Below are 114378 nucleotides of genomic sequence, written 5' to 3'. Positions count from 1 at the left end.
AACAGCGGACTGATGGTGGTGCGGAGCATGCTGGTCGTGGTGCTACCGACCAGGAACTGCCGGATACGGGAATGGCCATAGGCCCCCATCACCAGCAGATCAATGCCATGCTCTTTCTGATAGGCGTGCAGGGTAGGCTCTATCTCGCCGTTCCGGGTCTCGGCACGAACAGTGAATCCGGCATTGATCAGCACTTTCTGCGCCCAGTCCAGCTGCGCGGACGCTTCATCGCTCACGGGCCCAACCATGACCAGATGGATCGGCAGCCCCTTAAGCAGTGGGCTGGCTGCCAGCATCTCCACACCCTTGCGGGTAGTAGCGCCGCCATCGAATGCAAGCATCGCGCTCTTGGGCTTTTGGAAGCTGGCCGGGGTAACCAGGATTGGCCGGTGCATGATACGAATCACGCTCTCCAGCTGGCTTCCGACATGCTGACTCAGATTGCCACTAGACTCGCCCTGGCGACCGATGACCAGCAGGCGCGTTTCGCTTTGCAGCTCTTGCAAGCTTTCCAGCAGATCGCCATGACGCTGCTTGGACTCAGGCGCGGTCACACCATCCGCCATGGCCCGCTCTTTCGCGGCCACTAACATGATCCGCCCTTGTTCAAGGGCCAACTTGCCGCGCTGTTCATCCAGGGAAGCAAGCTCATCGAGCAGATGCTCGCGGCTGCCAAGCCCGATATTACCACTCAGATCCGCTGCAACCGGGTACTGGCGCTGATCCAACACATGCAGGAAGGTCAGCGGCGCTTCCAGGCTCAGACTGGCCCAGGCCGCGTAGTCGCACACAGCTGGAGCCGAGGTGGAACCGTCGATACAGGCAATTACGTGGGTCATCGTTGCTCTCCTTCTTAGTGGCCCATGAGTTGATCAATGGCGTCGGGTTTATCGTGAACACCGAAGCGATCCACAATAGTGGCGCTCGCTTCGTTGAGTCCCAGCACTTCAACTTCGGTGCCTTCGCGGCGGAACTTGATAACCACCTTGTCCAGGGCAGCTACGGCGGTGATATCCCAGAAGTGGGCGCGATTCAGGTCGATGGTTACCTTGTTCAGGGCTTCCTTGAAGTCAAAGGCCGCGACGAACTTGTCTGCCGAGCTGAAGAACACCTGGCCGGTGACGTTATAGCTACGATGCTCGCCGGCTTCGTCCAGCGAAGAACTGATCGCCATGTAATGGCCAACCTTGTTGGCGAAGAACATCGCGGCCAGCAGCACGCCGGCCAACACGCCGAAGGCAAGGTTGTGGGTGGCCACCACGACCACAACGGTGACGACCATGACAATGTTGGTCGACAGCGGGTGCTTCTTCAGGTTGCGCAGCGAATCCCAACTGAAAGTGCCGATGGACACCATGATCATCACTGCCACCAGCGCAGCCATCGGGATCTGCTTTAGCCAATCGCCAAGGAATACCACCATCAGCAGCAGGAATACGCCTGCGGCAAGGGACGACAAGCGAGAACGACCGCCAGATTTCACGTTGATGATCGACTGACCAATCATCGCGCAGCCGGCCATACCGCCGATCAGACCCGAAGCAATGTTGGCCACGCCCTGGCCCTTGCACTCGCGGTTCTTGTCACTGGGGGTGTCGGTCAGGTCGTCGACAATGGTCGCGGTCATCATCGACTCCAGCAAGCCGACCACGGCCAGCGCTGCCGAGTAAGGGAAGATGATGGCCAACGTTTCGAACGTCAGCGGCACGTCAGGCCAGAGAAAGATTGGCAGCGTATCCGGCAGTTGACCCATATCACCGACAGTGCGGATATCCAGCCCAACCGACATGGCAACGGCGGTCAGCACGATGATGCACACCAGCGGCGATGGGATGAGCTTGCCGATCTTGGGGACGTAGGGGAACAGATAGATGATGCCGAGGCCCGCGGCTGTCATGGCATAGACGTGCCAGGTGACATTAGTCAGCTCGGGTAGCTGAGCCATGAAGATCAGGATCGCCAGGGCATTGACGAAGCCGGTCACCACCGAGCGCGAGACGAAGCGCATCAGTGAGCCGAGCTTCAGGTAACCGGCGACGATCTGCAACACACCACACAACAGCGTGGCCGCCAGCAGGTATTCGAGACCATGATTCTTGACCAGTGTCACCATCAGCAGTGCCATGGCCCCGGTTGCTGCCGAGATCATTCCGGGGCGGCCACCGACAAAGGCGATCACCACAGCGATACAGAAGGATGCGTACAGGCCAACCTTGGGGTCGACGCCAGCAATGATCGAGAAGGCGATGGCTTCAGGGATTAGGGCCAGTGCGACCACAAGACCGGCGAGGATGTCGCCACGGATGTTGGATAACCAGGTTTGCTTTAACGAGTGGAGCATCAGAATTCCCAAGGCAATGGATCGCGCAGCACAGCATGGCGCAGGCCAAGTGCAGCTGGTCGATACGAGGTCAAATTGTCGGATGTAGGGGGCGCTGTGACGGGTGTTGAAACCGAAGGCACAGCAGAGCGTTACCGCTGGCAGAGCAAGCGGTCACAGATGATGCGGGGGCGAAGCGCTATGGCGGCGTAGGCAGCCAGATCATGTTTTGCAGGGTAAGCATAAGGTCTTATCGAGAGGCTTTAGAAACCTAAACCAGCATGATTCTACAGGATTAGAGCTGTTTTTGCGAATCACGCCTGGCCAGGCGTCATGCTTGGATCTCAGTCTGAGCCTCGCGCACTATCTCAATTACTTGGCGCTGCTCGGTGAAGCTCACGGGTGTCCGCTGTTGGCCGGTTAGAGTATTTCAGTTCACTCTAACCTCCCCCGCTAGACCGCGATCTCTGGTCTCTTGGCACGCCCTCGTCACGTGCCCTAGTCCTGAGACCTCGCCTATTACTATCACCGCCGGTGACTTGAGCCTGAAAACCTGTGCTGCATCACTCATGGTTGCCAAATCACTTCTGCACTCGCGCTGATGGGGCAGGGAGGCGTTTTCGATCATGGCCACCGGTGTGCTGGCAGCAAGCCCACCGGCCATCAATTCCCGTTGTACCTCTTCCAGCTTGGCCACGCCCATATACACCACCAGTGTGGTGCCGGTTTGTGCCAGAGCCTGCCAGTTAAGGCTGCTGTCGTCCTGGGTGTGGGCGGTGACTAGGGTGACGCCACGGGCAACTCCGCGCAAGGTCAAGGGAATGCCGCATTGGGTGGCGCCGGCCAAACCTGCGGTGATGCCGTTCACCAGCTCCACTTCAATTCCGTGGGCGCCCAGCCATTCGGCCTCTTCGCTGCCACGGCCAAAAATGCAAGGGTCGCCGCCCTTCAAGCGCACCACACACTTGCCTTGGCGGGCGTAGCGCAGCATCAAGCGGTGGATGAATTCCTGCGGGGTAGATCGGCAACCGCCGCGCTTGCCGACGCTAATAACCTTGGCGTTCACACAGTGTTCGAGCACTGCCGGGTTAACTAGGTCGTCTATCATCACCACGTCGGCACTATTGAGGGCGCGCAAGGCCTTCAGGGTGAGCAATTCAGGGTCACCGGGACCGGCACCCACCAACCAGACTTTTGCGCTCATGGGGTCTTCCTAATCAGGGCTGTGTATACGGCGCAGCGAGCTTGCATGCTTTGCTGCGATATTGTGCTGTTTGAAGTCATGCGTGCAGCAACCAAATCAACAGCAGGCCATTGACCAGTAGTGAGGCCAGCGCCAGTGCTCGCCACACTTTCAGCGGCTCGCGTTCAAGCAATGGCCGGTGTCGAGTGCTGGGTTGGTGTTCGCCTTGCTGCAGGGCCAATAACCACTCTTCGGCGGTTTCAAAGCGCTGGGTGGGGTCGCTGGTCAGGGCTTTGTCGAGGTTCTTCACCAGCCATTCTGGAAGGTCTGGGCGGTAGCGATTGGCGGCCACCGGGGTGCCAAAGCGCGGGCGCTGAAAGGCCTCGATTTCGCCGTAGGGGTAGTGGCCAGTAAGCAGGTAATACAGAGTAACGCCGGCGCTATAGAGGTCCTGCGCAGCACTGGGCGGCGCGCCTGCATAGGCTTCCGGGGCAATAAAACTGGGGGTGCCGGGCAACTCGCCCAGTGCCTGATTGGAAAGCCCAGGGCAATAGGCTAAACCGAAATCCAGCACCCGCAGCTCGCCATCATTATTGAGCAGCAGATTCTCCGGTTTGATATCGCGATGGACGATGTTGCGTCGGTGCAGCATGCCCAGCGCCCGTAACAGGAGCGAGGCGATTCCCAGCCATTGATTAAGGCCGAAGTTGCCGTGCACGTGATAGTGCTCGGCCAAGGTGATGCCGGGGTGTTCGCGCATCAGATAGTAAAGGTGCTGACGCTGGTTGGCGTGGTGCACCTCGGGAAAGTAACGTCCGGCCACGCGCCGCAGAAACCACTCTTCCTGTAACAGGGCATTCCCGGCTGTGCTGTCACTGTCCCGGCTGGCAGGTAGGGTTTTTAACAGCCAGGGTTGCTGCTGGTTGTCACGCACGCGGTACAGCACAGACTGGCGGTTTTGCCCCACAAGGGCCTCCACCTGCCAGCCTTCAAATACTTGCCCGGGCTTTAACAATGGTGGCAGTGGCCATTGATCCAGCTGCCCCAGAGCGTCGCCCAAGCTGGTCTCACCCAATTCATCGACCCGTACCAGCACGGCACTGGCGTTGTCCTGGCTGCCAGCTTGATGGGCAGCACTAACCAGGGCCTGGCTGGCCGCTTGCAACTGCTGTTCATCACGCAGAATACCGGCAATTGAGGCCTCACTCAGGGTGGCCCAAATGCCATCGCTGACCAGCAGAAAGCTCTCGCCAAGGCGCAACTCGCCATCCAGGTAATCCACCACCACATGCTGCTCCAAGCCCATGGCGCGCTTGAGCACATGCTGCATACCCGGTTGGCCCCACACGTGGTCTTCGCTGATGCGCTGTAACTGCCCGGCAAACCAGCGGTACACCCGGCAATCGCCGATATGTGCGAGGGTAAAGTGCCGACCGCGCATCACCAAAGCACTGAGGGTGGTGAGCAGCGGCTGGCCGCCGCCATTGGCATGCAGCCAGCGGTTTTGTGCAAGCAACAGACGGTCCAGGGCTTGCGCCACGCCCCAGGTTTCCGGCGTGGCGTAGTAGTCGTGAGCCAGTGCTTGCAAGGTTGACCGGGCAGCCAAGCCACCGTCCGCGCATTGGCTAACGCCGTCAGCCAAGGCAAACAAATAACCCTTGCTGCCAGCCAGCGATGGCGCCGGAGTGACCAGACGCACCGCATCCTGGTTCTCCACGCGCGGCCCGCTGGCGCTGCTTTCGGCGTAGCTCAGATGCAAGCCCATGGCGGTTTACTCAGACCCGTGCAGCGGTAAAGGCAGCCGAACCCCACGTGGTTCTCCAGCGTTTTTTCACACCGTGCAAACCGAACCAGGCAATCACGCCCAGGCTGGCAAATAACCACAGGCCGATTTGGTAGTCGCCGGTATTCTGTTTGATTGCACCCAGGCCTGCAGCCAGGAGGAAACCGCCGATTCCTCCTGCCATGCCGATCAGGCCGGTCATCACACCAATCTCTTTACGAAAGCGCTGTGGCACCAGTTGGAACACTGCACCGTTACCTGCACCCAAGCCCAGCATGGCGCTAACGAACAAGGCCAATGCCGCCACCGAACTAGACAGATGAAAGCCCACCGCAGCAATGCAGATGGAGGCCACGGCATACATGCCCAGCAAGGTACGAATGCCACCAAAACGGTCGGCTAGGGCGCCGCCTAGAGGTCGCATCAGGCTGCCACCGAATACACAGGCCGCGGTGTAATAGCCGGCGGTCACTGGGCTGAGGCCGTACTGGTCGTGGAAATAACCGGGTAGGGCGCTTGCTAGGCCGATAAAGCCGCCAAAGGTGACGCTGTAGAAGAACATAAACCACCAGCTATCACGGTCGCCCAGGGCCTTGAAGTAATCGGCCATGGATTTAGCTTTGCTGCGGTTTGGAGCGTTACGGGCCATCAGGGTGAAGGCGATAAGCGTCAGCACCAGTGGGATCAGCGCCAGGCCAAACACATTGCTCCAACCAAAGGCTGCGGCCAGCAGCGGGGCAGCCAAAGCGGCAATCACGGTGCCCGAGTTGCCAGCGCCGGCGATGCCCATGGCCTTGCCTTGGTGTTCCGCGGGGTACCACTGAGATGCCAGCGGTAGGGCTACGGCAAACGAAGCACCGGCCATACCGAGGAACACACCGAGCAGCAGTGCTTGTTCATAGCTGTGGATGCCCAACTGCCAAGCCACCAGCAGTGCGCCAATCACAACCACTTGGCCGAAGATACCGGCGGTTTTTGGCGACAACTGATCCGCCAGTATGCCCATCAAAAAGCGCAGCAGGGCGCCAGCCAGAATCGGCGTAGCCACCATAAATCCGCGTTGCTGAGTGGTTAGTTGCAGGTCAGTGGCAATCTGTACTGCCATTGGGCCTAGCAGGTACCAAACCATAAAGCTCAAATCGAAATACAAAAAGGCGGCAAACAACGTGGGGGTGTGGCCGGCTTTCCAGAAACTGTTGGTGTTCATTCCCAGTACCTCATCTGCAAATAGGTAGTTGTGTTTGCAGGTGGGTAGCTTTGAGAGCTGCCCACCAGGCCCCGTTTCCAAGGCCATAAACGCAAAAGACGCCGCAATCCCAAGTTCGCTTTAGCGAGGGGAAGTGCGACGTCTTTGTCGTGGTGGGGCAACCGCCGTTGGCTACCTGTGCTGATACATAAGCAGGTTGTGTGCCAATTAGGCTGGAGAGCTCTAGGGCAATGGTTTTACTTTTATTTGCAGAGCCTTTTAGGCTGTGTACAGCCACTGTTGGTGCAGTGTGCTGTGTTGTGGAGCAGGCGCTGCGTTTGATTTTGTAGGGTGCGCACCGCGCAGCTACCGCTCCTACGGTTAGCCCAACAACTCAGTCATGGCGATAATCTGCTCTGCCACCTGAATCAGCTTCTGCTGTTTGCTCATGGCTTGGCGACGCATCAGTGTGTACGCCTCCTCTTCGCTGCAGTCTTTCATTTTCATCAACATACCCTTGGCCAACTCAACCCGTTTGCGCTCAGCCAGCTGCTGGTCGCGGGCGTGTAGTTGCGAGCGCAGCACTTGGTCGCTTTCAAAGCGCGCCATGGCCACGTCCATGATCGGCTGCAAGCGCTGGGCATGGATGCCTTCGACGATATAGGCGCTCACACCAGACTTGATCGCCTGGCGCATCACGCCGGGATCGTGCTCGTCGGTAAACATCACAATCGGCCGTGGCTGGTCGCGGGTCACCAGCACCACTTGTTCCATCACATCCCGGCTTGGCGACTCGGTGTCGATCAATACCACGTCCGGACGCACGGCTTCCACGCGGGCGGGCAGGTCGATGGTCAGCCCTGACTCGTCGATCACTTCAAAGCCCGCCTCGCTCAAGGCCGTACGCAAGCGCCCGACCTTCTTCGAGGTGTCATTGATCAGCAGGATACGCAGCATAGCGGCCAGCTCCTGTCAGTGATCATTGAGGGCATGCAGGTTAAAACTGCGGGCATAGCCGGCAGGGTCGGTACCGTCCCAAACGCTGCCATCGAGCAGGCGGCTGGTGCGCATGGCGGCATTAGGCACAGGAATATCCAGGGCGGTTGCGGCGGCGCTGTACAGCTCAGTTTGTTGCACCTGGCAGGTTACGGCGAGGTAGTCAGGGTCCTGGCGCAGCAAACCCCAGCGGCGGAACTGAGTGAGAAACCACATGCCATCCGAGAGGTAGGGAAAGTTTGCAGCGCCGTTGTTATGGAAGCGCAGGGCGTTGGCGTCGTGCCATTGATTGCCCAGGCCATCGCTGTACTCGCCCAGCAGGCGCGGTTCGACACTGGATAACGGCGCATCTAGGTACTCACTGCTGCTCAACAGTTGTGCTGTGCTGCGACGGTTCTCGTGGCTTTCCTCAATAAAGCGGCTGGCTTCCAACACCGACATCACCAGAGCGCGGGCGGTATTGGGGTTTTGCTCAACAAATTCGCGAGTGCAGGCCAGGACTTTTTCCGGGTGATCCGGCCAGATGGCTTGGCTGGTGGTCAGGGTAAAGCCCTGGCCATGCTCCACGGCATTGGCGCACCAGGGTTCGCCCACGCAAAAGCCATCAATGCGCCCTGCTTCCAGGTGCGCGAGCATTTGCGGCGGCGGCACCACCACGCTGTTTACATCCTGCAGCGGGTGAATGCCCTGGCTGGCCAGCCAGTAATACAGCCACATGGCATGGGTGCCGGTGGGGAAGGTCTGGGCGAAGGTAAGTTTTGTGCCGCTTTGGTGCGCGCGCTGTTGCAGTGCACTGGCGCTGGTCACACCAGCCTCTTTCAGTGGTTGCGACAGGTTGATGCTCTGGCCGTTCTGGTTCAGACCCATAAGCACGGCCATATCGGTAGCAGCGGCGCCGCTGATGCCCAGTTGAATGGCGTAGATCATGCCGTACAGGCTGTGGGCGGCGTCCAGTTCGCCGCTTATCAGCTTGTCATTGATGCCAGCCCAGGAGGCCTGGCGTTTGAGGTTGAGGGTTAAGCCATAGGGCTGGGCAAAGCCCTGGGTGGCCGCTACGACCACGGAGGCGCAGTCGCTAAGCGGCATGTAGCCGATATTGAGGACGTTCCTTTCTGGGGCATCGCTGCCCGCTACCCAGGCCAGAGAGTGCATAAGCAGGCCATCGCTCATAGGGGTGTTCCTGAAAACCTAGACCACAAAAAACGATGTCCCTACCGCGGGTTATCAACCGGGTAGCACGACGCAGTTGTCAGTAAGGTCGCCACGTGGCGTTTACTGGCGACCTTAGCGGGAAGAACAGCAATTGCTGTGCCGAGTTTGTGTTTGGCGGGTTCGGCTCTTGATCTGCATAGGAGCGACTTCAGTCGCGATCCCCGCAAACGTGGGCATCAATACACATCGCGCAAATACCGTCGCTCTTTGCTCATGCCGCTGACGTACAGGGTGGCGGCGCCGCTGCTCATTTTTCCGTGTACTTGCACGATCTTTTTCAGGGCTGCGTCGACGTCTTTGGCCATGCGTGCGGCGTCGCCGCAGACGCATACCGAGGCGCCTTGTTGCAGCCAGCTCCACAGCAGCGCGCCCTCTTCGAGTATGCGTTGTTGCACGTAGATTTTTTCTGCCTGGTCGCGGGAGAAGGCGGTGTCTAGGCGGGTGAGCAGGCCGCTGCGTTGCCAGGTACGTAATTCGTCGTGGTAGTAGAAGTCGCTTACGGCGCGTTGTTCGCCAAAGAACAACCAGTTTTTGCCAGAACCGCCCTGGGCTTGGCGCTCCTGCAGAAAGGCGCGGAAAGGCGCGATGCCGGTGCCTGGGCCAATCATGATTAGCGGCAACTGCGGGTCTTGTGGGGGGCGAAAGTGCGCCGAGCGTTGCAGGAATATCCGTGCGCCCCGGCCCTCTGCACGGTCGGCTAGGAAGGTTGAACAGACGCCACCACGCTGCTTGTTCTGGTGCTGGTAGCGCACGGTAGAAACGGTGATATGCACTTGGTTTGGATGCGCTTTAGGGCTCGATGAAATGGAGTACAGGCGCGGTTGCAGCGGCTTGAGCAAGCTCAGCAGTTCATCGCTGTTGAGGGGGATTGGGAACTCCAACAACAGGTCGAGCAACTGACGGCCCCAGAGCCAATCCTTGAGTTCGGCTTGGTCTCCGCCCTGCAGCAGCTCTTCCAAGAGCGGACTGGCGGAGCGCTCGCATACCCACTGCAGCTGCTGAGGGGTGATGCGGACGATTTCCAAGTGTTCTTCTAGGGCCATGCGCAGGGTCATGGGCGTTTGTTCTTTGAGCTCAACGCTGCAATCACCATCGAGCTGCAAGGCCTTGAGAAGGGCATTGACCTGCTCTGGGCAATTGCTCGGCCATACGCCCAGGGCATCGCCGGCTTGGTAGGGGAAGTCGTGGTCGCCGAGGTCGAAGACGATATGGCGGGTTTCCTTCTGCGCCCCCTGGCTGTTGAGAATGCGGTTTTCTAGCAACCGAGTGATCAGCGGGTTGTGACGGTTGTAGCGGCTACTTTCGATGGGGGTTGGCAACAAGTTGGAGGTTTTTTCCACTGCGGCAATGGGCCCGCTTGGCAAGGCTATGCAGATTTTTTCCAGCCACTGCTCGGCAGCTTGTTGATAGTCCGGTTCGCACTCTTGGCGCGCGTGCAGGCATTCGCCGCCGAGGGCTGCTAGGCGCTCATCCAGCTTGCGGCCAAAGCCACAGAACTGGTCGTAACTGGAGTCGCCCAGGGCCAACACGCTGTAGCGGCTGCTGGCCAAGGCTTGGGCTTCGGCGTTTTCCAGGCTAGCCCAAAAACTGGCGGCATTGTCCGGTGGCTCGCCATCGCCAAAGGTGCTGGTCACCAGTAGTACGCCGGCGGCGCCACATAGGTCCTCCAGCTTGGCGTCATCCATGGCCATCATCCGCACGCGTTGGCCTTTACTGCGTAGGCGCTGTGTGCAGGTTTCGGCCAGATCTTCGCTGTTGCCGGTTTGTGAGGCCCACAGCACCAACCACTGCGGGGCGATGACTTCTGCCGGTGCTGCGCTGAGCAGTTGCAGCGCATGGCTGGGCATATCCAGACCCGCGGTTTGGCGTGAAAACAGCCCCGCCAACATGCCATCCAGCAACAGGCGTTTGTTTTCCGTTAGCGGTGCACTGGCGGGCAGGGTGGGCACGCCACTTACACGCCCTTCCAGGCTGCGTAGGCCCAACAGATAGCCCTGCATATACAGCTCCTCGGCGGCGCTCAGTTGCAACTGCGCCGGGGTGTCGAGGTTAAGCAGGCGAGCAAAGACATTGGTCTGCATGGGGGCGAGCTCCTCGGAAACAGTGGTCCCCTGAGGGGACGGCGCACGGCTGACGGCTTGTAGGCTAACGGCGCAAAACTTGAACGCCGGCTGCAGGGATACGGGGTCAATGGCGTCGCTGGTCACAGCGTTAATGGCCAGCTGTTCGCCAAACACATCGTTCCAGTGGAAGGGCGCAAAGCAGTTGCCTGGGCGTACGCGGTCGCTGATTAAGGCCGGTAGCACCGCCACGCCATGGCGGGAACGAATTTCCACGCCGTCGCGTTCACTAATTGCCAGGCGGGTGGCGTCGCTGGGGTGAATTTCCACAAAGGGGCCGGGGTTGAGCTTGTTCAGTGTGGGTACTTTCCCGGTCTTGGTCAGGGTGTGCCACTGGTGCTGCAGGCGACCGGTATTGAGTATCAGGGGGAAGTTCTCATCGGGCAGTTCTGCAGGCCGCAAATGGGGGCGTGCAAAGAACTGCGCCTTGCCACTGTCGGTGGCAAACACCAGTGCCGGTTGGCTGCCGTCTGCGGCCAGTTTCAGGGTTTGGCTGGTGTCATTATTCAAGTAACGCAGTGGGTTACGCGTGGCCGCGTCGCTATCGGCAATGGGCCATTGCAACGGTTGCTCGCGCAGGCGTTCATAGCTGGCACCGCGAATGTCGTAGCCGGTTTTGGGGTTCCAGCAGCGTTTGATTTCTTCAAAGATTTCGCTGGCGCTGTTGTAGCTAAACGCTTCGCTGTAGCCCATGGCGCAGGCCACGCGGGCGATAATTTTCCAGTCGGCCAAGGTGTCGCCTGGCGGAGTTACGGCTTGCTGCATTAGGGTGAGGTTGCGCTCGGAGTTGATCATCACCCCCTCGGCTTCCGCCCACAGCGCGCCGGGCAACAGGATGTCGGCATAGCGATTGGTTTCGGTGTCCAGGTAAGCGTCCTGAGTGATCACTAGTTCGGCCTTTTGTAGTGCCTCAATCACGGTTTTGCGATTGGGCGCACTGGCTACCGGGTTGGTGCAGATAATCCAACAGGCTTTTACTTCGCCGGCGGCCATGGCCTCGAATAGGGCCACCGTGCCATCGCCACCTTCGCTCCGAAGGCTGCCGGGTTGCAGGGCCCATATCCGTTCAATAAACGCGCGGTCCTCGGCCACCAAGGCGGAGCGCTGGCCAGGTAGGCCGGGGCCCATATAGCCCATCTCGCGGCCGCCCATGGCATTGGGTTGGCCGGTAAGGGAGAACGGCCCGCTGCCTGGACGACAAATGGCGCCGGTGGCGAGGTGCAAGTTGCATAGGGCGTTGGTGTGCCAGGTGCCTTGCACGCTCTGGTTGAGGCCCATGGTCCAGCAGCTCATCCAGTTTTCTGCTTCACCAATCCACTGCGCGGTCTGGCGAATATCGGCCGCGCTCAAACCAGTAATGGCGGCGACTTTCTCGGGCGAGTAGTCCTCAAGAAAGCTCGGCATTACCTCCCAGCCTTCGGTGAATTCAGCGATAAACGCTGGGTCGGTATGGCCGTTTTTCACCAGCACATGCAGCAAGCTATTGAGCAGCGCCAGGTCGGTGCCTGGGGCGATTTGTAGGTACAGGCTGGCCTTGTCGGCAGTGGCGGTGCGCCGTGGGTCGATGACGATCAGCTTGGCCCCGGCCTTAACCCGGTTGAGCAGGCGCAGAAACAGAATGGGGTGACAGTCGGCCATGTTGGCGCCGATCACTACAAACACATCGCTATGCTCAAAGTCGCTGTAGGAGCCGGGCGGACCATCGGCACCGAGGGATTGTTTGTAGCCGCTGCCGGCGCTGGCCATGCACAGGCGCGAGTTGGATTCGATATGGCTGCTACGAATAAAACCCTTGGTCAGCTTGTTGGCCAGATACTGCGCCTCCAGGGACATTTGCCCGCTGACATACAGGGCTACGGCATCCGGGCCGTGCTCGTCGATGATGCTGCACAGACGGCTGGCGGTAGCGTCGATGGCTTGGTCGATGGCCACGCGCACCGGGGAAAGGTTGCGCTCCTGGCGCATAAACGCGTGCTCCATGCGCCCACTGTTGACCACGGCTTGGCCGCAGGTACTGCCCTTGGTGCACAGGCGACCGAAGTTGCTGGGGTGCTGTTTGTCCCCGGAAACGTTGACGATCAGGTTGTCTTCCACCTGCATAACAATGCCGCAGCCCACCCCGCAGTAGGGGCATACGCTACGTACGGTTTTGCTGGTTGTCGGTAGTGCTGCCATCGCCGTATCCACCTGCAGAAACGACAAAGGCGCCATGCTGCTCCTCGTCTTTCAACGGGGGCTGCACGGCGCCTTTGTCGTGTGTATTGCTTGAATGTGTTGGCCATCATCGTTGACGGCCTTGCTTGTACTTAGCAATGGCTGGGCCAAAAGTGTCGCAAGCTCGTGTGCGGTTGTGTGGGAGCGGCTTCAGTCGCGAGTTTTGACTTTAAAAGCATCGAGGCTGAAGCCTCTCCCACAGGTACTGTGTGATGCCTAAGTCGCGTCACGTTGGGGCGGTAGGTCGAAAACTGCACTGTTTTAGCTCTGAATTGGCACGTGAGGTAATTCCCCTGCTTGGAGGGAAAGCCCGTAAATACGGCGTTTTCAGGGTGCAAATAAAATTCTGGCACAGCCACTGCATAGTCTTTATGAACTCACTGCCATTGCGCAGGTGAGACACCCCGTCGATCAATGGCGATCGTTGGCTGAGACAGGCCCGGGTGACAAGGACTGCGTCAGGCTTACTAGGCCGGCAGTACGAACAGGCAAAGACGCCTGGAACCTTTTGGTTCCAGGCGTTTTTTTTGCTCAAAAAAAACTGTAGCGGCGTTGGCGGGTGTACACATGAACAGCAAAGATCTTCAGCAATTAGTCGTCATCGGCAACGGCATGGTTGGTCACCACTGCGTAGAGCAGTTGGTGGAACGCGGCGCGTTGAGCCGCTACCAGATTCATGTGTTCAGCGAAGAGCCGCTGCGCGCCTACGACCGTGTGCACCTGTCCGAATACTTCGGTGGGCGCGATGCCGAATCCCTCGCCCTTGGCGACTGGGCGCTGTATCAAACCCCAGGCGTCACCCTGCACCTGGGCGTGCCGGTGCTGGAAATCGACCGCGCCAGCCGCGAGGTGATTACTGCCAATGGTTGCGTGCCCTATGATCAGCTTGTACTGGCCACCGGCTCGTTCCCCTTTGTGCCGCCGATTGAAGGTGCCGCCGGCGACTCGCGCTTGGTCTACCGTACCCTGACCGACCTCGATACTATCCAAGCCGCCGCCAAGAACGCCCGTCGTGGCGTGGTTGTGGGGGGCGGTTTGCTCGGTCTGGAAGCGGCAAACGCCCTTAAGTGCTTGGGCCTGGAAGCCCACGTGGTGGAGTTCGCCCCGCGCTTGATGCCGGTGCAGTTGGATGATCACGGCGGCCACGCTCTGAAGTCGCGTATCGAAGCTCTTGGCGTTAGCGTGCATTTGTCTCGCGGTACCCAGTCGATCTCCGCCGGCAGCGAATACCGCTACCGCATGAACTTCGCCAACGATGAGTTCTTGGAAACAGATCTGATAGTTTTCTCCGCTGGCATCCGCCCGCAGGACGCCTTGGCCAAACAATGCGAATTGGAGCTAGGCGCCCGTGGCGGTATCGCCATCGACAGCCAATGCCGTAGCAGCGATGCCAACATTTACGCTATCGGCGAATGCGCGGCCTGGAATGGCAGCATATTTGGTTTGGTTGCGCCGGGTTACCAAATGGCCCGCAGCGTTGCGGCGCAACTCTGTGACGAAACGGCCGTTCCGTTTATGGGCGCCGACATGTCCACCAAGCTCAAGCTGCTTGGTGTAGATGTCGGTTCCATCGGTGACGCTCATGGCGCCATCGCCGGTTCGCGTAGCTACCGCTTTATTGATGAATCCACAGGCAGCTACCGGCGCTTGGTGGTGTCCGCCGATGGCAAACAAGCCTTGGGCGCGGTGCTGGTGGGCGACAACAGTTACTACGACACCCTACTGCAATACGTACAAAACGGCATTACTCTGCCAGCTGACCCCTCGTCGTTGATTCTGCCCCTTGGCGAAGCCGCACCGGCGCTTGGCGTTGATGCCCTGCCAGCTACGGCCACCGTGTGCTCCTGCCATAACGTCAGTAAAGGCGCGATTTGCTGCGCCATCGACGCTGGTTGCGGCGACCTTGCCGGCCTTAAAGCACAGACCAAAGCCGCCACCGGTTGCGGCGGTTGCGCCAGCTTGCTTAAGCAGGTGTTCGAGCATGAGTTGACGGCCCGTGGCGTTAGCGTTGACAAGAGTTTGTGCGAGCACTTTGCTTTCACCCGCCAGGAGCTGTACTCCATGGTGCGCGTGGAAGGCATCGAAACCTTCGACGAACTGCTGGCCCGCCATGGCAAAGGCCGCCTCGGTTGCGACATCTGCAAACCCGCTGTGGGCTCCATTCTAGCCTCGTGCTGGAACCGGCAAATTCAGGAATCATGGTTGGTGCCGCTGCAAGACACCAACGACACCTTTATGGCCAACATGCAGAAGAACGGCACCTACTCGGTGGTACCGCGTATTCCCGGTGGTGAGATCAGCCCAGATGGTTTGATTGCCATTGGTGCAGTGGCGAAAAAGTACGATCTGTACACCAAGATCACTGGCGGCCAGCGTATCGACCTGTTCGGCGCGCAACTGCACGAGCTGCCAGATATCTGGGGGGAACTGATTGCCGCCGGCTTTGAAACCGGCCACGCCTATGGCAAGTCCACCCGCACGGTGAAGAGTTGCGTGGGCAGTACCTGGTGCCGTTATGGCGTGCAAGACAGTGTGCAAATGGCCCTGCTGATTGAGGATCGCTACAAGGGCCTGCGCTCGCCGCACAAGCTCAAGTTTGCGGTATCCGGTTGCACCCGGGAATGCGCCGAAGCGCAAAGCAAAGACGTTGGCGTAATCGCCACCGAGAAGGGCTGGAACTTGTACATCAGCGGCAACGGCGGCATGCGCCCGCGGCACGCTGAACTGTTCGCCACCGACCTCGATGACGACACTCTGATCCGCTACATCGACCGCTTCCTAATGCTCTATATCCGCACCGCCGACAAGCTGCAACGCACCTCTGTATGGCGCGAAAGCCTGGAGGGTGGCTTGGACTACCTGAAGGCTGTGATTATCGATGACAGCCTGGGTCTGGCTGCCGAGTTGGAAGGGCAGATGCAGTTGGTGGTCGAACGCTACGAATGCGAATGGGCCAACGCCCTGAAAGATCCAGAGAAGCTCAAACGCTTCCGTACCTTCGTCAACGATAACGGCGCTGACCCTGATATTCACTTCGTCAAAGAACGCGGCCAACGCCGTCCAATTCGTGCAGAAGAGCTGCACCTGATAGCCGCCGAGGAGATCGTCTGATGAGCCAAGCCAATGCCGTCGTAGCTGCCCAATACACCCACTGGAAAACACTGTGCACCCGTCAGGACCTAGTCTCCAACTCTGGTGTAGTGGCCTTGCTGGAGGGCGTCCAAGTGGCGCTGTTCTACCTACCCAACGAGCCGGAAGGTGAGCGTTTGTTCGCCATTGATAACCGCGACCCGAAGTCGGGAGCCAATGTGATTGGCCGTGGCCTGGTGGGCAGTTTGGCCGGGGACTTAGTGGTGGTTGCACCGCTGTACAAACAACACTTTCGCCTGGAGGACGGTACCTGCCTGGAATATCCTAAGCAGGCGTTGAGCGTGTGGCCGGTGCGCTTTAATGGCGATGCCGTCGAGGTGGCGTTTCCTTAAAGTAAAACTCGAGAGTACGGTTGGGGTTGATTGAATGAGTCCGAATTATCCAGGCCTCTAAAGTCGTCCGCGTTTGCTCTGTAATCTCAAACTGCTCTTGCCGCTTAGTTTTCTGCTGCATCACAATGGCTTGCGATGACACGTGCTCTCCATGGGCAATGTCTCGTGAGCGGAGCTGGGTTAAGTCGCAGTGAATTGACCCAGAATCCGTAGACGCTGAATGGCCGGTGTTGGCCGGTTAGCGACCACTTCTCTGGCTAGCCATGCTTGTCCTCCCACATGTGGAGGACTTGCCATGAACATCACTGCTACCTGCACCCGCCGGCCCTGGAACAAAGGAAAGTTGGTCGGACAGAAAACCCCGCTCCGGCTGAGAGATATCTGGGCCATCCGAGTAAGGCTTCAGCTTGCAGAACGAACCCGGGATCTGGCTTTGTTCGATCTGGCCATCGACAGCAAGCTTCGAGCCTGCGACTTAACCAAGCTCCGTGTATGCGACGTTGCTCATGGCGAGCATGTGTCATCACGAGCAATGGTTATGCAGCAGAAAACGAAGCGACCAGTGCAGTTCGAAATTACTGAGCAAACACGGTCTGCTCTCGCGGCCTGGATACACCAAGCCCAGCTCCGTAGCCAGGACTGCCTTTTCCCGAGCAGGCTGCACACCTCAGACCATCTATCCACTCGTCAATACGCTCGTATCGTCAAAGGCTGGGTGCAAGCCATTGGCCTTGATCCGGCCATGTATGGCACTCACACAATGAGACGTACAAAGGCATCACTGATCTATCGCAGGACAAAGAACTTGCGGGCCGTTCAACTTCTGCTTGGCCATACGAAGCTGGAGAGCACCGTTCGATATCTTGGGATTGAGGTCGACGACGCCTTGGAAATGGCAGAGCAGACCGAGGTTTGACCATGTATAGCGACGGTCGAAGTCAGGCCGTCGCTAACGGCCCAGACTGTGTAAAAACGTTGGCATCGACCTTGCTGTGATTTGATGGATTCAAATCAGCGAGGGGATGCCGATGAAGCGTTTTATCCAGGGAGAGCATCGTGGCCAAAGCGCGCTGCTTCCCGAGAGCCTGGATGACTACGTGGCTGACACCAACCCGGTGCGAGTGGTCGATGTTTTCGTCGATGAGCTCGATCTTGGCCAACTCGGCTTCGAGGGTGTCGTCCCGGCTGAAACAGGTCGGCCCGCCTACCATCCTGCCGACCTGCTGAAGATCTACATCTACGGTTACCTTAACCGCATCCAGTCTAGTCGACGTCTCGAACGCGAGGCTCAGCGCAACGTTGAGTTGATGTGGTTGACCGGACGTTTAATGCCGGACTTCAAGACCATCGCCAATTTCCGCAAAGATAACGGCAAGGCAATCCGCGGCGTCTGTAGGCAGTTCGTGGTGCTGTGTCAGCAGCTTGGTCTGTTCTCGGAAGCGCTGGTGGCCATCGATGGCAGCAAGTTCAAGGCGGTCAACAATCGCGACCGCAACTTCACCAGCGCCAAACTGCAGCGGCGAATGGAGGAGATCGAGTCCAGTATCAACCGCTACCTGACCGCACTGGATACCGCTGATCGCCAGGAGCCTGCCGTGGCGCAGGTCAAAGCCGAACGCCTCCACGACAAGATCGCGACCTTGAAAACTAAGCTGCAGGAGCTCAAGGAAATCGAGGTTCAACTCAACGAAACACCGGATAAACAGATCTCCCTGACCGATCCCGATGCCCGCTCAATGAAGACCCGGGGTGCCGGCATGGTTGGCTACAACGTGCAGGCGGCGGTCGACGCGAAGCATCATCTGATCGTGACGCACGAGGTCACGAACAACGGAGTTGATCGAGACCAACTGAGCTCGATGGCCAAGCAAGCCCGAGAAGCCATGGGTGTCGAGGAGCTCTCGGCGGTCGCAGACAGAGGGTATTTCAAAGGAGAAGAAATATTGGCGTGCCATGAGGCTGGAATCACCGTTTTCGTGCCCAAGACGCTGACCTCGGGAGCAACAGCGGCTGGCCGCTTCGGCAAAGGTGATTTCATATATGACGCAGCAAAGAACGAATATCGATGCCCGGCTGGGCAAAGCCTGATCTGGCGGTACTCAAGCGTCGAGAAAGGGCTAAAGCTGCACCGTTACTGGAGTTCGCACTGCCAAGGTTGTCGGCTGAAAGAGCACTGTACGCCTAGCTCAGAGCGACGAGTGAGCCGCTGGGAGCATGAAGCCGTGCTCGAAGCGATGCAGAGTCGCCTGGATCAAGCACCTGAGATGATGCGCATCCGCCGGCAGACGGTCGAGCACCCGTTCGGCACGCTGAAATCCTGGATGGGTGCCACCCATTTCCTCACCAGAACGCTCGACCGGGTGAGTACCGAGATGAGCCTGCATGTGCTCGCCTACAATCTTAAACGCGCGTTGAACTTGCTGGGCAGTGGTGCCCTGATGGCAGCGATGAAGGCCTGAGGCCTGTTTTACGACTCTTACCACCCTCCAGCACGCGCGCCGAAGCCGAAAGTGCCATAGCAACCAGAATCACCAATTGCGCCTGATTGGGCCTCCTGAATACCGAGAAAATCCCCCCGGCAGTTGATTGCCATCGCTTGCTGCGTTTTTACACGGTCTGGGCCAAAAGCAGCCGCTCGGATATCTCTGCAAAAGCTGGGCTCTTCACTCGACGAAGAAATCGAGCCGTGTTGAGATCTGTGTCTATACTTTGACTGTTCAAAAATCTGGTTTAGCTCTTGGGTTATGGTGCATTTGTCATGCAGTTCTACTGAAGCTGGAGCATCGATTTTGCCTGGCTAGCATCACACAGAAACCATATTTCTAATGGGCAAACAGTCATTTTTTGGACCGCAGCGATATCGATGGATCTCATGAAAGCCAAAAATAAGGAATAGCTATATGTCTGGGACGTTTGAAATATACAACGACAAAGCGGGTGAATTTCGTTTTCGGCTCAAAGCCAACAATGGCCAAGCAATTCTGGCCAGCGAGGGCTACAAGGATAAGTCTGGATGTCTAAATGGAGTCGAGTCAGTCAAAAAAAATGCGCCTGATGATGCACGCTACGAGCGTAAGGCCAGCGGGGCTGACAAGTTTATGTTCAACCTTAAGGCGGGTAATCACCAAGTAGTCGGGACGAGCCAGTCATATGCCTCCGAAGCCTCACGCGACAAGGGTATCGAGTCGGTGAAAAACCACGCACCCGACGCTAAGGTTGTTGAGGTGGGCAATTAATCGCTTCAGTCTGTTCAAAATCACTTGGGCATTTCGTTGAGATGGGCGGCTGAGTATTCTTAATAGCCGCTTTTCCCTGCTCGGATGTGATCGACCGCTTCTGGCCGACTCCAGCCTATGGCGACCGGCCGCACCCGGCCCAGACCGTGTAAAAGCGCGGCAAGCGATGGCAGTCAACTGCCGTGGGATTTTCTCAGCGTCCAGGAGGCCGCCGGAGGCCCAATCAGGCGCAATTGGTGATTCTGGTTGCTATGGCACTTTCGGCTTCGGCGCGCGTGCTGGAGGGTGGTAAGAGTCGTAAAACAGGCCTCAGGCCTTCATCGCTGCCATCAGGGCACCGCTGCCCAGCAAGTTCAACACGCGTTTGAGATTGTAGGCGAGCACATGCAGGCTCATCTCGGTACTCACCCGGTCGAGCGTTCTGGTGAGGAAGTGGGTGGCACCCATCCAGGACTTCAGCGTGCCGAACGGGTGCTCGATAGTTTGGCGACGGATCCGCATCATCTCGGGCGCTTGATCCAGGCGACTCTGCATCGCCTCGAGCACGGTCTCATGCTCCCAGCGGCTCACTCGCCGCTCTGAGCTAGGCGTACAGTTCGCCTTCAACGCACAACCTTGGCAGTGCGAACTCCAGTAGCGATTCAGTTTTAGCCCTTTCTCGACGCTTGAGTACCGCCAGTTCAGACTTTGCCCAGCAGGGCATCGGTACTCGTTCTTAGCTGGGTCGTAGATGAAATCACCTTTGCCGAAGCGGCCAGCCGCTGTCGCTCCCGAGGTCAGCGTCTTGGGCACGAAGACAGTAATTCCAGCCTCATGGCACGCCAGGATTTCTTCACCTTTGAAATACCCTCTGTCTGCGACCGCCGAGAGTTCCTCGGCCCCCATGGCCTCTCGCGCCTGCTTGGCCATCGAACTCAGCTGATCTCGATCAACTCCGTTGTTCGTGACCTCATGCGTCACGATTAGGTGGTGCTTCGCATCGACCGCGGCCTGCACGTTGTAGCCGACCATGCCGCTGCCCCGAGTCTTCATTGAGCGGGCATCGGGATCGGTCAGGGAGATCTGTTTATCCGGTGTTTCGTTGAGTTGAACCTCGATTTCCTTGAGTTCTTGCAGCTTAGTTTTCAAGGTCGCAATCTTTTCGTGGAGGCGTTCGGCTTTGACTTGAGCTACGGCAGGTTCCTGACGATCTGCCGTATCCAGTGCGGTCAGGTAACGGTTGATGCTGGACTCGATCTCTTCCATACGCCGCTGAAGCTTGGCGCTGGTGAAGTTGCGGTCGCGATTGTTGACCGCCTTGAACTTGCTGCCATCGATGGCTACTAGCGCTTCAGAGAACAGGCCAAGCTGCTGACACAGCACCACGAACTGCCGACAGACGCCGCGGATTGCCTTGCCGTTGTCCTTACGGAAGTTGGCGATGGTCTTGAAGTCCGGCATCAAACGTCCGGTCAGCCACATCAACTCAACGTTGCGCTGAGCTTCGCGTTCGAGACGACGACTGGACTGGATACGGTTTAGGTAGCCATAGATATAGATCTTCAGCAGGTCGGCAGGGTGGTAGGCAGGTCTGCCGGTTTCCGCCGGGACAACACCCTCGAAACCCAGTTGGCCCAGGTCGAGTTCATCGACGAAAACATCGACCACCCGCACCGGGTTGGTATCCGCCACGTAGTCATCCAGGCTCTCGGGAAGCAGCGCGCTTTGGCCTCGATGCTCTCCCTGGATAAAACGCTTCATCGGCATCCCCCGCTGATTTGAATCCATCAAATCACAGCAAGGTCGATGCCAACGTTTTTACACAGCCTGGGCCAAGAGCGGCCGCTTGCGCCAGATGCATCGAGCCGCGACCCTTAAGTCCAAGCTTCTAGGCTAACGGGTAAAACCCGTCGCTATTGTGGCTGAAGAACTCCCGCAGATGCGTGATGAAGAAGGACACCTTGGCCGACAGGTTGAGGCGCTCGAGATAGACGGCGTAGATGTCAGCGGGTGGGGTTTCGTAGTCGCTCAACACCTCCACCAGCCTGCCACTGCTCAGGTGCCCGGCGAGGTTCCACTCGGCGCGCATCAGTATGCCGTGGCCATCCAGCGCCCAGTTCAGCGCTACTTCGCCGTCGTTGGTACTGAGGCTGCCGCGCACTTTTATCGACTCCGCCTGCTTGCCTCTACTCAGCCGCCAGATACCGAAAGCTGCATCGTTCTGGCGTAGCACGATGCAATTGTGTTGCATCAGATCCTTGGGCGTTTCGGGGTGGCCGAAGGCTTTCAGGTAAGACGGGGCAGCGCATATACGGCGTCGGTTCGCGGCGATCTTGCGGGCGACCAACCGGGAGTCGGGCAGTTCGCCGAAGCGGATGCCGACATCAATAGCGTCGTCCGGCAGGTTGATCGGACGGTCGGTCAGGTGCAGTTGCACCTCGACCTCCGGATAGAGCCTGACGAACGAGGAAATCGCCGGACAGATGTGGGTGCGGCCGAAGCCCAACGGCGCATTTACGCGCAGCAACCCCTTTGGCTCTGCCCGGCGACTCGACACCTGGCGCTCCATTTCTTCGATCTCGCTGAGAATCCGCTGGGCATTGATCAGGTAGAGCTCGCCTTCGGCGGTGAGGCTGATGCTGCGTGTGGTGCGATTGAGTAGGCGAACGCCGAGGCGCTGCTCCATTTGTGCCAGTCGCTTGGAGACCGCCGGCGGCGTCAGATTGAGCTCGCGCGCGGTGGCCGCAAGGCTGCCCAGCCTAATCAGCTGGCTGAAGAATGCCAGTTCAGAAACCTGATTCATAATTAACCCACAGGAAATAATGAAGTAATTTTCATTGTATTACACGCTCCTGGGAAAACCATTAAATTTGCACCTACTCATTACCCACATGAAGCTTGGGCATTTGCCTGCAACTACGTGGCGTTGCCGTGGCAACACGTTTTGAGTGCCAACAACTGAATCCGACCCACAACAATAATTCGGAGAAGACAATGGCCGTGCGATTTATAGGAAAGCTATACGTCCAGGTTCTGATCGGCGTGACCATCGGCATAGCGCTCGGTGTGTTCTGGCCGCAATTCGGCGTTGACCTCAAGCCTGTCGGCGACGCCTTCATCAAACTGATCAAGATGGTTTTCGCACCCGTCATCTTCGCCACCGTGGTGCTCGGCATCGCCAAGATGGAGAACATGAAAGAGCTGGGGCGAGTCGGCATACGCTCGCTGATCTATTTTGAGGTTCTCTCGACCTTTGCTCTGGTGCTGGGCCTGGTGGTGGTCAACTTCGTTCAGCCCGGCCAAGGCATGAACGTCGACCCGGCGACTCTCGACACCCAGAGTATTGCCAATTACACGGCCACTGCGGCGAGCGGTTCCGGCAGCTTCACCGACTTCCTCCTGCACATTATCCCTGCCAGCGTCACTGACGCCTTCGCGAAGAATGAGATCTTGCAGATTCTGGTCTTTTCGACCTTGTTCGGCATCGCCTTGGCTCACCTGGGGCCGCGCGGCAAGCCCATGGTCGATGTGCTGGAGGCCTTCTCCCACGGCATGTTCCATATCGTCGGCATGGTCATGCGTGTCGCGCCACTGGCTGCTTGCGGTGCGATGGCTTTCACCGTCGGCAAGTACGGTTTGGGCTCAGTCGTTTCGCTCGGCAAGCTTATGGCCACCATGTACGTGACCTGCTTCCTGTTCGTGGTCATTGTGCTCGGTTTTATTGCGCGCCTGTCCGGCTTCAGTCTGTGGAAGTTCCTCAAGTATCTCAAGGAAGAGCTGTTCACCGTATTGGGCACCAGCTCCTCGGAATCGGTGGTGCCGCAACTGATGAACAAGCTGGAGAACGTTGGTGTTTCCAAGCCAGTGGTTGGCCTGGTGATTCCCTCCGGACTGACCTTCAACCCTGACGGCCAGTGCATCTACTACACCATGGCGGCCATCTTTATCGCTCAAGCCACCAACACACCGCTGACCCTGACCGACCAACTGATCGTCCTTGGCGTACTTCTGCTCACCTCGAAAGGCTCGGCGGGTGTTACCGGCTCCGGCTTTATCACACTGGCGGCCACCCTGGCTTCGCTCGACAACATTCCGGTCGCCGGCATGGTGTTGCTGCTCGGTGTCGACCGCTTCATGTCAGAAGCTCGCGCCATCACCAACACCATCGGCAATGCGGTCGGCACCATGGCCATCGCCAAATGGGTTGGTGCCCTCGACAAGTCACGGATGGATCAGGTTTTGAACGGCGACGCGTTGCCGCAGCAGGACCCGATACAGACGTCAGCACCGCTGAACAATGTCGTTAAACCAGCAATACCAGCCAATAGCGCTTGATTCAGCAGTGCCACAGCAGAGCACATACAACCCCGTTTTTTGATGCAGTAAGGAGAATGAAAGTGGATAACCAATTAGCCGTTCAATCACTCACCGATGTAATGGCCAAATTTACCGCCTACATCGGCAAGCGCCTGCCGAAGGACGTTAAGGAAAAGACCGCCAAGCTACGCGCAGCGGAAACCAACTCGCTGGCCATCGAAGTCTACGACTCAATGGCCGAGAACCAGGAGTTCGCAGACAAGTTGGATCGCCCAAGCTGCCAAGACACAGGGGTGATTCAGTACTTCATCGCCGCAGGTGCCAAATTTCCGTTGCTCGGAGAGCTTGAGGACATCCTGCTAAACGCGACTCTGGAGGCGACCATCAAGGGGCCGCTGCGTCATAACGCCGTTGAAACCTTCGACGAGAAAAACACCGGTACTAATACCGGCTCGAAGATCCCGTGGCTGGATTGGGAAATCGTCCCTGACGCTGACTACGCGTTGATCGACGTCTACATGGCCGGTGGCGGCTGCACCCTACCGGGCTCGGCCAAGGTGCTGATGCCCGGTCAGGGTTACGAAGGCATTACTGAATTCGTCTTCGACGTGATCACATCGCGCGGCATCAATGCCTGCCCGCCTCTTCTGGTTGGCGTCGGCGTGTCCACATCGGTGGAGACTGCGGCGCGTCTTTCAAAACGGGCAATCCTACGTCCGGTCGACTCCAGCCACCCCAACGCGAATGCCGCGCTGATGGAACAACTGCTTGAAGATGGCCTCAACGAGGTCGGCATTGGCCCGCAAGGCCTTACCGGCAACAGCAGTGTAATGGGTGTGAATATCGAATCTTCGGCACGCCATCCGTCGACCATCGGCGTTGCCGTTTCCACCGGCTGCTGGGCGCACCGCCGCGGCAAGATCCGCATCAATGCTGACCTGTCTTACGACATCCTGTCCCATGAAGGAGTAGTTCTGTGAAAAAGATTCTTAGCACCCCGATCAAGGACGAAGATCTCGCTGACCTAAACGTTGGCGACGTGGTCTATCTGACGGGCCAACTGGTGACCTGCCGTGACGTGGCGCATCGCCGACTGATCGAACTCAAGCGCGAGCTACCAGTTGATCTGCGCGGCGGGGCGATCTTTCACGCCGGACCGATCGTACGCAAGAAGGACGACGGCAGTTTCGAGATGGTTTCCATCGGGCCGACCACCAGCATGCGCATGGAAAAGTTCGAGAAAGAATTCATCGAACAAACCGGCGTAAAGTTGATCGTTGGTAAAGGTGGCATGGGACCAGAAACCACCACAGGTTGCTTGGAGAACAAGGCGGTGCATGCCGTATTCCCAGGCGGTTGTGCCGTGCTTGCCGCCACCAAGGTCGAGGAAATCGAACGTGCCGAATGGCAAGACCTGGGTATGCCGGAAACCCTGTGGGTCAATCGGGTCCGTGAGTTCGGTCCGCTGATCATCTCTATCGACACCAAGGGTAATAACCTGTTCGAGCAGAACAAGGTGCGCTTCAACGAGCGCAAAGGCGCGATCATCGAGAAGATCAACAGCCAGGTTCGCTTTATTAAATGAGGTCGCTGGGCGTACACGGTGGATTTCCGTGTACGCCCCCTCGCGGCGATGGCCGAGGCCGGTATAGCTCTACTACTGGCTGATACTGACATCGCCCTATCGGGTAGTGACGTCCGTCTCCTACCCCATCCCCATAATCGCCAAGTAGCAGCCGAAACAGCTGCAAGCTAACCACCGGTTACGGGTCTTAAAAATCCTACAGGGCAAGACCTAGGACTAAGACTATGCAGAAAGTCTGTCACCACGAGCTGCGCAATGCTTTCCGTGCTCTGCTCGCCAACCCAGCCTGTTACCACACCGCTTCAGTGTTCGATCCCTTATCGGCACGCATCGCCGCCGACCTCGGATTTGAGGTCGGCATCCTTGGCGGCTCTGTCGCCTCCCTGCAAGTACTCGCCGCGCCAGACATCGCCCTTATCACCCTCAGTGAGTTCGCTGAGCAGGCCACGCGTATTGGCCGAGTGGCATGCCTGCCCGTGATCGCCGATGCCGATCACGGCTATGGCAACGCACTTAACGCAATGCGTACGGTGATCGAATTGGAGCGCGCTGGCGTCGCCGCGCTGACCCTTGAAGACACCCTGTTACCAGCACAGTTTGGTCGCAAGTCCTACGAACTGATCAGTATCGAAGAGGGCGTCGGCAAGCTACTCGCGGCCCAGGAAGTACGTGACGATAAAGCCTTAGCAATTATCGCCCGCACTCACGCAGGCGTGCAGCCGCTCGCCGACGTAGTCCATCGTACCCGGGCTTACCAAGACGCTGGTGCCGATGGTATCTGCCTGGTGGGGGTGAAGGACTTCGCGCATCTCGAAGCCATTACCGACGAGCTGCATGTGCCGCTGATGCTGGTCACCTACGGCAACCCGGATCTGCGCGATGACACCCGTCTGGCCGAGCTAGGCGTGCGCATCGTGGTGGACGGACACGCTGCCTACTTTGCGGCGATCAAAGCGACCTACGACAGTCTGCGCGAACAACGCGGCATTGCAGTCGGCAACGGCCTTACCTCCTCGGAACTGGTGGCCCAATACACCGCCCCTGACGACTACATCGCCTGGGCGAGGAAGTATATGAACGTGAAGGAATAACGCATCGGCTCCTCTCGAAGCTGATTTTACCGACGCGCTAACGCTGGTCCACGAGTCCGTCCCTGTGAGGATCATTCGCACCGCGCTGGCTAATCCAATCTGCCTATGAATAGTTACTTCGACCGTTCAACGTCTCAATGCGTCTGCTTTTCGTGCAGCCGCAGCCAGATCGCTTGAACAGAAAGCCGATAGGCCGAGGCCTGTATTGAACCCAATGTATTGTTAACTTCAAATTAATAAAGTTGTAATTCAAAGGCGATCAATCTGTTCTGTTTCACTGTTTATACTCACCTTGCCGTTACATTGCGGCCATCCTCGTCAACAAAAATAAAGTGAGGCGCAGCATGAAAACCTACAAAATCGCTGCAATACCAGGTGACGGCATCGGTCCTGAAGTGATCGCCGCTGGATTGGAAGTCCTTGACGGGCTTTCAAGATGCTTAGGTGGTTTCGACTTCGACGTCACACATTACCCATGGAATTCGGATTACTACCTCAAGCATGGCCACTACATCCCAGAAGGTGGCTTGGCTGAAATAAAGCAGGCGGACGCAATCTTCTTTGGCGCAGTTGGCAGCCTGAAGGTCGCCGACCATATTTCTCTTTGGGGTCTGCGTCTGCCGATTTGCCAAGGTTTCGACCAGTACGCCAACGTACGTCCTGCCCGCGTGCTACCCGGCGTTAAAAGCCCACTGACCAATGGTCAGGCCATCGACTGGGTCATCGTGCGCGAAAACTCAGAAGGTGAATACTCGGGTAGTGGCGGTCGCGTGCACCAAGGCCTGCCGATTGAGGTCGCAACCGAGGTTTCTACATTTACGCGTTTTGGCATCGAGCGGATTCATCGCTTTGCTTTCGAGTTAGCGCGTAGCCGACCCGCTAAGCATCTAACCCTCGTGACCAAATCCAATGCCCAACGCCATGGCATGGTTCTTTGGGATGAAGTATTCGCCGAGGTAGCCAAAGACTATCCAGATGTACGCACGACCCGTGAGTTGGTCGATGCGGTTACCACCAGCATGGTACTCAAGCCTGAGAAGCTCGATGTAATTGTGGCCACCAACTTGCACGCCGATATTCTTTCGGATCTGGCCGCTGCCTTGTCCGGCAGTCTTGGCGTTGCGCCAACTGCCAACCTGAATCCCGACAGAACCTTTCCGTCGATGTTTGAGCCCATCCATGGTTCAGCTTTCGACATCACCGGAAAGGGGGTTGCCAATCCCATTGCAACCTTCTGGACTGCGGCAATGATGCTTGAGCACCTCGGCGAGGTTAAAGCCAGTAAGCATCTGATGCGGGCCATAGAGCAAGTCACTGCCAGCGGTCTGCATACCCCAGATCTTGGCGGTACGGCCACCACTCGGCAGATCACCGATGCGGTTCTTGTCCTTATTGCTCGCTAATCAACGATCAGATGAGCGCTGGAATAACAGTTATGGCACTCGCCACTAGCTAAGTCGCGGCGTTTGGAAGTCTTTGCCTGGACTACAGGCTCTGGCCCCACTGATGACGCCTGCAAATCCAGCACTGCTGAATGACTGCTTCGCCTGGTGACTCGATGCGCCAGGCGTCCACAACAAAAATAAGCATATGGAGCCTCCTCTGACCGAGGGGGATACCGAATGAGCCCGATTGAAATTACGCTGCTTCTTTTGCTGTTCGCGACCGTCATGTTTGTCTGGGAGCGCATCCCTCTCGCATTGACTGCCATTATCGTGTGTCTGACGCTGGTGCTGACCGGTGTTCTTGACCCCAAAACCGCATTTAACGGCTTTATCAACACCAACGTCATCCTGTTCGTCGGCATGTTTATCGTGGGTGGTGCGTTATTCGAGACCGGCATGGCGAACCGCATCGGCGGTCTTGTAACGCGCTTCGCCAAGACCGAGCGACAGCTGATCGTGGCGATCATGGTCATCGTCGGTTTGCTCTCCGGAGTGCTCTCAAATACCGGCACCGCGGCCATCCTGATCCCGGTGGTCATCGGTATCGCAGCGAAATCCGGATTCTCCCGTTCGCGTCTGTTGATGCCCTTGGTGTTCGCTGCGGCGATGGGCGGTAACCTCTCGCTGATCGGCGCACCGGGCAACCTGATCGCGCAAAGCGCTCTGCAGAATGTCGGCCTGGAGTTCAGCTTCTTCGAGTACGCCAAGGTTGGGCTGCCGTTGTTGGCCGGCGGTATCCTCTACTTCGCCTTCTTCGGCCACCGTTTGCTGCCTGCAGGCTCATCGAAAACCGTCGCCGGCTTGGCCGAGGCCGTCCATGACTTCAGCTCGGTGCCGAGGTGGAAGCAGATCACCTCGCTGATGGTGATGGTTGCAACCATTCTCGGCATGGTCTTTGAGAGCGCAATTGGGGTACCGCTGCATATCACCGCCTGCATTGGTGCGGCGTTTCTGGTGCTGGTGGGCGTATTGACTGAAAAGCAGGCCTACCAGTCCATCGATACGCAAACCATCTTCATCTTCGGCGGTACCCTAGCCCTGGCCAGTGCACTTGAGCAGACTGGCGCAGGAGCTACGGTAGCCTCGACTATCATGGCTCTACTCGGTTCGGAGCCTTCGCCGGTCTTGCTGCTGGTGGTGATTTTCTTCATCTCCTGCGCGCTCACCAACTTCATGTCCAACACGGCCACTACGGCGCTGCTGGTGCCGATCGGCATGTCGATCGCAAGCAATCTGGGTGCCGATCCGCGCGCCGTACTGATGGCCATCGTGATCGGCGGTTCCTGCGCCTACGCCACGCCGATTGGCATGCCGGCGAACCTCATGGTGCTGTCGGCTGGCGGCTACAAATTCACCGACTACGTGAAATGCGGGCTGCCGCTGATTCTGGTGGCGGGTGCCATCGCAATTCCGCTGTTATTGCTGCTGTTCCCATTCTTCCCGGCATAAGGCGCGGCCAGCCGTACCGTATTAGCGCACAGCAATGCCACGGAGGCGCAGACAGCATGGACGCTTGCTGGCGTAGGAGTCACTCATGAAAATTGTCATCGCCCCCGATTCATTCAAGGACAGCATGAGCGCTGCCGAGGCTGCCAGCGCGATTCAGTCGGGCTTGCAAGAGGTTTTCCCCGAGGCGGAGCTGGTCAAGTGTCCGATGGCCGATGGTGGCGAGGGTACGCTGGATGCCATTCTCGCCTCGGTGTCCGGCGAGCGTTGTAACAGCCTTGTAACTGGTCCTCTGGGCGACAGTGTCGAGGCAAGCTGGGCCTGGCTACCGGTATCGCGTACCGCAATCATCGAAATGGCCGAGGCCAGTGGCTTGCAATTGGTGCCCGTTGCGCAGCGCAATGCCTGCCTGAGTACCAGTCGCGGCACCGGTGAGCTGATCCTTGAGGCCTTGGATATTGGCGCGCAGCGCATTGTGCTCACCTTAGGAGGCAGCGCCACCAACGATGTTGGGGCTGGCATGCTAGAGGCGCTCGGCGCGCGCTTTCTGGACGCCGAGAACCGGCCGCTGCTGCCGGGTGGGCAGGCTTTGGCGGAATTGAACAGAATCGACCTGAGTAGCCTGGATCCCCGTCTGGCAGAAGTGGGTTTCGAGGTGGTTGTCGACGTCGACAACCCGCTCTGTGGTCCCAGTGGCGCGTCGTACACATTCGCGCCACAAAAAGGGGCAACTCGTAACGAGATAGCCAGTCTAGATCGCGCACTAGCTCATTTTGCAGACTGTTGTCAGGCTCTGCACGGCGAGGATCATCGTGACCACCCTGGTAGCGGCGCGGCCGGTGGTTTGGGCTTCGCCGCACGCGCATTTTTCAACGCCGATTTTCGCCCCGGTATCGAGATGGTGGCGGATCTGACCCAGCTCGCACGGCATGTGCAGGGTGCGGATCTGGTGATTACTGGAGAAGGGTGTTACGACGCACAGACCCTGCGGGGCAAGACGCCCTTGGGAGTGGCGCGCGTGGCTCGCCAGCATGGGGTCCCGGTGATCGTTCTGGCCGGTACGCTGGGAGAAGGGTATACAAATTTCTACTCGCATGGAGTCGATGCCGCTTTTTCGCTGGCTTCTGGCCCTATGACGCTTACTGAGGCCTGCCAGCAGGCTCCAGAGCTTTTGCATGCGTTAGCAAGGGACATAGCCAGGGTGCTTCGGTTATCCGCACAGCTACATAGGGTGCAGGACGCATAGCGTACCTGCTGAACAGGCCCTGATTTTCTAAATGATCAATGACCGCTACTGGCCGTTTCGCGACCTCAACTGACGGCCAGTGGCGATTGTCGGATGCGCCATGAGATTCTGGGGTGATTTGGTGGATTCGACCTCCAAGAGAGTCTTTCTGTCTGGTTCTTTTGGCCGTAAGCTGGGTAAGGCTGCATTCTTCAGAGAGGTGTATGCTGAAGACTTTATCAATCCATTGTGTTGGATCGTGGGTCAGCATGGAACCTATTGGTTATCTTATTTTGGGTACAGTATTGGCGGTTGCTTTGATCGGAACCGTAGGTTTTTTGTTCACTAAGCTGCTTGAGTGGAAACTAAATAGCCGAAAGCCTTGAGCCACAACACTGCAGGCCGTTGAGGTGCCGTAGGTAGCTATAAACAAATTTCCTCACCGACACTTGGTCAGTGAGGAAAACTGCTTTTCATTAGCCCCGTGTCGTTCTATATAGATTTGTGTTGCACTGATTGCATGCATGGATTCGGCGTTCGTCATTACGTGCCTCAAGACCATACTGCCGGATGCTGCATGACCTGCAGTGCCAGCATTGAATGCGGCTCAATTGAGTTTTCCGAGCGTACTCTTCAATAGTAGGGAAGCGCAGCCAGGCTTCGTGTTTGCGCTTCCTTAGGTCGCCTGCGAGCCAATCGGCGAGAAGGGCGCAACCCACTATGAATATGATGAACGCAGCGATTACATACATGAGTTTGGCTCCTTTGTTTTTGGTGTTTTTCTAGATCCAATATTCGTGTTCTGCACTTATTCTTCCTCTTCCTCTTCCTCTTCCTCTTCCTCTTCAGCCCACCTTTGGTGAATACGCCGGCTAGCTGCTACTTGTGCAGGTAACAGCGGTAAGAAGCCGTTATTGGTCGGGATGTGAGGGGCTGTCAGCCATGCCAGGAAAAGATACTTTCCCGGGTTTATCAAAAATTGTGAGAGCGTAATACCGAGCTTTTGCTGTATCTGAGCATCGATGTAAACCGATGACCAAGAATTCAGGTGAACCTGTTGGTCAGGGGTGAAAGTGATCTGTTCTTCGAGTGACATGGGACTGGCTCCGTTTGGGTTACGGTTCCAGTTTCCCCATTATTTTGAATATGCAAGCAGCCTGGGAATACACTCCCAGGCTTGGCCATTTCGATGCAAATTTGCCAATTTGCAGTGCCACAGACCGTCGTGACAGTTAGCGTTTACGGCTCAACGAAAAGTAGCTTTTGTCCCTGGTTTAGGATTGACCTAGCGGAAACCCCTTGCAGGCCCGGGTTGTAGATGTAGAACCAGGATGGCAGTGCCTTGGACATCTCAGTAATCAATCTAATGTCTTCTGCATTTGCAGGTGCCCCCCAGGCATCCAGGAAAATAGGGCCATAAGCCTTACCGTTTTCCGGCATGAATGAAGGGGCGGCCGCCAGGCTTGGGGAATGGTCAGCAATCAGATCGAACAGTTGAGCATAGGTCTGTACCAACCCACCTTCACCGTATGGTTGGCCGAGCACATGCCTAACCTTGGTCGAAAGTAACTTTTCCCGGCCATGCTCATCCTTGCTGTAAACATCCGCGCGCGCCTCTATATAGGCCTGTGAAGCGACAGCCACAGCTTTTCTTGGAGTAGATGCCAGGCTTTCAGGCACCCACGCGGCGATTTGTATTCGCGCGGCAGGGCTCCCCGGAGTTAATCCACTCAACAGCAACATTGTTGGATCTCCGGATGCAATCAGCTGCGTGACCCCGCTGACTGTGTGATCAAGATTACGGCCCCTAGATCCAGTCACTGCAAAGGTTTCTTCATGCTCGGTGCGTGACATGTCATAGGCAGGAATGCTCATCGCATCCGCTATTTGCAATGCCACTGATGGTGTACCGGTTTGAGGGAGCAGGCCGCAACCGCTCAGGACGGTTATGAAAACGGCAGTTAGGATAGTTCGGGACATGGCGCACCTAGGCTGACAAAGTATTAATGAAGGTAGAGAGAAGCGACTTTCAAGTGCGCAGCATTGGCCACAGAACGGTGCTGGTGAGCAAGCACCCACATGTCCATGTCGCCAGCGGTAACCTCAGCAACTTCATGGATTCGTGGAGCGGGATTAATAGCCGTCGGTGCTTGTAGCCTTTGAAGAGAAACACAGCCCATGCCAGCGGGGCCGATTGGAAAGACAGGAGCAAGGCGAGTCGCCACAAGGCTATTTCAATCAATTGAGGTGCTGACGTGGATGGGGCATATTCCAAGTAGCCCAGACGAATTGTCATTGCGGATACCACGATCACAATCGACTGGCTGCTGTAGAGCAGATGTCTCCAAAGCGCTGCGCGAACTTCTTCTGATGTTCTGTACATGATTGATGGCCTCAAGAAATAGGGCCTTCAGGTGAGCATGACTTCTCGGATATGCAACCCGCTCAAGAGTGCTGGTTTTGGTGGCATGACAAGATGTTTTCAGAGTTCGTACTGAATTTTAAATGAGGGTGAGTCGCTCGCGCGGTTTTGGCGGCGATCATACAGTCGGGTGGTGCTGATGCTCGCGTGTCCAAGCCAGTGCTGGACTTGAGCAATATCTGCGTTGTTTTCTAACGCATTGGTAGCCGCAGTAACACGCAGGCCGTGTACGCCTAATCCAGCCACATCTATTCCGGCCTGCAGCGCGTAGTGGCATACAAGCTTATAGATGCCATCAGCGCTCAGGCTCTTGCCAGCTTTGCTGCCTCGAAGACTTGTAAACATAAAGCAGCTTTTGTCTCTCTCGACGCAAGTACCTTCCAGGTACTGATTGATGCTGTTCTCTGCATCACCATGAAGAGGGATGTATCGCAATCGGCCACCTTTACCGTGGATTCGTAGATGCAGCAAACCATCCCGCTTCTGCAGGTCGCACACGCGTAGAGATGCAACTTCTTGGCGGCGCAGGCCGTGATAAAGCAGCACCGCCAAAATGGCCCTGTCTCGTAAGCCTTTTGCTGATAGCAGGTTGGGGGCGTCGAGAAGTAACTTTGCTTGGGCGCGGCTCAAAGCAGGGGTCTTGCCCTCGTAGTATTCTGTACGTGGACGTTTGATCCCGTGGACAGGGTTGCGTGTGTAGCGCGGATCTCGTTCGATCAGGTAGTCGAATAAGCATGCCAAAGCTGCAAGTTTTCGCCGGCGTGTAGCTGCGCTCAAACCCGCTTTTTCTAGTGCAGCGCGCCACATCAGTACGTGCCCGCGAGATATTTCAAGTAGGTCCTCGACTGAGCGCGCGCCGACTAAAACAAAGAAGTCTTGGATATCGGAACGATAGGCGCGCCGTGTCTGCTGGTTGTCGAGGTTAGCGAGCCATTCTGAAACTAAACAAATAACGGAGGAGGGGGGCGCCTCAATCATCTCATTATGATTGTTGGCCCCAAGTCGCTTTTCTGACTGCATTACCGGTCATGCCCTGTTCGCTAAAGTGACTTTGCCGCTGGTCAAATCGGTAACGGCAACAGCTCTTGATAACGTGTTTTTTCGAGAGTTTTGCGCTGACGCGCTGTAAGCAGGCGCGGGGTGCCATCAACTCTCATCACAGGTGACCACAGTGTTTGAACTATGCAAGAGAGGCGGCGGCGGCGTTGCGACCAAGTTGCGAGTTCAGACGAATGAGCAGGGAAGGTCGCGTGGAGTAAGGTCAATGAAAATGTCGGTATTGCTCAGAAATATCTCAGGGACTTTTTCGGGAAAGCGTTGAAAATCGTTAGATTGCGTGGGCACCGAATGCAGCGAGCGCCCTAGTTGGTGCTCGATTAATCAGTCGTTTAAAACGCGTTAGCCTCTAACTGTCGAGTGCTCGAATCACTCCGTCCCGACCATATAATTCAAGCATTAGAACCCGGTTAATGACGGCCAGGCTTTTTTGTGTCAGGAACTTTTGTGGGAATTATCATGTTAGAACTTCTTCCTCGGTCATCCCCAAGTCCGAAAGGCAGGGACTGTTTCAATTGTCAGTTTTCGATGCTCTTGGGTGCGCGCGCAAAAAATTTTCTTAGAATTGTCCTGTGTTTAATACTTAAGTAGAAAGTAAAATATTTAACTATGGAAGCGGACTGGTGTTCCGTCTCTGTCAAAAGCTATGTAGTTAGATAGATCACCACCATTTTCTACAGTGGTTTGCATGATTTGTAGTGGTTGTGTTGCGTCATCAGAGCTGGGCATTATTCCATTGCGTCCAGAGAGGCAGGCCACCAGTACAATGTGCCACGCTTGTTTCATATTTCCAGCTTCTGATACTAAATCAACAAAAGTTCCAAGTTCTTCCAGGGTTTTATCAACGCACATTACTGGTTGTAATTGACCTCCTTGCCCAGAATGAAAGCGAACTGCTTCTTCGGTCTCATGATCTTCAGGTAAAGATGCTCTTAAGAAAACAAAGAGTAATCGCTGTGGCTCTGATTGGCTTTTTGCGGCTAATAATAGAGATTCATAGTCTGTGATGTTGATTTTATGTTCTCCTTCAATTATCTAAAGTGTAGTGTCTGATCTGCTCGATATTTACCGATTTGATCGGTTGGGGTGTTTATGGTCAAGTCCTGATTTGCGGTAGAGTCAGATGCAGATAGTATTGTTATTGCGCGTCAGTATTCCCATGTGTTGCCTAGAGTAACTGTAATCAGTGTTGCGTTGAGCTAAAAATAGCTGCTGTGCAAATAAAGCCAATATCCTGCCCGCTTCCTTCGTCTTTTCCTATATCCCCAAAGGGGTAGTTAAAGTCGGTTCAGAACAATGTTCGTGGTAGCCATACGGCCATTGTTAAGCAAAATATCGTTAACGCAGCACAGAACCAGACAAAACGACGCTCGCGTTGCTGTTTATCGCGTTGGTTATGGGCTGGCAAAAGCATGCCGCATTTTTGGCAGTCAGTGGCTTTTTCTGGGTTTTCACGCTGGCAATAAAGGCAGTTAGGCATGGGTGGACCTCACTCGAACTGTTCCAGCCGAAAACGATTGAGGATGTTGATCTGGCGACCGTTCTGACTGATGACTTGCTCGTCAGTCAGGCGACGAATCACCCGCGAAAAGGTTTCAGGTTGGATTGATAGATGGCCGGCTATCAACTGTTTAGCCATCGGTAGATTGAAACTGCTGATGTTCTCATTGCATTGGTTAAGCTGGTTTAGCAGGTAGCGCACAACGCGATGGGTGGAGTTTTTCAGGGACAAGGTTTCGATTTCATTCAGGCGCTGCTGCATTCGCCCGGAGAGCCGACTAATCAGTGCGAAAGCTAATCGGCTATTGCTTTGCAGCAAGTGCAGATAAACGCTGCTGGGCAGGCGATAAAGCTGCGTAGGCTCAAGTGCTTCGGCGCAGGCACTGTAATTTGCTGAGTCCGTCAGTAGCATGGCTTCGGCCACGGTCTGGCGCGCGCTGAGGACGTCAAAGACTTTTTCTTGGCCATCGGCGGCTAAACGGAAAACCTTCACCGAGCCGCTGATGACGAAATAAAACGAAGTAGCCGGATCGCCTTGGCGAAATAGAGGCGAGCCTTTATCAATATTGAGCAGGTGGCTACTGCTCATGAGCTCTTCCATTTGTTCTTCGTTCAAGGGCTCGAAGAGGTGATGGCTGCGAAGTATCTGTTGATGTACGCGGTGCAACGCCATGACGGGTATCCTGATCCGAGGGTATGGTCGAGTCAGGAAAACGCTGCTCGATCCGGGTGTGGCTTTGTATGGGTTAAATGACCAGTTCCATTGCAAGGCTTGTGGCGCCAGCGAGGGTTGAGGCCACTAGCAAGAACCAGATCATCGGCTGTAGTGCTCGGCCCAGCGCGCTATTGCCCGCTTGCTTGTTTGCGTCGCTCATACAGTCGGCCTAGGCGTGGGGTTGAGGGCGTTAATAAACAGCACGTTGTTCTCCAGATGGATGTGCTGCATTAGGTCGCGAACAAATTCGTCGAGCCCTCGATACAAGGCACGCCAGGTGTTGCAGGCATCTTCCGGTGGAGTGATCTGCCGCGTGAGTTCGAGCAATCTCTGTAATGCTTCGCTGTGATGCTCATGCTCCATACGCATTACCGAAATGGGCGCTGCAGTCTTTGGCCCGAGACCGTCGAGCAAGGCAGGGAACAGTATTTGCTCCTCCTTGAGCATGTGGCTTTCGAGTTCCTGCAGCAGGTAACGAAGCAAGTCGGTGAGGCCGGCAGGGCAGTCATTGCGGTCGCCGTGTACCTGCTCCACGCGTTGCGCCAGGCGGATCAGCTCCGGCAATTGCTCGCGATGGCGCGCGTGATAGCGCGTAAGAATGTGGCCGATCAACTCTGCTTCCGGCGCCACGCGCCAGTCCACTTCGTCGCTGTTGAGCGATTCCAGCGCCTGTAGTTCGGCCAAAATGGCGTCGACGTCGATGCCACGTTGCGCGACCGCCTCGCTCAAACTCAGATGGCCGGCGCAACAGAAGTCGAGTTTATGTACATGAAAAATGCGCGTGGCACCGGGTATCTCGCCGGCGATGTTGCCGAGCGATTGCTGCAGTAGGGTGTGATTCATGGCAGCTTCCTTGATTGCTAAAAGGGTTTGCTGTCATCCGTTGCAGTTCGTGTGCCAAATATAAGTTATTGAAAAACAAGTAAATATTTTTATGAATGGTTTTATATACCCTTGCTTGATAGGGTTGTAAAAACCATTTGGGTAGATATGACCATGCTGTACGAGACACTGCTTGCTGACTTGCTCGTTGATTTGCCGAATGCCGTACGCCTGCAGCGTCTAGTGAGTACCTTACGTGAGCGCTTTCACTGCGGCGCAGTGGGCCTGCTGCGACTGGATGGCGACAGTCTGCGCCCGGTGGCGGCTGAAGGGTTGGTGCATGAGGCCCTTGGGCGGCGCTTTGTAATTGCCCAGCACCCGCGCCTGGCGGCGATCATGGCGAGTCGCGAGCCGACCTGGTTCGAGCCTGACAGTCGCCTGCCGGACCCTTATGACGGCTTACTCGACAATCACGTAGGTGAACCTCTGCCGGTTCATGACTGCATGGGCATGAGCCTGTATGTCGAGGGGCAGTTGTGGGGGCGCTAACCTTGGACGCGCTGCACCCTGGCACCTTTGACAGCGAGACTCGGCGAGACCTGGCGCGCTACAGTCTGTTGATCGAAGCGGCAGTGCGGGTTACCCGTTTGGAGCAAGAGTCCCGCAGCTTGCGCCTGTCACGCAGTGAGGTGCACACCCCGCAGCAACTGATCGGCGAAGGCGAAATCATCGGTCAGAGCGCGGCCATCCGGAATTTATTGGCCGAGCTTGAAGTCGTGGCCGTTTCTGAACTGCCAGTCTTGCTACTGGGTGAAACTGGGGTAGGCAAAGAGCTGTTCGCGCGGCGTTTGCATGCACTGTCCAAGCGCTGCAATAAGCCGTTGATTCAAGTTAACTGCGCCGCCCTGCCTGAGTCGTTGGCCGAAAGTGAGCTATTTGGCCACGTCAAAGGCGCCTTCTCCGGGGCCGCCGCTGATCGCCCTGGACGCTTCGATGCGGCGAATGGCGGCACCCTACTGCTGGATGAGGTAGGTGAACTGCCACTTAGCGTGCAGGCCAAACTGCTGCGAGTGTTGCAGAACGGTGAGATCCAGCGGCTGGGAGCAGATAAGCCGCTGCATGTAGATGTGCGCATCATCGCGGCGACCAATCGAAACCTACCAGACAGTATCCGCGATGGACACTTTCGCGCCGACTTGTACCACCGGCTTTCGGTTTACCCTGTGCTGATTCCACCACTGCGTGATCGTGAGCAGGACGTGTTGATGCTCGCCGGTCATTTTCTCGAACTCAACCGCGCCCGCCTTGGACTACGAAGCATGCGCTTATCACCTGCTGCGGAGCGTGCCATGCTCACCTATGGGTGGCCGGGCAATGTGCGCGAACTTGAACATGTGATCAGTCGAGCGGCGGTCAAGCTGCTCAGTCGCGGTGCCAGTCGCATGGAAATCCTTACGCTGGAGCCAGACCTGCTTGATCTGGATAGCACGGCTGAACAGTCAGTAAGCTTTGTCCCAATGCCGCCGCAGGGGGCGCAGGATGTTCGCGTACAGGCGCTGCGTGAAAGTGTCGAGAACTGCCAGAGGCAGAGTATTCAGCAGGCGCTGGACACCTTTGCGGGCAACTGGGCCAGTGCTGCGAGGGCACTAGAACTAGACCCAAGTAACTTGCACAAGCTGGCGCGGCGCCTGGGTTTGAAATAGCTCATGCGCTTGCGCTTGACTCAGGTCAAGTACCCGTTGCGGGGTTCGCCGTGACACTGCAGGCTGTTTAAGCGCCGGGAGCGCGTTATGCCTGCAGATATCCAGTCGAGCCGCCAGTTGATCAAGCGCTACGGGCATGCCGCGGCTACCTGTAGCGACTACCCACCGATCGGCCCGCTCCAGCAGGGTTTTGCAGCGATTGATCTGCTCCGTGCATTGCGCAGTGGCCAGCGGCCGTTGCATTTGGCTGTTAGCTTGCTGCCCATGCAGAGCGCGTTTAATGAGCGCTATCTTGCTTGCCTAGGACGGGAAGTCGAACTGCTCGGGTGCCACATTGGCGCTAAGCAATCGGTTCAACGGCTCCATTTAAGCCGTGGCGCCGTGAGTGCCGAGCAGCTGCAGCGCTTGCTTACATTGGTGCGCAAGCGTTTTGCTGTTCACTCCTCGGCATTCGGCGATGACAGCGTCGAGATAGATCCGGCGCAGACCGATTGGGCCCGCATGGGCTTGCTCCGCGAGCTGGGTTTCAATCATGTCAGTATTGGTGTGGCAGACGCCTGTTCGCCGGCCGCAGGGGTGGTTGTGGATTTTCGTGACTCGCGCAAAACTCGCTGGCTGATCGAGGCGGCGCGCACCCTGCAGTTCACCTCAGTGAATATTGATCTCGGCTACGGTCGAGCCTGGCAGAGTCTAAACAGCTTTAGGAACAAACTGGCGGCAATTATCGAACTGCAGCCTGGGCGGATCTTGCTTTTTGATTACGCTTATCCGCCTCAGCGCTATCGGTCCAGCCAGCGCCGCAGTGCGCGCGATTTCGCCGCAGCACCCGACAAACAAGCCATGTATCAACACGCGCTCGAGAAACTCGACGCGGCCGGTTATTGCTATATCGGCTTGGGGCAATTCGCATTAAAGGATGACCCATTGGTTGGGGCCCGCGAGAGCGGGGGCTTGCAGCTCAATTGGCTGGGCTATAGCTGCGAAGCCAGTGCCGACCTGCTTGGTATTGGGGTGGGTGGCATCAGTCATATTGGCACGCTGCAGTTGCAGAATCGGCGTGATTTGGCCAGTTATCAGATGCAGCTGGCGAACGATCAGTTGGCCACTTTTCATGGCCGCCATAGCTCTGCGCAAGAGCAATTGCAGAGTGCGCTGAGTGAGGCTCTGCTGTGTGATTTGCAGGTCGATTTGCAAGCCTTGGAGGCGAGCTTTGGCGAGCTATCGCGCGACTATATGAGCGCATGTCGACCGGCGTTGGAGCAGATGGCGGCAGATGGCTTGCTGCAACTGACGCCCCAGGCTCTGAGTATTCTGCCGGCTGGGCGTCTGTTGGTTGGTGCGGTGTGCAAGGTGCTGGAGCAAGGCCGAACTGAGCCCGCCGCGACGCAGCGGCGGTTTGGCACACTCTCGGCGATGCCTTGAGCGGCGCGACCCGCTGCATGCCTGAGCTTTTATAAGAAGGCATAACAGTTCGGTCTGAGCCTGTATTGCTGATACGTCTGCTAGACCCTCTGGATCGGCGCCCTGAGATTGCTGCTTGATAAGTCGAAACTGCTCACCTGGTCCCAGCTCTCTGAAACCATATTCGGCTTGCTGCCAACGCAGTGCCGCGGACTGGCAGTCGTCGCTGCGGTTATGTTCTGTGCTTACTATTAAGTGATGGTAAAAATCACCACTCGGGGGTCTTTACTACCATGCTCTATTTGGTAATTTATACCGTTATTAGTTTTATAGTATTGATTTTTAAGGATAATTTATTGGCATGATTTGTGATGGTACTGAGTGAGACTCATAACCTAAGCAAGGAAAATGTCATGCGTAAAATCATCACTTTGTGCGCCGTTGCAGCTCTGTTGAACAGCCCACTGGGACAAGCCGACCAGATAATCTCGGCGCAAAGCGATACGCGGGTCGGCGGCGGTTTTAGCGGCTTAACGGGCTTCATGCTCGGCGGTGCGGCGGGTGGCCCGGTGGGCGCGTTGATTGGGGGTGGCCTCGGTTACCTGGCTGGAAGCCAGGCCCAAGAAACGATGGGAATGGAACAAACGCTTTATGTGCTTAGGGATGAAAATGGCAACACTCGCAGCATTCGTTCTTCTGATGCGCGCTTTGTCGAAGGACAGCAGGTGACTCTGCAGGGCTCGCATATCACAGCATCAGCGCCATAGTTGGCAGGCTGCCTGAGTGCCGTTAGTGGATAAACAGGAGAGTGTTCTGTGTGGTATGCGCTGTTTCATACGTTACATCTGCTAGCGGCCATCGCGTTTGTCGGCGTGGTGTTTTTTCAGTTAGTGATTTTGGCCCGTGTCAAACATCAACTCGATTACGCAGTCCTGCCGTCGCTGGAGTATGCGCTGAGTGTGCGTACGCGGGAGGTGCTGCATTGGGTGGTGCTGCTGTTGTATGGCGCCGGCGTTGGCTTGGCCTGGCACTATCGGCAGGTGCTGAGTGCGCCGTTTTCGAGCAGTTTCGCAACCCTGTTGACACTGAAAATTGCGCTGGCACTGGCCGTGTTCATTAGCTACGGCGCCTTGGCAATGTTGCTGCGCAGCGGGCGCATGACCCCCGCGATGTATCGTAAATTGCACTGGGCTGTGCTGCTACAAATGTTGGCTATCGTGCTGTTGGCTAAGGCAATGTTTACCTCCACTGGTAGGCCAGTGAGAATCGGCCTACCTCTCGGGGGGATAGTGATGCTAATCGCTGTGCTGCAGCCGTATCAAGGTGACCAGCACGATGGCGTCTACCTTGGTTTGCAGAGCGTGTTCCACACCTTCCGCGACGAACATCAACTGATGCTCGTGCAGGCTTTGCCAGATCCCCTCAGCCTCCACTTCGACGCAACCCTGCAGGCATTGAATGGTCAGTGGGCCGGCTACGGAATGGACGGGTATTATCTTGCCGGCCTCCAGCACCAAGCGCATGACTTCTAAACGTGGGGCGCAAATCAGTGCCTGGGAAATTTGCGTCGACGTGGTCATGGTCGGCAGTAGCTCGATAACCTCTCCTGAACCTGCGTGTTTTAGAGCCATAAGACTGATCTCCACAATAAGCTGGGTATCGACCATAACGCAGAGAGCCGACAATGTTCAAAGCGCACGGTAGTCGCACGTCGCACGTCGCTTGTACGCGTTGACGCGCTGGCGAGCGATGACTTTAGTCAATAACTGGCGCTGTTTAGGGCGCGCTGATAGGGCCTGATTCAACACTCGGAGCATCCTCGGTTTTGCTTAGATGGCAAGTTACAGTGCGGCATTCAACCAATGCTCAGCCTGCCTCGAGGTTCGCCATGAATTTTGCCTACAGCCCCCGTACAGACGCACTGCGTCAGCATCTGCAAAGCTTTGTTGAGGCGCATATCGTGCCGCGTATTGGCCAATGGCAAGCCGAGGTTGCGGCCGGTCAGTTTCCGCCCTCGTTTATGTCAGACTTGAAAGCACTGGCGCGCGCCGAAGGCTTGTGGAATCTGTTTCTGCCGGCGCTACATGCCGATGAGCCGGGCACGCCACTGAGCAATCTTGAATACGCGCCGTTGGCGGAAATCATGGGCCGTGTGTCGTGGGCCTCTGAGGTGTTTAATTGCAGCGCGCCGGACACCGGCAATATGGAGTTGCTGCATCTATTTGCGACGGACGAGCAGCGTCAACGCTGGTTACAACCCTTGCTGGAGGGGCAGATTCGTTCGGCGTTCGCCATGACCGAGCCAGACGTACCTTCCTCCGATGCCAGCAACATTCAGACGCTGATCCGCCGTGAGGGCGATGAGTATGTGATCAACGGCCGCAAGTGGTTTATTACCAATGCCGCCCACCCAGACTGCAAGCTGCTGATCGTCATGGGCAAGACCGACCCGGATGCTGACGCCCATCACCAGCAGAGCATGATTTTAGTGCCGCTCGACACGCCCGGCGTTCAACTTTTGCGCAATATCCCAGTGATGAACCATATCGCCCCGGAAGGTCATAGCGAATTGTTGCTGCGCGAAGTGCGGGTGCCGGTTAGCAATTTGCTGGGGGAGGAGGGGGCGGGCTTTATGATGGCCCAGGCGCGCCTCGGCCCCGGGCGTGTCCACCATTGCATGCGTTCCATCGGCATGGCTGAGCTCGCTCTAGAATTGATGGTCGAGCGCGCGCAGGAACGCAAGGCCTTCGGCAAATACCTGCATCAGTACGCCAATATTGGCGATTGGATCGCCGAGTCTCGTATCGAGATTGAGCAGGCGCGTTTGTTAGTGCTCAAGACCGCTTGGATGATTGATGAGGTCGGCACCAAGGCCGCGCGCAAGGAAATCGCCATGATCAAGGCGTTGGTGCCAGGCATGCACACCCGTGTGGTCGACCGCGCCATGCAGGTCTACGGTGCCATGGGTCTGACCCCGGACACGCCTTTGGCTGATATGTGGACCACCGGCCGTGCCTTACGCTTTGCCGACGGTCCTGATCAGGTTCACCTGCGCAGTATCGCCAGCATGGAGCTTAAGGCCAGCCAAGCAACCCGTGGAGCGACCGCAGCATTTTTGACCCCGTGCAGTAGCTAAACGGCTGACCATCTGACGACCGAACCACTCCAGTGGAGTCGTCCCTAAAGGACTTGGTCTGTTGGACCCGCCCAACAGGGCTTTAGCCCAGATGTAATCCGGAGGCTATGGCCCCGGAAAACTGTTTCCGGATCGTATCCAGGCTGCGTGTGCCAACGCACCGATGCATCGCTCGATACTTGATTATGATCAAGGGGCGGGTAGATGGACATGCCTACCATGGCGGTACGTTCTAGCCGCCTAAGGCGGATATTCCATATGCACGCTTGTCAGCTCCCGAAGAAAATATCTGTCGTTCGCCTGCCTGGACTACGGTGGTCGTCCGATCCAGCTACCAATGCCGGTCAATCATGAACAGCTTCATCTCCCTGCAAAGAGGCTGGCGCTTATGGGGGCGGCTGTCGCAGTTTTATTCGCGTTCATATTGGCAACCACCCAGACCGTGCTAGCCAAAACTTACGGCGAAATAGAACAGCAACGCATCGACTCAATTTTCCCCGACGCCGATGAGCCATCCGAACCACAGGGCGAGTTCAAGGTGCGCACCCTGTCCAGTGGCGACAAGGTGCTCGGCTACGTGTTTCAGAGCCTGGATGTGGTCGATATCCCAGCCTATTCCGGTAAGCCAATCAATATGCAGGTGATCCTCGATACGGCCGGCGTGATTCAAGACGCCTATGTGCTTGAGCACCATGAGCCAATCCTGCTGATCGGCATTCCCGAGGCCAAGCTGCATACCTTCAACGCCAAGTACAAAGGCATCAAGGTCAATCAGCGGGTGGTGGTTGGGCGTTCCAGTGACACGAATGCCGTGACAGTCGATGCGGTTACCGGTGCCACCGTGACGGTGATGGTGGTCAATGAAGTGGTGATGCGTGCCGCCCATACGGTGGCGGTTTCGCTAGGTCTGGTCGCGGATGATGTCGGCCTGACGCGGAAGCCAGCCACGCTACGCGAGGATATTTATCAACCTGCCGACTGGATTCAACTGACGGGTAACGGAGCCATTCGCCGCCTGCACCTGACCCGTGGTCAGGTCGACGAGGCGTTCAAGGGCAGCGAAGCTGAAGGGGTCGAGGTAGCTGCGCCTGAGCAGGTCGACGACACCTTTATCGACCTTTATACCGCGCACCTGAATGCGCCGACCATCGGCCGAAATCTCCTCGGCGATAACCAGTACCGTTCGCTGATGGAATCGCTCAAGCCCGGCGAGCAGGCGATTGCCGTGCTGGGCAGCGGCAGCTACTCGTTCAAGGGTTCGGGTTACGTGCGTGGCGGCATCTTCGACCGGGTGCAGTTGCGACAGTTTGGCACCACCATCAGCTTTCACGACCGTGATTTCGAGCGTCTGAGCGATGTCTATGCCGAAGGCATGCCGGACTTCAGCGAGATGGCGATCTTTATCGTGCGCGAGCCCTATGGCTTCGATCCTGGCTCTCCCTGGACTCTTGAGCTGTTGGTAAAGAGACAGACCGGCCCCATCAGCGGCATTTTCAGCAGCTTCGAACTGGCTTATCAGATGCCCGAGGAATACCTCGAACGGCCACAACCGAGCGCCGCCGAGTTGGCGGCCATCGAGGAAGCCAACCGGCCGTTGTGGCTGAACATCTGGTACCAGAAGAGCTTTCAGATCGGTGTGATACTGGTCGCCTTGCTACTGCTTACGGTGATCCTGTTCCTCCAGGACAAATTCACCCAACGTCCGCACTTCCTCCATTGGCTGCGTCGCGGTTACCTGATCTTCACTGTGGTGTTTATCGGTTGGTACGCCCTGGGCCAGTTGTCAGTGGTCAACGTGCTGACGTTCGTGCATGCCCTGGTGCAGGACTTCCGTTGGGAGTTGTTCCTCACCGATCCGATCATTTTCATTATCTGGACCTTCACCGCCGCTAGCATCCTGCTTTGGGGCCGCGGCGTGTTCTGCGGCTGGCTGTGCCCGTTCGGCGCGTTGCAGGAGCTGATCAACGAGGCCGCTCGCAAACTGAAAATCCCTCAGTACGAGCTACCCTTCGCCCTGCATGAGCGACTGTGGGCGATCAAGTACATCATTCTGTTGCTGCTATTCGGCCTGTCCCTGGAGTCGCTGTCTAGCGCCGAGCGCTTCGCCGAAGTGGAACCGTTCAAGACCGCCATCACCCTCAAGTTCGACCGCCAATGGTGGTTCGTGCTCTACGCCGTGATTCTCCTGGTGATCAACATTTTCACCCGCAAGGTCTACTGCCGTTATGTCTGTCCCCTGGGCGCCGCGCTCGCCATTCCGAGCAAGTTCCGCCTATTCGACTGGCTCAAGCGCCGTAAGGAATGTGGCAACCCCTGCCAGCTTTGCGCCAAGGAATGCGAGATTCAGGCGATCCACCCTGACGGCCATATCAATCACAACGAGTGCCACTACTGCCTCGATTGCCAGATGACTTATCACAACGACGACAAGTGCCCGCCACTGATTCTGAAGAAAAAGAAGCGCGGCAAACAGGCACCTGTGCAGACAGATCTGCCCCCCCCGACTTTGATACCCGTAGTGCATGTGGTTGAGCCCTGAACTAGCCCGGTGAGTCTCGCGTAGTCCGGTCGACAACCGCTTTTATTTAGCCTAGGAGCAGAACCGATGAGCGATAAAGAATCGAAGAACAGCAACCCGAAAAGCGCAGCCGAGCAGCAGGAAAAACTCGGTTTGAGCCGCCGCGGTTTCCTTGGTGCCTCGGCCATAACTGGTGCGGCAGTGGCTGCGACGGCGCTGGGCGGCACAGTGATGACGCGCGAATCCTGGGCGGCTGCAGTTAGCGAGTCGAAAACCAAGATTCATGTCGGCCCGGGCGAGCTGGACGATTACTACGGATTCTGGAGCGGTGGCCACCAGGGCGAAGTGCGGGTGGTCGGTGTGCCCTCGATGCGCGAATTGATGCGCATCCCGGTGTTCAACGTCGACTCGGCCACCGGCTGGGGCCTGACCAACGAAAGCAAGCACATCATGGGTGAAAGCGCCAAGTTTCAGAACGGCGACTGCCACCACCCACATATCTCCATGACCGACGGCAAATACGACGGCAAGTACCTGTTTATCAACGACAAGGCCAACAGCCGGGTCGCGCGTATCCGTCTGGATATCATGAAGTGTGACAAGATGATCACCGTGCCCAACGTCCAGGCCATCCACGGTTTGCGTTTGCAGAAGGTGCCGTACACCAAGTACGTGTTTGCCAACGCCGAGTTCGTTATTCCGCACCCCAACGATGGCAGCACCTTCGATCTGCAGGATAAGAACAGCTACACCATGTTCAACGCTATCGACGCCGAGACCATGGAAATGGCCTTCCAGGTCATCGTCGACGGTAACCTGGACAACACCGACGCCGATTACACCGGCAAGTACGCTGCCGCCACCTGCTACAACTCGGAGAAGGCTTACGACATCGGCGGCATGATGCGCAACGAGCGCGATTGGGTGGTGGTGTTCAACATCCAGCGCATCGAAGCGGCGATCAAGGCCGGTAAGTTCACGACCCTTGGTGATTCCAAAACACCGGTGGTCGATGGCCGCGAAGGCTCGCTGCTGACCCGTTATATTCCGGTGCCGAAGAACCCGCACGGCTGCAACACTTCATCCGACGGTAAATACTTTATCGCCAACGGAAAGCTGTCGCCGACCGTGTCGATGATCGAAATCGCCAAGCTCGACGACCTGTTCGACGACAAACTTAAGGACCCGCGCGACACCATTGCCGCCGAGCCGGAACTGGGCCTGGGCCCGCTGCACACCACCTTCGACGGTCGCGGTAATGCCTATACCACGCTGTTTATCGACAGCCAGGTGGTTAAGTGGAACATGGCCGAGGCCGTGCGCGCCTACAAGGGCGAAAAGGTCAACTACATCAAGCAGAAGCTCGACGTGCACTACAACCCTGGGCACATTCACGCCTCGCTGTGCGAAACCAGCGAAGCGGACGGCAAGTGGCTGATCGCCCTGAGCAAGTTCTCCAAGGATCGTTTCCTACCAACCGGCCCGCTGCACCCGGAAAACGATCAGCTGATCGACATTTCCGGCGACGAAATGAAGCTGGTGCATGATGGCCCGACCTTCGCCGAACCGCACGACTGCACCATGGCGCGTCGTGACCAGATCAAGACCCGCAAGATCTGGGACCGTAACGACCCGTTCTTCGCTCCCACAGTCGAGCGGGCAAAAAAGGACGGGATCAACCTGGAGGCGGATAACAAGGTCATCCGTGAGGGCAATAAAGTCCGCGTGTACATGACCTCGATGGCACCCGCTTTCGGTCTGACCGAGTTCAACGTCAATCAGGGCGACGAAGTCACCGTGACCATTACCAATATCGACCAGATCGAAGACGTGTCCCACGGCTTCGTTATGGTCAACCACGGTGCGAGCATGGAAATTAGCCCGCAGCAGACTTCGTCGATCACCTTTATTGCCGACAAGCCCGGCCTGCATTGGTACTACTGCAGCTGGTTCTGCCACGCGCTGCATATGGAAATGGTCGGCCGCATGATGGTTAAGCCAGCGTAAGTATGCAGCCACACTGAGGGTCCCCACGCTCCATCGTGGGAACTCTCAATAACCCAGCCCCTCACCCTGGCCGGGTCCCTCCTTACCCTCTCCTCAGAGGAGCGAGGGGACCGATCTAGGTAACCCCTTAGCCCGGATGGAGTCCGGGAAGGCCAAAGCCCTCGGATTGCATCCGGGCTAAGGCCCCCATTTAGTTCGCGAGCCCTATGCGGTTCGCGAATCAAGGTAAGCGCAGTGCTCAGACCTCAGGCAATCTTTTCGCTTTACGCCGCTGCGCTGTCGCTGCTTATTCTCTGCGGCGCAGCCCAGGCGGCACCGCAACCCATCACCGTTTTGCCGCTGCAGGCCGAGGGTGGCCAGCGCTGGCGGTTACCCGCTGGCGAGTATCAGGGATCGTTCAGTATCGATCAGTCGATGCATATTCTTTGCGAGCCTGGTGCCGTGCTACAGGGCCAGGGGAAGGGCAACGGCCTGATCATCAGCGCGCCCGAGGTGACCGTCGAAGGCTGCACGCTGCTCGACTGGGGCCGCGATATGACTGCCATGAACGCCGCCATATTTATCCAGCCCAAGGCCAGCGGCGCACTGATCAAAAACAACCGCATGCAGGGCCCGGGCTTTGGCATCTGGGTCGATGGCACGTCGGACGTCAGCCTGATCGGCAACAGCATCCAGGGCGATGCCAGCATCCGTTCGCAGGATCGCGGCAATGGTATTCACCTGTACGGGGTGCGCGGTGCCAAGGTTATCGGTAACCAGGTGCGCGATACCCGTGACGGCATCTATATCGACACCTCCAACGGTAACCTCCTCGAAGGCAACACCCTGGAGGACCTGCGTTACGGGGTGCATTACATGTTTTCCAACGACAACCAGGTGCTCGGCAACACCACCCGCCGCACCCGTACCGGCTATGCCCTGATGCAGAGTCGCAAGCTGACGGTGACCGGCAATCGCTCAGAGCAGGACGAGAACTACGGCATTCTGATGAACTACATCACCTATTCGACTATCCGTGACAACTTCGTCAGCGATGTGCGCAGCGGCTCGACCAGCGACAGCATGATCTCCGGCGCCGAAGGTAAGGCGCTATTTATCTACAACTCGCTGTTCAACAGCATCGAGCACAACCACTTCGAACGCAGCGCCCTTGGCATTCACCTGACCGCGGGCTCCGAGGATAACCGTATCGCCGGTAACGCCTTCGTCGACAACCAGCAACAGGTCAAATATGTCGCGGTGCGTACCCAGGAATGGTCGGTGGATGGGCGCGGCAATTACTGGAGCGATTACCTCGGCTGGGACCGCAACGATGACGGTCTGGGCGATGTCGCCTACGAACCCAACGACAACGTCGACCGCCTGCTGTGGCTCTACCCACAGGTGCGTCTGCTGATGAATAGCCCAAGCATCGAACTGCTGCGCTGGGTACAACGCACTTTTCCGGTGATGAAATCCCCGGGCGTGCAGGACAGCCATCCACTGATGCAATTGCCCACGGTCGATCTGCTGAAAAACCGCCAGGAGCCAACGCCATGAATGCCGTCGAAATCAAAGGCGTCAGCCAGCAGTACGGCAGCATGACTGTGCTGCACGATCTGACCCTGAGCCTAGGTGAGGGCGAAGTGCTGGGCCTGTTCGGCCATAACGGTGCGGGTAAAACCACCACCATGAAGTTGATTCTCGGCCTGCTGCAGGCCAGCAGCGGCACGGTGCAGGTGCTTGGGCGCAACCCGAAGGATTCGCTGGTGCGCCAGCAACTCGGTTATTTGCCGGAGAACGTGACCTTCTATGCGCAACTCAGCGGCCGCGAAACCCTGCGGCACTTCGCCCGACTTAAGGGCGCGCCACTAAGCCAGGTGGACGAGTTGCTGGAACAGGTCGGCCTGGCTCCGGCCATGGAGCGTCGGGTCAAGACCTACTCCAAGGGCATGCGCCAGCGTCTCGGTCTGGCCCAGGCGTTGCTTGGCGCGCCGCGTCTACTGCTACTCGACGAACCCACGGTCGGCCTCGATCCCATCGCCACCCAGGATCTCTACCAACTGGTCGATCGTCTGCGTCAGCAGGGCACCAGCATCATTCTCTGCTCCCATGTGTTGCCGGGGGTCGAGGCGCATATCAATCGCGCAGCGATTCTCTCCCATGGTCGTTTGCAAGCGGTCGGCAGCCTGGCCAGCTTGCGCGAAGACGCCGGCTTGCCGGCGCTGATCCGCGCCAGTGGGCTGAAACAGAGTGCACAGTTGTTGCAACGCTGGCGTGCTGGCGGGCACCAAGCCCGCTCGGTCGGCATTGATGGCATCGAAGTGGTGGCGATCAATGGCCATAAGCTTGATTTGCTGCGCGAACTGCTCGGCGAAGGCGGTGCTCAGGACATCGATATCCACCAGCCGTCGTTGGAAGATCTGTACCGCCATTACATGGATCAGGCCCAGAGCACACAGGCCCGGGAAGGTGCGGTATGAGCCAGGTCTGGAATATCGCCCGTAAGGAACTAAGCGACGGCCTGCGCAATCGCTGGTTACTCGCCATCAGCCTGCTGTTCGCGGTGCTGGCGGTGGGCATTGCCTGGCTTGGCGCGGCGGCGTCCGGGCAACTGGGCTTTACTTCGATCCCGGCGACCATCGCCAGCTTGGCCAGCCTGGCGACCTTTCTGGTGCCGCTGATCGCGTTGCTGCTTGCCTACGACGCCATCGTCGGCGAGGACGAGGGCGGCACCCTGATGCTGTTGCTGACCTATCCCTAGGTCGCGGCCAGTTACTGCTGGGCAAATTCGTCGGCCATGGTCTGATCTTGGCTCTGGCCACCCTGATCGGCTTCGGCTGTGCGGCCCTGGCCATCGCCGTGTTGGTCGAGGATATCGAACTGGGTCTGCTGGCCTGGGCGTTCGGCCGCTTTATGTTGTCCTCGACCTTGCTCGGTTGGGTGTTTCTGGCCATGGCCTATGTGCTGAGCAGCAAGGTCAGTGAAAAATCCAGCGCCGCCGGGCTGGCCCTGGGGCTGTGGTTCCTCTTCGTACTCGTGTTCGATCTCGCGCTGCTGGCGTTGCTGGTACTGAGCGAGGGTAAGTTCAACCCCGATTTGCTGCCCTGGCTATTGCTGCTCAACCCGGCCGATGTCTACCGACTGATCAACCTGTCCGGCTTCGAAGGCAATGGTAATGCCTTGGGTGTAATGGCCCTGGGTGGTGATCTACCCGTAGACGGCCAGTTGCTGTGGGTGTGCCTGTTGATGTGGGTTGGCGTGCCGTTGACTCTGGCTCATTGGGTCTTTCTGCGTCGACCGACGTGACTTTTTACGTGCATCGTAATTACGCATGGATTGCTATGGGCGCTGCATCGCGCCTGATGGGGGCGATATGTAGTTGCGAGTCTTGTTACAGATATGGAGAAAGAAAAATGAGAAATGCGTTCTTAGATACGTCTCGAACCCTGCTGGTTTTGCTGTTCGGTCTGTTTCTGGCGGCCTGTGGGGAGCCGGTAGAACAAAAACAGAATCTGGGGCCGGTGGCATTCCACAGCTCGGATGAATGCCATGTGTGCGGCATGATCATCACCGACTTTCCGGGCCCCAAGGGCGAGGCGGTGGATGGCGCTTCGGTTAAGAAGTTTTGCTCTGCTGCCGAAATGCTTGGTTGGTGGTTGCAACCGGAGAACCGTATTGGTGCAGCCAGGCTGTATGTACACGATATGGGGCGAGGCGAATGGCTCAAGCCGGACGACAGCCACTTGATTGATGCCACCAAGGCTTTTTACGTGGTCGACCTAGGCGATAGTGGGTTGAAAGGTGCTATGGGCGCGGTTATCGCCTCGTTTGGTGATCAACAAGCAGCGAAGAAGCTGGCCGCAATTCACGGCGCTCGCGTATTGCGCTTCGGCGAGATGAACCAGGACGTGCTCCAACAAGCTGCGGGAATGCAGCATATGAGTCCGCATTGAGCACGTTCCACTATTCAAAAAGAGAAAATCACCATGGGTATAAGCATTTGGCAACTCCTGATCGTTCTGCTGATTGTGATCATGCTTTTCGGCAGTAAGCGCTTACGTAATTTGGGCTCTGATATTGGCGGTGCAATCACTGGCTTTCGCAAATCGATGAGTGGTGATGATCCGCTGCAGTCGCCTGAATCGAACAAACAGCCATTGCAGTAGCCTGGTTAGGTATATGGCTGCGTACACCGACCACCTGCGAATTCCGGATGCACTCTAGTCCGTCATCGACTGTAGGGAATTCGTTTTGCCTGGAGGATTGCGTTGCTTAAAAGGCCGTTATGACTGTGGACGGTCCTAGCACATCCACGAACAAAACCGAGTCCGACCCTTTGCGCACCTCTAAAGCACAAAGCTGATTGCGGTCAAGTCGCTAAAGCCCGTGCTACCTGTAAAAAGACTGTAACGGCGGTTGATGCCTTGCCGTACGGATGGGCGGCCTTGTCGTTTGGTCTTGCCAAGTATCGGAGTAGCTGATGAGAACCGAGTTTCAGGATCGTCTGGCTGTTGTAACAGGGGCCAGTTCAGGTATTGGTTTTGCTTTATGTGCTGCCTTGCTGCAATACGGCACCAGAGTGGTGGCAATGTCGCGCAGTCTTGGAGCGCTACAGAGCCTGCAGGCGAGCTATCCCGGTCTCCTGTTCTGGCAGGCGGGGGATGTCACTTCGATTAAGGATTTGACGAGCCTAGGGCAACGCGCAGCAGAACTAGGGCAAGTAGATTATTTGGTGCCCAATGCAGGTGTCGCCGAGTTGGCCGAGAGCTTCGACCTGGCAGCATTCGATAGACAGTGGGCGGTCAATGGCGCAGGGGCATTGAATACCTTGGCTGCGCTGCGCCATACGCTGGCAGCCCAAAGTTCGGTGGTGTTCATCAGTAGTTTTTTAACCCGTTCTACCTTTCCCGGCTTAGCAGCCTACATTGCCAGCAAGGCGGCACTCAGCGCTCAGGCGCGGACCCTTGCGGTTGAGTTTGCACCTATCGGTGTGCGTATCAATTTAGTCTCTCCTGGTCCCACGGCAACTGCACTCTGGGGCAGTTTGGGGCTTAACGACGAGCAATTGGGCGCGGTCGCGGACAGCGTCACTCAGCGCTTGCTGCCAGGACACTTTCTCGATGCTGCGGCGGTCGCCAGCGTGATCCTGTTCCAGTTATCGGCCGGCGCGCGCGGCGTCTATGGCCAGGACTGGGTGGTCGACAACGGGTATACATTGGGTTGAGCGGCTGGGAAAAAACGCTCACCTACTACGGCTGCCGGCAAATGTGCTCAGCGGTGTTGCAGTCCGTGAAAGCGATGCCATTGAACTCACCAAACTCCTCTGCTTTTCCTCTGGCGCGCCTTGCTGCGAATGCTTGAAGACGGCCTTGAGGTGGCGCTTGAAATTTTTACAACTCCGAGGCGAATGAGGTGGATATGTGGTTCAAATGGAAAAAAACCGCCCTCGGTTTGATTGAACAGCAGCGGCGCGCGCAGGCAGAACAGGCATCGCAGGTAGAGCGGATCGAGGCACTCAAGCAGGCGCTGGCGCAGGAGCAGGCGGCCAATGTGCAGAGCCAGCGACAGCTCGACTACTACCGCGGTGTGTCCGGCCATCTGATCCGCTTCAGCACCTCGGTAGCCCAGCTCGGCGATTCGTTCGAGTACCTTGCCGGACAATTGTCAGAAAATCAGACCCGAGCCGAGCAAGTGGCCAGCGCAGCCTTGAGCAACCAGAGGGATTTCAGCGAGCTGCAGGGCAAGGCCGCAGACATGGAACGTGGCTTGAGCGAGGCCTCGAGCAAGGTCGACACCTTGGCTGAACGTTCGCGGGAGATCAACGGCATAGTCGACTTGATCAGTGGCATCGCCAGCCAAACCAATCTACTGGCACTGAACGCGGCCATCGAAGCAGCCCGTGCTGGTGAGGCCGGCCGCGGCTTTGCGGTGGTCGCCGGGGAAGTGCGTCAACTTGCGGAAAAGACGGCTCTGGCTACTGGCGACATTGGGCGCAAGATCGCTGAGGTGCAGGCGGAAATCAGTAACGTTCATCATTACATTCAGACGCAGGGCTCTCTCGCCAAAGGCTTCAGCAACACTACCGAGCAGGCGGTGAGCGCGATGCAATCCCTTCGCCTGCTGGCCAGTAGCATGCGCCAGGGCATTGAGGCTTCAGCCTTTCGCGCCGGCATCGAGCTGGCCAACCTGGATGAGCTGTCACTCAAGGTCGTGGTCTACAACCAGGTGCTCGGTAGCAGTCGGGACGCGGCACCGCTACCGAGCGAGCGCGAATGCCGCTTCGGCCGCTGGTACTACGGCGAGGGCAACCGCGATCTGCAGAAGCTCGACTGTTTCGGACAAATCGAACGGCCACATACTGCTGTGCATGCGCAAGGTCAGGCGGCCCTCGATGCCTACCAACAGCTGGAACTGGAGGCCTCGCTCGAGCATCTCGGACGGATGGAGGAGGCTAATCTCGAGGTTATGCGCATCGTCGAGGCCGTGGTGGCGCAATTCGAGACAGGGCGTTCGCTGGCTTGAGTGCTACCGCTAGGCGGTCGCTATGACGTTGGCAACCGCAAGGCGCGGCAGGGGGAATGCGAAGCTTTGCTCAGGACCCGTCGCGCAACAAAGCATAGAGGTGTCAGCCCGCTGATGATTGCTGAATTGGTTTGCCGGCAAGCTGGCGGCGGCAGTAGGGTTCAATCGAAGAAGGAAGATGCAGGACACCAGCAACCTGGCGTCCTGCGGTGGATCATTTGAGGCTCAGTACCCACTCGGCGAGGATCTTCGCTTCTTCATCGGTGACCGGGTTAGCCGGCATCGGCATCGGGCCCCAGTTGCCCTGGGTGCCGTTCTTAATGCGTCCGGCCAGCAATTCGACGGCACCTTCGGTTCCTGCGTATTTCGCTGCGACTTCTTTCAGCGCCGGGCCAACCATTTTCATGTCGATGTTGTGGCAGGCAGCACAGGGCTTGCTCTTGAACAGCGCTTCGGCGTCAGTGGCGAAGGCAGGCTGCACACTCAGCGCAGCCCCCAGAACGAGCAAGGGGAGCAGAATTTTCTTCATGGTGATTATTTCCTCAAGGCTATTGAAGAGCAGGGTATGAGCCCTGCCAATTTCGCTGCAGTTACTGTTGAGCGTCTTCTTCTGGGTGCTGCCTGAGCCTCTCTGCGTGAGCACGGATCTCTACGGTTATAGGTATGGACCCATGCTGATCGTAAAGGGTTCGGATACGAGGGCTGACAGTAGTCATTGCCTGGTTGAGAGGTGATTCGGCTATATCCGACCACTTCATTCAACGCTAGGGGCAGCATACTCAGGCCGATTGCCGATGGGCTTGACCAGAATCAAGAGTTGCCCGCGCGCGGCTTGAGGGCCGAAGTAGGTCGCAGGTAGCGTGCAGGCATGATTAATCACCGCGGTGAGGTACTGACTGTGAATGCGCCTGTGAAACTCGTCGAAACGGCTGCTGTGTTGGATGCGCCGTTCTACCAACCCTGGGTAATGAGCAGGTGCTGTTCGAACAGGCCTGGCAGCACGGCATGCCGGTACTGATCAAGGGCCCGACCGGTTGCGGCAAGACCCGCTTCGTGCAGTACATGGCGCACCGCCTGAACCTACCGCTTTATACCGTTGCCTGCCATGACGACCTAAGCGCCGCCGATTTGGTAGGGCGCCACTTGATTGGTGCGCAGGGCACTTGGTGGCAGGACGGGCCGCTTACTCGTGCCGTGCGCGAGGGCGGCATCTGCTACCTGGACGAGGTGGTCGAGGCGCGCCAGGACACCGCTGTGGTGCTGCACCCGCTGGCCGACGATCGCCGCGAGCTGTATCTGGAGCGCACCGGCGAGGTATTGCGCGCGCCGCCGGGGTTTATGCTGGTGGTGTCCTACAACCCTGGCTACCAAAACCTGCTTAAGGGTATGAAACCTAGCACTCGCCAGCGCTTCGTTGCCCTGCGTTTCGGCTATCCGCCGGTTGCCGAGGAAGAACGCATCGTCGCCAATGAAGCGCGGGTCGGGCCCGAGCTGGCCGCGCAGGTGGTCAAGCTCGGGCAGGCTCTGCGCCGGCTGGAGCAGCATGATCTGGAGGAGGTGGCCTCGACCCGCCTGCTGATTTTTACCGCACGTATGATCGGCTCCGGCATGAGCCCGCGCGAGGCCTGCCTGGCCTGTCTGGCCGAGCCGCTGTCGGACGATCCGCAGACCGTCGCCGCGCTGATGGACGTGGTCGATGTCCACTTCGCTTGAACTGACCCTGCGTCCAGACGCTAGCCCTACGCGCCATCTGCCGGGTGACCTGGCGATGTGGTTCTTTATCCTTGCCGAGCTGACGGTTTTTGCCTTGCTGCTCCTCACCTTCGCGGTGGCCCAAGCATTACAGCCGCAGTTGTTCCATGACGGCCGGCAGTTGCTTGACAGCTCCACCGGCCTGGCCTTGACCCTGAGCCTGCTGACCTCCGGACTGTTCGCCGCGCTGGCCCAGGAGCAAGTGCGCCAGGCTCAGGCACGGCGGGGGGCCTGGTTGCTGCTGGCGGCGTTGCTGTCGGCCAGCGTCTATGTGTGGTTGAAGCTCGGCGAGTACAGCCATCTGGCTAATAGCGGCCTAGGCATGGAGCACAACACCTTCTTTACCCTGTACTGGATTCTCACCGGTTTTCACTTCGTCCATGTACTGCTCGGTTTGGTGATCCTCAGCTGGCTAGCCGAGCGTTGCCGACAGGGTGCTTATGGGCCGGGCAATTGCAGCGCACTGGAATCCGGCGTGCTCTATTGGCATATGGTCGATCTAGTTTGGGTGCTGTTGTTTCCGCTGGTCTATGTGCTCAATTGACCGAGGAGGTCGCCATGTCCGCTTCGACTACCCTGATCGCCTGCTGGCTGGGCCTGGCCGTACTGTCGTTTGCCAGCGTACAGCTGGGCAGTGCCGGGGCGACCCTGCTGATGGTCTGCGCGGTATTACTCGCAGCCCTGGGCAAGGCCTGGCTGATTGCAGACGGTTTTATGGAGTTGCGTCATGCGCCGCCAATGTGGCGCTGGTTGATACTGAGTTGGCCGGTGGTGATGGCCGCGGGTGTGTTGCTGGCCTTAAGTGTCTCTTTGTAGCCTGGATTGCATCTGGGCTACGTCTCACTGGGGGGGGTATGGCGTGAGCGCATAGCCATGCAGCTCATCGCGTCCACGGACCACTTCTACCCTCATAGCACATAGTGCCCTGAATGCACGGCTGCCTTGTCCTGCTAGATATCAATCCCTCCTCCTCAACCCCGTCGTTATACCTGAGCATAACCATCGGATTTTCTTGATTGCCATCAAGCGGGTTTCGTTAGCAGGCTTTCTAGAATGGTCACGCCAAGCAAAGAGGAAGCGACCATGTCAGAGACCTTCACCAAGAGCATGGCCAGGAATATTTACTTTGGAGGGAGCGTGTTCTTCTTCCTGGTATTTCTGGCCCTGACCTATCACACAGAGCAGACCTTTCCAGAACGCAGCAACGAGTCAGAGATGAACGAGTCGGTGGTGCGCGGCAAAGCGGTCTGGGAAAACAACAACTGCATCGGCTGCCACAGCCTGCTGGGCGAGGGTGCCTACTTCGCGCCCGAACTGGGCAATGTGTTCACCCGGCGTGGCGAGGATGCGGCCTTCAAGCCGTTTCTGCATGCCTGGATGAAGGCGCAACCCCTGGGCATTCCGGGCCGCCGAGCGATGCCGCAATTCAACCTTAGCGAGCAAGAAGTGGACGATATGGCGGAGTTCCTTAAGTGGACTTCGAAGATCGATACCAACGACTGGCCGCCAAACAAGGAGGGCTGAGAGATGACCATCATGAACCCGCATCTCAAATTCCAATCGCAAGCAGTGGCCAAGCCGTACTTTGTGTTCGCCCTGATGCTATTCCTCGGGCAGATACTATTCGGTCTGATCATGGGTCTGCAGTATGTGGTCGGCGACTTCCTGTTCCCATTGATCCCCTTCAATGTGGCGCGGATGGTCCATACCAACCTGCTGATCGTATGGCTGCTATTCGGCTTTATGGGCGCTGCCTACTACCTGATTCCCGAGGAGGCGGACCGCGAGCTACACAGCCCGATGCTGGCGATGATCCTATTCTGGGTGTTCGCTGCCGCCGGTGTGCTGACCATTCTCGGCTACCTGTTCGTGCCTTATGCGGGCCTGGCCAAAATGACCGGCAACGATCTATTGCCGACCATGGGCCGTGAGTTCCTCGAGCAACCGACCATCACTAAAATCGGCATCGTGGTGGTAGCCCTGGGCTTCCTCTACAACATCGGCATGACCCTGCTCAAAGGTCGAAAAACCACTGTCAGCATGGTCATGATGACCGGACTGATCGGTTTGGCTGTGTTCTTCCTGTTCGCTTTCTATAACCCGGAAAACCTGGCGCGCGACAAGTACTACTGGTGGTTCGTGGTGCACCTGTGGGTGGAAGGGGTGTGGGAGTTGATCATGGGTGCGATGCTCGCCTTCGTGTTGATAAAGGTCACTGGTGTGGACCGTGAAGTGGTCGAGAAATGGCTGTACGTGATCATCGCCATGGCTCTGATCACCGGTATCCTCGGTACCGGTCACCACTTCTTCTGGATAGGTGCGCCCGAGGTCTGGCTGTGGGTCGGCTCGATCTTCTCTGCGATGGAGCCGATACCTTTCTTCGCCATGGTGTTGTTCGCTTTCACCATGGTCGGTAATCGGCGTCGGCAACACCCGAATCGTGCTGCCACCCTGTGGGCAAAGGGCACTACCGTGACAGCGTTCCTCGGCGCGGGCGTGTGGGGCTTCCTGCATACTTTGGCACCGGTGAACTATTACACCCACGGCTCGCAACTTACCGCAGCCCATGGTCACCTGGCGTTCTACGGGGCCTACGCGATGATCGTGATGACCATGATCAGCTACGCCATGCCACGTTTGCGCGGCCTTGGTGAGGCACCGGACGCGCGGGCGCAAACTGTCGAAATTTGGGGATTCTGGCTGATGACCCTGTCGATGGTGGCGATCACCCTGTTCCTTACCGCTGCAGGCGTGGTGCAGATTCAGTTGCAACGTTGGCCCACGGATGGCACCGCGCTGTCGTTTATGAACACCGTGGATCAGATGGCCGTGTTCTTCTGGTTGCGTCTGGCTGCCGGAGTGGTCTTTTTGATCGGTTTGCTCTGCTACCTGTTCAGCTTCAAGCAGCGCGGCCGTGCCACAGCCCGTGACGAAGCTGCGCTAGCCGTTTCGACTTGAGCGATGTGGCAGGTCGCTAGATAGATCTCGGCCCGGCTGGTACAGCGGGCCGTTTTTGCATTTGGCTGCGGGCCTTTGGCACGGAGCACAGCGAGCAAGGTGAACCAGATGGCTTTTACCATCGAAGTGGAAGAGTGGGTAGGCAGCGTTTGGCACCGCTTTATTACCCGGCGTGCCAGCCCTGACTTTCCCGAGGCGCGGGTTGAATTAGCCAGTATGCAACGGCCTTTGGCATTGCTATTTCGAGCCATGGGTGGCGCCAGCGGAGTCGGCGTGGCAGCCGCCAGCGCGCGCGACCTGCTGTTGCGGCGCAACCTGTTGCAGCAGGTGGCAGGTACCTGCAAGCAAATGTCTGTGGCCTGGTGTGATGCCAATAATCTTCGCCTGCCACCTAGTCTGGCAGTCTACCCTGAGGTCGCGCTGAATCAGGATCTCTATCGCTGGCTGGCGCTGCTGGCCGCGCAAGCGGGGGAGATGCGCCACTGGGCGCGGGACAACCAGCGCTGGACCCTGCAACTGCTGGAAACCTACCCGGCCATGCGCCCGCGCTACCAGCGGTTGGTCGAAGCCCACCTTCAATTGCGCCCGGATCCCGTTTCGTTGGCCAAGGATGAGGCCGAGCTGGAGATTGCACTTTGTCAGGCCCTGCGCGAACCGGGCAGTGTCGAGCATTTTCCCCGTAGCGAACTGGCCCCCTGGCCGTTGCCGCTGTGGCTGTACCCGGCGCAAAACCTCGGCGAACCCCAGGCCTGTGAACTGGGCGAAGAAAGCGAGGGCAACCTGCTGACCCCTCCGGGTGAAAGCCAGGGTGGTCCCAAGCGTGCCAAGCGGGTCGAGGAAAGTACCAGCAAGGGAGGCCTGCTGATCTTCCGCCTGGAGAACCTGTTCAGTTGGTCCGAGCATGTCGAACTGGATCGCTGTACGGACGACAGCGAAGACCTGGACGCTGCCCGTGTCGCCGAGGATCTCGACGAATTGGCCTTGTCCAAGCAACGCCTGCGCAAGGGAGGCGGGCTCAAGTTGCACCTCGACCTGCCGCCTGCGGATGTCGACGACATTCCCTTGGGCGAGGGCATCAAACTGCCGGAGTGGGACTATCGCAAGCAGAGCCTGTGCGAAAACTTCGTCAACCTGCAGATGATGGTGCCGCGCGGCAGCGAGCCGCAGTCGCTGCCTTTGCGTCTGGCACCGCTAGCCAAGCGCTTGCGTCGTCAGTTCGAGCACCTGCGCAACGATCGCCAGTGGCTGCGTCAGCAGCCCCAGGGCTCGGAGCTGGATATGCAGGCCTGGCTGGATTTTCATGTCGAGCGTCAGCATGGTCAGTGCGTCGAACGAGGTTTGTTTATGGAGCAGCGGCAAACTCGGCGCGACCTGGCCTGCCTGCTGCTGGCGGACGTTTCTATGTCCACCGACGCTCACCTGGACGACCAGCGCCGGGTGGTCGAGGTGATCAGCGACAGTCTGTTGCTGTTCGGTGAAACCCTGTCGACTCTGGGTGACAATTTCGCCCTCTATGGCTTCTCATCCTTGCGCCGTCAGCAGGTGCGCATGCTCGAACTAAAATCCTTTAAGCAGCGCTATGACGACAACACCCGTGGACGCATTCAGGCGCTCAAACCCGGCTATTACACCCGTATGGGCGCGGCCATACGCGAGGCCACTGTGCTGCTCGGTGCGTGCAGGCAGCGGCGCAAACTGCTGCTGTTGGTGACCGATGGCAAACCCAACGATCTGGATCTCTACGAAGGTCGTTATGGCGTCGAGGACACCCGCGAAGCGGTGCTGGAGGCGCGGCGTCAGGGCTTATTGCCGTTCTGCATCACCATCGACCAAAAAGCCGAGGACTATCTGCCCTATATGTTCGGTGCCAATGGCTACACGTTGATCCGCCAACCCGAGCAACTCTCTTTGCGCCTGCCGCAGCTGTATCGGCAGTTGACACAAAGCTGAGAGTTATCGGCCGCGTTGCAGTCGTTAGAAGTTGACCTTTATCAAGCGTCGTTATGCGGAGTGAGCGCATGATGCATGCTATTAGATGAGGTGTGGGGCATGCAGGTGAGCTTTTCAGGGCTGGTGCTCAGTGGAGGTCGGGGCAGCCGTATGGGTGGAGTCGACAAGGGCCTGGTGAACTGGCATGGCACGTCTATGGCCGAACAGGTTTGTCGACGGCTTGAGCCGTTGGTGTGTGAAGTGCTGGTGTCGTGCAACCGTAACCAGGCGCGTTACGCCGCATTTGCTACGCGTGTTCTGGGCGATACACAGCAAGATTACCCTGGCCCCTTGATGGGAATCTTGCAGGGACTGAGGGCGCTGCGTGGTTCGCATCTGCTCGTAGTGCCTTGCGATTTGCCGGCAATCAGCACGGCCTTGCTAGTGGGTCTGCAGTCTTTATCTCGAGCGCATCCTGAACGGCCCGTGGTGGTACGCCAGGGAGCGTTTTTGCAGCCCTTGGTGTGTGTGTTGCCGGGTACTCTAGGCAAGGTAGTGGAGGCTGCCTGGGCGGCAGGCGAGCGCAGCCCTGCTCATTTATGGCAGCAGTTGCAAGCCGTTGAGCTGCCTTGTACCGAAGATGATCCACAGCTGACCAATGTAAATACTCCGGTAGTGTTGGCTGCAGCTCTTGAACCCGTCAGACACAATAATCGGAGCACCTATGCAGGTTACTGATAAGCGCCGGGCCATGGCCATTACGCCTTTGTTACGTTTGGGCTTTCGGCCATTCTTTTTGTTTGGTGTGGTATTGGCTGCTCTGGCTATTCCACTCTGGGTGGTTGCCTGGCTTGGTGGTGCGTCTTTCCCCGCGCCGCAGGCGGGTTGGTTGGCCTGGCACCGGCATGAACTGGTGTTCGGTTTTGCCGGGGCCATTATTAGTGGCTTTCTACTAACGGCCGTGCAGACCTGGACCGGCCAGGCAAGTATTTCGGGCAGGCCGTTGGGGCTGTTGGCCGTGCTCTGGCTGTTGGGGCGGTTGAGCTGGTGGCTGCCCTCGGCTGAGGTGCTGCTGGCGCTGAATGTGCTGTTTTTGCTAGCCGTAGCGGCGGTCATGGCGCGGCTGTTATGGGCCGTTCGGCAACAGCGCAATTACCCGATCGTTGCGGTATTGCTGTTGTTGACGGCTGCCGACACCCTAACCCTGCTCGGCGTGCTGCAGCACAACGATGCCTGGCAGCATCAGGGCAGTCTGGCGGCGGTATGGCTTGTGGTGGCGATGATGACACTGATCGGCGGCCGAGTGATTCCGTTCTTCACTCAGCGAGGGTTGCTGCGTACAACAGCCGTGCAACCCTGGCCGTGGCTGGACTGGTCGTTGCTGTTGGGCAGCGTAGTGGCGGGTGTGCTTGCCGGTCTTGGTTGGTTTTCAATGCCGTCTGTAATGGCCGGTGTGTTGCTGATGTTGCTGGGCATTGGTCATGCTGTGCGCTTGTACCGCTGGTTTGATCGCGGTCTGTTGGGCGTGCCGCTGTTGTGGTCATTGCATCTGGCGTATACCTGGCTAGTGATTGGCTGTGTGGCCTTGGCATTGTGGCATTGGGGCGCGCCGATAACGGCCAGCCAGGCACTGCACGCACTGACGGTGGGTTCGGTCGGCGGGCTGATTCTGGCGATGCTGGCGCGGGTTTCGTTGGGCCACACGGGGCGTCCTCTGACATTACCCAAAGGCTTTTCCGTAGCGTTTGTGCTGCTTAACCTGGCCGCGCTGGCGCGTGTCGTTGGGTGTCGTTTGCCTACCAGCCGGCTTTGTGGATGGCGGCGTTGTGCTGGAGCCTGGCTTTTGCGCAGTACCTTTACTGCTACGGACCCATGCTGTGTCGCACCCGGGTTGATGGTCATCCGGGTTAAGGAGAAAGTGTCTGATGTATCTACTGCTTAAATTCGTGCACCTATGCGCTGCGGCGTTCTTTATTGGTGGCGTATTTTTTGAGGTGATGATCCTCAGTCGCGTTGCGCGTGAATTGCCGTCTGAGCCTCGGGAGCAATTATCCAAGGCCCTTGGGCAACGTGCGCGTGGAGTGATGCATTGGGTGATCATGGCGTTGTACGGCGCCGGGCTGGCTTTGGCCTGGAACTACCGCGCGGCGCTCGCAGAGCCTTTTGCCAGCAATTTTTCCACCATGCTCACCCTGAAAATATGCTTGGCATTGAGCATCCTTGGGCATTTTTTAGCGGTGGTTTGGCTGATGCGCACTGGACGTATGAATCCAGCGCGCTCACGTTTGATTCACTTGAGCGTGCTTACGCAAATGATCCTGATCATTTTTCTGGCCAAAGCAATGACCATCCTTACTTGGTGACTATCAGGTAGGCGTATCACGTCCGCCAGAATGTACAAGGCCCGCAGTCAGCGGGCCTTGGTGTTAGTGTGATGTAAAAATCCACGAGCCGTTGCTTAAAACAACGCGGGAAACGGCTTGGTGACTGCGTTCAAATGGCTGAGAAACAGGAACCCTGAAACCAGTACCGCGTTGATTGACCAGGCCACTGTGAGAAAGCGGGCAATCTGACCATATATAGGTTCACCGACATTATCGGCATTGCGCCAAACGACATTCAAAACCCAAGCGGTGTAAGCGACAAATACCAGTAACAATACCCCAAACTGCGGGGTGGCCACTTGGTTGAAGGCCAGCATGATTGAGCCAAACAGCACATGGCTGATGGCCACGCCATAAAGCCAGAAGGCTATCCACAGTGGTGTGTCTCCGGGTGCATTCAAGGCTTCTTGAAGCTTGTTCATCTCACTTACCTCTCAAGGTTGCGGATTGTCTTTGTAAATCGACGTCGCACCGTTATGAACGTGATTTGTCTGTTATTTACACCTCTTCATTACAGCCTAGCGCGTATTGTGAGATTTCCCAGACGCGCTGATGGATACTTAAAAACGTTCCAGCCAAACCACACGATCGTTCAGCTGGAAAGGTTGCCTATTTAGCGATTTAGACCTTCTTCGTCGAGTGCTCGTTGGAACAGCAGGTTGTTTTCCAGGTGAATGTGCTGCATCAGGTCAACGCGCAGTTCATGGAGGCCGCGATACAGCGCACGCCAGGTGTTACAGGCTTCGCTGGGTGGTTGCATGTTGTCAGTCAGTATGACGATGCTCTCCAGGGCGTCACCGTGTTGATTGTGTTCATAGCGCATAACCGCAATAGGCCCGCCGACTAATGGGTGGTCGCCCTGTTTGATCATGGGGAAAAGAATCTGCTCTTCTTTTTGCATATGGCTTTCCAATTCCTGCTGCATGCTCAGCAGCAAATCAGTCAAGCCGCGCGGACAATGTTCCCGAGCACCGTGCACTTGTTCGACCCTTGCGGCCAGACGGATTAGCTCTGGTAACTGCTGCCGATGTGCTGCGTGGTAGCGCTCTAGTAAGTGCTCAATCAGTTGCGCATTGGAAGCCTCATGCCAGTCGTGTTGGTGAGGCTCGTCCGGGCTTAGGGCCAGCAGCTGATCTTCTACCTGCAGTGCATCGATGCCGTTTTCCAGCGCGGCCTGACGCAGAGTTTTCTGTCCTCCGCAGCAAAAGTCGAGATGGAAGGTGTGAAAAACCCGTGTGGCTCCGGGGATTCGGCTGGCTAGGCTGCCGAGGGTATGGTCGAGCAATTGAGCAGTCATGAAGCACTCCTTATCAGGTTGAATACTGAGTGTGCTATCGCAACTCTCATGCCGAGTTCAGGCTTGCGGCGTTTTGCAAGGTAGTTGTCGCGTCAGCCGTGTTTTTAAGCTGCTATTTTCAGTGCCGGCTGCTCCCTTTCCGGGTTGAGTGTGACGGTGCCGATTGGTTGCCAATTTCGCGTTGCACCTGACCAGCGATGCGGGTGTTTAAAACGGGCTTGCTGATACAGCACATGACGCTTGGCCAGCACCTCTTGATCCTCTCCACGATGGCGCTGCGCCGGGGTCACGAAGCGGATGCGGCTGTGGCGGTGCTCATGGTTGTACCAGCGGATAAAGTCGCGCACCCAGCTGCGTGCTGCGTCCAAATCGGCAAAGCCATCCTGCGGCCATTGCGGGCAGTATTTCAGGGTTCTAAACAGCGATTCTGAGTAGGGATTGTCGTTGCTCACCCGCGGTCGTCCGCGCGAGGGGGTGATGCCCAGATCGTACAACTTGCTCAGCAGTGTCACCGATTTCATCGGCGCGCCGTTGTCCGAGTGCAGCACCAAGGGTTGGCCCACGCAGCGCTCGCCGAGCACGGTACGCTGCATCAGTTCGGCCGCACGCTCGCCGCTTTCTTGCTCGTAAACCTCCCAGCCCACGGCCTTGCGGCTGTAGATGTCCTCGATCAAATACAGGTAGTAATACTGCCCGCGCACCGGCGATTGCAGATAGGTGATGTCCCATGACCAGACCTGGTTACTCTTCGTTGCACTGTGCGTGGTCGGCGCGGCGTGCCTCTGCGGCGCATGGCTGCGGCCGCGTTGGTGCTGCTGATCGGCGGCCTTGAGGACACGGTAAAAGGTGGCCTCTGAGGCCAGGTAACGGCCTTGGTCGGCCAGCCTTGGCACGATCTGGCTCGGCGGCAAGCTGGCGAATGGCGGGCTGTTGCACACCTCCAGAATGGCGCGGCGCTCATCAGGACTCAGGGCGTTGAGCGGCCGTGGACGTAGCGTGGTCGTGCGCTCATCGGCCTGTATAACAGGCATCAGCGCCCAGCGTTGCAGGCTGCGCAGCGACAGGCCAATCTCTGCGCAGGCCACCGCCTTGCGCGCGCCAGAGGCGACGGCATGGTTAAAGCGTTCAACGAGTTGTTGCCGTTCTGGCAGCGAGGTCAAACGTCCTCGCTGTCGTTTCCCCAGAAGGCATTCATCTTTTTTCTCAGTACCAATATGGCGGCGGTTTCCGCCAGCGCCTTGTCCTTGCGCCGCAACTCGCGCTCCAGTTCGGTAATGCGTTTCTTGTCGGCCCGTGCTTGATCTCGCTCTGCCTTGAGCTGCGCTTTGGCGGACATCTGGCCCGTGATGCAGGCTTGGCGCCACGCGCTGATTTGCTCGGGGTACAAGCCCTTGCTGCGGCAGTATTCGCTGAGCTCGATCTCGCTCAAGGCAGCGGCATGTAGCACAGCCGCAAACTTAGCTTCGGCCGGCCAGTCATCGGCGTTGTTCTTGTCTCCGGGCACTACCGCGCCTCCTGCTTTGAGCTTTGTGCGCCAAGCATACAGGGTGGCTTGGGAGATGCCTTCTTGGCGCGACAACTCGGCCACGGACATGTTTTGCGGCGGCAGTAATTTACGGATAAGGGCCGCTTTACGCTCAGGTGAATAGCTCGACATTACAGCTCTCTTTGACGCCCCCGATCTATCGTTTTGATAAATCAGCTCAGGCGACAACTAGCCTGACACCGGGGGCTTGATGCAAATCAAAGGTTTGCAGGTATTAGAGGTTTAATCTACTAGGCATCTTCAAGGTGCCCGGTACCTGAAATGGTAAATTTGACCCCGCTGCAGAGTGGCCTGTTGGCCGATCTGGCCAGTGAATTACCGCCGGCCATTCGCATGCAGCGTTTGGTCGCTTGCCTGCGTGCAGAGTTCGCCTGCAGTGCCGTAGTGCTAATGCGTTTGGACGGAGAAAGCCTGCGCCCGCAGGCGGCGGTGGGGTTGGCCCATGAGGTGCTTGGGCGCAGCTTTAGCCTTGCGCGCCACCCTCGTCTGGCGCAGATACTGGCGCAGCGCGAACCCTTACAATTCGAAGCGGACAGCGATCTTCCAGACCCTTTTGACGGTTTGTTCGCAGACAACCCCGATGAACCCCTGCCGGTGCATGATTGCATGGGTATGAGCCTTTATTTGGAAGGCAGTTTGTGGGGCGCGGTGACATTTGATGCGCTCAAGCCCGGGCACTTCAATAGCCATGCCCGCCAGCGTTTGCAGAGTTACATCTGGCTGCTTGAAACTAGTTTGCGCGTCAGTCGGTTGGAAGGTGAAGTGCGTAGTTTGCGTCTGGCCCGGGGGAGCATGTGGACGATAGCGGCGACACCCAGTCGATGATTCTGGGTAGCAGCGCGGTGCTGCGCGAACTGCTCGATGAGTTGGGTGTAGTAGCTGACTCCGACCTGCCCGTGCTGCTACAAGGTGAAACCGGTGTGGGCAAAGAGCTATTTGCCCGTTGGCTACACGCGCATTCGCCCCGTGCGCGCAAACCGCTGGTGTATGTGAACTGCGCTGCGTTGCCGGAAACCCTAGCTGAAAGTGAATTGTTTGGACATACCCGCGGCGCCTTCTCTGGCGCGGGGCAAGATCGTCCCGGCCGCTTTGAGGCCGCAAATGGCGGCACTTTGTTTCTCGATGAAATTGGCGAGCTGCCCCTGTCTATTCAGGCCAAGTTGTTGAGAGCGTTGCAAAACGGTGAGATCCAGCGTTTAGGTGCTGACCAGCCGCGGCATGTCGATGTGCGGGTTATTGCGGCTACCAATCGACGGTTGTGGGAGGAGGTGCGTGAAGGGCGTTTCCGTCCCGACCTCTATCACCGTCTTTCAGTATACCCGGTGCATATTCCGCCGCTGCGTGAGCGCGGCCGTGATGTGTTGGAGCTTGCGGGACACTTTCTGGAACTCAACCGTGCCCGGCTTGGTCTGCGCTGTTTGCGTCTGTCCGGCGATGCAGAGCGCGTACTGCTGAACTACGAATGGCCCGGAAATGTGCGTGAGCTGGAGCATGTGATCAGTCGGGCAGCGCTCAAGGTACTCAGCCAGGCGCAATCACGCACCGCGCTGCTGAGCATCGAAGTGCCCTGGCTGGGGCTGGACAACGCCCCTGTCAGTGGGCAAAAACAGGTGCCCGTCCAGCTGTCCAGTTGCGTCGAAGCAATGCACACAGCGATGGGGCATTTCCAGCGCGAGCTGATCAGCGCCACTTTGACGCGCTGTCAGGGTAAGTGGGCTGCGGCTGCCCGTGATTTGCAGATGGACCCGAGCAACCTGCGCAAACTGGCGCGTCGTCTCAATCTGATCTGACCCATGAGGAACCACAATGCTGACTCACCTTGATGCCCAGGGCCGCGCCAATATGGTCGACGTCTCCGACAAGCAACCGACCACCCGTGACGCCTTGGCTGAAGCCCGTGTGCGCATGCTACCGACCACCTTGCAGATGATCGTCGCCGGCGGTCACCCCAAAGGCGATGTATTTGCCGTGGCGCGGATTGCCGGCATCCAGGCGGCCAAGAAAACCGCAGACCTGATCCCTTTATGCCATTCGCTAATGCTGAGCAGTGTCAACGTCGAGTTACAGGCTGAGGGCGATGACTGTGTACGCATTAGGGCGCGCTGCAAATTGACCGGACAGACCGGGGTGGAAATGGAGGCATTGGCCGCCGCCAGCATCGCCGCGCTGACCATTTATGACATGTGCAAAGCAGTGGATCGGGGCATGCAAATAGAGTCTGTGCGTCTGCTTGAAAAAAGTGGCGGCGCCTCCGGAGATTTTTCTGCACCTTGAGTTTCATCAAGACGCGCATGTGGCGAACTGTTGATATGGGCACACCGTCAATCTGGAGCCATTGTCATGAGTGAGTACTTGCAAAATATGCGGCGCAATTACCAGTGTGATGCTCTTTTAGAGAGTCAATTAGGTGACGAGCCAGTCAGTCTTTTGCAGGCTTGGTTACTCCAGGCCATTGAGTATGAGGTGGCTCCTGTGGAGGCCAATGCGATGTTCTTAGCCAGCGTTGACGGCTATGGCCGGCCACATGGTCGAGTGGTTCTACTTAAAGCACTGGAGGCCGAGGGGCTGATCTTTTACAGCCACTATGGCAGTGCCAAAGGTGTAGATTTCGTGCTGAACCCATATGCCGCCGCGACCTTTCATTGGCCAGGACTAGAGCGTCAAGTGCGTGTAGAGGGGGTGATTGAAAGAGTCACCGCCGATGAATCGGACCGTTATTTTCACAGCCGGCCATTGCTCAGCCGTTTAGCGTGTATTGCCAGTCCGCAGAGTCAGCCTGTTGCCAGTCGTGATGAGCTGGAATCACGGATGGATCAGGTTCAGCAGCAGCACGTGCAAAGCGTCCCCGCCCGTCCTCAGGACTGGGGTGGTTATCGCCTATCGATGCAGCGGATCGAGTTCTGGCAAGGTCGCCCTGATCGCCTACATGATCGTATCAATTATCTAAAGCAAGATTCGGGCTGGAGCCGCGAACGCCTGGCTCCCTAACAATTTAAGGAAGTCACTCATGCTCACCATTCATTACTTTGCTCGTTACCGCGAACAATTAGGTTTAGAACACGAACAGCTGGCCTGGCAACCCGCGCTGACGACCATTGGTGCGCTGCGCGAACTGTTGGTTGTGCGAGGCGGTTGTTGGGTCGAGCTGGCTGCTAATAACTTGATGTGCGCGCGCAATCAAGAGCTGTGTAATCTCAATGAATCGTTGAGTGACGGCGACGACGTGGCCTTCTTTCCGCCTGTGACCGGAGGTTGAAATGAGTATTGTGGTGCGCGGCGAACTGTTCGACGGTGGTGAGCTGCTCAATGCCATGCACGGTCGTCATCAAGGTGTCGGGGCAGTGGTCAGCTTTGTCGGTTATGTGCGTGATTACAACGAAGCGCATGCTGTGCATGGGCTGTTTCTAGAACACTACCCGGGCATGACAGAAAAAGCCCTCGCAGCAATCGAGACTGAGGCCCGCGCACGCTGGCCCTTGTTTACGGTGGAAATTGTGCACCGTGTTGGGCTGTTATTGCCCAGCGCACCAATCGTGTTTGTTGGGGTCAGCAGCGCGCATCGGCAAGCGGCGTTCGAGGCCTGTGCTTTTATCATGGACTACCTGAAAACCCGCGCCCCGTTTTGGAAGAAAGAGCACAACGGCATTACGCAGCAATGGGTTGAGGCGCGTGCCAGCGATCAGCACGCCGCGCAGCGTTGGAGTGGTGAAACCTAATGGCGGATTAAGGTGTTTTCTGATCACGCTTAGGCTTTGCGCTGTCGTCCGGTGGTTCAATGCCCCACTCGCCACCCAGCTGCCAGTCATCCCCGAACATTTCCATGGGGTGCATGGTGCGCTCTGAGCCGTTACCGCAAGCCAAATCATCTTTCGCGCAGTAGCGGTCGCAGCCCCAGCAGATGCGTTCCGGATGTTTGGGTTGCAGGGGGAATATTTTGCTCACAGGGCAGTCCCTCTAGGCCAGCATATGCACTCAGGTTAGGCCCCTGCCGGGGTTGAGCCTTGATCTCGATCAAGTCTGCACAGATTGCCCATGGGGCATACCTCCAACGGGGAATGGGCGTGCTTGTGCGGACGGTGCAGGCTGCGCGCAAGAAACTCTTGGAGGTTTGCATCATGGCCCATTTATCCAGCGACGTATTTCACTCATTGCGTATTGCAGTGCTCACCGTCAGCGATACTCGTACCTTGGCTACCGACACATCGGGCCTAACTTTAATCGAAGGCCTGGAATCGGCGGGTCATGCCCTGTTCGAGCGCGCCATTGTGCCGGATGACATCTGGCAGATCCGTGCGCGCCTTTGCACCTGGATTGCCGACCCATTGGTGCAAGCGGTGTTGATCACTGGCGGTACTGGTTTCACTGCGCGCGACAACACCCCGCAGGCGGTGATGCCTTTGCTAGATAAATCGGTGGACGGTTTTGGCGAGTTGTTCCGTCAGGTATCGCTTGCGGAAATCGGTACCTCCACTGTGCAGTCTCGCGCGCTGGCAGGTATCAGCAATGGCACGTTGGTGTGCTGCGTACCGGGATCGCCGGGCGCATGTCGCACCGCTTGGAACAAGATTCTGCTGGAGCAACTGGATAGCCGTACGAGGCCGTGCAATTTTGTCCCGCACCTCAAACAGCTACCGCAACAACCGGTCAGCGCTTGCGGTAGTCGGTCATGAGTGCCTGCGGTTGTGATGCGCATGGCCAAAGCTTACGTCCAGTTGATCAGGCCATCGCCGAGCTACTGACCCGTGTGCCTACCGCGCTGCCTAGAGAGCGCGTCGCGCTGAGTGAGGCCGCCGGCAGGGTGCTCGCCGAGGATGTGCGAGCGCCTTGGCCAATGCCCGCGTGGGACAACAGCGCCATGGATGGTTATGCACTACGTGCTGCAGATGTGCCTGCTCAAGGTGCCTGGCTACCCCTGGCCGGGCGCATTGCGGCGGGCGACAGCGCCTTGTATGCGCTACCTGCTGGGCATGCGGTGCGTATTTTCACCGGTGCACCGCTGCCGCCCGGCGCCGACAGTGTGGTGGCGCAGGAGCAGGCCGAAGAGGAGGGCGTTACTGTGCGTGTGCCCGCGACCGAGTTGGGCAGCCATGTACGCCGTTGCGGCGAGGAATTTGCCGTAGACAGCTGCGTGCTGAAGGTAGGGCAGCGTTTGCGCCCGCAAGAGTTGGGGCTACTGGCTAGCCTGGGCGTTGCCGAGGTATTGGTGTATCGGCGCCTGCGCGTGTGCTTATTGAGCAGTGGCAATGAGTTGCGCGAACCGGGCGAAGCGCTCCAGGCCGGACAAATCTACAATGCCAACCGCTACAGCATCGCAGCCATTTTGCGTGGTCTGGGCTGTGATGTGGATGACAGTGTGCTGCTGATCGACGAGCTGGATGCCAGCTGCGCGGCGTTGCGTTTGGCTGCTGCGCAGTGTGATGTGTTGATCAGCACCGGTGGGGTGTCGGTGGGCGAGGAGGATCACCTCAAGCAGGCTGTCAGTGAATTGGGCGAGTTGCAGCTGTGGCGGTTGGCGATCCAGCCAGGCAAGCCGCTGGCGTTCGGCCATATCTGCGGCACACCCTGGATTGGCTTGCCGGGCAACCCGGCAGCGGCGCTGATTACCGCCCTGGTGGTGGCACGGCCTTTTCTGCTGCGCGCTCAAGGTTGTCGTGAGGTTATGCCGCAGCCGCTGCGTATTGCGGCCGGTTTCACTTGGAGCAAGGCCAATAGCCGCCGGCAGTACTTGCGTGCGCGTTTGCAGCTGTCCGCGGGGCAACTGTGCGCGGTGCCGCATGCCAAGCAAGGTTCGGCAATGCTCACCGCCGCTTGCTGGGCTGATGGCCTGGCGATTGTCGAGTGTCAGCGCACTTTGGTGGAGGGTGAGCTAATTGACTTTCTGCTCTTTGACAGTTTGTTGCACTGAACCGACTTGACCAGCGTCAAGGGGCAATCCTGGCGAGCACCCTAGAGTGTCGTCACGCTTTTAGACAGAGGGTTTCAGCATGCATCTGGTATGTCCGGCGGGCAGTTTGCCCGCCCTCAAGGCGGCCTTGCAGCAAGGTGCGGACGCTATTTATGTAGGTTTTCGTGATGACACCAATGCCCGCCATTTTGCCGGCCTTAACTTCGATGACAAGCAGCTGGATAACGGCCTGCAATTGATTCGTCAGCGTGGCAAGCAGCTTTATGTGGCGGTCAATACCTATGCTCAGCCGCAAGGTTGGACGCGTTGGCAGCGGGCTGTCGATCAAGCCGCTGATTTGGGTGTGGATGCACTGATTGCTGCCGATCCAGGTGTGCTGGCCTACGCCAGCCGGCGTTATCCTGATCTCAATTTGCACTTGTCCGTGCAGGGATCAGCCACAAATGTTGCCGCGCTGACGTTCTACCAAAAGCGTTACAACATCCGCCGTGCGGTATTACCGCGTGTGCTGTCGTTGGCGCAGGTGGGCCAAGTGGCGGAAAAAAGCACGGTGCCGCTGGAGGTTTTCGCCTTCGGCAGCCTGTGCATTATGGCCGAGGGGCGTTGCCATTTGTCGTCCTACGTCACGGGTGAATCGCCCAACTTATGCGGCGTGTGTTCGCCGGCTAAAGCGGTGCGTTGGCAAGAGGATACCGATGGGCTTAGCTCGCGCCTCGGAGGTGTGCTGATTGATCGTTACAGCCCTGGGGAGCCGGCGGGTTACCCAACCCTGTGCAAGGGACGCTTTATGGTCAACGGCCAGCGTTTCCACGCCTTGGAAGAACCGACCAGTCTGAATACCCTGGACCTAATTCCGCAACTGGCGCAAATCGGCATTGCCGCTGTGAAAATTGAAGGCCGCCAGCGCAGCCCTGCGTATGTCGAACAAGTCACTCGCGTATGGCGCGCTGCACTGGATGCTCACGCCAAGGCTCCTGCGCATTTCAGTGTGTTACCGCAATGGCGCAGTGCGCTCGATACGTTGTCGGAAGGCAGCCAAAGCACTCTGGGTGCCTACCATCGTTCCTGGCAGTGAGGCGGTTATGAAATTGAGTCTGGGCCCTGTTTTGTTTTACTGGAGCCGCGAAAAGCTTCTGGATTTTTACGCAGAGATGACGAGCCAGCCGCTCGATATCATCTATTTGGGCGAAACAGTGTGCTCCAAGCGCCGCGCCCTGTCGCTGGACGACTGGCTCGGGTTGGCCCGCGAGCTGCGCGAGTGCACCAAGGCCGAACTGGTGATCTCCGGTTTGGCGTTGATCGAGGCTGCCTCCGAGCTGTCCAGCCTCAAGCGTTTGTGCCACAACGGTGAGCTTTTGGTGGAAGCCAACGACATGGGCGCCGTACAGCTGTTGCATGAGCAGGGCCTGCCTTTTGTCGCTGGTCCTGCGCTCAATTTGTACAACGCTCCGGCCTTGGCCGAGTTGCAAGACTGTGGCTTGCAACGCTGGGTGCCGCCGGTGGAGTGTTCGGCGGCGCTGCTGCATGATTGTCTAAAGCAGCTCGATGCGCTGGGACGGCCACGTCCTGAGGTGGAACTGTTTGCCTACGGTCATCTGCCCTTGGCGTATTCGGCACGCTGCTTCACCGCCCGTGCGGAGAATCGGCCAAAGGACGACTGTCAGTTTTGCTGCATCAGCTACCCCGAAGGTATTCCGTTGCTAAGCCAGGAGGGTGAAGCGCTATTTACCCTCAACGGTATTCAAACGCTTTCGGCGAGAGTGAATAACCTGCTGGCCGACTATCCGGCGTTGCAGCGTAGCGGCATTGATTGTTTGCGTTTGAGCCCGCGTGCTGAAGACATGGCGCAGGTGGTAGCGGATTACCATGCGGTGCGTCTAGGAGGCCTACCGCCGTTGCTGGCGCAAGGCTGCAATGGTTACTGGCATGGCCGTCCGGGCATGCTCAATGCGGAGGAGGCTGGCCTGTGTTAAGTGTTCAGCAATGGGCGCTGCGTAGCGCCGATCCTTTTTTAGGCCTGGCTAAGCATGTGCCATTTACCCTGCAACGCTGGGTGCTGGAAGCGGCTGTAGCCCGCCTTTTTTCCGCTTCTGTGAATGAGGGCGCGTTCGATTTACTGCAGGGCCGCTGGCTTCGTTTAGAAGTCAGTGATCTGCAGTTGGGGTGGTGCATCACCCGAAACCGTGAAGGCTTGCGCATGGCCGCGCGGGCCCCTGTTGATGTATGCATCCGCGGTAATTGGCGTGAGTTCGTGTTGCTTGCCAGTCGTCAGGAAGACCCAGATACCTTGTTCTTCCGGCGACGTCTGGTTATCGAGGGTGATACTGAATTGGGCTTGGCAATGAAAAATCTAATCGACAGTCTCGACCCCGATCAACTGCCTCCGCGCTTGTGGCGCTCGTTATGCCGGGTAGGGGAAGTGCTGCGCGATGATCTGGCGCAGCAGGCAACTGCCAAGGCAAGTTAGCTCTTCAGTACGTGACCGGTGTTAAGGCTGTAGCGCAGCAGATAACCCTGAGGAGTAGAAATCGCGTCAGGCCTGGGCACTCTGTTGCAGATTGTGCAAACGCCGGTCGCTGGCAATCAACTCGACCATTTCCCCATACACCAGGTCAACGGTTTCACCGCTGAAGTCTTCGCCGTAGCGCTTCTTCAAACCCAGGCTGCTGAGAATGATATGCACGTTGGCCTTGACCCCATGCTGCTCAAGACAGCCACGTACACACTCCAACTTGCAACCATCGAGCGCGAGAATCGGGCGGCCGCTGCTGGCCCGATTGACCAGCGAAGCCACTCGACCGCCGACGCCAGCGATGCAGGACATTTCCGCCAATCCGGCCCGATCGAGGCGCACAGCAAGTGTATTGGCTAGTTGCGCTACATTCGAGCAGCCAGAGCAGGAATAAACTAGGGGCAAGGTAGGGGCGGACATAAGCACTCCTTTGTTGGGCTACCGCATCAAGGCGGTGCTCACTCGTAGTAGTTGGCCAGGCTGGGGCGGTCTAGTACACGGATGTTGCGGCGCTCCATGGCGATCAGCCCAGCATCGATTAAGCGGTGCAGGATGCGAGAGAAGGTTTCCGGTTGGATGCCAAGTTGCGAGGCAATCAGGCGTTTGGGCACGCTGAGATGAATCTGGTCGTTACCGTCATCACCTTGTTCCTGGCAAAGGAAACGCACCACGCGGCGACTGGCGTTGCCGGCGGTGAGGGTGTCGATTTCGTCGAGGCGCTGGTGCAGACGAATACTCAGGTTGGCCAACAGGTCGAGACAGATCTTCGGCTGTTCTTCTAGCAAGCGTCGGTAGTGGGTGCCATCAATACTGATCAGGTTGCTGGTCTTCAGCGCATTGCAGGTTACGGGGTAATGTTTGGCTCCAGTAAACAGTAGGGCCTCAGCAAAACTCTCGCCCGGGTGAATAACCTCCACCAACTTTTCCTGACCTTCGAGCAATACACGGGTGAGTTTTACCTGGCCATTGAGTAACAGGTAGAAGCGATCGGCGATATCACCCTGGTGAAATAACGCTTCGCTGCTGTCCAGTTTGCGGTGAATAGCCAGGCAGCTGACTTCGTTGAACAGCTCCTCGGGCAACCGGTTGAACAAGTGGTGCTGGCGCAAGGCCTTGAGGTTTTCTGAATCGGTCAGCATGGGGACACCTCCTAAGCTGCCATCTTATGCGCGCTGCTCAACTACGCCCATTCCCCCATGGGGCTACCTCTAAGGAGGCAGTGTGCAATAGCTGAGTATCCAAGATGCTAGGGGCTGGCATGTTCACGCTTGAGTGCCGCTAATCACTGATCAATGAGGACGGCTCCGTGGATGTGAAGCAGCTTTTGAGTAACAACCGAAAGTGGGCCGAATCGATGAGCGCTCGTGATCCGGACTTTTTTCCTCGGTTGGCGCGTCAGCAGAAACCGGAGTTTCTATGGATCGGCTGCTCCGACAGCCGTGTGCCAGCTAACGAAGTGGTCGGGATGATGCCCGGTGAGCTGTTCGTGCATCGCAACGTGGCCAATATGGTGGTTGCCACCGACATGAACTTTCTCTCGGTGTTGCAATTCGCTGTGGATGTATTGCAGGTCAAGCAAGTGATTGTCTGCGGCCACTATGGCTGTGGCGGGGTACGGGCGGCACTGGGGCATGAGACACTGGGGCTGATTGATAACTGGCTGCGAGCCCTCAAGGCGTTACATCATCAGAACTTGCCACGCTTTGCCGGGCTGAGTGCCGAGCAACAGGTCAATTTATTGTGCGAGCTGAATGTGCAGCGCCAGGTGCGCAACGTCTGCCACACCACTATTGTGCAGAGTGCTTGGCGGCGAGGACAGAGTCTGGCAGTGCATGGTTGGATATATGGCCTGACTGACGGCTTGGTCAAAGACCTGATGGTGACTGTCGACAGTGCTGCGCAATTGGATGAGACCTTTCTCTACGACCAATAGCTGGTACGCACAGCGGCTGGCTCAGTGCAGGTGTTCCATCGACCATACAGCGGCTTCGACGCGTGAACGCAAGCCGAGTTTGTGCAGCAGGTTCTTCACGTGCACCTTCACCGTGCCTTCGGTGATGCCCAACTTGTTGCCGATCATTTTGTTGCTCAGGCCGCCGGCGATCATCTTCAGTACCTGCCGCTCGCGGTCAGCCCCCGGTGTCAGGCTAGTTGTCGCCTGAGCTGATTTATCAAAACGATAGATCGGGGGCGTCAAAGAGAGCTGTAATGTCGAGCTATTCACCTGAGCGTAAAGCTGCCCTGCTGAACAAGTTACTCCCGCCACTCAACCACTCCGTAGCTGAGCTCGCTCGCCAAGAAGGTGTCCCCGAAGCGACGCTGTATGCTTGGCGCACCAAGCTCAAAGCAGGAGGCGCGGTAGTGCCTGGAGACAAGAACAACACCGATGACTGGCCCGCTGAAGCCAAGTTCGCAGCGGTATTGCATGCGGCCACCCTGAGCGAGATCGAGCTCAGCGAATACTGCCGCAGCAAAGGTTTGTACCCCGAGCAAATCAGCGCGTGGCGTCAAGCCTGCATTACGGGCCAGATGTCCGCTAAAGCGCAGCTCAAGGCAGAGCGAGATCAAGCACGTGCCGACAAGAAACGCATTACCGAACTGGAGCGCGAGTTGCGGCGCAAGGACAAGGCGCTGGCGGAAACCGCCGCCATATTGGTACTGAGAAAAAAGATGAATGCCTTCTGGGGAAACGACAGCGAGGACGTTTGACCTCGCTGCCAGAACGGCAACAACTCGTTGAACGCTTTAACCACGCCGTCGCCTCTGGCGCGCGCAAGGCGGTGGCCTGCGCAGAGATCGGCCTGTCGTTACGCAGCCTGCAACGCTGGGCGCTGACACCGGTTATACAGGCCGATGTGCGTACGACCACGCCACGTCCGCGCCCGAGCAATGCCCTGAGTGCTGAGGAGCGTCGCACCATCCTGGAGGTCTGTAACAGCCCGCCATTTGCCAGCTTGCCGCCGAGTCAGATCGTGCCAAGGCTGGCCGATCAAGGCCGCTACCTGGCTTCAGAGGCGACCTTTTACCGCGTGCTGAAAGCCGCTGATCAGCAGCATCGCCGCGGTCGCAGTCATGCGCCGCACAAGCACGCCGCACCGACCACGCACAGTGCAACGAAGAGCAATCAGGTCTGGTCATGGGACATCACCTACCTGCCATCGCCAGTGCGCGGGCAGTATTACTACCTGTACTTGATCGAGGATATCTACAGCCGCAAGGCCGTGGGCTGGGAGGTTTACGAGCAAGAAAGCGGCGAGCGGGCGGCCGGACTGATGCAGCGTACCGTGCTCGGCGAGCGCTGCGCGGGCCAACCCCTGGTGCTGCACTCGGATAACGGTGCGCCAATGAAATCAGTGACGCTGCTGAGCAAGCTGTACGACCTTGGCATCACCCCGTCGCGCGGACGACCCCGTGTAAGCAATGACAATCCCTACTCGGAATCGCTGTTTAGAACCCTGAAATACTGCCCGCAATGGCCGCAGGATGGCTTTGCCGATTTGGAAGCCGCACGCAGCTGGGTGCGCGACTTTATCCGCTGGTACAACCATGAACACCGCCATAGCCGCATCCGCTTCGTGACCCCGGCACAGCGCCATCGCGGCGAGGATCAAGAAGTACTGGCCAAGCGTCATGTGCTGTACCAGCAAGCCCGTCATAGACACCCTCATCGCTGGTCAGGTGCAACGCGAAATTGGCAACCTATCGGCGCCGTCACACTCAACCCAGAGAGGGAGCAGCCGGCAGTGAAAATAGCAGCTTAAAAACACGGCTGACGCGACAACTACCTTGCAAAACGCCGTCAGTCAGATCCAGTGAGCTTGCGCTCTGCGGGGCGCGCAATGCCTGAGCAAGTACTGTAGTCAACGCCGAGCTGACCACCAGCGCGCCCTGCAGAGCCTCACGTAAACGCATGATCAGCAGCTCCGGCTCCATGTCCTTGAGTAGGTAACCGTCGGCTCCAAAGCGCATTGCATCGCGAACATCATGTTCAGCATCGGAAACGGTAAACAGCAGCACCTTGCCGTCGTAGTGTTGCTCGCGCAGGCGTTTGAGAGTTTCTACCCCATTGAGTTGCGGCATGTTGTTGTCCAGCAGCACCAACTCCGGGTTCAACTGCGCCACCAGGACGATGGCCTCTTCGCCGTTATTGGCTTCCCCGACGACGCACAGGTCGCTCTCCAGTTCTATTAGCTGGCGAATGCCGCGACGCATCATGGGGTGGTCGTCTACCAGTAACAACGTGTGAGGGGCGGAAGACTTCATTACGGATTGTCTCTGTTGGGTTGGCGAAGGAACTCGGGGCAGAACAGTACATGGACCCGAGTCCCACTGGGCGTGCGTGAGGTAATGTTGAGGTCGCCGCTCAGGCTGCGGGCGCGCTCCTGCATTATGGTTAAACCATGGTGCTGGCGTGTATCGAATCCTTCGGCAATGCCGCAGCCGTCATCCTCGATCAATAGCTCGACTTTTTCGCCGAGCTGACGCAGATGCACCCAGGCCTGCTTGGCCTGAGCATGACGGGTACAGTTGGATAATGCCTCGCGCACGATCTGTAAAAGGTGTATCTGCTCGGTGGCGGTGAGGCCAAAGGCCAGGGGCTCGCAATGCAGCAATATTCGGATATTGCCGCGTTCGGCGAACTCGCGGGCGGTGTCGTTGAACGCCTGGTCGATGCCACCTTCTTGGATTTGCAAGCGGAAAGTAGTGAGTAGCTCGCGCAGTTGGAGGTAGGCATTATTCAGTCCGTCACGCAGCTCATCACTGACCTGGATCAGTTGTTCACCTGATTCGCCGCGGCGAATCAGGGTCTGTAGGCGACTGACTTGTAGCTTCATGTAGGACAAGGCCTGGGCCAGTGAGTCATGCAACTCACGGGCGATAATGGTGCGCTCATCCAGCAGGAGTAAACGGTTATCCTGTTCGCGTTGATGTTCGAGCAGTAGAGAGGTGCCGATCAGGTTGGCCAGCGCTTGAATTAGCTCTTGCTCCCAGATGCGTGGAGAGTGGTTGTCTAGGTAATGCGCGCGCAATTCGCCCAGGCTTTCGCCCAGGGCGCTGACCGGAAAGATTAACCGACTCGGCCCTTGGTGGCGTTCACAGCTGGCGCAGTCGTTGCGTGCGCAGATTTCTCTCGATTCGTTGCCGTGCAGTGCAATCAAATGTTCAACTGGCTCATTGGCATCGCCTCGCAGGCAGAGGGTCAGGCGCAGGCCCGGCAGGCGCTGCTGGAAGTGATCGATCAACTCGTCCAGTTGCTCTGCGTTGGCCGGGTTACTGGCCATGCTGCGGCTGCTCAAGTAAAGCAACGCCAGCGCCGCATTAGATTGTTCGAGGTCCTGGGTTTTTTCTGCAATCCGCGACTCGAGAGTACGGTGCGACTCCTCGATGGCGTCAGCCATGCTGTTGAAGCTCAGGGCCATCTGCCCCAGTTCGTCCGCGGAACGGTATTCGACACGCGCGTTCAGATCACCTGCACGAAAGCGCTCCGTGGTGCCCACTATCTCCTGTAGTGGGTTGATCACACTGCTTTGTAGCTCGTACATGCCGATCAACAGGATTACCACCGATAACAGCAGTGCTGCACCCTGAATGTTCTGCTGCCAGCTTTGACGCTTTTCACTGAGTTTCTGCAACAAAAGCACAAACTGTTCGAGCTGGTCGACAAACCCTGCCGATGCTTGCTGGAACGCAACTTTGTCGCTCCGTTGAAGCGCCGGCCTCAGCTGTGTATCCCAGGTTTTGAAAATGCTCCCGAAAGCTAGTTGCTGCGGGGTTTCGGTCTGCTCGTTGAGTAAGTGCTGCAGGGGGCTGCTGTCGAGGCGCCGCTGCATGTCATTGCTTAGTTGAGCAATTTGCTCGGGCGAGGCGTTGGCCTCCAGCTGCCAGTTCAGTCGGTAAGTGGCCATACGCAGCGAACCTGCAGTATTGATGGCCGCAGCGTCGTCCTCGCTGACCCAGGCAATCAACACTGCACTGAAGGCGCTTGAGAATGCCAGTGCGGCAATCAGTATGACTGCGAGCCCGGCTCGAGCCGGTAGTGAGCTTTTCAGCCAGTCAAGCATGACGGCTACCTCTAAAGAGATTTTGGCCAAGGTCCAGAAATTTTTGAATACTGCACTTGTTATTCAAGTTATTGATTCTAATGGGTTTATTGGTTGATTTTGGCGCTACCACTTTAGTGGTAGATGCGGCGATGGTAGGCCTTGGAAGCGATGGGCTCCCTTGATCTAGGTCAATTATCTCCGGAGATACGAGATTAGCCTGCCCCCATGAACAGACATGCGGGGAGCGGTCATGGTAAGTCAGAAAGTACAGCAAGGTTTGGTGCTGGGCATGAGTACCACCGCATTCACCATCTGCTTCATGGTGTGGATGATGTTTGCTGTACTGGGGATACCCGTCAAAGAGCTATTACAGCTCAACGAAACTCAGTTCGGTTTGCTGGTCTCAACGCCGGTACTCACCGGGTCGCTGGTACGCCTACCGTTGGGCATGCTCACCGACCGTTTTGGTGGGCGCATTGTGTTCCTACTGCTGATGCTGGCATGCGTGCTGCCGATTTACTTGATCAGTGCTGCCACCCAGTACTGGCAGTTCCTAGTGCTGGGTCTGTTTGTCGGTCTGGCCGGTGGCTCTTTCTCGGTGGGCATCGCATATGTCGCTAAGTGGTTCAGCAAGCAAACTCAAGGTACGGCTATGGGGTGTTTGGTGCCGGTAATGCGGGTGCTGCGCTGACCAAATTTGTCGCACCAGCGATTATCGCTGCCAGCAGTTGGCAGATGGTTCCCAAAGTCTACTCGGCCATCATGTTTATCACTGCCGTGCTGTTCTGGTTCTTCACCTACGAGAACAAGAAGCACCGCATGCCCAGTTCGGTGTCGTTCGCCGAGCAGCTGAAAACCCTTAAAGATCCTCGGGTATGGCGCTACTGCCAGTACTACTCGATCGTGTTTGGCGGCTATGTCGCATTGGCCCTGTGGATGACCAAGTACTACGTCCAAGAGTACGAGTTCTCCCTGCAGAGCGCTGCGTTACTGGCCGCCTGTTTCTCCTTACCAGGTGGCCTGCTTCGCGCCATCGGTGGCTGGATGTCTGATAAGTGGAGCGCCCATAGCGTGACGTGGTGGGTGATGTGGGTGAGCTGGATCTGTCTGTTCATCCTTTCCTATCCACAAACCAGCCTGATCGTACAAACCGTCGATGGTCCGCAAAGCTTTCATCTAGGCCTAAACGCAACCGTGTTTACCGTGCTGCTATTCGTCATGGGTATCGCGTTCGCGTTCGGTAAGGCCTCAGTTTTCAAATACATCTCCGATGAGTTCCCTGATCGTATGGGTGCTGTGTCCGGCATCGTCGGTCTGGCCGGCGGCCTGGGTGGCTTTGTGCTGCCGATCATGTTTGGCGCGCTGGTAGATCTGACGGGCGTGCGTAGTTCCTGCTTCATGCTCATGTACGGCGTGGTCTGGGTTTCCCTGATCTGGATGTACTTCAGCGAAGTTCGCAGTACCCCGGTTATGGGCCATGGCTCTTCGAGCCCGATGGCTTCTGCTTCTGACGCTTAAGGAGACAGTTATGTCTGCAACCAAAAACATGACCAGCAATCTCCCTCCCCCAAGGGGCCGGTGATTGAGGACTGGCAACCAGAAGACCCTCATTTTTGGGGCACGGTCGGTAAGTCTATTGCTAACCGCAATTTATGGATCTCGATCCCCGCGCTGTTGCTGGCGTTTGCCGTATGGATGGTCTGGAGCACGGTGATCGTGCGCCTTAACGCCATTGGTTTCGGCTTCAGCACGGATGAGCTGTTCTGGTTGGCGGCTCTGCCTGGGTTGTCCGGCGCAACGTTGCGGATTTTCTACTCGTTTATGGTGCCGATCTTCGGCGGGCGCCGCTGGACGGCGTTGAGCACTGCTTCACTGTTGGTCCCGGCCATCTGGATGGGTTTTGCCGTGCAGAACCCGGCGACGCCTTACAGCGTGTTCGTGATCATTGCCTTGCTCTGCGGATTTGGCGGCGGAAACTTTGCTTCGTCGATGTCCAACATCAGCTTCTTCTACCCTAAATCGCAGCAAGGCACCGCGCTGGGCTTGAATGCCGGCCTGGGTAATCTGGGCGTATCGGTGATGCAGTTTCTGGTGCCCCTGGTGATTGGTTTCAGCCTGTTTGGCGCTGCGGGAGGAGAGGCCCAAGAGTTAGCTGAAGGCGGCCAGTTGTGGCTGCAGAATGCAGGCTTCGTCTGGGTACCGCTGATTATCGCGGTGACAGTGGCTGCCTGGTTTGGCATGAACGATCTGAGCAGCGCTAACGCGTCCTTCTCTGAACAGGCGGTGATCTTCAAACGCAAGCACAACTGGTTGATGTGCTGGTTATACCTGGCCACCTTTGGTTCGTTCATCGGCTTTGCGGCCGCGTTTCCGCTGCTGATCAAACACTCATTCCCGGACGTTAATGCTCTGAAGTTTGCTTTCCTTGGGCCGTTTGTCGGTGCGCTTATGCGCCCGCTGGGCGGCTGGGTAGCGGACAAACTGGGCGGTGCACGGGTGACCTTGTGGAACTTCGTTCTGATGATTGCCGCTGTGTTCGGCGTTATTCACTTCTTGCCCCAGGACGGTGGCGCCGGGAGCTTCTACGGTTTCCTGACCATGTTCATGTTGCTGTTCGTCACCACCGGTATTGGTAACGGTTCGACCTTTCGCATGATTCCGGTGATTTTCCGCACCCTGCATGAAGGCTGGAGCGCAGGTAAAGGCGCCGCTGCTAAAGAGCTGGCCAGCAAGGCTGCCGGCAAAGAGTCTGCTGCGGTGCTGGGGTTCACCTCGGCGATTGGCGCCTTTGGTGCGTTCTTTATTCCTAAATCATTCGGTTCTTCCATCGCCCTGACCGGTGGCCCCGAAGTCGCTCTATATGTGTTCGTTGGCTACTACGTGAGTTGCATTCTGGTGACCTGGTGGTGGTACGCACGCAAGGGTGCCAAGACACCCTGCTGAGTCATTAACCGAATCTAAGAAATGACGAATGCAGGGTCGCCTGCATTCAGCCTGAGAGGAAGAAAAAATGAGCCACCTACTCGACCAGCTGCGCTTCTTTAATCGTAAGCAGGGTGAGTTCGCCGATGGTCACGGTGAGACCCGCAAGGAATCCCGTGATTGGGAGAACGTATACCGCTCACGCTGGCAGTACGACAAGATCGTGCGTTCCACCCACGGGGTGAACTGCACCGGTTCCTGCTCGTGGAAGATTTACGTGAAGAACGGCCTGATTACCTGGGAAACCCAGCAGACCGACTACCCGCGTACCCGTAACGACCTGCCCAACCACGAACCACGTGGCTGTCCACGAGGTGCCAGCTATAGCTGGTATATCTACAGCGCCAACCGTCTCAAGTACCCGAAAATCCGCAAGCCGTTGCTCAAATTGTGGCGTGAAGCGCGGCAGACCATGGCGCCGGTAGACGCCTGGGCCAGCATTGTTTCTGACCCGGTCAAGGCAGAGTCATACAAGAGTAAGCGAGGCATGGGTGGCTTTATTCGTTCCAGCTGGGATGAAGTGAATGAAATTATCGCCGCCGCCAACGTTTACACCGTAAAAGAGTTCGGTCCAGACCGGGTGATTGGCTTCTCGCCGATCCCGGCGATGTCAATGGTCAGCTACGCTGCTGGCGCCCGTTACCTATCGTTGATAGGCGGTGCTTGCCTTAGTTTCTATGACTGGTATTGCGACCTGCCGCCGTCCTCGCCACAGGTGTGGGGTGAGCAGACCGACGTGCCGGAATCGGCCGACTGGTACAACTCCAACTACATCATCGCTTGGGGTTCTAACGTTCCGCAGACCCGTACCCCGGATGCGCACTTCTTTACTGAAGTTCGCTACAAGGGCACCAAAACTGTTTCGATCACCCCGGATTACTCCGAGGTGGCAAAACTCACCGACCTCTGGCTGAACCCCAAACAGGGCACCGATGCTGCCTTGGCGCAGGCGTTCAACCACGTGATCTTCAAAGAGTTCCACCTCGACAAGCCGAGTGCTTATTTCAAGGATTACGCCAAACGCTACACCGACTTACCGGTTTTGGTGTTGCTCAAGGATCATGCTGACGGCAGTTATCAGCCGGATCGCTTCCTGCGCGCGTCCGACCTGGCTGACAATCTCGGCCAAGAGAACAACCCTGAGTGGAAAACCATCGCCCTGGATACCAACAGTAATGAGTTGGTGTCGCCGCTGGGTTCGATCGGTTATCGCTGGGGCGAGAAGGGCAAGTGGAACATCCAGGCCCTGGAAGGAGGTACAGGCCGTGAGATTGATCTTCAGCTGAGCCTGATCGGTGAGGACGTGGCCGAAGTGGCTTTCCCGTATTTCGGCGGCCAAACTCACGAACATTTCCAGCACGTCGCGGGTGAGACAGTGCAACTGCGTCGCGTACCTGTGCGCAGCATCACCCTTGCTGACGGCAGCACCGCCAAAGTGGCTACCGTGTTCGACCTGTCTGCCGCCAACCTGGCAATTGATCGTGGTCTTGGCGGCGCTAACGTAGCCAAAGACTACGACGATGCTGATGTCCCAGGCACGCCGGCCTGGCAAGAGCAGATCACTGGCGTTAGTCGCGAAAAAGCCATCCAGATCGCCCGTGAATTCGCCGATAACGCCGACAAGACCAAAGGTCGCAGCATGATCATCGTCGGTGCGGCGATGAATCACTGGTACCACATGGACATGAACTACCGTGGCCTGATCAACATGCTTATGTTGTGTGGTTGCGTAGGGCAAACCGGTGGCGGCTGGGCGCATTATGTTGGTCAGGAAAAGCTACGTCCGCAGTGCGGTTGGTTGCCACTGGCCTTCGGCCTGGACTGGAGTCCGGCACCTCGGCAGATGAATGGTACCAGCTTCTTCTACAACCACAGTTCGCAGTGGCGGCACGAGAAGATGAGCATGCACGAGATTCTCTCGCCGCTGGCCGACAAGTCACAGTTCCCCGAACACGCACTGGACTACAACATCCGCGCCGAACGTGGCGGTTGGTTGCCGAGTGCTCCGCAGCTTAACCGCAACCCGCTGCAGATCACCCGTGACGCAGCTGCCGCCGGTATGTCGCCGGTAGATTACGTGACCAAGTCGCTGCAAGACGGCAGCCTGCGCTTCTCCTGTGAGCAGCCGGATAACCCGGCCAACTTCCCTCGTAATATGTTCATCTGGCGTTCCAACCTGCTGGGCAGCTCGGGTAAGGGCCACGAGTACATGCTCAAGTACCTTCTGGGCACCAAGAACGGCGTGATGAACGAAGACCTTGGTAAGCGTGGCGGGGTCAAACCGACTGACGTTGAGTGGGTAGACGAGGGGGCAATCGGTAAGCTCGATCTGGTCACCACCTTGGACTTCCGCATGTCTTCCACCTGCGTGTACTCGGACATCGTCTTGCCGACGGCGACCTGGTACGAGAAGGACGACATGAACACCTCAGACATGCACCCGTTCATTCACCCATTGTCGGCGGCGATTGATCCTGCCTGGGAATCGCGTTCCGACTGGGAAATCTATAAGGGTATCGCCAAGCACTTCTCGAAAATGGCGGAAGGTCATCTGGGCGTCGAGCAGGACTTCGTCACCACGCCGTTGCTGCACGATACCCCAGGTGAACTGGCGCAGCCGTTTGGCGGCATGGACTGGAAAACCAAAGGAGTGGCCCCGATTCCGGGCCAGAACTGCCCGAACATGCGCGTTGTCGAACGCGACTACCCGAACGTGTACAAGAAATTCACGTCCCTCGGCCCGTTGCTGGATAAGAACGGCAACGGCGGTAAGGGTATCAACTGGAACACTCAGCATGAGGTCGATTTCCTTGGCGAGCTCAACTATAAGGTGCGCGAAGAGGGCGTGAGCCTAGGCCGGCCGAAGATCGACAGCGCCATCGATGCCTGCGAGGTAATTCTGTCCCTGGCCCCAGAAACCAACGGTCATGTGGCGGTTAAAGCGTGGGCGGCATTGTCTGAATTTACCGGTCTGGATCACAGCCACCTGGCAGTGCCTAAAGAGCACGAAGCGATTCGTTTCCGCGACATTCAGGCCCAGCCGCGCAAGATCATCTCCAGCCCGACCTGGTCTGGTTTGGAAGATGAACATGTTAGCTACAACGCCGGCTACACCAACGTTCATGAGTACATCCCGTGGCGCACTATCACCGGTCGTCAGCAGTTCTTCCAGGATCACCCGTGGATGCAGGCCTTCGGTGAGGAGATGATGAGCTACCGGCCACCGATCAACACCCGCACTATCGATTATGTGAAGGACAAACGCTCGAACGGTAATACAGAAATCGTCCTCAACTGGATTACTCCGCACCAGAAATGGGGTATCCACAGCACCTACACCGACAACTTGCTCATGCTCACCCTGAGCCGCGGTGGGCCGATTGTTTGGCTCTCGGAAACCGACGCGAAACGCGCCGGCATCGTGGACAACGACTGGGTCGAATGCTTCAACGCCAACGGTGCGCTAACTGCCCGTGCAGTGGTCAGCCAACGGGTTAAAGACGGCATGGTGATGATGTATCACGCTCAAGAGCGGATCGTGAACGTGCCTGGCTCGGAAACCACAAAGACCCGTGGTGGCCACCACAACTCGGTGACCCGCGTGGTACTCAAGCCGACCCACATGATTGGTGGCTACGCCCAGCAGTCTTACGGCTTTAACTATTACGGCACTGTTGGCTGCAACCGTGATGAGTTCGTTGTGGTGCGCAAGATGAGCAAGGTGGACTGGCTCGACGGCACCGATGTCGGCGGTCTGGGTGGCGACGCCCTGCCACAACCCCTGCCAAAAGACCTCTGAGGAGAGCTGAGATGAAAATTCGTTCACAGGTCGGCATGGTTCTAAACCTCGACAAATGCATCGGCTGCCACACATGCTCGATTACCTGTAAAAACGTCTGGACCAGCCGCGAAGGCATGGAATACGCCTGGTTTAACAACGTTGAAACCAAGCCTGGTATCGGCTACCCGAAAGAGTGGGAAAACCAGGACAAATGGAAAGGCGGCTGGGTGCGCAACAAGGATGGCTCGATCAACCCACGCATCGGCGGTAAGTTCCGCGTATTGGCGAACATCTTCGCCAACCCGGATCTACCGAGCATTGATGACTACTACGAACCATTTGATTTCGATTACCAGCACCTACACACCGCACCGCTAGGCCAGCATCAACCGGTCGCACGGCCGCGTTCGGTGCTGACAGGCAAGCGTATGGAGAAGATCGAGTGGGGCCCGAACTGGGAAGAGATCCTCGGCACCGAGTTCGCCAAACGTCGTAAGGACAAAAACTTCGACAAGATCCAGGCCGACATTTATGGCGAGTATGAAAATACTTTCATGATGTACCTGCCGCGTCTGTGCGAGCACTGCCTGAATCCGACCTGCGCGGCTGCGTGCCCGAGCGGGGCGATCTACAAGCGTGAAGAAGATGGCATCGTGCTGATCGACCAGGAGAAGTGCCGCGGCTGGCGCATGTGTATCAGCGGCTGCCCGTACAAGAAGATTTACTACAACTGGAAGAGTGGCAAATCCGAGAAGTGCATATTCTGCTACCCGCGCATCGAAGCCGGTATGCCGACTGTCTGTTCAGAAACCTGCGTTGGGCGTATCCGCTACCTCGGCGTATTGCTGTATGACGCAGACCGGATCGCCGAAGTGGCCAGTACGCCGAACGAGCAGGACCTGTACCAGAAACAGTTGGATATCTTCCTCGACCCTAATGACCCGGCCGTAATCAAGCAGGCACTTGCCGATGGTGTGCCGATGTCGGTGATCGAGTCGGCGCAGAAATCGCCGGTGTACAAACTGGCCGTGGACTGGAAGCTGGCCCTACCGCTGCACCCGGAATACCGCACGCTGCCGATGGTCTGGTACGTACCACCACTGTCGCCAATCCAAAATGCCGCCACTGCTGGCACCGTGGGCATGAACGGGGTGATCCCTGATGTCGACAGCCTGCGTATTCCGCTGCGTTATTTGGCCAATCTGCTTACCGCCGGTGACGAGCGTCCGGTCAAACTGGCGCTCAAGCGTTTGCTGGCGATGCGCGCCTACAAGCGTGCCGAACAGGTGGAGGGCGTCCAGGACCTGCAAGTACTCAAAGACGTGGGGCTGTCCGTGGCCCAGGTCGAAGATATGTACCGCTACCTGGCCATCGCCAACTACGAAGATCGCTTCGTGATTCCGTCCGCGCACCGCGAAGAGGCTATGAGCGATGCCTTCGCCGAGCGCTCCGGTTGTGGTTTCAGCTTCGGCAGCGGTTGCAGCGGCAGCTCTGACACCAACATGTTCGGGGCGAAAAAGGCCAACCAGCGCGACATCCTGAAAACCGTACAGTTGTGGGAGGACTGAGCATGCAAATTCTCAAGGTAATCTCGTTGTTGCTGGATTATCCGACCGAGCTATTGCTCGACGGCCGTGATGAACTGGTGGCGGCAATTTCCGCCAGCCGTGAAACCAGCCCGCAGCAACGCGCATCGCTGCATGAGTTACTGGCGCTGCTCTGCGACAACGACCTGATGGACGCCCAAGAGCACTACGGGGCTTTGTTTGGTCGCGGTCGTTCGTTGTCCCTGCTGATGTTTGAGCATGTGCATGGTGAGTCGCGTGATCGTGGCCAGGCCATGGTCGACCTTATGGCGCAGTACGAAGAGGCCGGTTTTGCCATCGGCGTCAAAGAGCTGCCGGATTACATCCCTCTCTATCTGGAGTACCTCTCCACCCGTGAAGACCTGGAGGCCCGAGAGGGCCTGGCTGATGTCGCACATTTGCTGGCGCTATTGGCAACCCGCCTGGAGGAGCGCGAAAGCGCTTACGCCGGCTGCTTCCGCGCGCTGCTGCAAATTGCCGGCGTGGAACCGCAGACGGCTATGGCCGAGGTGCGCGAGCAGGTCGCCGCCGAAGTACGCGACGACTCGTTGGAAGCCTTGGACAAGATCTGGGAAGAGGAGGCCGTCGACTTTATGCAGGCTGAGCAGCAGGACCGCTGCCCCAGTCAGACCACGCTGCCCGGCAAAGCCCGGGAGGAGTCCGCGGTACCGCTGCACTGGGTTGATTTCCAACAGGACGGGTTAGCCAGCGAGCTGCCCCAGGAGGCACGTCATGTCTAAGGTTGATCTGCTTTTGTTCGGGGTCTATCCCTACATTGCTCTGGCCATCTGTCTGCTTGGCAGCTGGGCGCGTTTCGATTTGTCGCAATACAGTTGGCGGGCCGGTTCCAGTCAGCTGATGAACCGCAATCCGGCTGAGCAGCGCTACATGCGCATTGCCAGCAACCTGTTCCACGTCGGAGTGTTGTTCGTGCTGGCCGGGCACTTTGTCGGCCTGCTTACTCCCGCCTCGGTCTATCACTATGCGATCAGCACCGAGAACAAGCAGCTTTTGGCGATGGTTTCTGGTGGCTTCTTCGGTGTGCTGTGCCTGATTGGTCTGCTGATGCTGCTCAAGCGTCGTCTTACCGACCCACGGGTACGCGCCAGTTCCAGCACCTCGGATATCCTCATCCTGATGGTGCTGCTGGTGCAGCTGCTACTTGGCCTGGCCACTATTTTCGCCTCGGCCGAACATATGGACGGCTCGGTGATGGTGATGCTCGGTAACTGGGCACAAAGCGTGGTTCTGCTGCAACCGATACAGGCTGCTACAGCTATTGCTCCGGTGGGCCTTGTGTACAAGCTGCATGTTTTCCTCGGCCTGACTCTATTTGTGCTGTTTCCCTTCACCCGTCTAGTACACATCGTCAGCGCGCCGGTGTGGTACCTGGGTCGACGCTATCAAATAGTGCGGCAAAAAGGCTGAGTCTGCGGTTTCGGCCGGTTATCTAAATCATCTGTTGTGCGGGGCACGCTGTGCCCTGTTCTAAGCGAGGAGTACCGTCATGGCGTGTGGATGCGGTGGTGGAAATGGGGGCGGGGGGTGCGCTGGTGGGCAAGAGCCTGTTCTGGCGCCAGTTGAATTGCCTACTGTGCAGGAGTTTATTCCGCCGGTGCGCGAGGCCGACAATCAAGCGGCCAGCGAGGCACCGGAGCTGATCGCCTCAAGTGAGCAAGAGTGGCCTCGAATCAAAGTCAATGGTATCGGCCTGGCGGTTGAGAATATTGCTCAAGAGCTTCAGTACCATCCGGCTGATACTCGCCAAGAAGCGGTATTTCTGGCTAGCCAGGCGTTGGTAATTCGTGAGCTGTTGACCCAGCGTATAAACGCCCTAGGCCTCAAGGTACAGCCTATTGATGGCGAAAGCCGCGAAGAAGCGGCTATTAGCGAACTAATTAAGCGCGAAGTGGTGCTGCCCAGCGCAGATCCTAAAGCGTGCCGGCAGTATTACGAAAATAACCGGGAACGCTTTGCCAGCGCGCCGTTGTTGGCAGCGCGGCATATCCTGCTGGCCTGCGCTGCAGATGATGTAGAAGGGCGCTCGCTGGCTAATGAGCAGGCGCATACTTTACTCGCGCAATTGCAGGCTGATGCCAGCCTTTTTGGCGAGTTAGTGCAAGCTCATTCAGCATGTCCTTCCAAGGCTCAAGGTGGCGCGCTTGGACAGATCAGCCAGGGGCAAACGGTCCCCGAGTTTGAGCGACAGCTGTTTCGCCTACCGGAAGGCTTGGCCGGTCGGCCACTAGAAAGCCGCTACGGTTTTCATCTGGTATGGGTGGACCAGCGTATCGAGGGCAAGCAGTTGCCTTTCGAAGTGGTAGAGGGCTCCATCCGCGCTGAGCTGGATCAACGCGTCTGGCAGGTAGCTGTGGTTCAGTACATCAAAGGCCTGATCGGTGCCGCAGACATCCAGGGCATCGTGTTGGAAGGCGCGGATTCGCCTCTGTTGCAGTAATCAGCGGCCAGGTCGCTAAGGCCAGGCGCATTGAGGAGCGTGAGATGGAAAGCAGTCTGCAGGATGGTTTTGGCCGTCACATCGATTACCTTCGCATGTCGGTGACCGATCGCTGTGATTTTCGCTGTGTCTATTGCATGGCTGAAGACATGACCTTTCTGCCGCGCCAACAAGTGCTGGGCCTGGAAGAGTTGTATCGCCTGGCGGCGTTGTTCGTACGCAACGGGGTGAAGAAAATTCGCCTCACCGGCGGCGAGCCGCTGGTGCGCAAGGGCATCATTGGTCTGTGCGAGCAGATTGCCGTGTTGCCGGGTTTGCGCGAACTGGTGATGACCACCAACGGCTCGCAACTGAGCAAGATGGCACAACCGCTGGCTAATGCGGGGGTCAAGCGGCTGAATATTAGTCTCGATAGCCTACGCGTCGAGCGCTTTCGCGCCATCACTCGCACAGGCGAATTGACGCAGGTGTTGTCTGGCATCAACGCCGCCAGTACGGCAGGTTTCGAGCGGATCAAGCTCAATACCGTGGTGATGCAGGGCCGGAACGCCGATGAGGTAGTTGAACTGGTGGATTACGCCGTCAACCGCGGGTTGGACATCAGTTTTATTGAAGAAATGCCGCTGGGTGAAGTGGGGCGCTCCCGTGGCGAGAGTTTCTGTTCCAGTGACTGGGTGCGCGAGCAAATTGCCGAGCGCTACAGCTTGGTCGATAGCGCCGAGCAAAGCGGTGGGCCGGCACGCTATGTGCGGCTAAAAGATTTTCCCGATAGTCGGATTGGCTTTATCTCGCCGCACAGCCACAACTTCTGCAGCACCTGCAACCGCGTGCGGCTCACAGTTGAAGGGCGTCTGTTGCTGTGCCTGGGCCACGAAAACTCGATCGATCTGCGCGCGCTGCTGCGCCGTTATCCGGAAACCGACACCCCATTGCTGAACGCCATCAATGCCGGTCTGGCGAGCAAACCGCTACGCCATGAGTTCAGCGTGGGTGGTGAGGTGCAGGTGCTGCGCTTTATGAACGCCAGCGGCGGATAACCCGATTTTACCCTCCTCGACCTGCTTTGCAGGTCGCTTGCCACGTGCGGATCTAACGGTCGGCCGTGGCTTTTTTGTTTAATTTCCCCTGTGGCTTTTCACACGCACTTTGCAGCCGTGACTCTCATCACAGAGGCTTTTCTGTGGTTCTTGACCGTGGTCAAGTTATAACCCGGCTTCGCGAGTAGATTACACATCATGTTGTGTTTATTTCTGGTGAAATAACTAGATGATGTGTTTTTGGAGGTAGTGATGCAGCTCGATAAATTAACCTTTATGCCGCAGGTATTACTCAAGCGCGATGGCAGCGAAGTCCCCTTCGACCTTCGCAAGATCGAGCGTGCCATTGACGCTGCTGGCCAGGCCAGCGGTGAGTTCACTCGTGAGGAGGTGCGTGCCCTAAGTGATGCTGTGCATGCACGCTTGATTCCGCCACATCCGCTTGATGTGGAGCGGGTGCAGGACACTGTGGAGCGAGTGCTAATGGAGGCGGGCTACTACGCGACCGCCCGCGCTTATATCGTTTACCGCGAGCGTCATGGCCGCCTGCGCCGCGACCGCCACAGCTTGATCGACGTAGCTGCATCGATGAATGAATACCTGTCACGCGAAGACTGGCGCGTGCAGGCCAACGCCAACCAGGGTTATTCACTCGGAGGCTTGATCCTCAATGTATCGGGCAAGGTCACCGCCAATTACTGGTTGGAAGAGGTGTACAGTCCGGCCATCGGCTTGGCCCATCGCGAGGCCGATCTGCATATCCACGACCTCGACATGCTCGCTGGTTACTGCGCAGGCTGGTCACTGCGTACTTTGCTTAACGAAGGCCTCAACGGAATTCCCGGGCGGGTTGAAGCAGGACCGCCGCAGCACCTGTCCAGCGCTCTGGGGCAGATGGTTAACTTCCTCGGCACCTTGCAAAACGAGTGGGCCGGTGCCCAGGCTTTCAGTTCCTTCGACACCTATCTGGCACCCTATGTGCGCAAGGACAGCCTCAGCTACGCCCAGGTACGTCAGTCGGTGCAAGAGTTCATCTATAACCTCAACGTGCCTTCACGCTGGGGTACACAAACCCCATTTACCAACCTGACCTTCGACTGGGTTTGCCCGGAGGATCTGCGTGAGCAGGTGCCCCTGATTGGCGGAGTGGAAATGCCGTTTTGTTACGGCGAACTGCAAGCCGAAATGGAGCTGATCAACCGTGCCTACATCGAAGTGATGATGGCCGGCGATGCCAAGGGCAGGGTATTCACCTTCCCGATCCCGACGTACAACATCACCCACGATTTCCCCTGGGACAGTGACAACGCAACGCGCCTGTTCGACATGACGGCGCGCTATGGCTTGCCGTATTTCCAGAACTTCCTCAACTCTGATATGCAGCCCAATCAGGTGCGCTCGATGTGCTGCCGCTTACAACTGGATGTGCGCGAGTTGCTCAAGCGCGGAGGTGGGCTGTTTGGTTCTGCCGAACAAACCGGTTCGCTGGGCGTGGTGACGATCAACTGCGCGCGTTTGGGTTATAGCTTCCGGCAGAACTGGGAGGGTTTGCTGCAGCGTTTAGACGAGCTGTTGCAGCTGGCTTATGAAAGCCTGGAGGTCAAGCGCAAGGTCATTCAACACCACATGGATAACGGCCTGTACCCGTATACCAAACGTTACTTGGGCACCTTGCGCAATCACTTCTCCACCATCGGGGTGAACGGCCTGCACGAGATGCTTCGCAACTACAGCGATGATGAGCAGGGCCTGCACACTGAAGCCGGTCGCGAGCTTTGTCTGCGTTTGCTCGACCATGTACGGGCACGCTTGGTCGAGTTTCAGGAGCACAGCGGGCACTTGTATAACCTCGAAGCTACACCGGCCGAGGGCACCACCTACCGCTTTGCTAAGGAAGACCAGAAACGCTTCTTCGATATTCTCCAGGCGGGCAGCGCCGAGGCGCCGTATTACACCAACTCCTCGCAGTTGCCGGTGGGGTTTACCAGCGATCCCTTCGAAGCGCTTGAACTGCAGGATGCTCTGCAGTGCAAATACACCGGCGGCACGGTGCTGCACCTCTACATGGCCGAGCGAATTTCGTCCGCCGAGGCCTGCAAAAAATTAGTACGCACAGCCCTGGGCCGCTATCGCCTTCCGTACTTGACGGTGACTCCTACATTCTCGATCTGCCCGGTGCACGGTTACCTGGCCGGCGAACATGAGTTCTGCCCGAAGTGCGATGAAGCTTTGCTGAACAAAAAGTCCTGCTGCGGTGCCTGCGGCGGCTAACTATTTCCCCCACAACAAGGAGTATCACCATGAGCACTGCCCAGCAATTACCAGAAGCCCAACGCCAGCGCTGTGAAGTCTGGACCCGCGTGATGGGTTATCACCGTCCGGTGACAGCCTTCAACCTCGGCAAGCAGTCGGAGCACCGTGAGCGTCGGCATTTTGTCGAGTCCAAATAAGTCTAAGTAACCTGCCGCCGCCCGTTCAGCGCATTTCTCATGCGCGTGAGCGGGCGGCGTTTTGCGTCCAGCAAGGAGGTTGTATGAGTAGCCCCTGTCAACAGTCTGGCTCACCTGATGCACTGGAAACGCCAATCCGAATCGGCGGCCTGCTGCCCATGACGACCCTCGATTACCCCGGTCATCTGGCCTGCGTGTTGTTTTGTCAGGGCTGTGCCTGGCGCTGCAGCTATTGTCATAACCCGGAACTGATCCGCGCACGCGTACCCACCGATATTAGTTGGCAACAGGTGCTGAGCTTTCTACGTAAACGCCGTGGTTTGCTCGAGGCTGTGGTGTTCAGTGGCGGTGAGGCGACCCTGCAAAAATCCCTACCGGACGCCATGCGAAAGGTGCGTGAGTTGGGCTTCAAGGTGGGCCTGCACAGCGCGGGAATCAAGCCGGGGGCTTTTCGCAGAATATTGCCGCTATGTGACTGGGTGGGGTTTGACGTCAAGGCGCTGGAGGACGATGTGGCGCTGATCACTGGAGTGGCGGGCAGTGGCCAGGCTAACTGGAACAGTCTGGACATACTTCTGGAAAGTGGTGTTGCCTATGAATGCCGTACCACTGTGCACTGGCAGCTGTTTGACTGTCAGCGCCTGCAGCGACTGGCCGAGCGCTTGGCCGGGCAGGGGGTGACGCACTTTGTGGTGCAGTTGGCCCGTGGGCAGAGCATGCTCGACCCCACTTTGGGCACCAGTATTACGCCTGCTGAAGCGGCGCAATTGTGGCCTTATTTACAGCAACTTTTCTCCTGCTTCGAGCTGCGTGAGGCGTGATGTGGATTACCAACCCCAGAACTGCAAGCGCCAGGCGTAACCTATCAACAGGTTGGCCAGCAGTAACGTTGCCAGTAATGGCAATCGTTGCTGAGCCGCTAGCGGGCGGCAAACCTGCCAACCCAACCATAGGCTCCAACAAATGGCCGCTAGCAATAAGCTGGCTCGGGCCGGTTGGATCCAGAGCAGCTGCAGTCCCTCGTAACGCAATAACTTAACTGAAGTGGCGGATAACCCTAGAAAAAGCCCGGCAGCGCCTAGTGGCAGCAAACAGAGACTCAGTTGTCGAGTAAATGAGTGCGACTGACCCGCGAGGCGTGTGGAAAAGTGCAAAAGAACATGCAGAGCGCCTCCAAGCAGTAGGCTACTAGCTGCTAGGTAGAGCACGATGCACAGACCGTCGAGCCATGTGAATGTATCGTTCTGGTTGGGGTAGTTAGTTAGAAGCCACCAAGGGGCATCAGCTTCTAACAGCCAGAAGATTTTCTGCTGTACCAGCCACTCAGCCATCGTTTGTTTAAGGCTTACAAACCAGGGGCTAACCGTCCACTGGAATGCGCCAATCGCAAGTCCGATGACTCCATATAACAGCAGGCACACCTCCCACGGGCGGCTGTCGCTGGCACCATACTTAACGATTTCCTCATTACTGGATCGAGCAATCAGTTGCACTGCATCACGTTGCCCGCTGCAGCGGCCACAGGCGTGGCAGTCCGAAGCACCGCGCATGCGGCGGATGTCCAGCAGGGGCGCGCAATTGGGTGGTGGTAAATGTGGGCTCGCATTGGCACGCCAGCGTTGCTCATCGACCTGGAAATGTACCGGCGCGAGTTTGGCTAGTAGGGCAAAAACCCCACTTACCGGACATAAATAGCGGCACCACACGCGCTTACCACGGCCATATAAATAACCCACCAGCATGGCGGCGATGGTTGAACCACCGAGAATCAGCAGAGCGGCCTGGGCGTAGTCGTATACGCTGATCAACTGGCCATACAGCGTGGTGAGTAAGAAGCCGAACGTTGGCCAGCCGCCCCAACGCATCCAGCGTGGTACGCCCCAGCCTCGACCCCGTTGGCTGGCCCATTCGCTCAGCGAGCCTTCGGGACATAAGACGCCGCACCATAGCCGGCCGAACAGCACTATCGACACCAGTACGAATGGCCACCACAATCCCCAGAAAACGAACTGGGCAAACAGCGTCAGATTATCTAACAGACGGGCATCGCCGGCGGGCATCGGCAAAAGAGCAGGCACCATCACCAGTCCCGCGTAGAACAGCACCACCAACCATTGCAGCCTGCGGATCAGCGCGCCGTTACGACGCATGGCATTCCCTAAGCTGCTGAGACGGCGGTTGACGGCGTTTTTCATGCGACTTTGCCCATCAAGGCTCTGCGCGGCGGTCGCAACAGGCTCCAGGCGAGCAGCCAGTAATAACCCAGTCCAACCACATGCAAAGCCGAAGGTCTGGCTCGGTAGCCACTGAGGTTGGACACCAGGGCGCCTATTTTACTGCCGTCGTCCAGTAGCGCCGAGGTGTCCCACATGGCGTTGCTCAGCACGGAGTAGATCATCTCCGGTAAGTCCATGGCCATCCACTGGCTACTGGCGCGATCGAGCGTGCTCATCAGCAGTGCACTGCCGAGTAGCAGTAGCAGTACTTCGCTGACCAGAAAAAACTGACGCCAGGCAATAAAGCGGCTGCCAGCTTGCAGTAAGCCAAAGCACAGCAGTCCGAGCAGCAGGCCCAGCCCAGCGCCCAGCGCCAGACTAGTGGAGTTGACAGAGGTGCTGACGCCGTAAAGGAAAATGACGGTCTCGCTGCCTTCGCGCGCCACCGCCAATGCTGCCAGCAGAGTTAGGCTGTTCAAGCGGCCCTTCTGCAGAGCCCTGTCGGCTTGATGCTCCAGTTGCTGACGCAGTTGTCCACTGTTGCGGGCCATCCAGTGCACCATCTGCAGGATCAGCCCGCAGGCGAGCAGGCTCAGCGCTGCTTGGAACCATTCCCCGCCTGGGCCACTCATCCAGTTTCCGGCCGCGGCCATCAGCGTTGCCAGCAGGCCGGCCAGTAGCAGGCCAAAACCGACGCCTGCCCACAGGTGTATCAGGGCTTGCTGCTTACCGGGTTGGCGGCGCAGCCAGGCATACAGAATGCCAATTACCAGAAGGGCCTCGACGCTTTCGCGCCAGACGATCAGCAGGGCTTGCTCCATTACGGATACCTCGAAGTGTAAGGGTCAACGAGCCTCAATCACGCCCTGCGGTAGTTCGGGATGGAACTCGTCGAAGAACAGGTAGCGTCCGGGTTTTAGTGGGTGAATAACCACGAAGGAGCTGACGCCGGGGCTGAGCACCTTCTCCACGCGCAGCGGGGTGCTCTCGAACTCGATGGGCCCATTACCGACGTTGTTGACGATTATTTTGAAGCGCTGCCCCGCGTCCACCTGCAGGCTGGCCGGGGAGAAGTGACCGTCACGGATATTCAGTTCGTAACTCGGTAGCGGTGCAGCTAACAACCCGTAGGGCAGGGCGGCGAGCAGCAGGCATAGGGCTGGATAGTGCATGCAACTCTCCCGGGTAAGGTGGCCTGTGCAGATACGCCGCATAGGTCAGTAACCGCCCTTTTTGCCGATGCCGGCGAAGATGAAGCTGTAGCTCAGTTCGCATGTGGTGAACCACGGGGCTACGCCGGTCTCCTTATCGATATGCCGGCCGAAGTGCTGCCCGTGGCTACCAGGGGCACTGACCCAATAAGTCAGCAGATAGCGGCCAGGCCCGAATAGCTTGAGGTTGTCGCCATAATGCGGTCCGTCATTGGCCACCATGGCATGGAAGTCGCCCTCAAGTACCTGGTCGCTGCCGTCTTTAGTCAGGCGATAGCGCACACTCAGGTAAGGCACAAAGCTGCCTTCCTGAAAGCCGTGGGTGTTGTTTTCTAGGGCGCTAATATCGGCTTCCATGTGCACGTCGGAGTCGATCGCAGGGCGCATCATGCCGGGCGGGTCCATTTCGATCGGCTGCAGGTACACCGCACCGACCTCCATGCCCGCACACTGCTGGGGTTCACCAATCGGGTATTCCTTGGCCTGAGCGCTGATGACGGCCAATAGGCTTGCCAGAGCCAATATGAAGCGAGGTTTCATTTATAGGTTTCCTTCGGTGTTTAAGTTGACCGAAGGATATGCATAAGAAACGCAATCAATAATGATTCTCGTCAATTTTTATCAGCAATCGCTAGCGCGGAGGAGATACCTAACTGGAGGTATGGCGCACACCGATTAAATGGTTGAGCCTAATACGCATAAAGTCCTGATTTAAAGCGCGGGAATTAGTCGATGCCGCAACGCCATATGATCGCTAATACGCTGGCCCTAATGCACCAGAACCAGCTTGCTCTAGGTGAGTCTATCCAGTTCATTTCAGCTTGGTGCCAGCACCAGGGGCTTAACGAACTGACCCTAGGGTTGCAGCCGCATATGGCTTTGCTGACACGTAATGCCCTACAAATCAACGATCGCCTGCAAGACCTGCTTGAATGTCTGCCGGCCAGCGAGCAATCATGAACCAGCCAGTGACTTTCAACCGCGCCCTGGTCGAAAAGTACGACCGGCCGGGTCCGCGTTACACTTCGTATCCCACCGCGCCTCAGTTCCATTCCGCCTTTGCCTTAGATGACTATCAAACTGCAGTTCGCCTCAGCAACACAGGCGCCGCCAAAGCATTGTCGCTCTATATTCACATCCCTTTTTGTCAAAGCCTTTGTTACTACTGCGCGTGCAACAAAATCATTACCCAGAAAACCCATCGTGCAGTCGAATACCTGGAATACCTAAAGCGTGAGATCGCCATGCAAGGTGCTTTGTTCGCGCCCTCGCGTACGCTCACACAGCTGCATCTAGGGGGGGTACGCCCACTTATCTGACCCATGAGCAACTGGTTGAACTGATGGCTGCGTTGCATGAGGCCTTCAATTTGGATGACAGCGATAATCACGAGTTCTCCATCGAAGTTGACCCGCGCACTGTCAATACTGGGCAAATTCACCAGCTTCGTGCGCTGGGCTTCAATCGTCTGAGCTTTGGCGTGCAGGATTTTGATGCGGCCGTACAAGCGGCGGTCAACCGCGTGCAGAGTGAAGCGCAAGTGCGCGAACTGGTAGCAGCGGCCCGTGAGGCCGCATTTAAGTCTGTGAGTGTGGACCTGATTTATGGCCTGCCGTTGCAAACACGCGCCAGCTTCGGCGTGACCCTCAACAAGGTTATCGACCTGCTCCCGGATCGTATCGCTGCTTACAGCTATGCCCATTTGCCTGAGCGGGTGCGAGCACAACGGCTGATCCGGCGTGAAGACATGCCGCCGCCTGAGCGGAAAATGGAGCTACTGGAACTAACCATCGAACGCCTGACCGAAGCGGGCTACGTTTACATCGGTATGGATCACTTCGCTCTGCCCAATGACGAGCTCAGTCTGGCTCGCGAGCAGGGCACGCTACAGCGTAACTTTCAGGGTTATTCCACCCATGCCGACTGCGACTTGATTGGCTTGGGCGTGTCCTCCATCGGCAAGGTGGGCGATACCTACAGCCAGAGCGTCAAGGAACTCTCGCAGTATTACGCCCGCCTCGATGAAGGACTGCTGCCGGTCCACCGCGGTTATCAATTAAATGCGGATGATCGCCTGCGCCGCGACGTGATCAATGCCCTGATGTGCCATGGCCGGGTGGAGTTCGCCATGATCGAAGCGCTACACGGCATCGACTTTTGCGCCTATTTTGCCGATGCGCTAAAGCAGTTACGAAGCCATGTCGACGATGGTCTGGTTCTGCTGACTGACGATCATTTGACGCTGCTGCCGCAAGGCCATCTGATGATGCGCAGTGTGGCCATGGCCTTCGATGCGTACCTAAGTATGGAGAGTGCTGAGCGTTTCTCGCGCACGGTCTAGGTGGGTTCTTGCAATGACGATTTAGCCTTCATTCAACACAGATTTCGTGCTTATGGTACGGGCCGCTTCGGATGAAGGCAGTTTTAAAACTGCCATTAATTCATTTTTTACGATTGGTTTGATGCCTCTCCAGCCAAAGCGCCGAGCGCTCAGCGCGAGACATTAACCAGAAACGCTTTTGGGAGAATCTGCCCCCTGTCTGGCTAAACACTGGGTTGGCTGTTTGCTCGGTTACACACCAGCCAGCAGCAATAATCCTGTTACAGCTTTATATGGCGCTCGCGCAAACGAGGCATCCCTAGATGCTAGAAAACAACAGCGAAAATTCATTATTTGAAATATTTCCATGGAACCGGAATTTCGAAACGGGCATCGCCTCAATCGACCAACAGCATAAAGTTTTGGTGGAAATTGTTAACCGACTTGCTCGGCACTTCGCCTCCAACCTCTCGGACAGTTGCTGCAATGGGATTCTGGATGAGCTGCTGGATTATGCAGAGTTTCATTTCGAGGCTGAGGAGCAAATTTGGCATTATGCGTTCTCTGATAGTCAGCAAACGCGCGATCATAGCGACGACCATCAATTGTTCATTGCCAACATTCGTGAGCTGTTATAGCCGCCAGGCGCCGCAAAACGAGGTCTTGACTGCGGATTCCACGCCATTCGGACACTCAGCCCACGCTGATCCGGACACCTGTTCCACGATCATTCGGACAGGCAGTCGGAGCGCAGCGACGCAGGGGTTGCATTGTTAGTCTGAGGCGCCCGGCGCCGTCAATTTCTTCACCCGCTTTCTCATCGACTCGCCCTTGAGGTTGATCCGGTAGGCGTTGTGCACCAGGCGGTCGAGGATGGCATCGGCCAGGGTTGGATCGCCGATCAGTTCGTGCCAGTTGTCCACGGGCATTTGGCTGGTCACGAGGGTCGAGCGCTGGCCGTAGCGGTCGTCCAGTAGCTCCAGCATGTCGCGGCGCTGTTCGGCGGTGAACGGGGCCAGGCCCCAGTCATCAAGGATCAGCAGGTCGGTCTTGGCATAGCCGCTCATCAGCTTGGCGAAGCGCCCGTCGCCATGGGCTAGGCCCAACTCTTCCAACAGGCGCGGCAAGCGCAGGTAACGCACGCTGTAACCCTCTCGGCAGGCCTGGTGTGCCAGGGCGCAGGCCAGCCAGGTTTTACCCACGCCGGTGGGCCCGTTGATGATCAGGTTGAGTCCGTCGCGTAACCACTGACCGCTGCTCAGCTGGAGGATCAGCGCCTTGTCGAGTCCGCGCGGGCTGCGGTAGTCGATGTCTTCGAGGCAGGCGTTGTGCTTGAGCCGGGCCTGACGCAGGCGGCTGCTGAGGCGCTTGTCGTCGCGTTCGGTCAGTTCGCGGTCGACCAGCAGGCCGAGGCGTTCCACGAAGCTCAGGCTGTCGATGTCGGGGGTTTTCAGTTGCTCGGCGAGTGCCTTGAGCATGCCGGTCAGGCGCAGGGTCTGGAGCTTGTCCAGGGTCGGATGGGGCAGCATGGTGGGATTCCTTGTGTTCAGTGGTAGTAGCCGGGGCCGCGCAGATTGGCGTGGTCGTCCGGCAGCAGGGGCAGGTTGGCTTGAGCCAACGGCAGGCTTTCCAAACCCTGGCGCAGGATCGATTCGAGGCTCTTGTAGCTGCACGCACCGAGGCTGAGGGCGCGACGGCAGGCCAACTCCAAGCGCACTTCGCCATGGGTCTTGCCCAGGCGCAGGATGCCCAGGCAGGCCCGGTAGCCTTGGGTTGGGTGGATGCGCCGTTCGAGGATGTGGCTGATCACGCCGGCCGTGTTCGGCCCGGTCTGCTCAGCCCAGCGGATCAGCCGTTGTGGCGTCCACTCGGCGTGCTCGCGATGGCTCTTGGGCATGTGCTCGGCCTGTGTGCTGTGCCGGCCCTTGTGCGGTGAGCGAAGGTGGCTGGCCACCCGCTGATTGGCGTGGAAGCACTCCACCGTGCGCGCTGTCAGGCGTACTTCCAGTTGTTTCTTCACCAGTTGGTACGGCACCGAGTAGTAGTGCCCATCAACCTCGACGTGGTAGTCGATGTGCACACGCGCCTTCTTCCACTCGGCATACACGTAGGGTTGCTCCGGCAGCGGCCGCAGCACCGGACGATCCAGGGCTTCGAAGGCCGAGTGCCGGGAGCCCGGCAGCTTGCGAAACGGTCGTCGGTTGAGGCGCTCCAGCAATAAGGCGATGGCGCTGTTGAGTTCGTCCAAGGAGAAGAACTGGCGGTTCCTCAGCGCGGCGAGGATCCAGCGCTCGACCACCTGCACGCCGACCTCGGCCTTAGCCTTGTCGCGCGGCTTACGCGCCCGCGCCGGCACCACCGCCACTCCATAGTGCTCGGCCAGATCGCGGTAGCTCGGGTTGATGTCCGGCTCGTAGCGATGGCTCTTACTCACCGCGCTGCGCAGGTTGTCCGGCACCACGATCTCCGGCACGCCCCGAGGAAGGCGAAGCAGCGGGTATGCGAGCCCAGCCAGTCCGGCAGCTGCTGCGACCAGGTGGCTTCGGCGAAGGTGTAGCTGGAGGCGCCGAGCACCGCGACGAACACCTGCGCCTGGCGGATCTCGCCGCTGTGCCGGTCGATCACCGGCACCGTCTGCCCGGCGTAGTCGACGAACAACTTCTCGCCGACACGATGTTCCTGGCGCATCACCACGTCCAGCTTGCCCTGCCAGGCCCGGTAGTGCTCGCAGAACCAGCTGTACTGAAAACCCTGCGGCTGGCTCAGGCGATACTCCTGCCAGAGCAGCGCCAGGGTCACGCCGGGGCGACGCAGCTCGGCGTGCACCCAAGACCAATCAGGCAGTGGCCGCTGCTCACTGGGCACCGCAGGGGCCAGTGGGAACAGTTGCTGTTCCAGTTCGGAATCGGACAACGAGCAGGGCCAGGCTAGACCGCTGGCGGCAAAGCGACAGAGGTAATCACCGGCACTGCTGTGGCCTATGCCCAGACTGCGGGAGATCTTACGGACAGACAGCCCGCAATCGAACTTGAGGCGCAACACCTCACGGATTTTACGCATGGACAAACGCTCCACGACGACCTCTCTGCTTCGAAAAAGAGGTCGATGGTAGTGAATAAATCCTGCGTAGCTGCCTGCCTGGAAAGTGTCCGGATGGCCGTGGAATCGGTGTCCGGATGCTCGTGGAATGAGTGTCCGGATCAGCGTGGAATCACTGTCCGGATGTGCGTGGAATGGGTGTCCGAGTCAGCGTGGAATCCGCAGGAAGGCAACCTGACCCGCGCCGCACAGTCGCTGCATGTCGCTCAGTCGGCGCTGTCGACCCAGATCCGCGCCTTGGAAGATCAACTCGGCTATGCGCTGTTCATCCGCTCAGGCCGCAACCTGCTGCTCACCGAGGCCGGTCGCCTGGCGCTGGATTACGCAGAAAGTATTTTCGCCTTGGGCAATGAATTACAAATGACCCTACAGGGTGCCCAACAAGCCAATCAGCCACTTCGCATTGGCGCGGTGGCCACGCTCTCGCGTAACTTCCAGGAGAACCTGCTGCGGCCTTTTTTGGGCCGCCGTGATGTGCGCATAACCCTGGAGTCGGGCAGCTTGGGGGAATTGCTGGAGCGCCTGGCACTGCACAAGCTGGACATCGTGCTCAGTAATACGCCGGTCAGTTCGGATGCCCAGCGGTCTTGGCGCTGTCGGCTGTTGGATCGCCAGTCGGTGTGTCTGTTCGGACCACCGCGTATTGATCAGCCTCCCTTCGACCTGCTCCGCGACCTCAATCAGGTGCGCTTAATCGTGCCAGGCCGTAGCAGCGATATTCGCAGCCAGTTCGAGCTGTTCTGCGATAGCCAGGGCTTAAACCCGACTATCTGCGCTGAGGTCGATGACATGGCTATGCTACGCCTGCTGGCGCGCGACTCCGGCGACGTTGCGCTACTGCCGGCGGTGGTTGTGCAGGATGAATTACAGGCGGGCGTGTTGCAGCTTTATGCACAAATCCCAGAGATTGCTGAGCAGTTCTTCGCGGTAACTCAGCAACGGCACTTTAATTTGGGGATTCTCGATGAGTTGTTATCGGCTCATTGAGCGTGATGACGCCGTGATTCAAGCCCTTTCAGTCGCGCCAGCACTAGGGTTTGCTTGCATCGAGCAGGCGCAGAGCCCGCTCAGTGCGCCCAATCGACACGCCGTGCCAAGCGCTCAAAGCCCATGTCCACCACCACGGCCAGCATGCCTACGACCACTGCGCCTTGCAGCACATAGGCGGTATTGAAGCCGCTCAAACCGACAATGATGGGCGAGCCAAGCGTTTTGGTGCCGACGGTTGAGGCGATGGCTGCCGTGCCGATGTTGATGATGACTGAGGTGCGCACCCCCGATAGCCATACCGGCATGGCCAGTGGCCCCTCGACCTGGCGTAGGCGCTGCCACGGCGACAGGCCCATGCCGTTGGCCGCTTGCAGCACGGGAGCAGGCACGGCGTGTAGGCCGGTGATCGTGCCTTGCACCACCGGCAATAGCCCATAAAGCGTCAGCGCGATCAAAGCGGGTAATTCACCAAAGCCCACCGCCGGCACCGCCAGTGCCAGTACCGCCACTGGCGGCAGGGTTTGGCCCATGGACACCAGCGTTTCCAGCACCGGGCGAAAAGCTCGCCCGGCCGGCCTGGTTACCCAAACTCCGGCCAGCGTACCCACCAGCACAGCGGCCGCCCCCGACACCCCCACCAGCAGCAGGTGCTGCCACAACAGTTGAGTGAATGACTCCTGGCGATAAACTGGTCGCTCCAATTGCGGGAATAAACTGGCGAACAGCGGTTCGCTGTGGGGCAGGCCGATTACTAATGCGGCCAACAGCAATATGGCCCACAGGAGTTTGTCGCCCAACCAGGTGTAGCGCGGCTTAAGCATGCGGCCCCTGTTCAGCGCTTGCCTGCAGCGCGCCATTACGCGCATGGCTGAACAGGTCGGCCGCGTGCAGCACTCCCGCGTGCACGCCTGCGTCGTCCAGTAGATTGAGGGTGTTGCAGCCATACAGCGCCAGGGTTGAAACGGCCTCGCGCAGGCTGGCGTTGGCGGGCAGGCTGGGCCCGTTGTGTGGCGCCTCAGCCCGTGCAAGGCTATCCGCGCGGTGAAGCGACAGCAGCTTAATGCCGACGTCGCTGCGTCCGATAAAGTCGGCCACCTGCTCATTGGCGGGCTGGCTCAGTAGTGCCAACGGTGAGCCGACCTGCACAATCCGGCCCTGCTCCAGCAACACGATCTGGGTGCCCAGGCGCAGTGCCTCGTCGATGTCATGCGTGACCATGACGATGGTCTTGCCCGAGTCTTGATGAATGCGCTTGACCTCGTCCTGCAAGGCCATGCGAATAAGCGGGTCCAGCGCGCCGAAGGGCTCATCCATCAGCAGCACCTCCGGGTCGCCCGCCAACGCGCGTGCCACGCCCACGCGCTGCTGCTGCCCACCCGACAACTGGTGCGGGTAGCGCGGGCCATAGGTGGCAGGGTCCAGGTCAAACACGCGCAACAGTTCGGTGACGCGTGCCGTAATGCGTTCGGGCGACCAGCCGAGCATGGTTGGCACTACGCCAATATTGCGCGCCACCGTCCAGTGCGGGAACAGCCCCACCGACTGAATCACATAGCCCATGCGCAGGCGCAGTTCACGCACGGGCATGTGCGCTGTGTCCTGCCCATCCAGCATCACGCGGCCGCTGTCGGGCTGCTCCATGCGGTTGATCATTTTCAGTAAGGTGGATTTGCCCGACCCCGAGGCGCCAATCAACACCACCAGTTCACCGCGACTAATGCGCAGGCTTACGTCGTCCAGCGCTTTGGGGGCGTCAGCGGCATGGCCATAGGTTTTAGTCACGTTGTTAAATTCGATCACTGCGCGAACTCCATGGTGGGTGTGGCCTTAGCGGACAGGCCGATCAGCAGTTTGAACAGGCCGTCCACCAACGCACCCAGCACGACGATGGGCACCACACCGAGCAGCACCAAATCCTGGGCGCTGCTGAACAACCCTTCAAACATCAGGCTACCCAGACCGCCTGCACCAATCAGCGCTGTCACCGCGGCCAGGCCCACCGCCTGAATGCTGGCGATGCGCACGCCACTCAACACCACGGGCAGCGCCAGCGGTACCTGCGCCTGCCAAAACAATTGCGCCGGGGTAAAGCCCAAACCTAGCGCCGCCTGCGTGACTGCCGATGGCACCTGCGCCAGCCCTGCCAGCGTGCCGCGCACCACGGGCAGCAAGCTGTACAGCGTTAATGCCAATACGCCTGGGGCCAGCCCCACGCCACTGATACCAGCACGGCCCAGTGCCGGCCAACTCGCGGCCAACCAAGCCAACGGCGCCATCAGCAGGCCAAACAGCGCAATCGAGGGGATGGTTTGGACGATATTGAGCAGCGGAAACATCGCGCGCCCGACTCGCGCGTAACGATGAGTGGCCCAGCCGAGCGGCAGGCCAACGGCCAGGGTAAACAACAGCGCCAGCGCGACGATCTGGCAATGTCGGGCAATCACGCCCCAGTACTCATCGCTGCGGTTGGCGTACTCCTTCATGATCGACAACTCATCGGCACCGCCGCTGGCCAGCAAGAGCGCCAGCGGCAACAAGGCCGCCGTGGCCACGCCCAACCGCGCCAAGGTGCCGGCGCGCAGGGCTTGCAGTGCATCGGCCAGCACTAAGCCGAACAGCAACCACGCCAGCCACAGGCCACTGCCCAATGCCGTGCGGGCAAACGGCGCGCTTGCCTGCACCACCTGGGTGGCGTGGCTTGCGGCTAGAGCGCCCAGCCCCACTGCTAACACGGTTGCCGCTGCGACGGTCAGCCATAAATAGATGCGACGGGGCGGTGCTAAGGAGAGTAATAACAACCCGACCAGCAATATGGCCAAGCCCCAGACGGGCCCTTGCAGCAGTGCGAAGAATGAGACGGCTTCGCCCGACACCAGACGATTGGGCGCTACGCGCACCAGCGGTAGGCTCCACAAAGCACTGACCACCAGCAGCGAAAGTGCAGCCTGTGCAGTTCGCCAGCGCGGTTGGACGGCTGAGCTTAAAGCGCTAACCACCGTGATTGACGCTCAAGTAAGGGGTCATCAGCAGGCTTATTGCAGCAGCCCTTTGGATGTGAGGAAGTCCGCGGCGACTTTCTTCGCGTCCTGGCCTTCGAGTTGAATCTTGGCATTTAGGCTCTGCAGTGTGGGGCCATCCAGCAGTTCGAATACCGGCGCCAGGGCGTCGGCGATCTGAGGGTGTTGCTTGAGCGTGTCTTCGCGAACAATCGGCGCGGGTGCATAAATAGGCTGCACGCCTTTTGGGTCGTCGAGAATCACCAGGCCCAAGGCGGCCACGGCGCCGTCTGTGCCATAGGCCATGGCCGCGTTGACGCCGGAGGTTTGTTCACCGGCCGCACGAATCGTCACCGCTGTATCGCCACCGGCCAACGTCAGCAGTTGCTCGGGCTTGAGGGTGAAGTTGTAGGCCGTTTGGAAGGCGGGTAGCGCGTCCGAGCGCTCGACAAACTCAGCCGAGGCGGCCAGCTTGAACTGCCCACCTTTGCCCAGCCATTGGCCCAGGTCGTCGAGGGTCTTCAGTTGGTTGGGGGTGGCCACATCTTGGCGAATGGCAATCGCCCAGGTGTTGTTGGCTGGCGCAGGCGTCAGCCAAACAATGTTGTTCTGCTCATAGTCCAGCGCCTTGACGCGTTCGTAGCCGGCTTTGGCGTCTTTCCAAACCGGGTTGGACTCTTCGGCAAAAATGAAGGCGCCGTTACCGGTGTATTCAGGGTACAGATCAATTTCGCCGGCGGTCAGCGCGCCGCGCATCACCTGGGTGTTGCCCAGGCCAGATTTGTTCTCGGTCTTGATGCCGTTGGCTTCCAGTGCCAGCACAATCATATTGCCCAGCAACTTGCCCTCGGTGTCGATCTTGGAGCCCACACGCACGGGCGTTTCCGCTTGAGCGAAGGCGCTGCCCATGGCCAGTAAGCCAGCCAAGATGAGCGCAGTTCTACGTTGCATGAGTGTCATGGTGAGGCTCCTGTAAAGATAACGAGTGAAACAATAGCGGGCTTTCAGTTGGAAACCCACCGACCAGGTTTTACCCAGTGCAGAGGCCATGATCGATTGCAGCGGCAATGCAGGGGGCTGGCCGCTGCTGTTTTGCGTGCAGCAAGGTTGTGGTTGGCGATGTTTAGCCGGGCAGCGCACTGATCTTTTTCACCGCCTCGATCCAATCGGGATTGAGCTGCGGTTGATCGATGTCCATCCCCAGGCTTTCCATGCGCTCTTTGTGCCGGTTGATCTCCGCCACGGCTTCGCTGAGTGCGCTGGAGTTGCCGTCCAGCTGGTGCATTTGGGTCAGGCCGAGATGATAGAAGCGCAGCAACTTCATGGCGTCGGGGTCATGTGCAGCTACCCCGGCTTTGACGTGGTGCATCACATTGGTGATGCGCATCAGGCTGCGCTTAAGCTGCCAGCCATAGGCCGCCGCCGCCATCCAGGGTTGTGACCACATAAAGCCGCGTACCAGGGCCACAGTCAGCAGCAGGGCGATAATCACGCCGGCCATGTTCCAGCGGAAATTATCCCCGCCCGGTTGGCCAAACAGCATGACGGTGGTGGTGGACAGCAGCATGGCCAGCACAACGAACGTCAGGGCGATGATTAGCGTGCTGCGGCGGGTTTGTTGGCGGTAGCGCTCGGGGTTCTGCTGTTGGATCTCGAACATCGTGGCCACGGGGCTCTCTCTGCGGTGAAGTGGGGGCGTTGATTGAGGCTGATTCGGCGTATGCGCAATCGCTGCTGCAAGGTATCTTGCCCACCCACGGGTGACGTTGCTTAAGGAATTGTCGGATTTATGAGCCGTAGTGTGTTTCAGGCTGTAATTATTTGCATGGCGACGCTGTGTGCGAGCGCCGCGCAGGCCAAGGTCGAAGTGCAGGCCGGCCAGCATAAGACGCTGGGACGGATCCTGGTGGCTAAGGTTTCCGAGGATATTGCGCCGGGCGATTATGAGGCCTTGCTCAAAGGCATCAAGGCCAACCCGGGCACATTTGCCAGGAAAATTGTCATGCTCGACAGCATCGGTGGCAGTGTGGATGAGGCCATGCGCATCGGCCGCCTGCTGCGCGAAACCCGCTTTGACAGCCTGGTGCCATCCACCGGTGTATGCCAAGGCAGTTGCGTGTACCTGCTGGCGGCGGGGCAGCGTAAAACCGTGCGGGGTTATGTGGGCATTCATCGGCCCTATTACGCGGGCAGTGACTCGGTGCATTCGGCCTCCAGGCAGGGCGTCAATCGTGCCCGTCAGGTGGCGTACTTCAAGGACATGCAGGTACCGCTTGCGCTGCTTGAGGCGATTAACCGCACCGAGCCGCAACGCATGCGCGTGCTGAGCGCTAGCGAGCTGGCGCACTTCCGCTTGCAGTGAGGCGCGGACAATTGCCAGCATTGGATCGGCTCGTGAGGTCTGGTGAAGACGCTTTTGCCCGGCTTGTTGGCAGCCGCGCGGTACATCTGCTCGCACTGCTGCCGTGCACTGCGGACCCTGAGCGAGAAGGTCGGCGGGCAGCGTTTATGGCGAGCGGGTAGTGGCCATGTTGATGTCCTTGACCAGGCCGGCAGTGGCTTTGATCACTTCACGGGCCATGCTGGTTTGCTGCTCGCTGTCGGTTTGCGCCACCAGCACCACATCACCGTGAGTAATGCTTTTGCTCACCAACGCGGCAAAACGGCCGTGATGCGCGCCGGCGGCCGATGACGCCCCGATCACGCTGCCAAGAAAACCCCGATAAATCCGCTCATGCCCATCAGCGCCAACGGTGCGAGCAGCGGGCTGGCATAAAACAGGCTCGCCTCGCTGACAATCATCGCCACTGCAACCAACGCGCCGATGCCAATACCGATCCCGGTGCCAATGGTGATGTCGATCAGCATGTCCTTCAACACCTTGTTGCTTCTGGCCTGGGGCGCGGGGGCGGGGGCGGGCGGGGCATCTGCGTTGCTGGCGACTATCTGCAATTGCTCGCTGTGCATGCCCCGCTGAATCAATTGGGCCAGCGCCTGTTCGGCGGTGCTGCGTTGGCTAAAGAAACCCGATACGTGGTGGCGGTAGAGGTCCATCGTGCTGCTCCTGCTCATGAACCGTCACTGACGGCCGAAGCACCAGCTTAGGCAGCACTGCCAAGCCCGTCTGTGCGCCGCCGAACGCAGGCCAATAGCCATGCTTTAGCTGTTTGTATGGCTATGCGTGCCAGCGTACCGACAGGCCTATGCGCGGCGGTGATGCTGTCCTCAGTGAGCTGCGTCCAGTGTTGAGAGCAGCGTTGCACTGGGAGACACCGCATGTGTACGGCCATTCGAACTGATCGCTCAACCTGCTCTGCAAAGGCTGATGCCCACGTCTTTGCGTGTGCTGCGGTGGGGCACCCATGAGCCTGCAGCGGTTGCAGTGCCTGCATGGCCAGTGGCGTCAGTCCGTGGGTGCTCTGCAGATGACCTGGGCGCGCTTGAACCATAACCCTGCGCTGCACCACACCGGCCACATGCAGCACCTAGCCGGCTTGCTGCAGGCGCGTTATGGCTTCTCCCGCGGTGACGCAGATGCTCAGGTCAGAGGATTTTTTGCCCGCAAAGGCCCGCGCGATAACGGCGCGGTTTGAGGCTTTATCGCCTTGTCCACTGATTGGAGATACGTGATGAACATCGATTACCGCCCGTTTTTATTAGTGTTTGCGATCGCCTATGCCGGGATCGCCGTGGGCAGTCTGCTGATCGCCATGAACCTGGCGCAAAGCGCGCCGCCCGGCTGTGTCGTTAGCCCATGTGCGGGCCGCTAAGAACGCTCTCTGCAGCGCTTAAAGGGCGCTGTGGTCTAGCCAACTTGAGCCGCCGTGCGGGTACCTGCACGGCGGGCTCATTCTTCATTGCTTTGAGGACATACCTATGAACAGGACTTCAACGATGCTTTCTGGCAGGGCCGCGTTGCGCCTGGCCGGCGTTTTTAGCGGGCTGCTGTTGCTGAGCGCCTGCGCTACGCCGCCGGTTGCGCCTGACCAAGCGTTGCAAGCGGCAAAAACCGCAATCAGCAATGCCGAACAAGCGCGTGTGGCTGACTACGCCTCGCCGCAGTTGGGCGTTGCACGGGAGAAATTGGCGTCGGCCAATTTGGCCGTGCAGCGTGAAGAGATGGTGCTGGCTGAGCGCCTGGCCGAACAGTCGCGGGTTGAGGCCGAGTTGGCCCTGGCTATGTCACAGGCGACCAAGGCCAAGGTGGTCAATGACGAAATGCGCAAAAGCACCAACAGCCTGAAGCAGGAAATGCAGCGCAACACGGGAGCATCACAATGAACACTGCCCATCACGTTAAGTACCTGCTGGCCGCAGCGATCGGCCTAAGTGTGGCCGGTTGTGCCTCTCCACCCAGCATGCCGCAAGGTTCCGCCGAAGTGCGCGGTAAGCTCACGCAGCTGCAAGCCGATCCACAACTGAGTACGCGTGCACCCGTTGCGCTCAAAGCGGCCGAGCAAGCGGTGATCGCGGCCGAGCAACCGCGTAAGGACCAGCCTGAAGCACAGGCATTGGGCCAGCATTTGGTCGTGATGGCAGACCGCCGGGTAGAAATTGCCAATGCCTTGGCGCAAACGCGCTTTTATGAAGACCAGCGCAAGGTACTCAGCGCCAATCGCGCCGGCGCACGCTTGGATTCGCGTACCCAGGAGGCCGATCAGTTGCAGCGTCAGCTTGATGAGCTAAATGCCAAGCAAACCGAGCGTGGCCTGGTGATGACCTTGGGTGATGTGTTGTTTGCCACGGGGCGCTCCGAGTTGCGTGCGGGCACAGCGAATAACCTGGGCAAGCTGGCGATTTTTCTTAACCAGAACCCTGAGCGTCGCGTGATGATTGAAGGGCATACCGATAGCGTTGGCAGCGAGGAAAACAACCTGAGCTTGTCCCAGCGTCGTGCCACGTCTGTGATGAGTTACCTGACCATTCAAGGCGTTGCGCCAAGCCGTTTGAGTGCGTCGGGCAAAGGCGAGAGCATGCCGGTTGCCGGTAATGAATCAGCCTCTGGTCGGCAGATGAATCGCCGCGTGGAACTCATCATCAGCGAAGAATAAAACGCGCAGGTCAGATGCTTGACTCGCAGTTTTAGAAGACCAAGGCCAGCGCAGATCGATATTTTCGGTCTGCGCTGGCTTTTTCACTCACAGCTTGGCGATCGACACCTCGGTGGATTTTACGAAGGCGATCACTTCGCTGCCAACGCCGAATTCCAGCTCTTTGACCGAGCGGGTGGTGATCACCGAGGTGACGATGCCCGAGGCGGTCTGTACGTCGATTTCCGAGAGTACGTCACCCAATACGATTTCCTTGATGGTGCCTTTGAACTGGTTGCGTACGTTGATGGCTTTAATGGTCATGGTGTTGCTCCTAGGTTCTAAGGTTGCTCGTGCGGGTTAAAGCGCCCAGCGCAACTGCGTGGGCAAGGGTGAAATGGCTTCGGGTTGTGGCGGCAGTTCAGGCAGGGCCAGCACGCGGTTAAGCACCTGTTCCTCAACCGCCGCCAGGCTGGCTGAGGCGCGCTGACGCGGGCGCGGTAGGTCGACGTTGAGGTCCAGGCCGACTTGGCCGTCCTCGATCAGAATCACCCGGTCGGCAATTGCCACCGCTTCGCTGACATCGTGAGTTACCAGCAATACGGTGAAACCATGCTGTTGCCACAAGCGCTCGATCAGTTGCTGCATCTCGATGCGGGTCAATGCATCCAGCGCGCCGAGTGGCTCATCCAGCAGCAACAGGCGCGGTTGGTGGATCAGCGCACGGGCCAGGGCCACGCGCTGTTTCTGTCCGCCAGACAAAGCAGCAGGCCATTCGTAGGCGCGGTCAGCCAGGCCAACAGCGTCCAGCGCCTGTTGCGCTTGCGGCCGCCAGTTACCGGACAGGCCCAGGCCGACGTTGTCGATTACGCGCTTCCAGGGCAGCAGACGCGAGTCCTGGAACATCAGACGAATATCTTCGCGTGAGGCGGCCAGCGCGCCATTACCGGCCTGCAGTTCGCCCTGGGTGGGTACATCCAGGCCGGCCAGCAGACGCAGCAGGGTGCTCTTGCCACAACCACTGCGGCCGACTACGGCGACAAACTGCCCGGCGGGTATGTTGAGCTGAACATTCTTCAGCACTTCGCGTTCGCCGAAGGCCTTGTGAATCGCGTTGATTGCCAGCGGCAGGCCGCGTTTTAAGGTGTGCAGCGCAGTCATTGTCCATCTCCCTTGACCTGATAGGCCGGGTGCCAGCGCAGCCAGCTGCGCTCAAGTGTGCGTGCGGCTAAATCGGCCAGCTTGCCGAGCACGGCGTAGAGCAGAATCGCCACCACCACGACATCGGTTT

At 57.9% G+C, this 114378-nt stretch carries 100 protein-coding genes and 10 pseudogenes (2 of these 110 cut by a window edge); 68 read left to right on the top strand and 42 right to left on the bottom strand.

Annotated elements, in window-relative coordinates; all coding sequences use genetic code 11:
• The 8 genes from ACEPAJ_RS12875 to ACEPAJ_RS12840 form a co-directional block, all read right to left on the bottom strand.
• Positions 1-839, bottom strand: the 5' portion of a protein-coding gene (locus tag ACEPAJ_RS12875; RefSeq protein ID WP_034019481.1) for a universal stress protein. The gene continues 13 nt to the left of window position 1, outside the view; only the first 839 of its 852 coding nucleotides appear in the window; its start codon is at positions 837-839; its stop codon lies off the left edge, out of view.
• Between the two features lie 14 nt (positions 840-853).
• Positions 854-2341, bottom strand: coding sequence for a SulP family inorganic anion transporter (locus tag ACEPAJ_RS12870; protein ID WP_034019483.1), 1488 nt, complete (start codon positions 2339-2341; stop codon positions 854-856).
• Between the two features lie 409 nt (positions 2342-2750).
• A complete protein-coding gene (cobA, locus tag ACEPAJ_RS12865; RefSeq protein ID WP_425915177.1) occupies positions 2751-3524 on the bottom strand; it encodes a uroporphyrinogen-III C-methyltransferase in 774 nt (257 codons plus the stop codon).
• Positions 3525-3600: 76 nt separating this feature from the next.
• Positions 3601-5268, bottom strand: coding sequence for a bifunctional protein-serine/threonine kinase/phosphatase (locus ACEPAJ_RS12860; RefSeq protein ID WP_274088262.1), 1668 nt, complete (start codon positions 5266-5268; stop codon positions 3601-3603).
• A 10-nt stretch (positions 5269-5278) separates the two neighbouring features.
• The gene (locus ACEPAJ_RS12855; RefSeq protein WP_274088263.1) at positions 5279-6493 is read right to left on the bottom strand and encodes a nitrate/nitrite transporter; all 1215 of its coding nucleotides are present in this window, start codon (positions 6491-6493) and stop codon (positions 5279-5281) included.
• 360 nt (positions 6494-6853) lie between these two features.
• A complete protein-coding gene (locus ACEPAJ_RS12850) occupies positions 6854-7429 on the bottom strand; it encodes an ANTAR domain-containing response regulator (protein WP_274088264.1) in 576 nt (191 codons plus the stop codon).
• Between the two features lie 15 nt (positions 7430-7444).
• Entirely contained in the window at positions 7445-8638 is a 1194-nt protein-coding gene (locus tag ACEPAJ_RS12845) for a CmpA/NrtA family ABC transporter substrate-binding protein (protein WP_274088265.1), read from the bottom strand.
• Positions 8639-8856: 218 nt separating this feature from the next.
• On the bottom strand, positions 8857-12975 hold the full coding sequence (locus tag ACEPAJ_RS12840; RefSeq protein ID WP_274088280.1) for a bifunctional nitrate reductase/sulfite reductase flavoprotein subunit alpha: 4119 nt from the start codon (positions 12973-12975) through the stop codon (positions 8857-8859).
• A gap of 606 nt (positions 12976-13581) precedes the next feature.
• Here ACEPAJ_RS12840 and nirB point away from each other — a divergent pair.
• The 5 genes from nirB to ACEPAJ_RS12815 all read left to right on the top strand — a co-directional run bounded on the left by nirB (position 13582) and on the right by ACEPAJ_RS12815 (position 19732).
• Complete coding sequence (gene nirB / locus ACEPAJ_RS12835; protein ID WP_274088266.1) at positions 13582-16125, top strand: nitrite reductase large subunit NirB; 2544 nt, start codon at positions 13582-13584, stop codon at positions 16123-16125.
• The gene (gene nirD, locus ACEPAJ_RS12830) at positions 16125-16496 is read left to right on the top strand and encodes a nitrite reductase small subunit NirD (protein WP_274088267.1); all 372 of its coding nucleotides are present in this window, start codon (positions 16125-16127) and stop codon (positions 16494-16496) included. Before nirB ends, nirD begins: the two co-directional genes overlap by 1 nt.
• A gap of 295 nt (positions 16497-16791) precedes the next feature.
• Entirely contained in the window at positions 16792-17412 is a 621-nt protein-coding gene (locus ACEPAJ_RS12825) for a tyrosine-type recombinase/integrase (protein WP_003152807.1), read from the top strand.
• A 112-nt stretch (positions 17413-17524) separates the two neighbouring features.
• A complete protein-coding gene (locus tag ACEPAJ_RS12820) occupies positions 17525-18955 on the top strand; it encodes an IS1182 family transposase (protein WP_069900691.1) in 1431 nt (476 codons plus the stop codon).
• A gap of 441 nt (positions 18956-19396) precedes the next feature.
• A complete protein-coding gene (locus tag ACEPAJ_RS12815) occupies positions 19397-19732 on the top strand; it encodes a YegP family protein (protein WP_003118434.1) in 336 nt (111 codons plus the stop codon).
• A 309-nt stretch (positions 19733-20041) separates the two neighbouring features.
• Here the strand turns inward: ACEPAJ_RS12815 and ACEPAJ_RS12810 are convergent, their stop codons facing one another.
• Both ACEPAJ_RS12810 and ACEPAJ_RS12805 read right to left on the bottom strand, forming a co-directional pair.
• Positions 20042-21472, bottom strand: coding sequence for an IS1182 family transposase (locus tag ACEPAJ_RS12810; protein ID WP_425915172.1), 1431 nt, complete (start codon positions 21470-21472; stop codon positions 20042-20044).
• 127 nt (positions 21473-21599) lie between these two features.
• Positions 21600-22514, bottom strand: a complete 915-nt coding sequence (locus tag ACEPAJ_RS12805) for a LysR family transcriptional regulator (protein ID WP_425915170.1) — start codon at positions 22512-22514, stop codon at positions 21600-21602.
• Between the two features lie 191 nt (positions 22515-22705).
• Between ACEPAJ_RS12805 and ACEPAJ_RS12800 the strand changes: the two genes are divergently transcribed.
• From ACEPAJ_RS12800 to ACEPAJ_RS12770, 7 genes are all read left to right on the top strand, one after another.
• Entirely contained in the window at positions 22706-24046 is a 1341-nt protein-coding gene (locus tag ACEPAJ_RS12800; protein ID WP_425915168.1) for a dicarboxylate/amino acid:cation symporter, read from the top strand.
• A gap of 62 nt (positions 24047-24108) precedes the next feature.
• Positions 24109-25008: a L(+)-tartrate dehydratase subunit alpha gene (gene ttdA / locus ACEPAJ_RS12795; RefSeq protein WP_425915166.1), complete on the top strand. Its 900-nt coding sequence runs from the start codon at positions 24109-24111 to the stop codon at positions 25006-25008.
• Positions 25005-25613, top strand: coding sequence for a L(+)-tartrate dehydratase subunit beta (ttdB, locus tag ACEPAJ_RS12790; protein ID WP_425915164.1), 609 nt, complete (start codon positions 25005-25007; stop codon positions 25611-25613). Before ttdA ends, ttdB begins: the two co-directional genes overlap by 4 nt.
• Positions 25614-25837: 224 nt before the next feature.
• Entirely contained in the window at positions 25838-26704 is an 867-nt protein-coding gene (locus ACEPAJ_RS12785) for an isocitrate lyase/PEP mutase family protein (RefSeq protein ID WP_425915162.1), read from the top strand.
• Between the two features lie 344 nt (positions 26705-27048).
• Positions 27049-28107 carry a tartrate dehydrogenase gene (locus tag ACEPAJ_RS12780; protein WP_425915160.1) on the top strand — a complete coding sequence of 353 codons (1059 nt, stop codon included), beginning with the start codon at positions 27049-27051 and terminating at the stop codon, positions 28105-28107.
• A gap of 219 nt (positions 28108-28326) precedes the next feature.
• A complete protein-coding gene (locus tag ACEPAJ_RS12775) occupies positions 28327-29598 on the top strand; it encodes an SLC13 family permease (protein ID WP_425915158.1) in 1272 nt (423 codons plus the stop codon).
• 85 nt (positions 29599-29683) lie between these two features.
• Positions 29684-30841, top strand: coding sequence for a glycerate kinase (locus ACEPAJ_RS12770; RefSeq protein ID WP_425915156.1), 1158 nt, complete (start codon positions 29684-29686; stop codon positions 30839-30841).
• 787 nt (positions 30842-31628) lie between these two features.
• On the opposite strand, the gene ACEPAJ_RS12765 is transcribed toward ACEPAJ_RS12770, so the two are convergent.
• The 6 genes from ACEPAJ_RS12765 to ytfE (ACEPAJ_RS12740) all read right to left on the bottom strand — a co-directional run bounded on the left by ACEPAJ_RS12765 (position 31629) and on the right by ytfE (ACEPAJ_RS12740) (position 37356).
• The gene (locus ACEPAJ_RS12765) at positions 31629-31916 is read right to left on the bottom strand and encodes a hypothetical protein (RefSeq protein WP_425915154.1); all 288 of its coding nucleotides are present in this window, start codon (positions 31914-31916) and stop codon (positions 31629-31631) included.
• A gap of 143 nt (positions 31917-32059) precedes the next feature.
• Complete coding sequence (locus ACEPAJ_RS12760) at positions 32060-32800, bottom strand: hypothetical protein (RefSeq protein ID WP_425915152.1); 741 nt, start codon at positions 32798-32800, stop codon at positions 32060-32062.
• A 502-nt stretch (positions 32801-33302) separates the two neighbouring features.
• The gene (locus tag ACEPAJ_RS12755; RefSeq protein WP_425915150.1) at positions 33303-34262 is read right to left on the bottom strand and encodes a tyrosine-type recombinase/integrase; all 960 of its coding nucleotides are present in this window, start codon (positions 34260-34262) and stop codon (positions 33303-33305) included.
• A gap of 639 nt (positions 34263-34901) precedes the next feature.
• Positions 34902-35150, bottom strand: a complete 249-nt coding sequence (locus ACEPAJ_RS12750; RefSeq protein WP_425915148.1) for a hypothetical protein — start codon at positions 35148-35150, stop codon at positions 34902-34904.
• 637 nt (positions 35151-35787) lie between these two features.
• Positions 35788-36471 (bottom strand): Crp/Fnr family transcriptional regulator, encoded by a 684-nt coding sequence (locus tag ACEPAJ_RS12745; protein ID WP_090254001.1) that lies wholly within the window; start codon positions 36469-36471, stop codon positions 35788-35790.
• A gap of 198 nt (positions 36472-36669) precedes the next feature.
• Positions 36670-37356 carry an iron-sulfur cluster repair protein YtfE gene (gene ytfE / locus ACEPAJ_RS12740; protein WP_090253999.1) on the bottom strand — a complete coding sequence of 229 codons (687 nt, stop codon included), beginning with the start codon at positions 37354-37356 and terminating at the stop codon, positions 36670-36672.
• Between the two features lie 153 nt (positions 37357-37509).
• On the opposite strand from ytfE (ACEPAJ_RS12740), the pseudogene norR (ACEPAJ_RS12735) reads away from it, so the two are divergent.
• The 15 genes and pseudogenes from norR (ACEPAJ_RS12735) (at position 37510) to ACEPAJ_RS12665 (ending at position 54604) form a co-directional block, all read left to right on the top strand.
• Positions 37510-39038 (top strand): annotated as a pseudogene (gene norR, locus ACEPAJ_RS12735) (nitric oxide reductase transcriptional regulator NorR).
• 87 nt (positions 39039-39125) lie between these two features.
• Complete coding sequence (locus tag ACEPAJ_RS12730) at positions 39126-40460, top strand: hypothetical protein (RefSeq protein ID WP_090253997.1); 1335 nt, start codon at positions 39126-39128, stop codon at positions 40458-40460.
• 392 nt (positions 40461-40852) lie between these two features.
• Entirely contained in the window at positions 40853-41206 is a 354-nt protein-coding gene (locus ACEPAJ_RS12725; protein WP_090253995.1) for a hypothetical protein, read from the top strand.
• Positions 41207-41254: 48 nt separating this feature from the next.
• Positions 41255-41971: a CopD family copper resistance protein gene (locus tag ACEPAJ_RS12720; RefSeq protein WP_425915145.1), complete on the top strand. Its 717-nt coding sequence runs from the start codon at positions 41255-41257 to the stop codon at positions 41969-41971.
• A 356-nt stretch (positions 41972-42327) separates the two neighbouring features.
• Entirely contained in the window at positions 42328-43575 is a 1248-nt protein-coding gene (locus ACEPAJ_RS12715) for an acyl-CoA dehydrogenase family protein (RefSeq protein WP_289240333.1), read from the top strand.
• A 388-nt stretch (positions 43576-43963) separates the two neighbouring features.
• A complete protein-coding gene (gene nosR, locus ACEPAJ_RS12710) occupies positions 43964-46114 on the top strand; it encodes a transcriptional regulator NosR (RefSeq protein ID WP_425915143.1) in 2151 nt (716 codons plus the stop codon).
• Positions 46115-46180: 66 nt separating this feature from the next.
• Positions 46181-48100, top strand: coding sequence for a TAT-dependent nitrous-oxide reductase (gene nosZ / locus ACEPAJ_RS12705; RefSeq protein ID WP_090253987.1), 1920 nt, complete (start codon positions 46181-46183; stop codon positions 48098-48100).
• A 252-nt stretch (positions 48101-48352) separates the two neighbouring features.
• On the top strand, positions 48353-49639 hold the full coding sequence (locus ACEPAJ_RS12700) for a nitrous oxide reductase family maturation protein NosD (RefSeq protein ID WP_420875472.1): 1287 nt from the start codon (positions 48353-48355) through the stop codon (positions 49637-49639).
• Complete coding sequence (locus ACEPAJ_RS12695) at positions 49636-50562, top strand: ABC transporter ATP-binding protein (RefSeq protein ID WP_090253983.1); 927 nt, start codon at positions 49636-49638, stop codon at positions 50560-50562. The genes ACEPAJ_RS12700 and ACEPAJ_RS12695 overlap by 4 nt, the downstream gene beginning before the upstream one ends.
• A pseudogene (locus ACEPAJ_RS12690) lies at positions 50559-51388 on the top strand (ABC transporter permease). Before ACEPAJ_RS12695 ends, ACEPAJ_RS12690 begins: the two are co-directional and overlap by 4 nt.
• A 107-nt stretch (positions 51389-51495) precedes the next feature.
• A complete protein-coding gene (locus ACEPAJ_RS12685) occupies positions 51496-52035 on the top strand; it encodes a nitrous oxide reductase accessory protein NosL (RefSeq protein ID WP_090253979.1) in 540 nt (179 codons plus the stop codon).
• A 33-nt stretch (positions 52036-52068) separates the two neighbouring features.
• Complete coding sequence (gene tatA, locus ACEPAJ_RS12680) at positions 52069-52248, top strand: twin-arginine translocase TatA/TatE family subunit (RefSeq protein ID WP_090253977.1); 180 nt, start codon at positions 52069-52071, stop codon at positions 52246-52248.
• Between the two features lie 314 nt (positions 52249-52562).
• Positions 52563-53306 carry an SDR family NAD(P)-dependent oxidoreductase gene (locus tag ACEPAJ_RS12675; RefSeq protein ID WP_090253975.1) on the top strand — a complete coding sequence of 248 codons (744 nt, stop codon included), beginning with the start codon at positions 52563-52565 and terminating at the stop codon, positions 53304-53306.
• Between the two features lie 572 nt (positions 53307-53878).
• Positions 53879-54136: pseudogene (locus ACEPAJ_RS12670) on the top strand (methyl-accepting chemotaxis protein); the annotation flags it as partial.
• A gap of 48 nt (positions 54137-54184) precedes the next feature.
• Positions 54185-54604: a CZB domain-containing protein gene (locus tag ACEPAJ_RS12665; protein WP_414628383.1), complete on the top strand. Its 420-nt coding sequence runs from the start codon at positions 54185-54187 to the stop codon at positions 54602-54604.
• Positions 54605-54818: 214 nt separating this feature from the next.
• Here the strand turns inward: ACEPAJ_RS12665 and ACEPAJ_RS12660 are convergent, their stop codons facing one another.
• On the bottom strand, positions 54819-55133 hold the full coding sequence (locus tag ACEPAJ_RS12660) for a c-type cytochrome (protein WP_090253972.1): 315 nt from the start codon (positions 55131-55133) through the stop codon (positions 54819-54821).
• A gap of 431 nt (positions 55134-55564) precedes the next feature.
• On the opposite strand from ACEPAJ_RS12660, the gene ACEPAJ_RS12655 reads away from it, so the two are divergent.
• From ACEPAJ_RS12655 to ACEPAJ_RS12615, 9 genes and pseudogenes are all read left to right on the top strand, one after another.
• Entirely contained in the window at positions 55565-56317 is a 753-nt protein-coding gene (locus ACEPAJ_RS12655) for a CbbQ/NirQ/NorQ/GpvN family protein (RefSeq protein WP_425918029.1), read from the top strand.
• On the top strand, positions 56301-56900 hold the full coding sequence (locus ACEPAJ_RS12650) for a cytochrome c oxidase subunit 3 (protein ID WP_425915138.1): 600 nt from the start codon (positions 56301-56303) through the stop codon (positions 56898-56900). The genes ACEPAJ_RS12655 and ACEPAJ_RS12650 overlap by 17 nt, the downstream gene beginning before the upstream one ends.
• Positions 56901-56914: 14 nt before the next feature.
• Positions 56915-57172, top strand: a complete 258-nt coding sequence (locus ACEPAJ_RS12645; protein WP_090253968.1) for a cytochrome C oxidase subunit IV family protein — start codon at positions 56915-56917, stop codon at positions 57170-57172.
• 267 nt (positions 57173-57439) lie between these two features.
• Entirely contained in the window at positions 57440-57880 is a 441-nt protein-coding gene (locus ACEPAJ_RS12640) for a c-type cytochrome (RefSeq protein WP_090253967.1), read from the top strand.
• A gap of 3 nt (positions 57881-57883) precedes the next feature.
• Positions 57884-59314 (top strand): cbb3-type cytochrome c oxidase subunit I, encoded by a 1431-nt coding sequence (locus ACEPAJ_RS12635; protein ID WP_090253964.1) that lies wholly within the window; start codon positions 57884-57886, stop codon positions 59312-59314.
• A gap of 108 nt (positions 59315-59422) precedes the next feature.
• Entirely contained in the window at positions 59423-61264 is a 1842-nt protein-coding gene (locus tag ACEPAJ_RS12630; RefSeq protein ID WP_425915133.1) for a nitric oxide reductase activation protein NorD, read from the top strand.
• 99 nt (positions 61265-61363) lie between these two features.
• A complete protein-coding gene (gene mobA, locus ACEPAJ_RS12625) occupies positions 61364-61981 on the top strand; it encodes a molybdenum cofactor guanylyltransferase MobA (RefSeq protein ID WP_090254134.1) in 618 nt (205 codons plus the stop codon).
• Positions 61968-63154 (top strand): annotated as a pseudogene (locus tag ACEPAJ_RS12620) (NnrS family protein). The gene mobA and the pseudogene ACEPAJ_RS12620 overlap by 14 nt, the downstream one beginning before the upstream one ends.
• A gap of 11 nt (positions 63155-63165) precedes the next feature.
• Positions 63166-63606 (top strand): CopD family copper resistance protein, encoded by a 441-nt coding sequence (locus ACEPAJ_RS12615; RefSeq protein ID WP_090253959.1) that lies wholly within the window; start codon positions 63166-63168, stop codon positions 63604-63606.
• Between the two features lie 95 nt (positions 63607-63701).
• Here ACEPAJ_RS12615 and ACEPAJ_RS12610 read toward each other — a convergent pair whose 3' ends face one another.
• The 3 genes from ACEPAJ_RS12610 to ACEPAJ_RS12600 all read right to left on the bottom strand — a co-directional run bounded on the left by ACEPAJ_RS12610 (position 63702) and on the right by ACEPAJ_RS12600 (position 66581).
• Positions 63702-64049, bottom strand: a complete 348-nt coding sequence (locus ACEPAJ_RS12610; RefSeq protein WP_090253957.1) for a hypothetical protein — start codon at positions 64047-64049, stop codon at positions 63702-63704.
• A gap of 191 nt (positions 64050-64240) precedes the next feature.
• Positions 64241-64924: an iron-sulfur cluster repair protein YtfE gene (gene ytfE, locus ACEPAJ_RS12605; protein ID WP_090253955.1), complete on the bottom strand. Its 684-nt coding sequence runs from the start codon at positions 64922-64924 to the stop codon at positions 64241-64243.
• Positions 64925-65028: 104 nt separating this feature from the next.
• Positions 65029-66581, bottom strand: a protein-coding gene (locus ACEPAJ_RS12600; RefSeq protein WP_236299687.1) for an IS3 family transposase whose coding sequence is annotated in 2 segments (ribosomal slippage) — positions 65029-66119 and positions 66119-66581 — 1554 coding nt in all. Because the reading frame shifts where the segments join, the coding sequence is not laid out codon by codon here.
• A 150-nt stretch (positions 66582-66731) separates the two neighbouring features.
• On the opposite strand from ACEPAJ_RS12600, the pseudogene norR (ACEPAJ_RS12595) reads away from it, so the two are divergent.
• The 5 genes and pseudogenes from norR (ACEPAJ_RS12595) (at position 66732) to moaE (ending at position 70186) form a co-directional block, all read left to right on the top strand.
• Positions 66732-68260: pseudogene (gene norR / locus ACEPAJ_RS12595) on the top strand (nitric oxide reductase transcriptional regulator NorR).
• 16 nt (positions 68261-68276) lie between these two features.
• Positions 68277-68744 carry a cyclic pyranopterin monophosphate synthase MoaC gene (gene moaC / locus ACEPAJ_RS12590; protein WP_090253952.1) on the top strand — a complete coding sequence of 156 codons (468 nt, stop codon included), beginning with the start codon at positions 68277-68279 and terminating at the stop codon, positions 68742-68744.
• Positions 68745-68810: 66 nt separating this feature from the next.
• On the top strand, positions 68811-69458 hold the full coding sequence (gene pdxH, locus ACEPAJ_RS12585) for a pyridoxamine 5'-phosphate oxidase (RefSeq protein ID WP_090253951.1): 648 nt from the start codon (positions 68811-68813) through the stop codon (positions 69456-69458).
• 19 nt (positions 69459-69477) lie between these two features.
• Positions 69478-69726, top strand: coding sequence for a molybdopterin converting factor subunit 1 (moaD, locus tag ACEPAJ_RS12580; protein ID WP_090253949.1), 249 nt, complete (start codon positions 69478-69480; stop codon positions 69724-69726).
• Between the two features lies 1 nt (position 69727).
• Positions 69728-70186 (top strand): molybdopterin synthase catalytic subunit MoaE, encoded by a 459-nt coding sequence (moaE, locus tag ACEPAJ_RS12575; protein ID WP_090253947.1) that lies wholly within the window; start codon positions 69728-69730, stop codon positions 70184-70186.
• A 7-nt stretch (positions 70187-70193) separates the two neighbouring features.
• On the opposite strand, the gene ACEPAJ_RS12570 is transcribed toward moaE, so the two are convergent.
• Positions 70194-70412 carry a DUF3079 domain-containing protein gene (locus tag ACEPAJ_RS12570; protein WP_090253945.1) on the bottom strand — a complete coding sequence of 73 codons (219 nt, stop codon included), beginning with the start codon at positions 70410-70412 and terminating at the stop codon, positions 70194-70196.
• Positions 70413-70585: 173 nt separating this feature from the next.
• On the opposite strand from ACEPAJ_RS12570, the gene moaB reads away from it, so the two are divergent.
• From moaB to ubiT, 5 genes are all read left to right on the top strand, one after another.
• Positions 70586-71140: a molybdenum cofactor biosynthesis protein B gene (gene moaB, locus ACEPAJ_RS12565; protein ID WP_090253943.1), complete on the top strand. Its 555-nt coding sequence runs from the start codon at positions 70586-70588 to the stop codon at positions 71138-71140.
• Positions 71137-72375: a gephyrin-like molybdotransferase Glp gene (gene glp, locus ACEPAJ_RS12560; protein WP_425915129.1), complete on the top strand. Its 1239-nt coding sequence runs from the start codon at positions 71137-71139 to the stop codon at positions 72373-72375. The genes moaB and glp overlap by 4 nt, the downstream gene beginning before the upstream one ends.
• Positions 72376-72454: 79 nt before the next feature.
• The gene (gene ubiU, locus ACEPAJ_RS12555) at positions 72455-73450 is read left to right on the top strand and encodes a ubiquinone anaerobic biosynthesis protein UbiU (RefSeq protein WP_090253939.1); all 996 of its coding nucleotides are present in this window, start codon (positions 72455-72457) and stop codon (positions 73448-73450) included.
• Positions 73451-73457: 7 nt separating this feature from the next.
• Positions 73458-74348 (top strand): U32 family peptidase, encoded by an 891-nt coding sequence (locus tag ACEPAJ_RS12550; protein WP_090253938.1) that lies wholly within the window; start codon positions 73458-73460, stop codon positions 74346-74348.
• The gene (ubiT, locus tag ACEPAJ_RS12545; RefSeq protein ID WP_090253936.1) at positions 74342-74842 is read left to right on the top strand and encodes a ubiquinone anaerobic biosynthesis accessory factor UbiT; all 501 of its coding nucleotides are present in this window, start codon (positions 74342-74344) and stop codon (positions 74840-74842) included. Before ACEPAJ_RS12550 ends, ubiT begins: the two co-directional genes overlap by 7 nt.
• 66 nt (positions 74843-74908) lie before the next feature.
• Here ubiT and ACEPAJ_RS12540 read toward each other — a convergent pair whose 3' ends face one another.
• Both ACEPAJ_RS12540 and ACEPAJ_RS12535 read right to left on the bottom strand, forming a co-directional pair.
• The gene (locus ACEPAJ_RS12540) at positions 74909-75307 is read right to left on the bottom strand and encodes a putative zinc-binding protein (RefSeq protein WP_090253934.1); all 399 of its coding nucleotides are present in this window, start codon (positions 75305-75307) and stop codon (positions 74909-74911) included.
• Between the two features lie 38 nt (positions 75308-75345).
• The gene (locus ACEPAJ_RS12535; protein ID WP_090253933.1) at positions 75346-76026 is read right to left on the bottom strand and encodes a Crp/Fnr family transcriptional regulator; all 681 of its coding nucleotides are present in this window, start codon (positions 76024-76026) and stop codon (positions 75346-75348) included.
• 167 nt (positions 76027-76193) lie between these two features.
• Here ACEPAJ_RS12535 and can point away from each other — a divergent pair.
• A pseudogene (gene can, locus ACEPAJ_RS12530) lies at positions 76194-76802 on the top strand (carbonate dehydratase); the annotation flags it as partial.
• Positions 76803-76841: 39 nt separating this feature from the next.
• Here can and ACEPAJ_RS12525 read toward each other — a convergent pair.
• Positions 76842-77018: pseudogene (locus ACEPAJ_RS12525) on the bottom strand (LuxR C-terminal-related transcriptional regulator); the annotation flags it as partial.
• Positions 77019-77095: 77 nt separating this feature from the next.
• Between ACEPAJ_RS12525 and ACEPAJ_RS12520 the strand changes: the two are divergent.
• A protein-coding gene (locus tag ACEPAJ_RS12520; RefSeq protein WP_169850854.1) for an IS3 family transposase occupies positions 77096-78648 on the top strand; the annotation gives its coding sequence in 2 pieces (ribosomal slippage) (positions 77096-77558 and positions 77558-78648; 1554 coding nt in all).
• Here the strand turns inward: ACEPAJ_RS12520 and ACEPAJ_RS12515 are convergent.
• The gene (locus ACEPAJ_RS12515; RefSeq protein WP_425915125.1) at positions 78605-79150 is read right to left on the bottom strand and encodes a response regulator; all 546 of its coding nucleotides are present in this window, start codon (positions 79148-79150) and stop codon (positions 78605-78607) included. The two genes, ACEPAJ_RS12520 and ACEPAJ_RS12515, sit on opposite strands and share 44 nt — an antisense overlap.
• Positions 79150-80949 carry an ATP-binding protein gene (locus ACEPAJ_RS12510; protein ID WP_425915123.1) on the bottom strand — a complete coding sequence of 600 codons (1800 nt, stop codon included), beginning with the start codon at positions 80947-80949 and terminating at the stop codon, positions 79150-79152. The genes ACEPAJ_RS12515 and ACEPAJ_RS12510 overlap by 1 nt, the downstream gene beginning before the upstream one ends.
• Positions 80950-81181: 232 nt before the next feature.
• Between ACEPAJ_RS12510 and ACEPAJ_RS12505 the strand changes: the two are divergent.
• The 11 genes and pseudogenes from ACEPAJ_RS12505 to ACEPAJ_RS12455 all read left to right on the top strand — a co-directional run bounded on the left by ACEPAJ_RS12505 (position 81182) and on the right by ACEPAJ_RS12455 (position 96046).
• Positions 81182-82449: pseudogene (locus tag ACEPAJ_RS12505) on the top strand (MFS transporter).
• Between the two features lie 60 nt (positions 82450-82509).
• Positions 82510-83874 (top strand): NarK family nitrate/nitrite MFS transporter, encoded by a 1365-nt coding sequence (locus tag ACEPAJ_RS12500; protein WP_425915121.1) that lies wholly within the window; start codon positions 82510-82512, stop codon positions 83872-83874.
• A gap of 67 nt (positions 83875-83941) precedes the next feature.
• Positions 83942-87712 carry a nitrate reductase subunit alpha gene (locus ACEPAJ_RS12495; protein WP_425915119.1) on the top strand — a complete coding sequence of 1257 codons (3771 nt, stop codon included), beginning with the start codon at positions 83942-83944 and terminating at the stop codon, positions 87710-87712.
• Between the two features lie 11 nt (positions 87713-87723).
• Positions 87724-89262, top strand: coding sequence for a nitrate reductase subunit beta (gene narH / locus ACEPAJ_RS12490; RefSeq protein WP_289240328.1), 1539 nt, complete (start codon positions 87724-87726; stop codon positions 89260-89262).
• Positions 89263-89264: 2 nt separating this feature from the next.
• Complete coding sequence (narJ, locus tag ACEPAJ_RS12485) at positions 89265-90020, top strand: nitrate reductase molybdenum cofactor assembly chaperone (protein WP_289240327.1); 756 nt, start codon at positions 89265-89267, stop codon at positions 90018-90020.
• Positions 90013-90708: a respiratory nitrate reductase subunit gamma gene (gene narI, locus ACEPAJ_RS12480; RefSeq protein WP_425915116.1), complete on the top strand. Its 696-nt coding sequence runs from the start codon at positions 90013-90015 to the stop codon at positions 90706-90708. The genes narJ and narI overlap by 8 nt, the downstream gene beginning before the upstream one ends.
• Positions 90709-90787: 79 nt before the next feature.
• On the top strand, positions 90788-91738 hold the full coding sequence (locus ACEPAJ_RS12475) for a peptidylprolyl isomerase (RefSeq protein WP_090253918.1): 951 nt from the start codon (positions 90788-90790) through the stop codon (positions 91736-91738).
• Positions 91739-91782: 44 nt separating this feature from the next.
• Positions 91783-92775: a GTP 3',8-cyclase MoaA gene (gene moaA, locus ACEPAJ_RS12470; protein ID WP_090253917.1), complete on the top strand. Its 993-nt coding sequence runs from the start codon at positions 91783-91785 to the stop codon at positions 92773-92775.
• Positions 92776-93027: 252 nt separating this feature from the next.
• Positions 93028-95046, top strand: a complete 2019-nt coding sequence (locus ACEPAJ_RS12465; RefSeq protein WP_186343923.1) for a ribonucleoside triphosphate reductase — start codon at positions 93028-93030, stop codon at positions 95044-95046.
• A 29-nt stretch (positions 95047-95075) separates the two neighbouring features.
• Entirely contained in the window at positions 95076-95225 is a 150-nt protein-coding gene (nrdD, locus tag ACEPAJ_RS12460) for an anaerobic ribonucleoside-triphosphate reductase (protein ID WP_090253914.1), read from the top strand.
• 83 nt (positions 95226-95308) lie between these two features.
• Entirely contained in the window at positions 95309-96046 is a 738-nt protein-coding gene (locus ACEPAJ_RS12455; protein WP_420875462.1) for an anaerobic ribonucleoside-triphosphate reductase activating protein, read from the top strand.
• 6 nt (positions 96047-96052) lie between these two features.
• Here ACEPAJ_RS12455 and ACEPAJ_RS12450 read toward each other — a convergent pair whose 3' ends face one another.
• Genes ACEPAJ_RS12450 through ACEPAJ_RS12435 form a run of 4 tightly spaced genes read right to left on the bottom strand, consistent with a single transcriptional unit; the run spans position 96053 to position 99192 of the window.
• Complete coding sequence (locus ACEPAJ_RS12450; protein WP_425915112.1) at positions 96053-97420, bottom strand: 4Fe-4S binding protein; 1368 nt, start codon at positions 97418-97420, stop codon at positions 96053-96055.
• Positions 97417-98262, bottom strand: a complete 846-nt coding sequence (locus ACEPAJ_RS12445) for an FTR1 family iron permease (protein WP_425915110.1) — start codon at positions 98260-98262, stop codon at positions 97417-97419. Before ACEPAJ_RS12445 ends, ACEPAJ_RS12450 begins: the two co-directional genes overlap by 4 nt.
• Positions 98263-98286: 24 nt before the next feature.
• Positions 98287-98613: a cupredoxin domain-containing protein gene (locus ACEPAJ_RS12440; protein WP_090253905.1), complete on the bottom strand. Its 327-nt coding sequence runs from the start codon at positions 98611-98613 to the stop codon at positions 98287-98289.
• A gap of 45 nt (positions 98614-98658) precedes the next feature.
• The gene (locus tag ACEPAJ_RS12435; RefSeq protein WP_090253903.1) at positions 98659-99192 is read right to left on the bottom strand and encodes an iron transporter; all 534 of its coding nucleotides are present in this window, start codon (positions 99190-99192) and stop codon (positions 98659-98661) included.
• A 192-nt stretch (positions 99193-99384) separates the two neighbouring features.
• Here ACEPAJ_RS12435 and ACEPAJ_RS12430 point away from each other — a divergent pair, with 192 nt between their 5' ends.
• The 3 genes and pseudogenes from ACEPAJ_RS12430 to ACEPAJ_RS12420 all read left to right on the top strand — a co-directional run bounded on the left by ACEPAJ_RS12430 (position 99385) and on the right by ACEPAJ_RS12420 (position 101610).
• Positions 99385-99612, top strand: a complete 228-nt coding sequence (locus ACEPAJ_RS12430) for a hypothetical protein (RefSeq protein ID WP_269381714.1) — start codon at positions 99385-99387, stop codon at positions 99610-99612.
• Positions 99609-100993 (top strand): annotated as a pseudogene (hemN, locus tag ACEPAJ_RS12425) (oxygen-independent coproporphyrinogen III oxidase). Before ACEPAJ_RS12430 ends, hemN begins: the two are co-directional and overlap by 4 nt.
• Before the next feature lie 302 nt (positions 100994-101295).
• A complete protein-coding gene (locus ACEPAJ_RS12420; protein ID WP_090253897.1) occupies positions 101296-101610 on the top strand; it encodes a bacteriohemerythrin in 315 nt (104 codons plus the stop codon).
• A gap of 135 nt (positions 101611-101745) precedes the next feature.
• Here ACEPAJ_RS12420 and istB read toward each other — a convergent pair whose 3' ends face one another.
• Together istB and istA are read right to left on the bottom strand one after the other, a co-directional pair.
• On the bottom strand, positions 101746-102501 hold the full coding sequence (istB, locus tag ACEPAJ_RS12415) for an IS21-like element helper ATPase IstB (protein ID WP_038408850.1): 756 nt from the start codon (positions 102499-102501) through the stop codon (positions 101746-101748).
• Positions 102502-102518: 17 nt separating this feature from the next.
• Positions 102519-104032 (bottom strand): annotated as a pseudogene (gene istA, locus ACEPAJ_RS12410) (IS21 family transposase).
• A gap of 162 nt (positions 104033-104194) precedes the next feature.
• On the opposite strand from istA, the gene ACEPAJ_RS12405 reads away from it, so the two are divergent.
• Positions 104195-105058: a LysR family transcriptional regulator gene (locus ACEPAJ_RS12405; RefSeq protein ID WP_425915107.1), complete on the top strand. Its 864-nt coding sequence runs from the start codon at positions 104195-104197 to the stop codon at positions 105056-105058.
• An 80-nt stretch (positions 105059-105138) separates the two neighbouring features.
• Here the strand turns inward: ACEPAJ_RS12405 and ACEPAJ_RS12400 are convergent, their stop codons facing one another.
• From ACEPAJ_RS12400 to ACEPAJ_RS12380, 5 genes are all read right to left on the bottom strand, one after another.
• On the bottom strand, positions 105139-105882 hold the full coding sequence (locus ACEPAJ_RS12400) for an ABC transporter permease (protein ID WP_425915105.1): 744 nt from the start codon (positions 105880-105882) through the stop codon (positions 105139-105141).
• The gene (locus tag ACEPAJ_RS12395; protein ID WP_425915103.1) at positions 105875-106861 is read right to left on the bottom strand and encodes an ABC transporter ATP-binding protein; all 987 of its coding nucleotides are present in this window, start codon (positions 106859-106861) and stop codon (positions 105875-105877) included. The genes ACEPAJ_RS12400 and ACEPAJ_RS12395 overlap by 8 nt, the downstream gene beginning before the upstream one ends.
• Positions 106858-107976: an ABC transporter permease gene (locus ACEPAJ_RS12390; protein ID WP_425915101.1), complete on the bottom strand. Its 1119-nt coding sequence runs from the start codon at positions 107974-107976 to the stop codon at positions 106858-106860. Before ACEPAJ_RS12390 ends, ACEPAJ_RS12395 begins: the two co-directional genes overlap by 4 nt.
• A 117-nt stretch (positions 107977-108093) precedes the next feature.
• Entirely contained in the window at positions 108094-109017 is a 924-nt protein-coding gene (gene osmF / locus ACEPAJ_RS12385; RefSeq protein ID WP_425915099.1) for a glycine betaine ABC transporter substrate-binding protein OsmF, read from the bottom strand.
• A 163-nt stretch (positions 109018-109180) separates the two neighbouring features.
• Positions 109181-109717, bottom strand: coding sequence for a DUF3087 domain-containing protein (locus ACEPAJ_RS12380; protein ID WP_425918027.1), 537 nt, complete (start codon positions 109715-109717; stop codon positions 109181-109183).
• A gap of 129 nt (positions 109718-109846) precedes the next feature.
• Here ACEPAJ_RS12380 and ACEPAJ_RS12375 point away from each other — a divergent pair, with 129 nt between their 5' ends.
• Positions 109847-110419 (top strand): hypothetical protein, encoded by a 573-nt coding sequence (locus tag ACEPAJ_RS12375; protein ID WP_425915097.1) that lies wholly within the window; start codon positions 109847-109849, stop codon positions 110417-110419.
• A 144-nt stretch (positions 110420-110563) separates the two neighbouring features.
• Here the strand turns inward: ACEPAJ_RS12375 and ACEPAJ_RS12370 are convergent, their stop codons facing one another.
• A complete protein-coding gene (locus ACEPAJ_RS12370) occupies positions 110564-110761 on the bottom strand; it encodes a hypothetical protein (RefSeq protein ID WP_425915095.1) in 198 nt (65 codons plus the stop codon).
• Complete coding sequence (locus ACEPAJ_RS12365; protein ID WP_425915093.1) at positions 110758-111111, bottom strand: hypothetical protein; 354 nt, start codon at positions 111109-111111, stop codon at positions 110758-110760. The genes ACEPAJ_RS12370 and ACEPAJ_RS12365 overlap by 4 nt, the downstream gene beginning before the upstream one ends.
• Positions 111112-111419: 308 nt before the next feature.
• Here ACEPAJ_RS12365 and ACEPAJ_RS12360 point away from each other — a divergent pair, with 308 nt between their 5' ends.
• The 4 genes from ACEPAJ_RS12360 (at position 111420) to ACEPAJ_RS12345 (ending at position 113108) form a co-directional block, all read left to right on the top strand.
• Positions 111420-111650 (top strand): CsbD family protein, encoded by a 231-nt coding sequence (locus ACEPAJ_RS12360; protein WP_425915091.1) that lies wholly within the window; start codon positions 111420-111422, stop codon positions 111648-111650.
• A 36-nt stretch (positions 111651-111686) separates the two neighbouring features.
• Entirely contained in the window at positions 111687-111827 is a 141-nt protein-coding gene (locus tag ACEPAJ_RS12355) for a hypothetical protein (protein ID WP_425915089.1), read from the top strand.
• Positions 111828-111951: 124 nt separating this feature from the next.
• Positions 111952-112338, top strand: coding sequence for a DUF4398 domain-containing protein (locus tag ACEPAJ_RS12350; RefSeq protein ID WP_425915087.1), 387 nt, complete (start codon positions 111952-111954; stop codon positions 112336-112338).
• Positions 112335-113108 carry an OmpA family protein gene (locus tag ACEPAJ_RS12345; protein ID WP_425915086.1) on the top strand — a complete coding sequence of 258 codons (774 nt, stop codon included), beginning with the start codon at positions 112335-112337 and terminating at the stop codon, positions 113106-113108. Before ACEPAJ_RS12350 ends, ACEPAJ_RS12345 begins: the two co-directional genes overlap by 4 nt.
• A gap of 87 nt (positions 113109-113195) precedes the next feature.
• On the opposite strand, the gene ACEPAJ_RS12340 is transcribed toward ACEPAJ_RS12345, so the two are convergent.
• The 3 genes in view from ACEPAJ_RS12340 to ssuC are tightly spaced (at most 36 nt apart) and all read right to left on the bottom strand, a layout consistent with a single transcriptional unit that may run on beyond the window.
• On the bottom strand, positions 113196-113411 hold the full coding sequence (locus ACEPAJ_RS12340) for a TOBE domain-containing protein (protein WP_425915084.1): 216 nt from the start codon (positions 113409-113411) through the stop codon (positions 113196-113198).
• A 36-nt stretch (positions 113412-113447) separates the two neighbouring features.
• Positions 113448-114248, bottom strand: coding sequence for an aliphatic sulfonates ABC transporter ATP-binding protein (gene ssuB, locus ACEPAJ_RS12335; RefSeq protein WP_425915082.1), 801 nt, complete (start codon positions 114246-114248; stop codon positions 113448-113450).
• Positions 114245-114378, bottom strand: partial view of an aliphatic sulfonate ABC transporter permease SsuC gene (gene ssuC / locus ACEPAJ_RS12330; protein WP_425915080.1) — the 3' portion only. Its footprint extends 661 nt past the window's final position; the window shows 134 of its 795 coding nt (coding positions 662-795); its start codon lies beyond the right edge, outside the window; it ends in the stop codon at positions 114245-114247. The genes ssuB and ssuC overlap by 4 nt, the downstream gene beginning before the upstream one ends.

Origin of the sequence: Pseudomonas sp. GWSMS-1 (assembly GCF_049847425.1) — a bacterium.
Classification (GTDB): Bacteria; Pseudomonadota; Gammaproteobacteria; order Pseudomonadales; family Pseudomonadaceae; genus Aquipseudomonas.
The sequence above is the reverse complement of the archived record's forward strand: the minus strand, read 5'-3'. Positions and strand labels throughout refer to the sequence as shown.

Coding starts and splice junctions, on each gene's coding strand:
- ACEPAJ_RS12870 (WP_034019483.1), bottom strand. CDS start 2,341: ATGCTCCACTCGTTAAAGCAAACCTGGTTATCCAACATCCGTGGCGAC.
- cobA (WP_425915177.1), bottom strand. CDS start 3,524: ATGAGCGCAAAAGTCTGGTTGGTGGGTGCCGGTCCCGGTGACCCTGAA.
- ACEPAJ_RS12860 (WP_274088262.1), bottom strand. CDS start 5,268: ATGGGCTTGCATCTGAGCTACGCCGAAAGCAGCGCCAGCGGGCCGCGC.
- ACEPAJ_RS12855 (WP_274088263.1), bottom strand. CDS start 6,493: ATGAACACCAACAGTTTCTGGAAAGCCGGCCACACCCCCACGTTGTTT.
- ACEPAJ_RS12850 (WP_274088264.1), bottom strand. CDS start 7,429: ATGCTGCGTATCCTGCTGATCAATGACACCTCGAAGAAGGTCGGGCGC.
- ACEPAJ_RS12845 (WP_274088265.1), bottom strand. CDS start 8,638: ATGAGCGATGGCCTGCTTATGCACTCTCTGGCCTGGGTAGCGGGCAGC.
- ACEPAJ_RS12840 (WP_274088280.1), bottom strand. CDS start 12,975: ATGGCAGCACTACCGACAACCAGCAAAACCGTACGTAGCGTATGCCCC.
- nirB (WP_274088266.1), top strand. CDS start 13,582: ATGAACAGCAAAGATCTTCAGCAATTAGTCGTCATCGGCAACGGCATG.
- nirD (WP_274088267.1), top strand. CDS start 16,125: ATGAGCCAAGCCAATGCCGTCGTAGCTGCCCAATACACCCACTGGAAA.
- ACEPAJ_RS12825 (WP_003152807.1), top strand. CDS start 16,792: ATGAACATCACTGCTACCTGCACCCGCCGGCCCTGGAACAAAGGAAAG.
- ACEPAJ_RS12820 (WP_069900691.1), top strand. CDS start 17,525: ATGAAGCGTTTTATCCAGGGAGAGCATCGTGGCCAAAGCGCGCTGCTT.
- ACEPAJ_RS12815 (WP_003118434.1), top strand. CDS start 19,397: ATGTCTGGGACGTTTGAAATATACAACGACAAAGCGGGTGAATTTCGT.
- ACEPAJ_RS12810 (WP_425915172.1), bottom strand. CDS start 21,472: ATGAAGCGTTTTATCCAGGGAGAGCATCGAGGCCAAAGCGCGCTGCTT.
- ACEPAJ_RS12805 (WP_425915170.1), bottom strand. CDS start 22,514: ATGAATCAGGTTTCTGAACTGGCATTCTTCAGCCAGCTGATTAGGCTG.
- ACEPAJ_RS12800 (WP_425915168.1), top strand. CDS start 22,706: ATGGCCGTGCGATTTATAGGAAAGCTATACGTCCAGGTTCTGATCGGC.
- ACEPAJ_RS12785 (WP_425915162.1), top strand. CDS start 25,838: ATGCAGAAAGTCTGTCACCACGAGCTGCGCAATGCTTTCCGTGCTCTG.
- ACEPAJ_RS12780 (WP_425915160.1), top strand. CDS start 27,049: ATGAAAACCTACAAAATCGCTGCAATACCAGGTGACGGCATCGGTCCT.
- ACEPAJ_RS12775 (WP_425915158.1), top strand. CDS start 28,327: ATGAGCCCGATTGAAATTACGCTGCTTCTTTTGCTGTTCGCGACCGTC.
- ACEPAJ_RS12770 (WP_425915156.1), top strand. CDS start 29,684: ATGAAAATTGTCATCGCCCCCGATTCATTCAAGGACAGCATGAGCGCT.
- ACEPAJ_RS12765 (WP_425915154.1), bottom strand. CDS start 31,916: ATGTCACTCGAAGAACAGATCACTTTCACCCCTGACCAACAGGTTCAC.
- ACEPAJ_RS12760 (WP_425915152.1), bottom strand. CDS start 32,800: ATGTCCCGAACTATCCTAACTGCCGTTTTCATAACCGTCCTGAGCGGT.
- ACEPAJ_RS12755 (WP_425915150.1), bottom strand. CDS start 34,262: ATGCAGTCAGAAAAGCGACTTGGGGCCAACAATCATAATGAGATGATT.
- ACEPAJ_RS12750 (WP_425915148.1), bottom strand. CDS start 35,150: ATGTGCGTTGATAAAACCCTGGAAGAACTTGGAACTTTTGTTGATTTA.
- ACEPAJ_RS12745 (WP_090254001.1), bottom strand. CDS start 36,471: ATGGCGTTGCACCGCGTACATCAACAGATACTTCGCAGCCATCACCTC.
- ytfE (WP_090253999.1), bottom strand. CDS start 37,356: ATGAATCACACCCTACTGCAGCAATCGCTCGGCAACATCGCCGGCGAG.
- ACEPAJ_RS12730 (WP_090253997.1), top strand. CDS start 39,126: ATGCCTGCAGATATCCAGTCGAGCCGCCAGTTGATCAAGCGCTACGGG.
- ACEPAJ_RS12725 (WP_090253995.1), top strand. CDS start 40,853: ATGCGTAAAATCATCACTTTGTGCGCCGTTGCAGCTCTGTTGAACAGC.
- ACEPAJ_RS12715 (WP_289240333.1), top strand. CDS start 42,328: ATGAATTTTGCCTACAGCCCCCGTACAGACGCACTGCGTCAGCATCTG.
- nosR (WP_425915143.1), top strand. CDS start 43,964: ATGGGGGCGGCTGTCGCAGTTTTATTCGCGTTCATATTGGCAACCACC.
- nosZ (WP_090253987.1), top strand. CDS start 46,181: ATGAGCGATAAAGAATCGAAGAACAGCAACCCGAAAAGCGCAGCCGAG.
- ACEPAJ_RS12695 (WP_090253983.1), top strand. CDS start 49,636: ATGAATGCCGTCGAAATCAAAGGCGTCAGCCAGCAGTACGGCAGCATG.
- ACEPAJ_RS12685 (WP_090253979.1), top strand. CDS start 51,496: ATGAGAAATGCGTTCTTAGATACGTCTCGAACCCTGCTGGTTTTGCTG.
- tatA (WP_090253977.1), top strand. CDS start 52,069: ATGGGTATAAGCATTTGGCAACTCCTGATCGTTCTGCTGATTGTGATC.
- ACEPAJ_RS12675 (WP_090253975.1), top strand. CDS start 52,563: ATGAGAACCGAGTTTCAGGATCGTCTGGCTGTTGTAACAGGGGCCAGT.
- ACEPAJ_RS12665 (WP_414628383.1), top strand. CDS start 54,185: ATGCAATCCCTTCGCCTGCTGGCCAGTAGCATGCGCCAGGGCATTGAG.
- ACEPAJ_RS12660 (WP_090253972.1), bottom strand. CDS start 55,133: ATGAAGAAAATTCTGCTCCCCTTGCTCGTTCTGGGGGCTGCGCTGAGT.
- ACEPAJ_RS12650 (WP_425915138.1), top strand. CDS start 56,301: ATGTCCACTTCGCTTGAACTGACCCTGCGTCCAGACGCTAGCCCTACG.
- ACEPAJ_RS12645 (WP_090253968.1), top strand. CDS start 56,915: ATGTCCGCTTCGACTACCCTGATCGCCTGCTGGCTGGGCCTGGCCGTA.
- ACEPAJ_RS12640 (WP_090253967.1), top strand. CDS start 57,440: ATGTCAGAGACCTTCACCAAGAGCATGGCCAGGAATATTTACTTTGGA.
- ACEPAJ_RS12635 (WP_090253964.1), top strand. CDS start 57,884: ATGACCATCATGAACCCGCATCTCAAATTCCAATCGCAAGCAGTGGCC.
- ACEPAJ_RS12630 (WP_425915133.1), top strand. CDS start 59,423: ATGGCTTTTACCATCGAAGTGGAAGAGTGGGTAGGCAGCGTTTGGCAC.
- mobA (WP_090254134.1), top strand. CDS start 61,364: ATGCAGGTGAGCTTTTCAGGGCTGGTGCTCAGTGGAGGTCGGGGCAGC.
- ACEPAJ_RS12610 (WP_090253957.1), bottom strand. CDS start 64,049: ATGAACAAGCTTCAAGAAGCCTTGAATGCACCCGGAGACACACCACTG.
- ytfE (WP_090253955.1), bottom strand. CDS start 64,924: ATGACTGCTCAATTGCTCGACCATACCCTCGGCAGCCTAGCCAGCCGA.
- moaC (WP_090253952.1), top strand. CDS start 68,277: ATGCTGACTCACCTTGATGCCCAGGGCCGCGCCAATATGGTCGACGTC.
- pdxH (WP_090253951.1), top strand. CDS start 68,811: ATGAGTGAGTACTTGCAAAATATGCGGCGCAATTACCAGTGTGATGCT.
- moaD (WP_090253949.1), top strand. CDS start 69,478: ATGCTCACCATTCATTACTTTGCTCGTTACCGCGAACAATTAGGTTTA.
- moaE (WP_090253947.1), top strand. CDS start 69,728: ATGAGTATTGTGGTGCGCGGCGAACTGTTCGACGGTGGTGAGCTGCTC.
- moaB (WP_090253943.1), top strand. CDS start 70,586: ATGGCCCATTTATCCAGCGACGTATTTCACTCATTGCGTATTGCAGTG.
- glp (WP_425915129.1), top strand. CDS start 71,137: ATGAGTGCCTGCGGTTGTGATGCGCATGGCCAAAGCTTACGTCCAGTT.
- ubiU (WP_090253939.1), top strand. CDS start 72,455: ATGCATCTGGTATGTCCGGCGGGCAGTTTGCCCGCCCTCAAGGCGGCC.
- ACEPAJ_RS12550 (WP_090253938.1), top strand. CDS start 73,458: ATGAAATTGAGTCTGGGCCCTGTTTTGTTTTACTGGAGCCGCGAAAAG.
- ACEPAJ_RS12540 (WP_090253934.1), bottom strand. CDS start 75,307: ATGTCCGCCCCTACCTTGCCCCTAGTTTATTCCTGCTCTGGCTGCTCG.
- ACEPAJ_RS12535 (WP_090253933.1), bottom strand. CDS start 76,026: ATGCTGACCGATTCAGAAAACCTCAAGGCCTTGCGCCAGCACCACTTG.
- ACEPAJ_RS12515 (WP_425915125.1), bottom strand. CDS start 79,150: ATGAAGTCTTCCGCCCCTCACACGTTGTTACTGGTAGACGACCACCCC.
- ACEPAJ_RS12510 (WP_425915123.1), bottom strand. CDS start 80,949: ATGCTTGACTGGCTGAAAAGCTCACTACCGGCTCGAGCCGGGCTCGCA.
- ACEPAJ_RS12495 (WP_425915119.1), top strand. CDS start 83,942: ATGAGCCACCTACTCGACCAGCTGCGCTTCTTTAATCGTAAGCAGGGT.
- narH (WP_289240328.1), top strand. CDS start 87,724: ATGAAAATTCGTTCACAGGTCGGCATGGTTCTAAACCTCGACAAATGC.
- narJ (WP_289240327.1), top strand. CDS start 89,265: ATGCAAATTCTCAAGGTAATCTCGTTGTTGCTGGATTATCCGACCGAG.
- narI (WP_425915116.1), top strand. CDS start 90,013: ATGTCTAAGGTTGATCTGCTTTTGTTCGGGGTCTATCCCTACATTGCT.
- ACEPAJ_RS12475 (WP_090253918.1), top strand. CDS start 90,788: ATGGCGTGTGGATGCGGTGGTGGAAATGGGGGCGGGGGGTGCGCTGGT.
- moaA (WP_090253917.1), top strand. CDS start 91,783: ATGGAAAGCAGTCTGCAGGATGGTTTTGGCCGTCACATCGATTACCTT.
- ACEPAJ_RS12465 (WP_186343923.1), top strand. CDS start 93,028: ATGCAGCTCGATAAATTAACCTTTATGCCGCAGGTATTACTCAAGCGC.
- nrdD (WP_090253914.1), top strand. CDS start 95,076: ATGAGCACTGCCCAGCAATTACCAGAAGCCCAACGCCAGCGCTGTGAA.
- ACEPAJ_RS12455 (WP_420875462.1), top strand. CDS start 95,309: ATGAGTAGCCCCTGTCAACAGTCTGGCTCACCTGATGCACTGGAAACG.
- ACEPAJ_RS12450 (WP_425915112.1), bottom strand. CDS start 97,420: ATGAAAAACGCCGTCAACCGCCGTCTCAGCAGCTTAGGGAATGCCATG.
- ACEPAJ_RS12445 (WP_425915110.1), bottom strand. CDS start 98,262: ATGGAGCAAGCCCTGCTGATCGTCTGGCGCGAAAGCGTCGAGGCCCTT.
- ACEPAJ_RS12440 (WP_090253905.1), bottom strand. CDS start 98,613: ATGCACTATCCAGCCCTATGCCTGCTGCTCGCCGCCCTGCCCTACGGG.
- ACEPAJ_RS12435 (WP_090253903.1), bottom strand. CDS start 99,192: ATGAAACCTCGCTTCATATTGGCTCTGGCAAGCCTATTGGCCGTCATC.
- ACEPAJ_RS12430 (WP_269381714.1), top strand. CDS start 99,385: ATGCCGCAACGCCATATGATCGCTAATACGCTGGCCCTAATGCACCAG.
- ACEPAJ_RS12420 (WP_090253897.1), top strand. CDS start 101,296: ATGCTAGAAAACAACAGCGAAAATTCATTATTTGAAATATTTCCATGG.
- istB (WP_038408850.1), bottom strand. CDS start 102,501: ATGCTGCCCCATCCGACCCTGGACAAGCTCCAGACCCTGCGCCTGACC.
- ACEPAJ_RS12405 (WP_425915107.1), top strand. CDS start 104,195: ATGTGCGTGGAATGGGTGTCCGAGTCAGCGTGGAATCCGCAGGAAGGC.
- ACEPAJ_RS12400 (WP_425915105.1), bottom strand. CDS start 105,882: ATGCTTAAGCCGCGCTACACCTGGTTGGGCGACAAACTCCTGTGGGCC.
- osmF (WP_425915099.1), bottom strand. CDS start 109,017: ATGACACTCATGCAACGTAGAACTGCGCTCATCTTGGCTGGCTTACTG.
- ACEPAJ_RS12380 (WP_425918027.1), bottom strand. CDS start 109,717: ATGTTCGAGATCCAACAGCAGAACCCCGAGCGCTACCGCCAACAAACC.
- ACEPAJ_RS12375 (WP_425915097.1), top strand. CDS start 109,847: ATGAGCCGTAGTGTGTTTCAGGCTGTAATTATTTGCATGGCGACGCTG.
- ACEPAJ_RS12365 (WP_425915093.1), bottom strand. CDS start 111,111: ATGGACCTCTACCGCCACCACGTATCGGGTTTCTTTAGCCAACGCAGC.
- ACEPAJ_RS12360 (WP_425915091.1), top strand. CDS start 111,420: ATGAGCCTGCAGCGGTTGCAGTGCCTGCATGGCCAGTGGCGTCAGTCC.
- ACEPAJ_RS12355 (WP_425915089.1), top strand. CDS start 111,687: ATGAACATCGATTACCGCCCGTTTTTATTAGTGTTTGCGATCGCCTAT.
- ACEPAJ_RS12350 (WP_425915087.1), top strand. CDS start 111,952: ATGCTTTCTGGCAGGGCCGCGTTGCGCCTGGCCGGCGTTTTTAGCGGG.
- ACEPAJ_RS12345 (WP_425915086.1), top strand. CDS start 112,335: ATGAACACTGCCCATCACGTTAAGTACCTGCTGGCCGCAGCGATCGGC.
- ACEPAJ_RS12340 (WP_425915084.1), bottom strand. CDS start 113,411: ATGACCATTAAAGCCATCAACGTACGCAACCAGTTCAAAGGCACCATC.
- ssuB (WP_425915082.1), bottom strand. CDS start 114,248: ATGACTGCGCTGCACACCTTAAAACGCGGCCTGCCGCTGGCAATCAAC.